The sequence below is a fragment of the Pseudomonas sp. DY-1 genome (assembly GCF_003626975.1).
In the GTDB taxonomy this organism is placed as follows: domain Bacteria; phylum Pseudomonadota; class Gammaproteobacteria; order Pseudomonadales; family Pseudomonadaceae; genus Metapseudomonas.
Map to the genome: position 1 here is coordinate 1121635 of NZ_CP032616.1, position 115343 is coordinate 1236977.

The window sequence follows — 115343 nt, forward strand, 5'->3', positions numbered from 1 at the left end:
CGGCCCCTACGTGCATATCGGCCTGGCCCTGGATGCGGCCGGCAACCCGACCCGCGACCAGGAAATCTGGAACCAGATGGCCAAGGCAGATGCTCCCGGCCAGCACATCCTGCTGCTCGGCAGTGTCTACGACGGCAACGGCCACCTGGTGCGCGACTCCTTCCTGGAGTTCTGGCAGGCCAACCATGAAGGGGTGTATGACACCGCCTTCGACCTGGAAAAGCCGTTTAACAGCTTCGGCCGCACCGCGACCACCTTCGACGCCGGCGAGTGGACCCTGCACACCATCAAGCCAGGCGTGGTGAAGAACGCCGCTGGCGTAGCCATGGCGCCGCACATCAACCTGTCGCTGTTCGCCCGTGGCATCAACATCCACTTGCAGACGCGCATCTACTTCGACGACGAAGCCAGCGCCAATGCCGTCGACCCGGTGTTGAACCTGATCGAGCAGCCACAACGCCGCGAAACCCTGGTGGCGCGTCGCTGCGAAGTGGACGGCAAACTGGCCTATCGCTTCGACATTCGTATCCAGGGAGAAGGGGAAACGGTCTTCTTTGACTTCTAGGGAGCGGGAACTCGCATTCGATGTGCCGGCCGAAGCCGTCGGCCAGCGCATCGGAAGGCATTTCGATGCACTGCTGGAAGCCCGTGGTTATCGGGCCGACACGGCGCAACGCACAGCCATTGCCCATCTTGGGCAATGGCTGGAGTCGTTCATGGCCGGAAAAAGGGGCTGGCTGCGACGTCCCGTCGCCGGCCTGTACCTCTGGGGTGGAGTAGGGCGCGGCAAGAGCTTCGTGATGGACGCCTTCTTTGCCGCCGCGCCGCTTTCCGCCAAGCGTCGCGTGCACTTCCACGCCTTCCTCCAGGAGTTGCAGGAGCGCATGCGTGCCTTCGCCGGCCAGGCCGATCCGCTGGCGCTGGCGGCCAGGGCACTTGCCGTGGATACACGGCTGCTCTGCTTCGACGAATTCCACGTCCACGACATCGGCGATGCCGTGCTCCTTGGGCGCCTGCTCAAGGTGCTGGTAGAGGAGGGGGTGGGCATGGTCTGCACCTCCAACTACGACCCCGACGGGCTTTGCCCGAACCCGCTGTACCGTGAACGTTTCCAACCGGCCATTGCGTTGATCGAAAAACGCTTCGAGGTACTCAATCTGGACGGCGGCGAAGACTATCGGCTGCGGCGTGGGGAGCTCGAAGCCTGGGGCACATACTGCTGGCCGCTGTCAGCCACCGATGAGCCCTGGATCGAGCGCCAGCTGGGGTTGAGCTCCGCCGCCGAGCGGGATGCGGTCGTGGTGGTCAACCACCATCCGCTGAGGCTGCGCGCCATGGACGCCGAGCGTGCCTGGCTGGACTTCGACGAGCTGTGCCGGCGCCCCCATTCCAGCGCCGATTTGCTATGGCTGAGCAGGCGCTTCCAGCAGCTCGCCATCAGCGGCGTACCTCGCCTGGGTGAGGAAGCCATCGACGTGCAGCAACGCTTCGTCAATCTGATCGACATCGCCTACGACGCCGGTACCCGGCTCCTGCTGGCCAGCGAAGCCAGTCTGGACGACTTGTGTCGGGGCAAACCCCATATGGACTTTTCCCGTACCCGCAGCCGGTTGCAGCAACTGAAGCCGATCCAGCCCGCGGACGGGACCTGCTGACCGAAGAGCCCCGAATGTTCCAGATACTTGGTATTACCGCGCCCATCTTCATCCTCATCGGCATCGGCTACCTGTCAGCCCGCGGACGGCTGGTCAGCCCGGAGCAGGTGCTGGGCATGGGCAAGTTCGTCATTACCTTCGCCCTGCCGGCCCTGGTCATACGGGCGCTGCTGGAGAAACCCCTGGACGAGGTGTTCGACGCGACCTACCTGCTGGCCTACGGCATCGGGTCCCAGGTGGTGTTCTGGGGTGGCTTCCTGTTTTCCCGGCTAGTGCGCAAGGACAGCCTCAGCGGCAGTGCCCTGGCAGGCCTTGGCATGTCGGTGTCCAACAGTGGCTTCATCGGTTATCCCATCGTGGCCATGGTCCTCGGTTCGCCGGCAGCGGTAGCTCTAGCCCTGGGGATGCTGGTGGAGAACCTGCTGATGATCCCGTTGGCACTGGCCCTGGCTGAACTGGGGCGACAGAACGGCAGCGGCTTGCGCGCAGCGCTGCTGGATACCTTCCTGCGCCTGCTGCGCAATCCGGTGATCATCTCCATCAGCATCGGCCTGGGATTGGCCCTGCTCGGGGTACGCCTGCCAAGCGTGCCGGCGAAAGTGGTGGAGATGCTGGCGATGGCCTCGGCGCCGGTTGCGCTCTTCGTCATCGGCGCCAGCCTCAACGGCCTCCGGGCCGGTGGCCTGATCAAGGATGTTGCCCAGCTCAGCATCGGCAAGCTGCTCCTTCACCCGCTGGTGGTCTTGCTCAGCTTTCAGTTGCTGCCACCGGTAGACCCTGTACTACGGATCGCGGGCGTACTTTTCGCGTGTTCGCCGATGATGAGCATTTACCCGATCCTCGGTCAGCGTTACGGGCTTGAAGGTCGCTGCGCCGCGGCATTGGTGGTCTGCACCATCCTCGCCTTTGTCAGCATCAGCAGCTTCATCGGTCTGTTGACTTGAGGTAACGGCTAAAGCCTGGGGGCTGCTTCGCCCCCACAAGTGGAGCTCGGCACTGACTATCCTCACTAGGTCATCCGCACGCGCGTGCGGCCAATCCTGACCAGAGGAGACAGCGATGAGCGAAAAATTGAGCGAGGAAGGCCTGGACCTGCTGTTCCGCAACGCACGAACCCATAGTGCCTGGCTGGAAAAGCCCGTGAGTGACGACACCCTGCGCCAGCTCTACGACCTGATGAAGTGGGGCCCGACCAGCGCCAATTGCTGTCCGGTGCGTATCCTCTTCCTGCGTACTCCCGAGGCCAAACATCGCCTGATGCCGGCCCTGGCACCAGGCAACGTGGACAAGACCATGGCGGCGCCGGTCACCGCCATCATTGCTTATGACCTGAAGTTCTACGAACAGCTGCCCAAGCTCTTCCCCCACACCGATGCACGCGCCTGGTTCGCCAACACGCCAGAGCTCGCCGGCCTCACCGCGCGGCGCAACAGCTCTCTGCAAGGCGCCTATTTCATCATCGCGGCGCGGGCCCTGGGCCTGGACTGTGGCCCCATGTCGGGATTCGACAATGCGCTGGTAGACCACGAGTTCTTACCCGCGGATGGTGCGGGGGATGCCTTCCAGCTGGAACACTTCGCGGACAGCCAGGTGAAGTCCAGTTTCCTGTGCAACCTGGGCTACGGCGATCCGTCGAAGCTGCATGCGCGCGGACCGCGCCTGGAATTCGATGAGGTGTGCAAGCTGTTGTAGGGATGGGACCACGGGAATTGTGGGGGTCGATTTCAATCGCCAGGCAGACCACAGGTCTGCCCTTGGCGAATGAAATCGACCCCACATGGCACGCCGGGGTGTTGACGTTTGCCGCGGTGGGGGAGTCCGGCTGCGCCTCATGAGCGAAGCCGATGCCGGGCGCCGAGGTACCTGATCAAACCGGGGCGCTGGTTGGCGGCGGCAAAAGTAAGAGCCGAAGGCATCAGGGTCAATTGCGATTATCGAACTTTGGTTCGATAATCGGCCGACTTGCCGCGACCGCGATCCACCAAGGACAACAAGAATGACCGAAGAACTGCGTGCCCCTCTGGCGCCCCTGGCCCCGCCGATCATCGCCTCGCCGGCCAAGCGCATCGAAGCCTTCACCGGCGATCCCAACTTCATGACCTCGCTGGCCCGGGGCCTGGCGGTGATCCATGCGTTCCAGGAACGTAAGCGTCACCTGACCATTGCCCAGATCAGTCACCGCACCGAGATTCCCCGCGCCGCCGTGCGCCGCTGCCTGCACACCCTGATGAAGCTGGGCTACGTCACGACCGACGGGCGCACCTACTCGCTACTGCCCAAGGTCCTGACCCTGGGCCATGCCTATCTGTCGTCGACCCCGCTGGCGGTAACCGCCCAGCCGATCCTCGACCGACTCAGCGATCAGCTCCACGAAGCCTGTTCCATGGCCACCCTGGAAGGCGACGAGATCCTCTATATCGCCCGCTCGGCCACGCCCAACCGACTGATCTCGGTGGACCTGAGCGTTGGCAGCCGGCTGCCAGCCTATTGCACCTCCATGGGTCGTATTCTCCTGGCCGCGCTGGATGACGCCGCCCTGGACGACTACCTCGAGCACGCCGACCTGCAGATCAAGACCAGCCGCACCGTGCATACCGTCGACGGGCTACGCGCCAGCATCGCGGAAATCCGCCGCCAGGGCTGGGTGATCATCGATCAGGAACTGGAAATGGGCTTGCGGTCTGTGGCGGTGCCGGTGCGCGATTCCGCCGGCCAGGTGCTCGCCGCATTGAACGTCGGCACCCACGTCGGCCGCGTCAGCCGCCAGGAACTGGAAACCCGCTTCCTCCCGGCGTTGCTGGAAGCGAGCAAGGACCTGAGCACGCGGTTGTTCCATTGAGTGGTGCGGTGATTTCAACTGTAGGGGCGATTTCAATCGCCAAGGGCTGCGACGCAGCCCCATGTTTCGACGGCAGACCTTCGGCCTGTTTGGCGAATGAGTTCGCCCCTCACAAGGGATTCATCGCTCCAGCCAATCTTTGTTCGACTATCGAACGCTTTGCCGATTATCGAATTGAACCCTCAGTCGTCTATTCGTAAGGTCTGCACAGCCGCGCCACCAGCCAGCGCGGCCAATAACAACAATGAGAGTCTGTTTCGGTCGTAGCCTGTATTACCGGAAACGCCCTCATTCCTGTCCAGTCCGAGTCTTCCCCGTCAGAGGCCGCATAGAACGGCCCGCATGCGGAGGAAGGCCAATCGCAGGAATCCTTGCATGACCAGCCCAGCCCATCTGCCCGCCACGGGCACGCTCGACGTTCAATCCTTCATCAACGCCCAGCCGCTATCCGCCTATCAATGGCGTGTCGTGCTGCTGTGTTTTCTCATCGTTTTCCTCGACGGCCTGGATACCGCCGCCATGGGCTTCATCGCTCCGGCGCTGACCCAGGACTGGGGTATCGACCGCGCCAGCCTCGGCCCTGTGATGAGCGCAGCGCTCATCGGCATGGTCTTCGGTGCCCTCGGTTCCGGTCCTATGGCCGACCGCTTCGGCCGCAAGGTGGTATTGGTGACCGCGGTGTTCCTGTTCGGGCTGTTCAGCCTGATCTCCGCCTTCAGCGCCAACCTCGAGCAACTGCTGATTCTTCGCTTCCTTACCGGCCTCGGCCTTGGCGCCGCCATGCCCAACGCCACGACGCTGCTGTCCGAATACACCCCCGAGCGCCTGAAGTCGCTGCTGGTCACCAGCATGTTCTGCGGCTTCAACCTCGGCATGGCCTCCGGTGGCTTCGTATCCGCCTCGATGATCCCGGCCTTTGGCTGGCACAGCCTGCTGCTGCTCGGCGGCATCCTGCCGCTGGCGCTGGCCGTGGTGCTGCTGATCTGGCTGCCGGAATCGGCGCGCTTCCTGGTCGTGCGCAACAAGGGCACGGACAAGATACGCAAGACACTCGCCCCCATTGCGCCGGCTGAAGTGGCGACTGCCACCGGCTTCAGCGTGCCGGAACAGAAGACCGTGCAGAGCCGCAACGTCTTCAAGGTGATCTTCTCCGGCACCTACAGCGCGGGAACCCTGCTGCTCTGGCTGACCTATTTCATGGGCCTGGTGATCGTTTACCTGCTCACCAGCTGGCTGCCCACCCTGATGCGCGACAGCGGTGCCAGCATGGAGCAGGCCGCGTTCATCGGCGCGTTGTTCCAGTTCGGCGGCGTACTCAGCGCCGTCGGCGTAGGCTGGGCCATGGACCGTTTCAACCCACACAAGGTCATTGGCGTGTTCTACCTGATGGCCGGTGTCTTCGCTTATTTTGTCGGTCAGAGCCTGGGTGAAGTGACCCTGCTGGCCACTCTGGTGCTGCTGGCCGGCATGTGCGTCAACGGCGCGCAATCGGCCATGCCGTCCCTGGCGGCGCGCTTCTACCCGACCCAGGGTCGTGCCACAGGCGTGTCCTGGATGCTCGGCATCGGCCGCTTCGGTGCCATTCTCGGAGCCTGGATCGGCGCGACCCTGCTGGGCCTGGGCTGGAACTTCGAACAAGTGCTGACCGCGCTGGTGGTGCCTGCTGCCATCGCAACCACAGCCGTGGTGATAAAGGGGCTCGTGAGCCACGCCGACGCTACATGACGTCCGGCGATTGATTCGTAACCGTTTATCTCCATTGAGGGCGTGTAGGAAAAGGCTCACATAGAATCGCGTAATGATGATCGCGGGCGCTTGCCAACCGGCATGACGCCCGCGACTTACAACAACTAGAAAGAGTGCCTGTGATGGATAGTCGCCTGCTGAGTGAACGCAGTAAGGTGTTCGAGCGTGCGGACCCCTATGCCGTGTCCGGATATGTGAACCAGCATGTCGGCTCGCACTGCATTCGCCTGCCCGCCGCGGGCCATCCCGAGGCCAGCCTCAACCACCGCAAGTTCGCCAATCTCGATTTGTGCCGCATCAGCTACGGCGGTGCCGTGCGCGTCACCTCACCGGCGCTGGAAACCATCTACCACCTGCAGATACTGCTCAGCGGCCATTGCCTGTGGCGCGGTCACAAGCAGGAGCACTACCTGGCGCCGGGCGAGTTGCTATTGATCAATCCCGACGACCCGGTGGACCTGACCTACTCGGACGATTGCGAGAAGTTCATCCTGAAGATGCCCACCACACTGCTGGAAAGCATCTGCGATGAGCAGCGTTGGCACCGTCCCAGTCTTGGCGTGCGCTTCCTGCAGAACAACTACCGGCTCGAAGAGCTGGAAGGCTTCGTCAACCTGCTGGCGATGGTCTGCCAGGAGGCCGAAGCCAGCGACGCGCTGCCAAGGGTGCAGGAGCATTACGCGCAGATCGTCGCGAGCAAGATGCTCAGCCTGATGAAGACCAACGTCAGCCGCGAGAGCCTGGGCTGCCAGGAGGCTTCCTTCGATCGCATCCTGGCCTATATCGAGCACAACCTGAAACAGGACATCAGCAGCGAATTCCTCGCCCGCCAGGCCAGCATGAGCCTGCGCTCCCTCTACGCGCTGTTCGAGCGCCACCTGGGCACCACGCCCAAGCACTACATCCGCCAGAAGAAGCTGGAGCGCATCCGCGCCTGCCTGGCCGACCCCAGCTGCAACGTACGCAACGTCACCGAGCTGGCGCTGGACTACGGCTTCCTGCACCTGGGGCGCTTCTCCGAGAGCTACAAGAGCCTGTTCGGCGAACTGCCGTCGGATACGCTGAAGCGGCGCGGGCTCTGATCCCACCTGCTTTCCTCCTTGTGGGAGCGAATTCATTCGCGATCGGGCCCTCAGCGGCGACGACAACGGCAATGCTGCACGTTGCCTTCGCGAATGAATTCGCTCCTACAGGCGTTCACCACCGCTTTGCAAAAAACGGATAGCGATCTGCACAAAGCGGATATTGCCGTTTGCCCCGCATCCCTAACCTGACCTGGCCTGAACAATAACAACGGAGGCCCTGGCCATGTCCCTGGGATTCGATTTCCTGCACTCGCTGCTTGAGGATGACAAAGAGAAGGGCGTCTACCGCTGCAAGCGGGAGATGTTCACCGACCCGCGTCTGTTCGAACTGGAAATGAAACATATCTTCGAAGGTAACTGGATCTATCTCGCCCACGAGAGCCAGATTCCCGAGAAGAACGACTACCTCACCCTCAACATGGGGCGCCAGCCGATCTTCATCGCGCGCAACAAGGACGGGGTACTCAACGCTTTCCTCAACGCCTGCAGCCATCGCGGTGCACAGCTGTGCCGGCACAAGAGCGGCAACCGTTCCTCCTATACCTGCCCGTTCCATGGCTGGACGTTCAACAACTCCGGCAAGCTGCTGAAAGTGAAGGACCCGGCCGAAGCCGGCTATCCGTCCAGCTTCAACTGCGAGGGCTCCCACGACCTGACGAAAGTGGCTCGCTTCGAGTCTTATCGCGGCTTCCTCTTCGGCAGCCTGAATGCCGACGTGAAACCCCTGGTCGAGCATCTCGGCGAGTCCGCCAAGATCATCGACATGATCGTCGACCAGTCCCCCGAGGGCCTGGAAGTCCTGCGCGGATCAAGCAGCTACATCTACGAGGGCAACTGGAAGCTGACCGCCGAGAACGGCGCCGACGGCTACCACGTGAGCTCCGTGCACTGGAACTACGCCGCCACCCAGAACCAGCGCAAGCAGCGCGAAGCGGGCGAAGAAATCAAGACCATGAGTGCTGGCAGCTGGGCCAAGAACGGCGGCGGCTTCTACTCCTTCGACCACGGCCACCTGCTGCTCTGGACCCGCTGGGCCAACCCCGAAGATCGTCCGCTCTACGAGCGCCGCGATGAACTCGTCCAGGACTTCGGCAAGGCTCGTGCCGACTGGATGATCGAGAACTCCCGTAACCTCTGCCTGTACCCGAACGTGTACCTGATGGACCAGTTCAGCTCGCAGATCCGTATCGCCCGGCCGATTTCCGTCAACCAGACCGAGATCACCATCTACTGCATCGCGCCGAAAGGCGAGAGTCCGGACGCCCGCGCCAAGCGCATCCGCCAGTACGAAGACTTCTTCAACGTCAGCGGCATGGCCACCCCGGACGACCTCGAGGAATTCCGCTCCTGTCAGCTGGGCTATCAGGGCAGCCGTGGCTGGAACGACATGTCCCGTGGTGCCGAGCACTGGGTCGAAGGCGCCGATGCCGCCGCCCAGGAAATCGACCTGCACCCGTTGCTTTCCGGCGTACGCACCGAAGACGAAGGCCTGTTCGTGCTGCAGCACAAGTACTGGCAGGAGACCATGCTCAAGGCCGCCGCGGCCGAGCAGCAACTGATCCCCGTGGAGGCCGTGCAATGAGCATCTCTTACGACGCCGTGCGCGACTTCCTCTATCGCGAAGCGCGCTACCTGGACGACAAGGACTGGGACAACTGGCTGGAGCTGTACGCCAGCGACGCCAGTTTCTGGATGCCTTCCTGGGACGATCGCGACGAGCTGACCATCGATCCGCAGACTGAAATCTCGCTGATCTGGTACGGCAGCCGCGGCGGCCTGGAAGACCGCGTCTTCCGCATCAAGACCGACCGTTCCAGCGCGACCATGCCGGACACTCGCACCTCCCACAACATCAGCAACATCGAGATCCTCGAAGTGGCCGACGGGCAGTGCAAGGTGCGTTTCAACTGGCACACCCTGAGCTTCCGCTACAAGACCGTGGACAGCTACTTCGGCACCAGCTTCTACACCCTCGACGTGCGCGGCGAGAGCCCGCTGATCAAGGCGAAGAAGGTCGTTCTCAAGAATGACTACGTTCGCCAAGTGATCGACATCTACCACATCTGAGGGCACGGTCATGACTCACAAAATCGCACTGACTTTCGAAGACGGCGTCACCCGTTTCATCGACGCCACCCCGAGCGAAACCGTGGCCGATGCGGCCTATCGCCAGGGCATCAATATCCCGCTGGACTGCCGCGACGGCGCCTGCGGCACCTGCAAGTGCTTCGCTGAAGCCGGCCGCTACGACCTGGGCCAGGACTACATCGAGGACGCCCTTAGCGAGGACGAAGCCGCACAGGGCTACGTGCTCACCTGCCAGATGCGCGCCGAGAGCGACTGCGTGGTGCGCGTACCTGCGTCCTCCGACGTCTGCAAGACCCAGCAGGCCAGCTTCGAGGCCAGCATCATTGCGGTCCGCCAGCTGTCCGACAGCACCATCGCGTTGTCCATCAAGGGCGAGTCCCTGAGCAAGCTGGCCTTCCTGCCGGGCCAGTACGTCAACCTGCAAGTGCCGGGCAGCGAACAGACCCGCGCCTACTCCTTCAGCTCCTTGCAGAAGGACGGTGAAGTCAGTTTCCTGATCCGCAATGTCCCCGGCGGCCTGATGAGCAGCTTCCTCACCGGCCTGGCCAAGGCTGGCGACAGCATGTCCCTGGCCGGCCCGCTTGGCAGCTTCTACCTGCGTGACATCCGTCGTCCTCTGCTGCTGCTTGCTGGCGGTACCGGCCTTGCGCCCTTCACCGCGATGCTGGAGAAAATTGCGGAAGAGGGCAGCGAGCACCCGCTGCACCTGATCTATGGCGTGACCCACGACCACGACCTGGTCGAGATGGACAAGCTGGAAGCCTTCGCCGCGCGCATCCCCAACTTCACCTTCAGCGCTTGCGTGGCCAGTCCGGACAGCAGCTATCCGCAGAAGGGCTACGTGACCCAGCACATCGCGCCCAAGCACCTCAACGACGGCGACGTGGATGTCTACCTGTGTGGCCCGCCGCCCATGGTCGAGGCGGTCAGCCAGTACATCCGCGAGCAGGGCATTTCGCCGGCGAACTTCTACTACGAGAAGTTCGCCGCCAGCGCGGCTTGAAGCGCCCCTCTCCCGCTTGCGGGAGAGGGGCCGGGGGAGAGGGCCGTTCAGCTGACTCGGACGTCACCCTCTCCCCAACCCTCTCCCTGAAGGGAGAGGGGGCTGATCCGTATCCCGGATCGAATCCGCGATACCAGAACCCAATTGCAGGGGCTGCCATGTACAAGAGATTCCAAGACAAAGTCGCGGTAGTTACTGGCGCGGCGCAGGGCATCGGTCGTCGCGTTGTCGAGCGGCTGGTGGAAGAGGGCGCGCACGTCGTTGCCGTGGATCGCTCTGAACTGGTCTTCGAGCTGCAGGACGAACTGAGTGCCGCCGCCTCGATGCTGGCGCTCACCGCCGACCTGGAACAGTTCACCGAGTGCCACCGTGTAGCTGCCGCCGCGGTGGAGCGCTTCGGCCGCCTGGACATCCTGATCAACAACGTGGGCGGGACCATCTGGGCCAAGCCCTACGAGCATTACCAGCAGCACGAGATCGAGGCCGAAGTGCGTCGCTCGCTGTTCCCCACGCTCTGGTGCTGTCACGCCGCGCTGCCTTACATGCTGGAGCAGGGCGCGGGCGCCATCGTCAACGTGTCCTCCATCGCCACCCGTGGGGTGAATCGCGTCCCCTACGGCGCCGCCAAGGGCGGAGTGAACGCCCTGACTGCCTGCCTCGCCTTCGAGAACGCCGAGCGCGGTATCCGCGTCAACGCCACCGCGCCGGGTGGTACCGAAGCGCCGCCGCGTCGCATCCCGCGCAACACGGCCCAGCAGAGCGAACAGGAGAAGGTCTGGTACCAGCAGATCGTCGACCAGACGATCGACAGCAGTCTGATGAAGCGCTACGGCACCATCGACGAACAGGCCGGCGCCATCCTCTTCCTGGCCTCCGACGACGCCTCCTACATCACCGGCGTGACCCTGCCGGTGGGCGGAGGTGACCTGGGATAACAGCCAGTGGGAGCGAATTCATTCGCGAATGAACTCGCTCCCACAAGAGGTCTCCTGCAGAGCAATACCGGACAGGCACCGTCACGCGCCCGTCCCTGCGGTTTCTACACAACAAAAACAAAAGAGACAGATGCCATGCGAAAACTCGACGTACACGAGATCATCGATAACGCGCGCTTCACGCCCTTCCACTGGATGGTGATGTGCTGGTGCGCACTCCTGCTCATCTTCGACGGCTATGACCTGTTCATCTACGGCGTGGTACTGCCGGTACTGATGAAGGAGTGGGGCCTGACCCCGCTGGAAGCCGGCGCCCTGGGCAGCTACGCGCTGTTCGGGATGATGTTCGGCGCGCTGTTCTTCGGCCCTCTGGCTGACAGGATCGGCCGCAAGAAGGGCATCGCCATCTGCTTCGTGCTCTTCTCCGGTTTCACAGTCCTCAATGGCTTCACCAGCTCCCCGACCGAGTTCGGCATCTGCCGCTTCATGGCGGGCCTGGGTATCGGCGGGCTGATGCCCAACGTGGTGGCGCTGATGAACGAGTATGCGCCGAAGAAACTGCGCAGCACCCTGGTCGCCATCATGTTCAGCGGCTATTCCCTGGGCGGCATGCTGTCCGCCGGCGTGGGCATCTACATGCTCCCGCGTTTCGGCTGGGAAGCCATGTTCTTCGCCGCCGCCGTTCCGCTGCTGATGCTGCCGCTGATCCTCTGGTACCTGCCGGAATCGGTCGGCTTCCTGCTGCGCCAGGGCCGTGTCGAGCAGGCGCGCGCCATCCTCAAGCGCGTCAACCCGCAGCTCGAACTGCGTGATGACGACCTCCTGGAACTCACCGAAGCGAAGAAACAAGGCGCTCCGGTGCTGGAGCTCTTCCGCGAAGGCCGTGCGCTGCGCACCCTGATGATCTGGGTAGCGTTCTTCTGCTGCCTGTTGATGGTCTACGCCCTGAGTTCCTGGCTGCCGAAGTTGATGGCCAACGCCGGCTACAGCCTGGGCTCCAGCCTGTCGTTCCTGCTCGCCCTGAACTTCGGCGGCATGTTCGGCGCCATTGCCGGCGGCTTCCTCGGTGACCGCTTCAACCTGCCGAAGGTGGTTGCCGCCTTCTTCATCGTCGCGGCCGTCTCCATCAGCCTGCTGGGCTTCAAGAGTCCGACTCCGGTGCTCTACCTGCTGATCGGGATCGCCGGTGCCACCACCATCGGCACGCAGATCCTGTTGTACGCCACCGCCGCGCAGTTTTACGGCCTGGCGATCCGTTCGACCGGTCTCGGTTGGGCCTCGGGTATCGGTCGCAACGGTGCCATCGTCGGCCCGCTGCTGGGCGGTGCGCTGCTGGGTATCAACCTGCCGCTGCAACTGAACTTCATGGCCTTCGCCATTCCCGGTGCCATTGCCGCCCTGGCCATGTGCTTCGTCCACCTGCAGCAAACCCGCGTTGCACCGCTGGCGACCGCTGCACAGGGCTGAGTCCAACCACGCGTCGCACCACTGGCCAGGAGGCAGCATGCGCACCTTGTTCAAGGAATGTTCATTGTCCGCTGTGGTGGCGGGTTTCATCGCCACCATGATTTCCTACGCCGGCCCCCTGGTCATCGTGTTCCAGGCGGCCGAGAGCGGCGGCATGCCGGCAGAGCTACTGTCTTCCTGGGTGTGGGCCATCTCCATCGGTAGCGGGGGGCTGGGAATCGTCCTCAGCCTGCGCTACCGGGTGCCGGTGATCATCGCCTGGTCGGCGCCGGGCTCGGCACTGCTGGTGTCGATGCTGCCGGGTATCAGCGCCGGCGAGGCGGTGGGGGCCTATGTGATGGCCAACGCCATCATCCTGCTGGTGGGCCTGTCAGGCGCCTTTGACCGCATCGTCGGCAAGCTGCCGGCGGCCATCTCGGCGGCGATGCTGGCGGGCATCCTGTTCAGCTTCGGCACCCGGTTGTTCACGTCACTCAAGGACGAGCCACTGATGGTGATGGCGATGTTCATCACCTATCTGCTGGTGCGGCGCCTGTCGCCGCGTTACGCGGTAATGGCCGTGCTGCTGGTGGGCTGCACCATCGCCGCTGGCAGTGGCCAGCTCAACACCTCGGCCTTGGTGATCGGCTTCGCCACCCCGGAATGGGTGACGCCGGCTTTCAGCTGGCACGGGTTGTTCAACATCGCGCTGCCGCTGGTAATGGTGGCCCTGACCGGGCAGTTCGTGCCTGGCGTGGCCGTGCTGCGCAATGCCGGTTACCCGACCCCGGCGAGCCCGATCATTTCCGCCAGCGGTCTGGGCAGTCTGTTGCTGGCGCCTTTCGGTTGCCACGGCCTGACCCTGGCGGCCATCACCGCGGCCATCTGCACTGGCCGCGAGGCCCATGAGGACCCAGCCCGGCGTTACGTCTCCGGCGTTGTGGGTGGGGTGTTCTACCTGTTGCTGGGGGTCTTCGGCGCAACCCTGGTATCGATCTTCACCGCGCTGCCCAAGGAGCTGATCGCCGCACTCGCGGGCCTGGCACTGTTCGGCGCCATCGCCGGTGCGCTGGCCGGGTCCATGGCTGTGCCCGAAGACCGCGAGTCCGCCCTGATCACCTTCCTGGTCACAGCGTCGGGGATGTCCTTCCTCGGTCTGTCGGCTGCGTTCTGGGGGCTGATCTTCGGCATCTTCGCCCACCTGCTGCTGACTGCCCGCCGCATACCCAAGGCTTCACCGGAACGGGAGGAGGTGCTCGAACCCAATCCCTGACCTGACCCGGTGATGGAACGACTGCGGGAGCTGTCCGCAGCCATCGCCACACCTTCCCCGACTTGCGTGCATGGCCCCGAAAGAGGGTCGGCGGGGAAGTTTTGTCCCAATAAAAACAAGAGCGACGAAATGACCAACACCACGAGCAAGCTTTCCGTAATGCTTTGCGCCGGCGTCAGCGCCGGCTTCGCCCAGGCCACCGAGTCCGGATTCATCGAGGACTCCACCGCGACCCTGCAGGCGCGCAACTACTACTTCAGCCGTGACTATTCCGACATCGTCGGCGCCAACAAGCAGTCCAAGGCCGAAGAATGGGCCCAGGGCTTCATCCTCAACTTCAAGTCCGGCTACACGCCTGGCCCGGTGGGTTTCGGCCTCGATGCCATCGGTACTCTCGGCATCAAGCTCGACAGCAGCCCTGACCGGGTCAATACCGGCCTGCTGCCGGTGAAGGAAGACGGCAGGGCAGCCGACGATTACAGCCGCCTGGGCGTGGCCGGCAAGATGCGTTTTTCGAAGACCGAGCTGAAAGTCGGCGAGTTGCAACCCAACCTGCCGGTGCTGGTGTTCAGCGATATCCGTCTGCTGCCGCCGAGCTACCAGGGCGCGAGCATCACCTCCAACGAAGTCGCCGGACTGACCCTGCAGGGCGGCCACCTCACCAGCACCAGCCTGCGCAACGAGGCGGGCGACGACAAGATGCAGGCCATGCTCGGTCACGTGCCGCAGCGTCAGGCATCCAGCGACGCCTTCAACTACGCTGGCGCCGATTACGCCTTCAATTCCAATCGCACCACGCTCAGCGCCTGGTATGCGCAGCTGGAAGATATCTACGACCAGCGCTTCTTCGGCCTCAAGCACAGCGAGCCGGTGGGCAACTGGGTGCTGGGCGCCAACGTCGGCTACTTCGACTCCAGCGAAGACGGCAAGAAACTGATTGGCGACATCGACAACCAGGCCTTCTTCTCACTGCTGTCGGCCAAGCGTGGCGGCCATACCTTCTATGTCGGCTATCAGGCGATGTATGGCGACAGCTCATTCCCGCGCGTGTTCGCCAACGTCAGCCCGCTAGGTAACGAAGTGCCCACCTACGAGTTCGCCTTCGCCGACGAACGCTCCTGGCAGGCGCGCTATGACTATGACTTCGCTGCGCTCGGCATTCCCGGCCTGGTGGCCAGTACCCGCTACATCACCGGAGACAACGTGGATACCGGCCAGGGCTTCGAAGGCAAGGACCGGGAGCGCGACCTGGACATCAGCTACGCCTTCCAAAGCGGCGCCCTCAAGGGACTCGGCGTGCGTGTGCGCAACGTGATGGCGCGCTCCAACTACCGCACCGATATTGACGAGAACCGGCTGATCCTGTCCTACACCTGGACGCTGTTCTAAGACCGAGCGCCGTGGCCTGTCATGGGCACGGCCTGCTTTACCCGTAGGGGCGATTTCAATCGCCAAGTGGACCGGAGGCCCACCACGTTCAGGCCAAGAGGCGGGTAGCTGTGCTGCCCTTGGCGAATGAATTCGCCCCTACAGGATCTTGTATCCCGCGATATGGAAGGAGTTCCTTTCAATGCCCCGCAAACCCCTCGCCGCACTGCTGCTTGGCAGTGGCGGCGTGCTCTCCCTGTTGGCCTTCCTGACGGCTAGCGGATGGCTGATGGCCGGTACTCTCGCCGCCCTCGTTGCCGCTGGCCTGCTGTATCACTTCCAGCCGCCGCTAGTGGTTGAAGTGCGCGTGGAGGTGCCGGTCGAGCGAGTCGCCCGAGTAGTCGCCGCTACCGAGCCGGAGCCGGTCCGCATCCCCTCGAATGCTCACCTGCAAGGTCCACTGGACGAGTTGCTCGATGCCATTCTCCATTGCGAGTCAGACATGCAGTACGCCAACGCCCTGGCTCGCGCCGCAGGCGAGAAGGTCCAGCTGGGCGCGGAAAGCATGCAGGCCACCGCCGGGGCTATCGGCGAGCTGGATGCCTACATGGCCCACATCGGCCAGGTGTTCAACGAGCTGGGCAGCCAGTCCATGCGCATCGGCGCCATCGTCGGCAGCATCCAGGACATCGCAAAGCAGACCAACCTGCTGGCGTTGAATGCCGCCATCGAAGCAGCGCGGGCCGGCTCCCATGGTCGCGGCTTCGCCGTGGTGGCGGATGAAGTGCGCAACCTGTCGCTGAGCGCCAATGAGTCCAGTGGGCAGATTCGCCTGATTGCCGAGGGCCTGCAAAAGGCGGCCGAGGAGGCGAGGGCGGGCATGGAGCATGTCAGCGGATCAACCCGCGCGGGACTGGAAAAGTCCGCCGCGGCCCTCCATGCAATGGGTGAGATGAGGGCCGGTGCGGCGGCACGGGTCGAGATCGTCGAACGGATCGTCCAGCGCCTCGCCGGGCAGCGAGGGCTGGCACAACGGATGGCGGGGTTGTTGGAACAGGGCGCCTGAGGACGCCCTGCGGCGTCAGGCGTTGACGTTAACCACCACCCGGCCGCGCACCTTGCCGGCCAGCAGGTCGTCTGCCACGGCGATGGCATCGCCCAGGCCGATCTCGCGGGTGATGGCGTCCAGCTGGGCGATATCCAGGTCCCGTGCCAGTCGGTCCCAGGCTTCGATGCGCTCGGCGCGTGGGCGGGTGACGCTATTGATGCCCAGCAGGCTCACGCCACGCAGGATGAACGGTGCCACGCTGGCGGGGAAATCCATGCCCTGGGCCAAGCCACAGGCGGCAACAGCACCGTCGGCACGGAGTCCGGCGCAGACGTTGGCGAGGGTATGGCTGCCCACCGAATCAATGGCGGCGACCCAGCGTTCCTTGGCCAGCGGGCGACCTGGTTCGCACAGCTCCGCGCGGTCGATGATTTCGGCAGCACCCAGGCCCTTCAGATAATCCACTTCACTGGTACGGCCGGTGGCCGCGACAACGCGGTAACCGAGGCGAGCAAGCAGTGCGATGGAAAAACTGCCCACGCCGCCGTTGGCGCCGGTGACCAACACATCACCCTGGCCGGGTTTCAGGCCGTGGCGCTCCAGTGCCAGCAGGCAGAGCATGGCGGTGTAGCCGGCAGTGCCGATGGCCATGGCCTGGCGCGGGGTGAAGGCGCTGGGCAGTGGGATCAGCCAGTCACCTTTCAGGCGGGCCTTCTGCGCCAGTCCGCCCCAATGGGTTTCGCCCACGCCCCAGCCATTGAGCACGACCGCGTCGCCCACCTGGTAGTCCGGGTGGCTGCTGCTCTCTACCGTGCCGGCCAGGTCGATGCCCGGCACCATGGGGAACTGCCGTACCACCGGGCTCTTGCCGGTAATGGCCAACCCATCCTTGTAGTTCAGGGTGCTGTAGGCCACGCGAACCGTGACGTCGCCTTCCGGCAACTGCGCTTCATCCAGTTTGGTATTGCGGGCGCGGTAACCGGCCTCGTCTTTCTCGATCAGGATTGCGTCGAACATGCTTGCACCTCCAATTAGACCACTCGTCTATAAATAGCCCCGGAAAACCGCGCGCCCGTTGGGCTAGCGCGGCAGTCCGGCTAAAAAACCTTTGAAGAAAACATCCAGCGGAACGTTGTCCCGCGTCAGCCGGGCACGCAACACAGCACCTTCCCAGCCGATCCAGAAGAATGCCGCAAGCCCGTCGCAGTCCGCCTTCGCCGACAACTCACCAGCCGCACGGGCTTCGCGCAGGCATTGGGCCAGGCGGTCCTGCCAACTGCACAGGATGGCCTCCAGTTCCAGGCGGAAACCCTCCGGCAGGATGGCCACTTCCTGGCCAAGGTTGCCCACCAGGCAACCTCGGCAGAACTGGTGGCGGAGCATGCCGGCCTTGGCATCTTCGACGAAGTTGTCGAGGCGTTGCAGCGGGGGCACGTCCTCTTGCAGCAGGTAGCGATCGAGCTTGTGGGCGAAGTAGCCGGCATAGCTCTGCAGCACCGCCTGCCCGAAGGCTTCCTTGCTGTCGAAGTAGTGATAGAACGAGCCCTTCGGCACACCCACGCGTTTGAGCACCGCGTCGATACCAGTGGACATGAATCCCTGCTCGGTCAGGATCTCCATGCCGCAGCGAATCAGCGCGGCACGGGTATCGGCGAAGTCGCGGTCGACCTTGGGCGGCCGGCCGCGGCGGGGTTTGGGTGGAGTGTCGGTCATGGGGAGGAGATTTTAGACTGATCGTCTAGAAGGTCAATCACTACGGATGTCTCACAGGGGCACCACAGGGGCATTGCCCCCGGAGCCTCAGAGCGGTCCGATTTCCACCTTGCCGTCGTGACGGTCGTTCATCCAGCGCAGTACCTGTTCGCCGAATTCGGGCGGAGCCTTGCGTGCGACGCGACGCACCAGGTCGAGCACGGTTTGCTGGGCGAGGGCTTCTTCCATGCGTTTCTGCGCCTGCTGCATCACGGCGTGGATGGAGCAGGGGTCGGCAACGGCCCAGTTCGGCGCCGGGCAGTCACTCCCGAAGATGGCGCAACGCTCGCGCACGCCCCGGCATTCGAAGATCTGCTTTTCGCCATCGATGGCGCGGACGATATCCAGCACGCTGATCTGGTCGGCAGGCCGTGCCAGGCGGAAACCGCCGCGCACGCCTTCGGTTGCTGCCACCAGGCCCGCTCGCGCCAGGCGGGTGAATACCTTGGCCAGCAATTCCGGTGGTACGCCTTGCAATTCGGCCAGGGTGCGCACGCTGGCTTCGCGACCGTCGCCTTTTTCGTCCGCCAGGTAGAGGAGGCAATGGATGCCGTACTCCACGCCTGCACTGTACAAAGCCATGGGTAACTCCGACTAATTGTGTCGCCATTGTTGCGACTGTTCTCTATTGCTCTTCCCGTGTTTCGAGCTTCCTTCAGGAAGCCTTCTATCACTTCATACGCCTTAATGCTAAAGGATTGAAGCCTTAACGCCCAGATTTGTCGCGGCGTGAAGCGAATGATGGCGACGAGCGGCACTCCCCGGCAAGAAAAAACGCTTGCCGAAAGTAACTACGACTAATACAGTCGTAGTTAGCCGGTGTGGTTAGGGGCGATGACCTCACAGCCCGGCATGTAGATGTCGGGCGCATCCGCCCGGAATAACCTCGCTTTTCGCCTTGTGGAGAAAACTATGAAACAACGCATTCTGATTGTCGGCGCCGGTTTCGGTGGTATGTGGAGCGCCTTGAGCGCGACTCGCTTGCTGGACCAGCATGGCCGCCACGACGTCGAAGTGGTGGTACTTGCACCCCAGGCCGAGCTGCGCGTACGTCCGCGCTTCTACGAACCCGAGGTGCACAAGATGGTGGCACCGCTGGGTGAGCTGTTCGACGCAGTGGGCGTTACCTTTGTCAAAGGCTTCGCCGAACGTATCGATGTCGAGGGCAAGCGCGTCGGTTATCGTGGTGTCGACGGCCAGTTCGCTGAACTGAGCTACGACCGCTTGGTCCTGGCCACTGGAAGCCACGTAGTGCGCCCGGCAATGTCTGGCGTCGAACACGCTTTCGATGTCGACCAACTGGATGAGGCAATTCGACTGGATCGCCACATCCAGTCCCTGGCCGAGCGTCCCCAGTCCATCAGTCGCAACACCGTGGTTGTCGCCGGTGGCGGTTTCACCGGTATCGAGACCGCTGCCGAAATGCCGGCCCGCCTACGTGCAGTGCTTGGCGAGGGCGCTGATGTCCGAGTGATCGTCGTCGACCGTGGCAGCGAAATCGGTGCAGCACTGGGCGAGGGGCCGCGCAGGGCCATCGTCGAGGCGTCCACCGAACTGGGTATCGAGTGGCGCCTGAACAGCGGCGTGGCTTCGGTGGATGCCGCCGGGGTAACCCTCTTCAGTGGTGAGCGCATCGAAGCGGACACCGTGATCTGGACCGTTGGCGTGCGCGCCAGCTCGCTGACCGAGCAGGTTCCGGCGGAGCGTGACGGCCAGGGCCGTCTCCACGTAAACGCCAATCTGCAGGTGCATGGACATGACGACGTGTTCGCTACCGGCGACGTTGCCCGCGCGGCATGCGACGACCAGGGCAACCATGCACTGATGTCCTGCCAGCACGCGATCGCCCTGGGGCGTTCCGCCGGCAACAACGTCGCCGCCAGCCTGCTGGGCGTCGCGTCGATCCCCTACAGCCAGCCCAAGTACGTCACCTGCCTGGATCTCGGCGCCTGGGGGGCCGTGTTCACCGAAGGTTGGGACCGCCAGATCAAGTTCGAACGGCAGGAAGGCAAGTCCATCAAGCAGCAGATCAACTCCGTGTGGATCTATCCGCCGGCGGCTGATCGCGCCACCGCGCTGGCTGCCGCCGATCCGCTGATCCCGGTTGTTGCCTGATACCCGTAGTCGCTAACCAATCGTCTGGGTCGCCCGTCCTGTAACGGGCGATCCCAGGCCCCGATCTACATGCCCGGAGCCTGCCATGAGCCTGACGGTCATGATTCTCACCCGCCCCCTGGCTGCCGCAGCCATCGAACAGATCATCAGCCAGTGCCTGCCCGGCGTCGCCTGGACGCTCCAGTCGATATCGGCCGAAGGTTGCGCCTGGCGTCTGCACCTTTGCATCGATCCGTGCGCCGAGCCGGTGTGCGGCATGTTCTCCTCGATCGTGGCCAACGAATGGCTGACAGGCATTGAGTTCGTGTCACCAGCACCTACCGAGTGTTCGCTGTCGCAGGCAGCTACTTTCCAGTAACGGTCTCGAATGCACTGGCAATCGCATCGGCGACCACAGGCACCCGCGGGCATGGCACACATCCTTGGCGGACGGACCCGCGATTCCATGCTTTTGGATAGTGCCGACCGGTGCTTGTTGGAACCATAGTCCGGCTCTAGCCTCAAGCATGGCTTTGCCACGCGTGGTCCTGACAACAAGCACAAGGAACCGCCATGACCGCCCAATCGAATCCATCGTCCGATCTACTCGATGTGCTGATCGTCGGCGCCGGTCTATCCGGTATCGGCGCCGCCTGTTACCTGAAGCGGGACCAACCCTCCAAACGCTTCCAGGTACTCGAAGCGCGCAACGACCTGGGCGGTACCTGGGACCTGTTCCGCTATCCCGGCATCCGCTCGGATTCCGACCTCTATACCTTCGGCTTCGAGTTCAAGCCCTGGAAGGACGAGAAGGCGATCGCCGATGCCAGCGCGATCATGGGGTACCTGCGCGAAACCGTGGCGGAGCATTGCATCGAGCAGCACATTCGCTACGGCCAGAAGGTGGTGTCGGCGGACTGGCATAGCGAACGTGGCTGCTGGGAAGTGCTGGTGGAGGATGTCGCGACTGGCCAGCGCAGCATCGTACGCAGCCGCTGGCTGTTCTCGGCAGGTGGGTACTACCGCTATGACCAGGGTTTCGCCCCTGCTTTCGAGGGCGTCGAACGATTCCGAGGGCAGGTGATCCATCCGCAGCACTGGCCGGAGGACCTGGATTACAGCGGCAAGCGCGTCGTGGTGATCGGCAGCGGCGCCACCGCCGTGACTTTGGTGCCGGCGATGGCCGAAAAGGCAGCCCACGTGACCATGCTGCAACGCACGCCGAGCTACGTGATTCCGCTGCCGGCGAAGGATCCGATCGCACTGCTGCTGCGCAAGTTGCTTCCGGAGCAAACCGCCTACGCCCTGGTTCGCTACAAGAACGCCAAGGTGGCGCTGGCCATGTGGCGCTTCTGCCAGCGCTTTCCCAATGCCGCGCGGCGCATCATCCGCTTCGTCAACCAGCGTGCGTTGCCCAGGGACTACCCGGTCGATCAGCACTTCAACCCGCCCTACAACCCTTGGGACCAGCGTCTGTGCGTCGTACCGGACAGCGACTTGTTCCGGGCGCTGGGCAGCGGCAAGGCGTCCATCGTCACCGATCACATCGAGACCTTTACCGAGCAGGGCGTACGCCTGAAGTCCGGCGCGGAACTGGAGGCGGACATCGTCATCACTGCGACGGGCCTCAACGTGCAGGTGTTCGGCGGTGTCCAGCTTTCCCGCGACGGCCAGCCCATCGCCTGGAACGAAACGGTCGCCTACAAGGGCATGATGCTGTCCGGCATTCCCAACTTCGCTTTCGCGGTGGGCTACACCAACGCATCCTGGACGCTCAAGGTGAGCCTGCTCTGCGAGCACTTCTGCCGATTGCTGGGCTACATGGATGACCACGACCACGCCGTATGCCAGCCCCTTGCGCCAGCGGGCATGGAGACCCGGCCGCTGCTGGATTTCGGTGCCGGCTACGTGCAGCGTGTCCTGGCCAACCTGCCGCGCCAGGGGCCGGGCACGCCCTGGGTGATGTCCATGGATTACTTCAAGGATGTGAAGCTGCTGCGCAAAGGCCCGGTCGCCGATGCCTGCCTGCAATTCTCCGCCGTACCGGCTGTTCATTCGCCTGCATCGCCTGAAGCGGCGATGGCGCTGGACGGCGCGTCCTGACGCTTGCCGTGCCGCGAGAGGGGATGCCCACTCGCGGCACGGCATTGCGGCTCAGGTGGCTGCGGTGTTCTTCAGACCCAGTACTTCGATGGGCTCGATGCTCGGCGGGTAGGCGAGCATTTCCGCTGCGTTAGCCATCAGTGCGGCTGCGATGGGACCGTTCAGGTGAGCCTGGCGGCCGGCTTCGTCGATGAAGGCATCGAATACACCGAAGGTCGTTGGCGACAAACGCAGGGCGAACCAGAGCGGCGTGGTGGCTTCCTGGTTGGCCAGGGCCAGTCCGGTCTCCAAAAAGGCGGCCACATCGGCCTCCTTGCCGGGCTTGGCTTCCAGTCGGGCGAACAGTGCGAGCTTGATCATTGCGCTTTCTCCTAAAGGCGATCCCACATGGGAACGGCCCAAAGGTACGGCCACGACTGGATGTATCGATATTGGCGAGAATGACATCTTTGGTATCGATATTGCCGGAACCCTCAGCTCAGTAATTTCGGCAACGTCCCGCTGACGCTGTTATCGCATGGCGTCAGGGTCTTGCGGGCTCGCCCCTCAACTGTTCCCGCAAGAGTTCCAGGTAACGGGTGGCACCCAGCCCGCGCGGACGGGCCTTGATCCACACCACGTCTACCCAGAGCCGCAACTGGCTGGCCATGTTGTCGAAGACCACTTCGGTGAGCGTGCCCGATGCCAGCAAGGGCTGGATCAGCGGCTGCGGCAGGTATGCCCAGCCAAGGCCCGCCTGCACCAGGTCGAGGGTTGCCAGGTAGCTGTCGGTCAGCCAGACCCGGTGCGACAGCACGATCTGCGGATCGGACGCGGTGGGTTCGCCAGTGGCGACGATGATCTGGCGGGTGTCGGCCATCTGCGCTTCACCCAGGGGCAACTGCCCACCCGCAGCCGGGAAACCGGGCGCCGCCACGGCGACCAGCAACTGGCTGCCAGCCTCGAGAAAGGCCTCGCGCTCGTCGATTCCTGGTCGCTCGAATACCAGTGCCAGTTGCACGCTACCCTCATGCAGCATGCGCACAGCTTCGGATTGCGAAGCCGAGCGCACCTCGATCTCCAGTGTTGGAAACTCACGGGCCAGGATCGCCAGCGGGCGGCTCCAGGCGCCCGTTTGCAGCTCGGGCGCCATGGCCAGGACCAGGCGTCGCTCCAGGCCCTGATGCAATTGCAGCGCATGGGCGTCCAGCAGGTTGAGCTGGCTGGCGACCTGCCGCGCCTGGGGCTCCAATGCAAGGGCCGCCGCTGTTGGCAGCGCCTTGCGCGTGGCGCGATCGAACAGCGGCATGTCCAGTTCGGCCTCCAGCTGGGCGATGGCCATGCTGACGGCGGATGGCACGCGACCAAGGTTTCGCGCGGCCGCGGAGAAGGAACCGCCGTCCAGCACGGCAAGGAACACTTTCAGGGATTCGCTGGTAAAGGCCATGTTGTTTTCAGTTTTCCTGATGACAGTTGTCTTTTTCTATCAGGAGCGCGCACGTAATTTCTACTCCAGCGATGACAACGAGCATGAGGAGCTTGAAATGACCCAAACGAATTGTCAGGGCCAGGTGGCACTGGTCAGTGGTGCCGGCAGCGAACTGGGAATCGGCATGGCCATTGCCCGCAGGCTCGGGGCTGCCGGGGCGAAGCTGATCGTCACGGCGAGCAGCGCGCGTATTGCCGAACGGGTGGCCGAGCTGCGCGCGGAGGGCTTCGAGGCGGAAGGCCGGGCGGCGGACCTGACCGATGAAACCCAGGTTCGCGCGCTGGCTGACTGGGCCGAAGCACTCTGGGGCCGCATCGACATCCTGGTGAACAATGCCGGCATGGCCATGCAAGGCAGCCCCGAGCCTTTCGCTGAAGTCGCCAGCATGGACCTGGAAACCTGGAACCTGTCCATCTCGCGAAACCTGACCACCGCCTTCCTGCTGACCCGCGCCGTGCTGCCGGGCATGCAGGCGAGGGGATATGGGCGTGTCGTGCAGATCAGCTCAACCACCGGCACCCGTGGCAGCAATCCGGGCGAAGCCGCCTACAGTGCTGCCAAGGCCGGCATGGTGGGCCTGAACATGGGATTGGCGCTGGAAGTCGCGCGCCAGGGCATCACTGTCAACTGCGTTGCGCCGGGCTGGATCGGCACTGGCTCCAGCACGGATGAAGAGCGTCATGCGGCCAGCTACGTTCCCGTGGGCCGGGCAGGGCGGCCCGAAGAGGTTGCGGCAGCGGTGGCGTTCCTCGCTTCGCCCGAAGCCAGCTACATCACCGGCGAAACGCTGGTGGTGGATGGCGGCAACTGCCTGATCGAGAACAAAGCGCCTTGAGGGAGGTGGTCACCATGAGCAATCCCGTTGTACTGGTCACGGGCGCGGCAGGCGGTGTTGGCCGGGCGTTGGTCAAACGCTTCATTCAGGGCGGCTGGCAGGTCTTCACCACCGACCTCTCGACCGAGGGGCTGGCACGACTGCAATCGGAGCATCCTGCCTGCGGCATCTTCGCCGGCGATATCCGTCGGCCGTCGACCTGCACCGCAGTGGTCGCCGCGGCACTGGCGTCCTTCGGCCGGCTGGATGCGCTGGTCAACGCTGCCGGCGTGTGGCGCGAAGGTCCGGTGGAATCCTTCAGCGAAGAGGACTTCGATCTGGTGCTCGATGTGAACCTGAAGGCCACCTTCTTCATGTGCTCGGCCGCGATTCCACCGCTCAAGGCATCCGCTGGCGCCATCGTCAACATCTCCAGCGATGCCGGCCGCCAGGGCAACCGTAATGCGGCGGCCTACTGCGCCAGCAAGGGCGGGGTGACGTTGCTGACCAAGACCCTGGCTCTGGACCTGGCGCCATGCGGCGTGCGCTGCAACGCCGTGTCGCCCGGTGATATCGAGACGCCGATGCTGAAGTTCCAGGCCGAGCATTACGGCCAGGGCGACCCCGAAGGCTACTACCGCGAGCTGTTGGCCAAGTATCCGCAGGGCGACCGGGCCTGCTTCATCCAGCCCGAGGAGGTTGCCGAGCTGGCGTACTTCCTCTGCCAGCCAGGCGCGCGCTCGATCACCGGTGCGGACATGGCGATTGATAGGGGGGTGTCGGCGGGGAATTGAGCCATCATTGATCTGAAAAGCTCTCGTAGGCTGGACCACGCTTCACCGGTCCACCATTGGCGGTTGGCCTCGTCTGGTGGAAATAAAAAACGAGTTCCACCCTACGGGGTGCCACGGCGCACTTGTAGGAGCGAGCTTGCTCGCGAACCTTCAGGGCCGGCGTTTCGCGAGCAAGCACGCTCCTACACAAAGCCTTGGAATCCGATGTCGGCGGTTGGCCTCGTGTGGTGGAGATAGAAAACGATTTCCACCCTACGGGGTGCCACGGAGCACTTGTAGGAGCGAGCCTTGGAATCCGATGTCAGCGGTTGGCCTCGTGTGGTGGAGATAGAAAACGAGTTCCACCCTACGGGGTACCACGGAGCACTTGTAGGAGCGAGCTTGCTCGCGAACCTTCAGGGCAGGCCTTTCGCGAGCAAGCTTGCTCCTACACAAAGCCTTGGAATCCGATGTCGGCGGTTAGCCTCGTGTGGTGGAGATAGAAAACGATTTCCACCCTACGGGGTACCACGGCGCACTTGTAGGAGCGAGCTTGCTCGCGAACCTTCAGGGCCGGCGTTTCGCGAGCAAGCACGCTCCTACACAAAGCCTTGGAATCCGATGTCGGCGGTTGGCCTCGTGTGGTGGAGATAGAAAACGATTTCCACCCTACGGGGTGCCACGGAGCACTTGTAGGAGCGAGCTTGCTCGCGAACCTTCAGGGCCGGCGTTTCGCGAGCAAGCACGCTCCTACACAAAGCCTTGGAATCCGATGTCGGCGGTTGGCCTCGTGTGGTGGAGATAGAAAACGATTTCCACCCTACGGGGTGCCACGGAGCACTTGTAGGAGCGAGCTTGCTCGCGAACCTTCAGCACCGGCCTTTCGCGAGCAAGCTCGCTCCTACACAAAGCCTTGGAATCCGATTTCTGCGGTTGGCCTCGTGTAGTGGAGATAGAAAACGAGTTCCACCCTACGGGGTGCCACGGCGCACTTGTAGGAGCGAGCTTGCTCGCGAACCTTCAGGGCAGGCGTTTCGCGAGCAAGCTTGCTCCTACACAAAGCTCAGAACCCGCTTTCCCTCAGCAATACCGCCGCTACATGGGTCAGGCCTTCGGCCAACAGGCTGCGGCGGTTGCCGTCGATCTGCAGATGGCCGCGGGTTTCGCGCAGGGTGTGCGGGGCGGCTTCAAGCTGCACCAGCACATGGAACAGCGGCGGCGTCGGCACCAGTTCCTTGCCCTGGCTGGCCACGGTGAGCGGGCCGCCGTAGCGGGAGGCGAGCATCGGGTGTTCGAGTTTGCTGACGCGGGTGCTGCCAATGGCCACCACCTTGCCGGGGATGGGCGTCGGCTGGCCTTCGGGATAGAAACTCACCGCGCTGCCTTGCACCAGACGCTGCACGTCATCCTGGTCGACGTAGGCATCCACCTGCCAGCGGCTCGGGTCCACCAGCATGCCGATGGGCTCGCGGCTGTGCACCCATTGGCCGGGGCGCCAGTCGGGGTCGAGGTCCAGCCAGCGCCCGGAGAAGGGGGCCTGGAGCTTGAGCCGGGCGATCTCCGAGCGTGCGGCACGGGCCTCCTCGAACTGCACGCGCAGGCGCTGGCGAGTGGCCAGGGCCTGGTCGGCGCCACCCGGGTCGGCGATCAGGCCGCCAAGGCGCGCCTCGTAGCTCTTCACGCTGGCTTCGCTACTGGACAGGCGCGACGAGATGTCCGGTTCCTCAAGGGTGACCAGGGTCGCGCCAGCCTCAACCTCACCGGCCGGATGAATGGCCTGCAAGCGCGCGGGGTAGGGCGCGAAAACACGCAATTGCTGCTCCGCGCGAGCGACGCCAAGCGCATGGATCTCGCTGCGCCAGGGCACCGCCAGGAGTAGCAGGAGCGCGGCCAGCACGCCCCACCAGAAGTACCTGCGGCTATTGTGGATGGCGGCTCGATTGGCCCACCAGTGTTTCAATTCGCGCGCTATCGGCATGACGATGAACCAGGAGATTTCCACGGCGAACAGCAGTATCCCGAGCAGTTTGAAGAAGAGCAGGTAAACCGCCACGGCAATACCGAGGAACAGCACCAGGCGATAGACCCAGGTGACGATGGCGAACGCCACCAGGGCGCGGCGTTTACCGGGGCTGAAGGATTCCGGCCAGTCTTCGTCAATCCCTAGCAGCATGCGCCGCAGGGTGGTCCGGGCCAGGGCCGAAGAGCGCTCATGGAGGTTGGGGAAGTCCAGCAGGTCGGACAGGATGAAGTAGCCGTCAAAACGCATGAACGGACTGGCGTTCAGGGCCAGCGACAGGACCCAACTGGTCGTGGCGAGGTAGAGCAGGGCGTTGCGCAACGGGCCGGGGTCGGACAGGGCCCAACCGAGTGTGGCGAGGCCCGCCAGGGCCAGTTCGGTGAGGATGCCCGCCGAGGCGATGGCCAGGCGTTGCCGGGAGCTGCGCAGCTTCCAGCTCTCACCGGTATCGGTATAGAGCATTGGCCAGAGCACCACGAAGGCGATGCCCATGTGCCCGACGCGAAGGCCGAGGCGTGTCGCCACCAAAGCGTGGCCGAGTTCGTGAAGGGTCTTGGCCAGGGCCAGCGCCAAGGCGAAGCTGACCAGCCCGGACGCGGAGAAGGATTCCACCACCGCCGTGGTGAAGGCGTCCCATTGTTGCAATACCAGTAGCACGCCGATCACGCCCAAGGTCACCACCAGCACCCCGGTCAGTGGCCGGAACAACCAGTCCAGATAGCCCGCCAGGTGTTCCAGATGCCGTTGCGGGCGCAGCAACGGGATACGAAAGAACAGGTAGTGGTGCAGCCACCATTTCCAGTTGAGCCAGGCATTGCCTTCACTGCGGGACGCCAAGCGGGCGGCGGCATCCGGCGTCGGGCGCAACAGCTGGTGCTGTTCGAGGAACTGGCGGAGCTCCAGTACCTGCTCCACATCCGGGCGCAGTGGCGTCTGTTGCTGGATGTCCTGGCAGATCCGTTGCGGCGTGTCTTCCCAGCGCAGCAGGCATTCGAACTCCAGCCAGCCAATGCGATAGAAGCGATTGATCACTGTGTCCTGGATCACCCACGCCGGCTCGCCGTCGCTGCCGGGCGCGGTCTCCAGCAGCCGCAGGTCTTCGCGCAAAGGCGGGAGCGGCATCTGCGCCGCGTCGACGATCACAGCCCGGTCCAGGCACGCAGCGCGGCGTATGGCCGGCGCAGCAGGTAGTAGCCCAGCACCACCCGCTCGCCGTAGAGCTTGGCGGTACCGTGCAGGCCGAGGCGGGCGTGTTCCGGCTGGCCTTCGATGCTGGCGAGCAGCCGGTAGGCCACTACACCCTCTTCATTGGCGCGGGCCTGGTAGCTGGTTTCCAGCACCTGGCCTTTTAGCGGCGAGAGTGGGTAGGCGGTGAGAAACAGGGTGACCTCGGCGCCGGGTTCCAGGGCGATGGCGTCGGCCACCGGCAGCTGGATCAGCATGGCCGGTTGCGCTGGGTCGGCCACTTGGAGAATGCGTTCCCCGGTTGCCACCGGTTTGCCCAGCCAATCGTTGGGGTCGCTGAACACAGCCACGCCAGCGCGCGGCGAGCGCACGCGGGTACGTTGCAACTGCGCCTGGACCGCCGCCAGTTCGGCTCGGCGCTGCTGGGCGCGGCCGTTGAGCAAGGTCAGCTCGCTCTTGCTCTGCGGGTTGTCGAATGCGCGCTGGCTGGCCGCCATCAGCTCGGCATCGGCTACCGCCACTTCCTTGCCGAGCACTTCGGCGCGGCTTTTCAGGGTGGTTTCGTCGAGGGTGAAGAGCAGGGTGCCTGCTTCCACGGGTTGATTCGGCCGCACCTGCATGCGCTCGATCACCCCATCGATGGGGGAGCTGATGACCTCCGCCTGGCGCGAGACGATCTCAGTCGGCGCCAGCGCCGTTTGCCGCACCGGCACCAGCATCAGCGCAGCGGCCACCGCCAGTGCGGCCAGGAGCTGGCGCTTGCTGGGGCGCCAGCCGAACAGACGGCGCCGGCCAGCGAAGGCGGCCCAGCAGTGGGCCCAGGTCTGCCAGAGCCCATCGGTCAGCGGCGCCAGGGATTCGGCCGGCGGCGCATCCAGCAGGAACAGCACCAGCCCCAGGCGCGTGCCTTCGCGGTCATGCAGGGGAATGCACCAGAGTCCGGACGGCCACCACTCGGCCCAGCCTTCGGCGATGTCCTCGGGGGGCTCCACGGCCTCGCGGGCCAGCCAGCATGGCTGGGCGTCGGTCAATTGGGTGTTCAGCCAGCGGCTGGCGCGGCGCAACCAGACCAGGTAGGGCGAATCTTCGCTGGGCCGGGCAAGGCCGGATACGCAGAGCAGTTCCAGGTCCGCGCCGCGCTGCGCGAGCACCAGTGCCTGGTGGTAACGCAGCAACGCATAGGGGTCATTGGCAATGGAGAAAGCCAGGGCATTGAGCGAGTCGGCGGCCAGGGCGCGGTCGCGCAGTGCGGCCAGGGCAAGCAGCAATTGCGGGTGCGGCAGGCGGTCATTCATGGGCTTGCGGGAATCGTGCGGTGCCGCTCATGCCGGCGATCAGTTCCGGGTGCTCGGCATCGAGCCGTGCTTCCAGTTCCACGGTCTGGGCCACGGCGTCGACCCGCGAGTTGATGGCGCTGATATGGGCGCCATAGGACTTGCCGGTTTCCAGGATGCTGACCTCCAACGGCATGCCGGGCTTGAGCTGTGGCAACAGGCTCGACGGCACGTTGAGGCGCACCTTGAGGGCGCCGTCGCTGACCAGGTCGAACAGCGGCGTTCCGGCCGCCACCGTCTGGTAGGGCTTCACGTGGACCTTGGCGACCCGTCCGGAGAAGGGCGCTTGTATCCGGCAGTAGCCACTCTGGGCCTGGGCCAGGGAGCGTGCGCCTTCGGCCTTCTGGACTTCGGTGTTGGCCATGGCCACTTCCAGGTCGCCTACCGCATCCAGCTTGCGCAGATTGCGTTTGGCATCGAGGTTCTGCCGGGCCATGGTCAGCTCGGCGGCGGCAACCTTGGCGCGGGCGTGGGCTTCCTCGCAATTGAGCTGGGCCAGCAGGGCGTCCTTTGCTACCGGCTGGCCGAGGGAGGCCTTGAGCTCGCCGAGGGTGCCGTTCATCTGGCTGGAGAGCGTGGTCTCCAGGTCTGAACTGAGCAGTACGCGGATGGCGCCGGGGTCCTCGGCAGGGTTGGCCGGCGGCAGGTCATCGGCAAAGGCGACGGGTAATGGAAAAGACAGGACAAGGGACGCAAACAGGGCGAGCAGACTGCGCTCAGCGTTGTACGGCATGCGGTGTTCCTTATTTGCTGACGAGAAGTTTGCTGTGTTCCTGTTCACCCAGGGTGCGCTGGATTTCCCGGGCGAGCGTCTGGATGTCGTGCTTTTCGATCTGCTCCGGGAGGGTATCCAGGCCAATGGAGTTGTACAGCCGACCCCAGGCCGCCTGGGCGTCGGAGTAGGCGGCCTCGCGCTGGTAGCGCGAAAGCAGGTAGCGGCCTTCGGCACGGATCAGCTCCAGTTCCGAACCATAGGAGGTCGTACGTGCGGCCTGGGCGTAGTCCAGCAGGCTCTGGTCCACCCGCAGGCTCTGGTCGGCGAATTCCACTTCCTGGCGCGCCAGCTGATAGCGCAGGGTGCCCACCCTTACCTGAGTGAGGATGGCCATGGACAGTGCGACACGGCGCATGTCGTCGGTCTGCTCCTGGGATTCGGCAGCCGCGTTCAGCGACGGCAGTTGCAGCAGGCGCAGCAGATTCAGCGACACCTGCAGGCCGGTCTCGGTCCAGTGACTGTTGTAGAGGAATTTGTTGGAGTCGTACTTGTAGCCGAAGTCCAGGCTGACGTTAGGCCAGAGCTGGGCCTTGGCGATCTTCAGGTCATTCTCGTTGACCCGCTTGCGGTACCACTCCTCCATGATTTCCGGACGGTTCTCCAGGGAGATCTGTTCCAGCCGGTTGATGTCCTGATTCAGTTCCGGCAGTGGCGGCTCGGCCTGGTCGGCGAGGATCAGCTTCGAGCCTGGCGGCAGCGACATCAGCGCGGACAGTTCGGCTTGAGCGAACTCCAGGTCCTGGCGGCGTACGGTGAGCAGGTAGATCGAGTCGAGCAGGGCGCGCTGGTAGGACAGCACTTCCTGGCGCGGCAGCAGGCCCTTGGTCTCGGCCTCGCGGGCGGAAAGCAGTGCCTGGTGAGTACGTACCAGAAGGCGGTCGACCTGGGGCATCAGGCGCTGGGCACCGACGGCGCGCCAGTAGGCGTTGCGCACGTCCTGCAGGACGTTCTGCGCCACCTTGCGGCGGCGTTCCTCGGCCATGAGGATCTGGTCGCTCTTCTGCTGGGTACGGTAGTAGGCGACGCCGAAGTCCAGCAGGCTCCAGGACAGACCCAGGCCGTAGAGTTCGCGGTAGCGCTCTTCGGAGGTGGAAGCCCGCAAGCTTTCTTCACGGTCCTCGATGCCGATGGAGGTGCCGCCGGAGTCGTTGTTACGCCCGGCATATCCGGCCGAGGCGACCAGGCGCGGCAGCATCTCGTGACTGGAGACGTCGCGCAGGTCACTGGCCAGGGCGCTTTCCATGAGCTTGAGGCGATAGTCCAGGTTGTATTTCAGGGCCCGGGCCGCGGCCTCGTAGAAGGTGATCGGGGCGGTCACCGGCTCCTGATTGGAATACATCTGTGACTGATCGCGAATGATGCGCTGCCGGCTTTCCTCATCCGTGTACTCGTGGGGTTTCATGGCCGAGCAGGCACCTAGCAGCAGGCTGGAGGCGATGGCGGCGCTGAGGAGCGTTTGGGGCGTTCTTGGCATGGTCGATCCTTGTTCCTTGCTTATTCGGTTGACCGGTTGCCCAGCGCGCGCAGGCGCTCGGCGGCCTCGCGTAACTGGGCACGGAAGCCGGGGGCGGTACGGGAGTCGGAAGGCGGCGGCAGCTGGGCATCGCCCTGGGTCAGGTTGTCCGGGGTGGTGGCGAACACCGAGGGGTCGGGCAGCAGGCCGTCGGCGCTCAGGCTGGTTCGGCCGTGGCGACCGAGAATCCAGGCCAGGTCCAGGTCGCTGCTGGCACTGCTATCGCGCACGGCGTGGGAGACGAACTGGCCCTTGACCTGGCCGAAGTGCGCGCTCAGGGTTTCGCTCTCGATTTCCGGCTCCAGCCCCAGCCGCAGATCGCTGCCGTCAGCGTCCCAGCCGGACAACATCAGCTGGCGATCATTCCGTTCCACCACCGGGCCGACGAAGACCACCGGGTCCACGCCGGGCAGAGGCAGACGCCGGAATGGATCGAGATCGCCACGGTCCTCGTGTGGGCCAATGGGGTCATGGTTGGGAGCGGGGATGAAGGGCGCGGCGATATCCAGGTCTATCACCAGTTGCGCCAGGTCGGTTGCACCGGCGCGGTCGCCGAGCGTGTAGGTGAAGACGTCCTGCAGGACGCGGCCGAGGCCGGCGGCCCTGAGCACTTCGGGGTTGGTCAGGTCGATGCTGTAGGTGTAGCTGCCGTCGGCATTGATCACCAGGGTGCCGTAGCGACCGGCGATGGGTTGGCCGACGAGCCCGGTCGTGCCGCTGCCATTCTCCGCACCGCTGCGGATGCCCACCACTTGCAACTGTTCGCCACCGTCCACGTCCGAGTCGTTGGGCAGCACATTGCCCGTAGCCTGGGGCGCCGGGGTCTGGTCGCTGGCGACGTTGCTGTCGTCCCGGGCGACCGGATTGTCGTTGGCACCCTGGATCAGGATGTTCAGGCGGGCTTCCGATTGTGCACCTGTCGTGTCGCGCATGACGTAGGTGAAGGACTCGCGCAGGGATTCACCGGCAGTGCGCAGGGCTTGCACCAGCGGGTTGGTGTTATCCAGCACATAGACATAGCTGCCATCGGCATTGAGGGTCAGCGTGCCGTAGCGACCCACCAGGGCCTGTCCCGCAAGAGCGCCGCTGCCCAGCTCGCTGGTGGCCGAAAGGACCTGCCGGGTCTCGCCATTGGCGACGCTGTCCACGTCCTGGTCGTTGGTCAGGACATTGCCGGTAGGGTCGCTGCCAGGGATGTCGTTGCCCACGCCGCCTGCCTCGACCGCCGTGGTGTCGTCATCCTGGGCGACCGGCGTGTCGTTGCGACCATCGATGGTGATGCGCAGCTCGGCGGTATCGGTGGCCAGATGCGTGTCGGCAAGCGTGTAGGTGAAGGTGTCCACCAGGGTCTGGCCACTGATGCGCAGCGCCTGGACTACAGCCAGGCTGTTGTCGACCACGTAGGTCCAGCTGCCATCGGCATTCATCGTCAGATCGCCGTAGAGGCCGCGCAGCACCGTGCCGACGGTCCCGCTGGTGCCACTGCCGGCTTCGCTGCCGGTGCGAATGGCCAATACCGACAGCTGCTGCCCTTCGAGATCCGTGTCGTTGCTCAGCACATTGCCGCTGGGATTCACGCCCGGTACGTCGTTGTTCAAGCCGCCGGCCTCGATAGCGGTGGCCTCGTCGTCGAAGCCATCCGGCACGTCGTTGCGGCCGACGACGATGATCGACAGTTGCGCCAGGTCGGTGAGGCCGCCCAGGTCGGTGACCTCATAGGTGAAGTGATCCACCAGGGTGTCCAGCAGGTCGAGGGCGAGCACGTCCGGGTTGGAAATGTCGATGGTGTAGTGGTAGCTGCCGTCGGCATTGATCACCAGGGTGCCGTACTGGCCTACCAGCACGCTGCCGACCGAGCCGGCGGTGCCGCTGCCGTTCTCCGGCCCCGTACGGATACCGGTGACGGTGAGCTGGTCGCCCTGGTCGATATCGGTGTCATTGGGCAGGACGTTGCCGCTGGGGTTGAGCACCAGGCCGTCGCCATTGTCGGTGACGCCGACGTTCACGTCGTCCTGCGCCACCGGGCTGTCCCACGCGCCTTGGATTGTGATGCTGAACTGAGCGATATCCTCGGCACCTGCGGTATCGCGCATGCGGTAGGAGAAGATTTCCTGCAGGCTGTCTCCCGGTTTGAGGGCCTGGACCGCAGCAAGGTTGTTGTTCACCACATAACTGTATTGGCCGCTGGCCGAGACTGTCAGGATTCCATAGAGACCCGCAATGACCTGGTTGCCGGCAACGTTGGTGAAGGTGCCGCCTTCAGCTTCGCTACCGGTACGAATGCCGTTGATGGCCTTGGTATCGCCAGCATCGACGTCACGGTCATTGTTGAGAAGGTTTCCATTTGGGTTCACTCCCAGCGTGGCGTTGTCGGTTCCGCCGGCTTCCACTGCAATGGCTCCATCGTTGACGGACAGTGGGTTATCGTTGACGCCACGGATGGTGATTGTCAGGTCCGCGATGCTGTTTGAGCCCGCTTCGTCGCGTGTGGCGTAAGTGAAGATTTCGACGAGGGTGTCGCCGTTGACACGCAGGGCCTGAACCTGCGGATCGTTGTTATCGACCACGTAGGTGTAGCTGCCGTCGTCATTGAGCGTCAGGGTGCCGTAGCGACCTGCGAATGGGACACCGATCGTACCCAGGGTGCCTCCCTGGCGGATACCGATGACGGTGACGGTCTCGCCGAACTGATCCACATCAATATCGTTGTCCAGCACATTGCCGCTGGGGTCGAAACCGGGGGTCCCATTGTTCAGCCCGCCGGCTTCGATCGCTGTCGCGAAGTCGTTATTGTCCTCGCGAGCGTCATTGGCGCCTTGGATGGTGATGCTCAGCCAAGCGATGTCGGTGGTGCCAGAGGCATCAATCAGGGTGTAGTTGAATCCGTCCAACAGGGTGTCCGCTGCAGTGCGAAGCGCCTCGACTTCCGGCATGTCATTGTCCAGGCGATAGCTGTAGCTGCCGTCGGCGTTCAGGGTCAGCCATCCATAGGTGCCGCGCAATTCGGTACCGAGGATGCCAGTCGTGCCTGCTCCTTCGACAACACCAGTGCGCACCGACGCCACCGCCCGGGTCTCGCCATAGTCGATGGGGTCGAGGGCGCTGCCGTCGACGTCCGTATCGTTGTCCAGGACATTGCCGGTCGGGTCAACGCCGGGAATCTGGTTGTTCCGACCGCCGGCTTCCACTGCCGTAGCGGTGTCGTTGGTCGCCACCGGGTTGTCGTTGCGGCCAAGGATGAGGATCACCAGTTGCGCTGATTCAGGTGCTTCCTGGCCATCGGAAATGGCGTAGGTGAAGCGCTCTATGAGGAAGTCCGAGAGCAGGCGCAGGGCCTCCACTTCGGGATTGGTGTTATCCAGGACGTAGCTGTAGGTGCCATCGGCGTTCAGGGTCAGGGTGCCGTACTGGCCCGCGAAGGCCTGGCCGATCACGCCGGTGGTTCCCAGTTCGTCGTTGCTGACGGAGACCACCGTGATCGGGTCGCCGTCAGGGTCGACATCGAACAGCAGAGCGTCGCCCGTGGGGTCGATGCCTGCCTGGCCGTTGGCGACGCCGCCGCGTTCGACGGCGATGTTGAAGTGATTCTGAGCCACCGGCGGGTCGTTTACGCCGCGGACAGTAATGACCAGTTGCGCCAGGTCGGTGAAACCGTTGGTGTCGATGATCTGGTAAGTGAAGGTCTCGGTCAGCGTCTGGCCAGCGAGCAGGGCCTGGACCGTGGGGTTGGCGCTGTCTACGTCATAGGTGAAGGAACCGTCAGCACCCATGCGCAGGAGGCCGAAGTTGCCCAGTAGCAAGGTGGCGCCGGTGGTGCTGGTGGAACCGGTCGCTACTCCAATCAGCACCCCGCCGGCGGTTTCCAGGCCCGAACGCACGCCATTGACCCGGAGCAGGGTATTGGGCCGGTCGGCCGCGTCGACGTCGTTGTCCACGCCGTTGCCACCGGGCTGGGTGACCGGGCCGGGGCGGCTGGGGAAGCGGATGACGTTGCCGCTGGGGTTGCTTTCACCGATGGCAGCGGGGCCGGAGCCGGCCTGGGCCACGGCCTGGTCATCGCTGGCCAGGGGGTTGTCGTAGTTGCCACGAATGGTGATGCGCAATTCCGCGAGGTCGTTCAAGCCAGCCGTATCAGTGACCTGGTAGCTGAAGAACTCGGTCAGCGTGTCGTTGGGCCCCAGCCGTTGCACGGCGGTGGCGTTCTCGTTCAGCACATAGGTGTACGTGCCATCGGACGCAATGGTCAGGGTGCCGTAAGTGCCGATGATGTTTACGCTGCCACCAGTGGGGACGATGGTCAGTACGCCCTGCGCGAGCTCACGCAGGGCGCGCGCGCCGGTGACTGTCTTGGTTTCGCCATAGTCGATCGGGTCCGCCGGGTTTTCGCCGCCGTCCACATCGAAGTCGTTGTCCAGCACATTACCGGTGGCGTTGGCACCGGGAGCGGGGAAGCCGGCCGGCGGGGTATCGCCGGGGTTACCGATATCGGTGTTGTTGACGCCACCTTTCTCGATGGCTGTGCCTACGTCATTGACACCCACTGGGGTGTCGTTGGCGCCCTGGATGACCACCGAGAAGTTGGCTGAGGATTGCAACGGTGGACCGCCCAGGCCGATGTCCGAGATCACGTAGGTGAAACTCTCGTTCAACTGGTCGCCCGCCTGGCGCAGCGCCTGCACCTCGGGATTGGCGTTGTCGATGATGTACTGGTAGGCGCCATTGGACTGCAGCACCAGCTTGCCGTAGCGCCCGAACACCTCCACCGATCCCAGCGCTGGAAGCGGAACCACTACGCCGAGTGGGGAGGTGACCGATACGACGAATATCTGGTCGCCGTTGGTACCGATATCGATGTCGGTATCGTTGCTCAGCAGATTGCCGCGCGGATCGATGCCCGGGAGGCGGTTGGCGGTACCGCCAGCTTCCACCGCCGTGGCGTTGTCGTCCACGGCGTTCGGCGCGTCGTTCACCGGATCGAGGCGGATCACCAGGAAGTCGCTGTCGGTGCGGGCGTCCGCCAGTTCGCCGGGAATGCCATTGCCGTTGAAGTCGCCGTAGTTGCCCAGGTCGTTGGTCAGCACCTCGAGGAAATCGACGCCGTTGAAGTCGAGGTTGCCCAGATAGCTGACGCCGGCCAGGGCCGCGTTGATGTCGGCGATCCGGCCCAGCAGGACCAGGTTCGTCGTCCCGGCCCCGGTCACCGTTACGCCAGTGGTCGGACCGGTGAGTGTGAGCGTGCCGTGAAGAACGTTGAGGTTGACCTCGATGGCGCGGCTGGCGACGACCGGATCGCGCTCGGCATCGATGTCGCTGACGCTGATGCCGGAAATCGCCAGGGGCGTGTCTTCTCGTCCCTGCTGGAAGCCGGGCAGGGTATTGACCGGCGCATCGTTGAGCTCGACATAGCCGGAGTTGGCCTGCTGCGTGACACCTTCGCCAAGGGTCACCTGGACCTGGCCGAGGGTTCCGGCATCGGTGTCGATGCGAATCCGCAGTTCGCCGAACTGGGCAATGCTGTTCACAGTGTTCGGTGCATCGATGCGGAACAGGCCGCTGGGTAGCACGCCGAAGGAAAAACGGCCGTTGGCGTTGGTAGTGGTGGTGAAGGTCTTGTCGTCGCCACTACCGAACACGCCGTCGTTACCGGCCCAGATCAGGTTGATGGTCTGGTTGGCGATGGCCAGTTCGTACGCGGGGGTGCCCGGAAACGGGTCCGGATCCGGTGTGGCGTCGTTGGGGGCGGTGGCGGCCGTGCCCGTATCGTTCCACAGGGTGCCGCTGATGATCCCGAGGCCGGCGCCTTCGCGGAGCACGTAGTTGTTCAGGGTGGTGCTATCCGGACCGGGGCCATTGGAGCCGTTGCGCTCGCCGGTAGCGGTGCCATCGGGGCCGACCGAAGTGCCCCCCCAGCTGGTGAAGGTTTCCGGCAGGCTGCTCCAGGTCAGGTTGGCGTCGGTACTGGCGATGCTTGCGTTATTGGGCACCTGGACGCTGTAGACCACGCTGACGCTGGTGCCGGGGTCGATCCGCGCGATGTCCACTGTCACGCCGCCCGTGGTGCTGAAACTGACACCGGCCGGCAGGTTGCTCGGGCCGTAGGTGTTGGCACCGATGGTGATGCTGAGCAGGGTGTAGTTGCTGCCGGTGGGGAAGCCGTCGGTCAGGCGGACATCGTAGGCCGGCAAGCTGCCGTTGGCGGTGAAATCGACGGTGACGGTGGCGGTGCCCAGGCTGCCACCCGGGTTCGCGTTGAAGTCGGTGACGGTCTTGTCGAGGTTGGCGAAACCGGGTTCTACGATGCGCTCGAACAGGGTATCGCTGGTGGTACGGATGATGCCGTTGACGCGATCATGCACCGTGACGCCGAGCTGGACGGCGGACTGGTTGCCCAGGCTGTTATCCACGCGGGCATTGAACTCGAACACAATCCCTTCCAGGTCGTCATCGTTACCATCGTTGCCCCCGGCGAATCCCTCGTTGGTGATGTTGCCCAGGTTGAGGGTCACCACCTGGTTGCCATTGCCGTCGGTGCCGAGCGTGACGTAGATGGGATTCAGCACCCCGGTTGGGGCCGGTCCGGACAGATTCGGGGTGATGAGCTGGGCTTGCGGGCTGTCTTCGTTGCCGATGATCTGCAGGGTGCCGCTGGTGATCAGGTCGCCGAGGCTGGTGACCAGCCCGCCGTCGGAAATGAACCCAATACGCATGGTGCTGAGGTCATCCACCGTCAGCCCGTCGTCGAGGGTGACAACCAGCTGGTAGTTGGGGTTGATGCCCTCGGGAATCAGGACGGCGGTGCGGTAGCGGATGATCTCGCCAACGGCCACGACCTCGATCGGTGCATTGGTGGGGTTGGGGGCGGCCGTATCGTTCAACCCCCCCACGCGGGACAGGCGTATGCCCTGGGCGATGGGAAAAATAAGAATGCTGTCGCGCTGGTAGTCGTTGAGCACGCCGGTGTTGAGCAGGCCGTCCTGGCCGGTGCGTTCGCCGGCCGGATCAGCGGCACCGTTGGTGTTGTTGCCGTTGAGGCTGGTCCAGCGCACATCGGCGAGGTTGTCGAAGCGGGCCACCGAGGCACCGGTGGCATTGACTACGCCACTGATGCGGATGGTGATGGTGCCGCCCTTGGCGATGTCGACGTTGCCGGTGTTGATCAGCGTACGGCCATTCGGGTCGAGGACGAAGCTGCCCCTGATATCCGTGCTGACCCCGCCTACGGTATAGGTCACGCTGACCAATGTGAGCTGGTCCAGTTCGGTGGGCAGCTGGCTGGAGAAGGCGATGTCGAAGGCGTCGTAATCGCTACCGGCGTTGCCATTGGCGATGGTGATGCTGAAGTCGACCGGGTCGCCTTCATCGAAGCCCAGGCCCGGGTTGGTGATCAATTGCTGGCTGAGCTGCAGGGTGGGTTCCTGAATGGTGATCGCGGGCTTGGTGCCGGTCAGGTTCACATCGCGATTCAGCGGCGCGCTGCCGTTCGGGGTGTTCCCATCGGGGTCGCTGTAGCTCAGGCGGGCGTCGTTCTGGCGCACGCCACCGGCCTGGTTGCCGAGCACGTTGCTGGCCACCAGCCGCACGCGGATGACGAAGCTGTTGTTGCCGATGTTGTTGTCGCCCGTGGCGCCGGAGGCGCTGAAAATGAAGCGCGCATCGGCGCCGTCGGCACCCAGGGTGCCGGTGGGGGCGGTGAGACTACCGATGGTGACCGTGCCGGCGAAGTTGGCGGTCAACGCGCCGCCAGCGGTGGTAATCAATTGGTAGCCCTGGTTGGCATTGAAGCTGGTGTCCAGGCGCAGGCCGGGCGGGATCAGGTCGTCGATGCGCAAACTCTGGGTAGTGCCTTCAGGCAGCGTGACGATGATGTCGTAGAGCATGCTTTCGCCGACTACCAGGTTCGCACCGGTGGTGTGAGCGGCACTGGAATCGCCATTGTCCAGGCTGCCGCCGGCGAAGTTCTTGCTGATCACCGGCGCTGCGACCTGCTGGCTGGCGAGGTCGGAGAGCGGCACCGGCACGAAGTTCTGCCCACCCTCGGCGCTGGCGTAGTGGGTCAGCTCGGCAGTGCTTTGCAGGGTGGCGCTGGCGCCGATGGCCGCCGCCACCTGCACGTCATAGGTAATGACCACGACGTTGGCGCCGCTGTTATCCGCCGCGGTCCCGGGGCGGCCGGCCAGCAGGGCGCCAGCTCCGGGTGAGTCGATGAAGGTGATGGTGTTGGTGGCGTTGTCCACGGTGAAGTGGGTGCCGGCTATCAGTCGGGTGCCGTCGCCGCGATAGATCAGCAGGTTTGAACTGGCCAGGTTGCCACCCACGAAGGACAGGCCCGGCGGCAGGCTGATGCGGGTGCTGACGTCATAGGCGTTGCCGCCCCCATGGTTCTCGATGGCGGTGGCCAGGCGCAGGCGGTCGCTGGCATCGATGCCGGTGACATTGCCATTGACCGCGAGGATATCGGTGATGCTGCCGCTGAAGGGCACGCCGGTGGTGCCCGGCGCGTTCCAGGCGCCGGTGGTGCCGGTCACCGTGCCATGGCTGGTGGAAACCACGCCGTGGCTCATGGTGAGCACCGGTTCGGCCACCGAGGCGATCAGGGTCACGTCATCGGTGGTGAGCAGGACGCTCTTGTCCAGGGTACGGGTCTGGCTGGATTCGCCCAGCACGTTGAAGGCGCGCTGGTCGGCGAACGGCTGGTCGCTGACGGTGAGGGTGAAGTCGATGGCGACGCGGCTGCCGTTGATACCGGGGTTCACGTAGTCAGCGAAGGTGAATACCAGCGAATTGCCGGCGCCGATGGTGACCGAGATAGGGCTGTTGGGGTTGGTATTGCCCGTGGCCAGGCGCCAGATGGCATTGGGATCGACGCCACTCAGGTCGAACAGCGGCAGCGGCAGGTAGGCGGTGAGCTTGAAGTTCTCGTAATCGCCGGTGACCAGGTCGTAGGTCAGGCGGAAGGTGACGGTATCGCCTGGCCGCAATTCGGTGCCGGGCGCCGGCGCACCTCCACCGTTGAGGCCGGCCAGATCGATCTGCACCTGGCTGGTAGGAATGGTGCTGACGGTGTTGGAGGTGTCGCTTTCGTCGAAACCGCTGAGGTTGTTCGGGTCGAACAGTATGGTGGCGGTCACCGTGGCGTTATTGCCGACCGAGTCGCCTTCGTTGATTTCGCTGTGGGGCGCGCCGGCGGGCGGCGTGTAACTTTGGGCAACCCGAGCCTGATAACCGATTACCGCCAGGGTGGCACCTTGCAGCAGGTCATCGAAGGCCAGGTCACCGTTGAGCCAATCGCGGATACCGAATGCGTTGGCCAGCGACTGGGCAATGTCGAACTGCATCGAGGTGCTGCCGTCGGCATTGACCACGCTGCTGCTGACCAGGGCGATGGTCTGGGTCACTCCGTTCTGGGTGATCGTCAGGGTCGCGGTGCCGGCTATCAGGTTCTGCCCGTCGCCCAGCTGGTCCGATACCAGGAAGCTGCCGTTGCCGAGGAAGGTCTTGCCGAAGGCGAAGTAGTCCGACAGCGCGATGTTCAGCCTGTAGTCCAGGACATCCCCCGGACTGATGCCGGGGCTGCCGACATCGGTGCGTACGCTGACCTGCTTCTGCAGGGTGATGGACTTGGCGACGAAACTGACGTCGTTGCCGGTGCCGTCGAAGGCGATCTGGCCATTGGGAGCATCGCGCGGGTCGAGGGGTATCCAGTTCCCCGCGGCCTCGGGCCTGGCAAACGTGATGGTGACATCGTCGCCGGTGGCGGCGTTGAGCACCGGCACACCATCGGCGTCGTCGTCCGGAACGAAGAACTGCACGTTGGTGGTCGTCGGTGCGGTCAAGGTCGCATAGCTGACAGTGAACTCGCTGATGTACAGGTCGTTGCTGAGGTCACCGTCGCTGTTCTGCGCCAGGATGCGCTGAATGAACGTCGGGTCGGTGACTGTATTGCCGTTGTGAAGGGTGATCGAGGTGATGGTGCCGCCGCCACCGGGTGTGATGGCGGTCACAATGACGTTGTCCGGTACCGGCTGGGTCAGTACCACGTTGGTCAAGGTCTGGGAGTCGGCCGGATTGATGGTGACGTCCAGTTCGCGGCCATAGTTCGGTCCGGTCGCGGTTTCGCCTTCGGGCGTGGTGATCACCTGGTCGAAGGTGATTACCGTCGGATGCACCACGAAGCTGTCGGCGTTGGCCGATGGCTCCAGAATGCTGGGGTCGGTGGCCGGGTTGTTCAGCGAGTCATTGCCGTACTGGAAGCCGCTGCGCGCACGGATGGTCAGGTCCGGCGTCGTCCCGGAGAAGGAGAAGTCGGTGTCAGCCAGGTCGCTCAGAGAAGCCGTCACTTGCACGGTGATGGGCGGCTGGCCCAGGGTGACACTGGCGAACGGCAGTTCTACCACCACCATCTGGTCGCCGGCACGCATGCCGAAGTCTGCGGCGTTGATGATCAGCGGCTTGCCGTCGGTTCCTACTGCCAGCGGGTGGCTGGCCTGGCCGTTGGCGTCGAAGGTCAGCACGTGGGCGGTGAGGTTCTGCCCGAGGTAGGTGGCGGAGACGAAGGTGACACCGTCGTCTATTTCCGCGCCAGCACCATCCTTGCCCGTAGCCGGGAAGAACAGGTCGATGAAGGGCGCGTAGCCCGTATCGGTGGTGATATTGGTAAACGTAACGTTGAAGCTGAAGGTTTCTCCCAGCAGCACATCCGCGCCACCGGTGAGGGTGGTGGTCGGCCCGGCCGCCAGCAGCCGGTCGTAGCCAGCGGTGGCCGCGACAGCCAGCGCGATGGGCTTGTCGATGTCGCCGCGGGCGACTTCCAGCTCCCAGTCGCCGCCCGCGCGGGCACTGCCGGTGTCATCGCTGGAGGCTGCGACGTCGGCGCCGGTCCAGCGCGCCAGCTCGTTGACCAGGGTGCGCCCGGCGCTGCCTTCGCCGACCTTGCAACCATAAAGCTGGATATCGGCGCCTTCGCTGAGCGACTGGCTCCACTGGCTGAGGGGCTGGGCGAACTGGTCGATGTTGTCGGCGGTCAGGGTGGTCTTGCCGAGGGTGAACTCGCCTGAAGCACCGTGGGACAGGATCTGGATGGAATCCACCTGGCCAAGCTGGGCCAGTGCAGCAGAGATGGCGGCGAGGCCATCCTGGTTGGCTTCCACCACCAGTACTTCGACATTGCCTGGGAGCTGCGCCGTCAGCTTCTCGCGACCGTCTATACGGCTGTCGAGCACCAGCAGGTGGCGGCTTGCGGAAGGTTGCTGGCCGGGCTCGCTGCGGGCGTCGCTGGGCGTGGCGTGATCGGCGACGGGTTTGCCGGCGTCGCCAGTGTCCTGGTGCTGCTGGTCCGCTGCGGTGGCGGCTGCACCGTCGAAGAGAATGCGGGGCTCCAGGGCCAGGGCACGGCGCTGGGGTCTGAATGCGGGCGGCACAAAGGTACCGGGCTTGGTATCAATATCCATATGTTCACCAAGAAACCTGTCACGTATGGGCAGGCCTGCAACGTTTGAGATTCAGTACATCGAGAGCACCTCGCGCCCCGGAGGGTGCAAGATGCGGGTTCAACCTGTACTGGGTACTGCGGCGCAGAAACCCGGCGTCGTCCGGGGCATGTCGATGACCCGTCAAAAGCCAAGGTGGGAAGTTTCGCCTGTCTGCGGCCGAGTCCAGTCCTGAAGTCCGGTTTGCTGAGCAGAAGTCCGTTTTCTGTCAGAAAATTCTCACGATGAGCCTACACAAGTTTTTTTGAAACGCCAGCCCATCCGTCCGCCACAAGGCGTGGCAAATCCAGCTGCCGCGCTACTTTCGAGGCGAAACCGTGACGGGGTCGGCCATCGCATGTAGAGATCGAGAGTGCGGATGAATCCCCAACTGGCGAGCCGGGGTGAATCAGGCGCGCAGGGAGGCAACCCCGGTTCAACGAACTGAACTAGGCTGCAACTGGCCGGGCCAGGAGTTGGGGGCGCCCGGCGAACAAAAAGAATTGGCTGGAGCGCGCTACATGGACAAACGGATCAGTTGGTGGGGAGCCACGATCTTCTGGATTTTCTCGATGGTGCTTTCCGCTACCGCACATGGCGCCGATGAAGCGGCGACCGCCGCGGCGGAACCCTCCGAACTGAAAATCGCCAATCGCAGCATCTTCGTCTTTCGTGCCACGCTCCTGGGTGAATCACCCGCCGCTCGCGCTAGCCGCGCCCGCGCCGTGATCCGCGAGATGCTGGACGGCACTGAGGAGACCGACGTCAGGCTCGATAGCATCCAGGACAACTACATGGTGTTGCTGGGTGACCGGCGCGCCTTCATCGTCTCGCCGAACGATCTGGATGCCGGTGAAACCTCGGTGCGGCAGGATGCCGAAGACGCGGCCCAGCGGTTGCGCCTGGTGGTGGCGGAGTCTGCGCAAGCCCGTAGTCTGCGCTTCCTGCTGACCGCAGGCGGGTACTCGGTGGCGGCCACGCTGCTGTATATCGCATTGTTGAAATTGCTCGGCTGGGCGCATCGCAAGGCGTTGTCCTGGTTACCCAGGCACATGCGCAGGCACACCAGTGCACTGAAGATCGGGGAAACCCAGCTGGTGGATACCAGCAACCTGTTTCCGGTGGTTCGGCGCCTGTTGGCACTGGTGTTCTGGTCACTGGTGCTGCTGCTCACCTATGAATGGCTGAGCTTCGTACTACAGCGATTCCCCTATACCCGGCCCTGGGGCGAAAGCCTGAACCACTACCTGGTGGACCTGGTGCGTTATGTACTGGACGCCATGGTCAGCGCCATACCGGGACTGGTCATCGCGCTGCTGATCTTCTTCATCGCGCGCGGCATCAGCGCCTTCAGCAAACGTCTGCTGGAGCGCCTTTCCCGTCCTGGCACCATCACCTGGCTCAACGACGAAACACTGCAACCCACCACGCGTCTGACTTCACTGGCCATCTGGCTGTTCGCCCTGGCCATGGCCTATCCCTACCTGCCGGGCGCCGGGACCGAGGCGTTCAAAGGGTTGTCCGTGCTGATCGGTCTGATGATTTCCCTGGGCGCGTCCAGCGTGGTCGGGCAGGCAGCGGCAGGGCTGATTCTGACTTACACCCGCACCCTGAGGCCCGGCGAGTACGTCCGCATTGGCGACAACGAGGGTACAGTCACCGAGCTGGGTATGTTCACCACCAGTATCCGCACCGGCCTGGGTGAGGTGCTGACCATCCCCAACTCGATGATCACCGGCTCGGTGACGCGCAACTACTCCCGCGTCGTGCAGGGCCGGGGCTATGTGGTGGATACCACTGTGACCATCGGCTACGACACGCCCTGGCGCCAGGTCGAGGCCATGCTGCTGGAAGCGGCCCGACGCACTCCCGGCATCCTCCAGAATCCCGTGCCACAGGTGTTCCAGACGGCGCTGTCGGACTTCTACCCCGAGTACCGGCTGGTGGCACAGGCAGTGCCCAGCGAACCACGTCCACGGGCCGAGCTGCTGACGATGCTGCACGCCAATATCCAGGACGTGTTCAACGAGTACGGCGTGCAGATCATGTCGCCGCACTACCTGGGCGATCCCACGCAGGAGAAGTGGGTGCCAAAGGAGCGCTGGTACACGGCACCCGCCAGAGAAGTGGATCAGGAAGAAGGCGGGCGGTGATCGAATCCGTCCTGGACTCGCTGCAAACAGGAAATAAGCCCGACCAGGGGCAAGTCGAACTGATCATGGAGCAAGGGAATGAGGGGGCGAGATTCGGAGGGACGACTTTGCGCCGTTCTGCAGTCCGCAGTGTTGACGCTGGCGCTGATGACGGGGCAGGCAGCCTGGGCTGTCGGGGAAGCGCCAGGCAGGTTGCCGGGACCTGCCAGCGAGGTGGAAGGCTATGCCGCCAGCGACAGTTGCCTGGGATGTCACGCCACGGAGGCCGGGCAATGGAAAGACTCCGACCACGGTTGGGCCATGCGCAAGGCAGAGGCAGGCAATGTGCTGGGCGACTTCGATGCGGCCACTTTCGATGAGGTTGGTGTCAAGGCGCGTTTCTTCCGCAAGGGCGATGACTACTTCGTCAACACGGAAGGTGAAGACGGCAAGTCCGCTGACTTCCAGATCCTCTACACCTTCGGCTTCTCCCCGTTGCAGCAGTACCTGGTGGCCCTGCCGCGTGGACGCCTGCAGGCCCTGACGATCGCCTGGGACAGCCGTCCCAAGGGGGAGGGTGGCCAACGCTGGTTCTCCCTCTATCCGGGGCAGCGTTTTGCGCCGAGCGACCCGCTGCACTGGACCGGCCGCTACCAGAACTGGAATGCCATGTGCGCTGACTGCCACTCGACGCGCCTGATGAAGAACTACGACGACAGGCAGGACAGCTTCGCCTCCACCTGGCACGAACAAACTGTCGGCTGCCAGGGTTGCCACGGTCCGGGCCAGGCTCACGTCGACTGGGCGAAGCAGGACAAGTCGGCCAACAAGACCTACGCTGCGGCCGCCGACCTGGGACTGAAGGTCGACTTCAAGGCGTTGGGCAGCCAGGGTCTGGTGGAGCAGTGCGCCTACTGCCATAGCCGCCGACAGGGGCTGGGCACGGGGCAGGAACCGGGGCAGCCGCAACTGGATCAGAGCCTGCCGGCCACGCTGCGCGCGGGCCTCTACCACGCTGACGGCCAGATTGACGGCGAAGTCTATGAGTTCGGTTCGTTCACCCAGAGCAAGATGTACGCGGCCGGCGTTGCCTGTACCGACTGCCACAACCCGCATACCACCCAAGTGAAGATCGAAGGCAACGGCCTCTGCCTGCAATGCCACAACAGCAATCCGCCGCTGGCGCGCTTCGCCAGCCTCCCGTCCAAGGACTACGACAGCAAGGCTCACCACCGCCATGTGCCAGGCACGCCTGGTGCGCAGTGCGTCAACTGCCACATGCCGAGCAAGACTTACATGGTCGTGGACCCGCGCTGCGATCACAGCCTGCGCATTCCGCGCCCGGACCTGGCCGACAAGGACGGAAGCCCGGATGCTTGCACCAGCTGCCATCAGGACCAGAAACCCGCATGGGCAGCCAAGGCCATTGAAGGCTGGTTCGGCAAGCCGCAACGGCCACCGCACTATGGCGAGGACCTTCATGCGGTGCGCAGCGGCCAGGGTATCTCGCTGAGCCTGCTCGGCTCGGTGTTGGCGGACAAGGGCAAGCCGGCCATCGTCCGCGCCACCGCCGCCGAGCAGATGGCCGACCTCGGCCCGCCGGCCATCTCCAATTTGCAGTGGGCGCTCAAGGACGACAGCGAGCTGGTGCGTGCCTATGCCGTTTCGGGCTTTACCAGCGTGCCACCGGCCGAGCGGCTGAAGCCGTTGCTGGCGTTGCTGGATGACCCGACGCGTGCAGTGCGGGATGAAACCGTCCGTGCCCTGGCGGATGTCCCGCCTGATCTGTTGCCGGTCGAGCGGCGAGCGCCGTTTCAGGCATTGCTGGCCGACTATGAACGGCGCCTGCGCGGCAATGCCGATCTACCCGGTGGCCGCCTCAACCTGGCAGTACTGTTGTCGCGTCAGGGGCGTGATGGCGAGGCGATGGAGGAGTATCGCCAGGCGCTCAGGCTCGACCCGTACTTCTCGCCGGCACGAGTGAACCTGGTCACCCTGGCCAGTGCGACGCAGCCCGACGAGGCCGAGCGGCTGCTGCGCGAAGGCCTGGCGCTGGAAAAGATGCCGGAAACCGACCACGGCAACCTGGCCTACATGCTGGCCTTGCTGCTCGTGGAACGGGGTAGGGCGGAGGAGGCGTTGAACTGGATGGAAAAGGCCGCAGTCCAACTGCCCGGCAATTCACGTATCCGCTACAACCAGGGGTTGCTGCTGTCACGCATGCACCGTCGCAATGACGCGCTGAGTGCGCTGCGTAGCGGCCTTGAGCAATCCCCGTCGGACCCGGACCTGCTCTATTCGCTGATCTATCTGCACGCTGTGGAGGGCGAGCGAAGCGAGGCGTTCGAATACGTCAAACGCATGCGTGAAGTGGCACCGGATGACCCTCGCCTGCACGCGATCGAGCCCTATTGGCGGCAGTGAGACACGGCAGGCAGCGCAAACAGGCGAGCTTACTGGCGACATCGCATTTGAAAGTCGTGGTTCTCTCGCCTAAACCTTCAAAACGTTTACGTGTCGTTCAGTGTGGAAGTCGTACGTGCAGTCACGTGACTTGCTGTCTAACAACCAAGGAATGAAAAACATGACGAACAAACTGATTGGCAAGGCCATTATCTTCGGACTTCTCAGCACCGCCGGCGTTGCGGCGTACGCGGGGCAGGCCGGGGGCGGCGGCTGCGGCTGGGGGAACATGGTGTTCGAAGGTCAGCGCGGCCTGGTTCCGCACCTGCTGGCCACCACCACCAACGGCACCTCGGGCAACGCCACCTTTGGCTTGACCTCGGGTACCAACGGTTGCGACTCCAGCGTGAAGCTGGGCTACGGCGGCCGTTCCCTGTTCGCCATGAATGGCATGCTCGACAGCATCGCCGAGGACATGGCGCAGGGGCAGGGCGAAGCGCTGGATGCCTATGCCACCCTGCTGGGCATCGAACAGGCTGACCGCGCCCACTTCGCGAAGGTCACCCAGGCCAACTTCTCGAGCATCTTCGCAAGTCCTGACGCGACCGGCGAAGAGGTACTCGCCGCGACTCTCGACGTGATGAGCCGCGACCAGCAACTGGCTCGCTACGCCAAGCTGCCGAGCTGATACCACTCGCAAACGAAAATGCCCTCTTAGGAGGGCATTTTTGTGGGTGGTGGAATATCTGCAGGAGCGAATTCTGCCCGCGATCAGCTGCCCAGCTTCAGGCCGCTGGTGGATTCAGGATTGTTTGTGCCTCACCCTTTTGGGGAGCGGGTAGTTTCAGGCTGTGTTGTCCGGCATTTGGCGCCTCGAACGTTGGGCCTCGTTCCTCGGACCAACCTACGGCCGGTGAATTCGCCCGCTTCTCGTAGGTTGGCGCAGAGCGAAGCCCAACGGACGGGCTGTCTGCGGGGGCTGGGCCTTTCAAAACCGCCAGGTTGCGCCACCGCCGATAACGTGCAGCGCGGCATTGTCATAGCTGCCGGACAGGCTATTGCCCGAGCGCTGCTTGGTCTGCTCAACGTCCATGTCGCCCAGCCAGATCAGGGTATAGACCATGTGCAGGTCGAGCCCTTCGTCGACCTGATAGTTCACACCCGCAGCCAGGCGCCAGGATTCGGCCATGGGGTTGTCCACGGTGCGGTCTTCGTCGTCCACCGCCGAGCTGTCGTAGCCGACGCCCATGCTCCAGCGCAGTTGATGAGTGGCCTGGTACTGGGCGCCTACCGAGGCGTGCCAGGTGTCCTTGTACTGCCGGTCCACGGTCCGGCTGGTGCCGAAGTTGTCAGCGTCCACTTCGACACCGATGTTCCCGAACTCGCTCCAGTCCTGCCAGCCGAGGCTGGCCAGCAGCTTCCATTGCGGATCCAGGTCGTGGGCGATGCTCAGTACCGCGGTTTGCGGCACTTCCATGTCGATGTCCAGGTTGTCCACGTCCAAGCGCCGCAGCGCCAGGTTCAGCAGCGGGTTGCTGATATCGTCGACGCTGGGGCGGTCGGAGAACTCAAGGTCCACTTTGCTGGTGTAGGCGAGACCGACCTGGGTACGTTCATCGAGTCGGTACAGCAGGCCGATGTTGAAGCCCACGCCGAAGTCGGTGTCCTCGTATTCGAGCTGGCCATCCGGGCGGTCGGCCAGGCCGAGCAGGTTGTTGTTGACCGCCACTTCGGTCCGGTAGTAGGCGTACATCATGCGCGGCCCGAAGCCGATGGAGAGGTCGTCGTTGATCTTGTAGGCATAGGTCGGCTGCAGCGACACACCAATGATGGCGGACTCCTGGGTGAAGTATCGGCCGGCCCAGTCGTCGTCGTAGTCCAGCGCCAGGCCGAAATTCCCGTACATGCCGAAGCCGATGCTTGCCTGGTCGTTGATCTGGTGGCTGACGAACAGGCTGGTGCCCGGCAGGTACTGGAGCGCGTTGCCACCTTCGTTGCCGTCGAACTGGTTGCCGGCATCGCGGGAAAAGGTGATGTCGCCGAAGATCACCTGGCCGTTGGCGCTGATCTGGGTGCCGGGCAGTTCGGTGAGGCCTGCCGGGTTGTTCATCAACACGCTGGGGTCGGTGGCCAGTGCCGCCGCGCCGGCATTGGCCAGGCCGGCGCCTTCCTGTCCGGCCTCGTAGATCAGGATGCCGCCCGCCCAGCTTGCTCCCGGAAGCGTCCAGAGCGCAGTGGTCAGGGCGGAGAGTCTGATGACGCGTGGTGCTAGGGAGCGGGTACTGGACATGGTGCTTCCTCTGCCGGTCAGTCGAACCAGATGGCGCCGTACCCGCCTGACTGCGTGGGGCGTCGACGTTATCCAGCCTAGATGCTCGTCCTCTGCGTGCAACTCGACTTGGCGCCGCACTTCTCAGAGCGAATTCCCTGATCGTCCGGTCAGGTGCTAGCTGGCGCATGGAGCACTTGCGGCTAGAGTTACGAAAGCCGCAGTTCACGAATGCGTCTCGTGTGGTCGATCCAGGCCTGTGTAGTGGAAGCAGTTCGCCACGCTATGCAGGCGTCGATGGTCAACCTTCCGAACCACGTTCAGTCAGGGAATCGATAAGTGACTACACGCGAGCAGATTGCCGAGTTGGAGGCCAGTGTTTCGGAGTTGGTCCTGGGGCAGGCCGAAACCATTCGCCACGTCCTGCTGGGGCTGTTGGCCAATGGTCATGTACTCCTGGAAAGCCTGCCGGGCCTGGCCAAGACCCGTACCGTCAAGGCGCTCGCCACCCATCTCGAAGCGCAAATGCGCCGTATCCAGTTCACCCCTGACCTGTTGCCCTCGGACATCACCGGCGGCGAGATTCTCCAGCAAACCGCCGAGGGCAACCAGATCAAGTTCCAGCCGGGGCCGCTGTTCGGCAATGTGATCCTCGCCGACGAGATCAATCGTGCACCAGCCAAAGTCCAGGCCGCTCTGCTGGAAGCCATGGAGGAGCGGCAGATCACCGTCGCCGGCCATAGCTACCCGATGCCCGGCCTGTTCATGGTGCTGGCGACGCAGAACCCCATCGAGCAGGAAGGCACTTATCCGCTGCCGGAAGCGCAGATGGACCGTTTCCTGATGAAGCTGCAACTGGATTACCCGAAAGTGGAAGACGAGACGCGAGTCCTACGCCTGGTGCGTGGCGAGGAACAGGCCGCGCAGGGCGAGCAGCGGGAACCGGTACGCCTGCCCCAGGAGGTGCTCTTCGCGGCGCGGCGTGACATGGCCAGCGTGCATGTTTCGGAGGCCATCGATCGCTACTTGATCGACCTGATCAATGCGACACGGCACCCGGCCGACTACGACGCCGACCTTGCCCGCTGGATCAATATCGGTGCCAGCCCCCGGGGTGGCATCAGCCTGGATCGCGTTTCGCGGGCGCACGCCTGGCTGTCCGGCAACGAGTTCGTGTCACCGGACGACGTGCGTGCCGTGCTGCACCCGGTATTGCGCCACCGCCTGCAGCTTTCCTACGACGCCATTGCCGACGGCGTAAGTGCGGACCAGGTGCTGGACCGCCTGCTGGACAAGGTGGCGATTCCTGCCTGAGTGGACCCAAGGCCATGCAACTGACCCAATCGGCTCCCGACGGATTCGTTTACGCCACGCTCGCCCAACTGATGGCGCTGGAGCAGCGTGTCCGTGGCCTGAGTTTCCTTTCGCGGCAGCCGCTGTCGAGCATCCTCTCAGGTAGCCACGCTTCCCGCCTGCGAGGACGTGGGCTGAGCTTCGACGAACTGCGCCACTACATTCCCGGTGACGACCTGCGGCATCTCGACTGGCGTGCTTCGATGCGCTTCGGCAAGCCCTTCGTGCGCACCTATACCGAGGAGCGCGACCGGCCGACACTGGTGGTGGTGGATCAGCGCATGAACATGTATTTCGGCTCCCGGCGCAACTTCAAGTCGGTCACGGCGGCGGAGCTGGCAGCTTTGTCGGCCTGGGTGGCTTTCCACGCCGGCGACCGGGTGGGCGGTCTGGTGTTCAACGACCAGCGGCTGGAGCACATCCGCCCGCTGCGCAGCCGAAACCGGGTCCAGGCCCTGTGCGCGGCGGTGGTCCGGGCCAACCAAGGCCTGAACGCTACGATGCCGGACAGCGAGGACAACGACCAACTCGATAACGTGCTGCGCAGTTGTATCGGTGTGGCGGGGCATGACCACCTGATCTGCATCATCAGCGACTTCGCCGGCGTCACTTCGCAGACGGTGCAACTGCTGCGCCAGCTCAGCGCTCACAACGATGTGATCGCCATGCAGGTCTACGACCCGCTTGCGCTGAATGTTCCCGAGAAGGGGCGCGTCACTGTCACACAGGGAGAGCTGCAGGTCGAACTGGAGGTGGAGCGTCGCCAGGTTCATCGCCCCTTGGGTGAGTTCCTCTCCGGACGCCTGCGGGATGTAGCCGAGCTGCTGCGCCGCAGCCAGGTGCCGGTGATGATGATCAGTACCGGTGAGGACAGCCTCGATCAGGTGCGCCGCGAGCTGGGCCGGCTGTCGGGGATGCCGCGATGAGCGCCACGCCGGTGCCGGGTATCGACCAGCTCAAGGAACTGGCCCTGCCGGTGCCCCCCTACAATTATTTTCCGCAGACCTGGGGCTGGCTGGTGTTGCTGCTGGTGGTGGTGTCCATTGCCCTGGTGTGGGGCGCCCTGAAATGGCGACGCTGGCAGCGTGACCGCTACCGGCGGGAAGCCCTGGTACGTCTCGATACCCTGGTAGGGGCACTGGAAGACGCCGGGCAGCGTCTTGCGGCCCTGCGTGAACTGCCCGAGCTGCTCAAGCGGGTTGCCCTGTCCATGCCCGATGCGCCATCAGTGGCGCGCCTGGGGGGCCAGGCATGGCAGGCGTTCCTCGCCGAGCGCGCCCCTGCGCCCTTGCCAGAGGGTTTCGCCAAAGGCCTGTTCACTATCGCCTACGCACCGGATGCCCGAGTCCTGGCGATCCCGGATGCGGAGGTGCGCTCGCTCTTCATCACCAGCCGACACTGGATAGAGGCGCACCGTGTGGCAGTTTGACTACCCCTGGGTGCTCTTCCTGCTGCCGTTGCCGTGGCTGGCGTGGCGTTATCTGGACGAATACCGCGAAGCCCACAGCGCCTTGCGGGTGCCGTTCTTCTCGGCGATGAGCCGGGCCGTGGGTCAGGTACCGGGACACAACGGAAAGCGGGAAGGGCGCTGGCAGCTACTGCTCAATATGCTGGTCTGGGCCCTGCTGCTGGCTGCCTGCGCACGCCCGGTGTTCGTCGAGAAGGCCATCCAGCACGAACAACCGATCCGCGACCTGATGCTCGCCATCGATATTTCCCAGTCCATGGAAACCACCGACTACACCGACGCCAGCGGCAAACAGGTGGACCGCCTGACGGCAGTCAAAGGCGTGGTGCGTGACTTCATCGAGCGGCGCAAGGAGGACCGCATCGGCCTCATCGTGTTCGGCACCGGCGCGTACCCCCAGTCCCCGCTCACCCTCGACCACGCCAGCTTGCGAGTGCTGCTGGATGAGGTCGGCATCGGCATGGCCGGACCGAATACCGCCCTGGGCGATGCCATCGGGCTGACCATCAAGCTGCTGGAGACCGCCAAGGAGCAGGAAAAGGTGCTGATCCTGCTCACCGATGGCAACGATACCGGCAGTGCAATCACTCCGGCTCATGCCGCGAAGATGGCCCGGGAGCGCGGTATCATCGTGCACACCATCGGCATCGGCGACCCCGAGGCCACCGGCGATGCCAAGGTGGACCTGCAAACGCTCCGGGACATCGCCGCGACCACGGGTGGCCGCTTTTTCCGTGCCGATGATCGCGGCGCACTGCTGGACGTCTACGCCACCCTCGACCGGCTTACTCCGCACAAGGTGAAGACCTTCAGCCATCAGCCCAAGCGGGACCTGTTCTGGTGGCCGCTGGGCGCGGCACTCCTGCTCCTGGCGGGCTGTCATCTGCTTGCGGCATCGTTCGGCCGGCTTTCCAAAGGTCCGGCTGCTCGGACGGAAAGGGGACGCTGAGATGGAAATTGACTTCGGCGCCTTCCATTTCCTGCGACCCCTCTGGTTGTTGCTGATCCTTCCTGGCGTGCTGCTGCCGCTCCTCTGGATACGTCGCCATGACCTCAAGCACCAGCTCGAGGGTGTCATCGCGCCGCACCTGATGGAGCGACTGCTCATCACCCCCGAGGACCGCCAGCGCCTGCGCCCGGTGTATCTGCTCGGCGCTTTGCTGGTCCTTGGTGGGCTGGCCGCGGCCGGCCCTACCTGGGAACAGGACAAACCGGCCTTCCTCGATAACCGGGCGCCGCTGATCCTCGCCGTCGACCTTTCGCCGTCCATGGATGCCGACGACGTGCCGCCTACGCGGCTTGCCGCCACCAAGCACAAGCTGCATGACCTGATCCAGCGCCGCGCAGGGGCCCGCACTGCGCTGATCGCCTATGCCGGTGGGGCCCACCTGGTGCTTCCCGCCACCGAAGACCCGCTGCTGTTGGACACCTTCGTCCAGGCCATGGCCACAGATCTGATTGCGCAACCCGGCAAGGACGTGCTCGGTGTGATCGACGAAGCACGCAAGTTGCTGGATGCGGAGAAGGCACCCGGTACCCTGGTGCTGATTACCGATGGCGCCGACGCCAGCCAGTTCGAGTCGATCGGCAAGCGCCTGGCGGGTGGCGACCTGCAGATGCTCGTCCTTGCTGTGGGAAGTCGGGACGGCGGTCTGGTTCGCGATGCTCGTGGCCAGCCGCGCATCGCGGCGGATGGCCGGCCGGTAGCGGTGAGCTTCGACGAGGCTGGACTGAAGCGCCTCGCCGATGCCGCCGATGCCCCGCTGGGCAGCCTGACCCTCAACGACGATGACCTCGATTGGATCGAACTGCACGCCCAGCAGCACTTCCAGGCAGTGCAGGGCGATGGCCGGCAAGTGCACTGGAAAGACGCCGGCTACTGGCTGTGCTGGCCCCTGGCGCTTATTGCCTTGTGCTGCGTGCGGCGCGGTTGGCAGGTTCGCTGGCTGGGTGGGCTGATGCTTGCCGTGTCGCTACTTGGCACATCGGCGCCCACACGGGCCGGCGCCCTGGCGGATGCTTTCTTCACCCCTGACCAGCAGGGGCGCTGGGCCTTCGAACATCAGCATTACCCGGAGGCCGCCGCGCACTTTTCCGACCCTTACTGGAAAGGGCTGGCCGCTTACCAGGCCGCGGATTTCGACCTGGCGCTGGCCAGCTTTGCGCGGCTGGACAGCGCGGTTGCGTACTTCTACCTCGGCAACACCTACGTCCGGCTATTCAAATTCCCTGAAGCCATCGCCGCCTATAAGCAGGCCTTGCAGAAGCAGCCCGATTTTCCCGAGGCCACTGCCAACCTGGCCCTGGCCGAGGCGTTGCTGAAGGATTACGAGGACCAGCAGGAGGAGGGCACTCCCAACGAGAAGCCCGACAAGGTGGTGGAAGACCAGACGCCCTCGCAGGGCGGCAAGTCGGTGCAACAGGACAAGGCCCAGGCCGCTTCCGACCAGGTCTGGCTGAACAACCTGACTACCTCGCCGGCGATGTTCCTCAAGCGCAAGTTCTCGTTGCAGGAAGCCGCCCGCCAGAAAGCTCAGGAGGCAACCCGATGAAGCGCCTGGCATGCCTGCTGCTGCTCTGCCTGTCGTGGCTGGTACAGGCGACTGAGCCCGAGGTACGGGTACAGCAGCGTTTGGTGCCAGCGGAAGGCGCGGTGGTGGGAGGCATCGTCAATCTGGAGGTGGATCTCCTGGTGGATACCTGGTTCACCGAAGCGCCCATCCTGCCGGGGCTGGACCTGCCCGGTGCGGTGGTTGACCCGCCCAGCGGCGAAGCGCAGCACCTGACCGAACAACTGGATGGCAAAACGTTCTTCGGCCTGCGCTTCACGTACCAGATCACCCCGCAGGCGGCCCAGCGTTTCGATATCCCCGCACTGGCATTCCAGGTCCAGCCGGGACAGGCCAGCGGCCCGGTGAAAATCAGTGGCCAGCCGCTGTCCTTCGTCGCCAGGGCCCTGGCCGGAGCCGGTGACGAGAGCCGGCTGGTGGCGCGCAGCGTGAAACTCACCCAGGAGATCCAGCGCTCCCACGATCCGTTGCGCCAGGGAGACAGCATCACGCGCCGCCTGCGCGTAGAGGCCGAGGGCGCCCAGGCCATGCTCATTCCGCCACCGCTGTTCGCCGAGGTGAAAGGGCTCAAACGCTATGTGCAGACCCCCAAGGTGCAACCCCTCAGCGATGGGCGTGGCGGCACCAGCGGTGGCACCCGCGAGGACTCGGCCACGTACGTGATTGGCGATATCGGCACGTACAGCCTGCCGGCCGTCGAACTGAAGTGGTGGGATGCTGCTACCGGCGAGGCGCAAAGTGTCTCGGTACCGGCGGTGCCGCTCGAGGCTGCCAAAGGTGCTTACCAGGCTCCGTTCTCCATCAACGAAGACCTGCGTGCCCTCGGGCGGAAGGCGCAGGTGAGGATATCCGGCCACTGGTTGCTATTGGCCGTGCTGCTGTCTTTGCTGGCCGGGCTCGCATACTTCGGTCGGCCCTGGGGGCATGCCACGCTGACTTGGCTGCGGCATTGGCGAGCGGCCCGCCAGCAGGCCTGGCTGGACTCGGCAGAGTATGCCCGGCGACTGGCACAGCAGCAGTTGAAAGCCCGTCCTGTTCAGTTGGGCGGTCTGTATCTTTGGGTTCGCCGCAGTAATGGCAGTAGGACACTGTCGGAATTTTCCCGTGCGTTGCCCGACCGGACTACAAATCATTTGCTAGCCTTCCTCAAAGTTCACTACGGGGCGGCACATGCTGAGAGTCAAGCAGCAACCGACGCGTCGCAGGCATTGCCGGATGTAGGGCGAGCGGTAGCCGCAATGAAGAAGACACCCCGTGCACGGCGCGGACTGAAACCGCTAAATCCCTGAGCCGGTCGTCTCAGGCAAACCGCTACTCAGCAAGGACGTCAAATGCGCCAGTCGCTCGCTTCGCGCAATCTGCGCTGGTTGTTCACGCTCCTCCTGATCCTGCCTCTGCTGGTGCAGGCGCAGGAACCGTTGCCTTCCTGGAAGGACGGCCCCTCGCGCCAGGCCATCGAGGCTTTCGTCAGCGCTGTGACCAAAGAGGGCGGCAAGGATTACGTTCCCCCCGCAGAACGTATCGCGGTGTTCGACAACGATGGCACCCTCTGGAGCGAGCAGCCGATGTACTTCGAAGTGCTGTTCGCCCTGGACGAAGTGAAGCGCCTTGCCCCGCAGCACCCGGAATGGAAGGAGCAGCAACCCTTCAAGGCGGTGCTGGAAGGTGACCAGAAAGCATTGGCCGAGAGCGGTACCGAAGGCTTGATGAAAATCATTGGCGCTACCCACTCGGGCATGAGCACCGAGCAATTCATCGAGCAGAGCCAGGGTTGGCTGGCGAAGGCGGTCCACCCCCGCAGCAAGAAGCCCTACACCGAAATGGTCTACCAGCCGATGCTGGAACTGCTGGCCTACCTGCGGGCCAACGGTTTCAGGACCTATATCGTTTCTGGCGGCGAAGTGGCGTTCATGCGTGCCTTTGCTGAAGAGGTCTACGGAATTCCCCCGGAACAGGTGATCGGCACCACTTTCGAATCCCAGTTCCAGGACAAGGACGGCCAGCTGTCGATCCAGCGCTTGCCGAAGCTGGCGCACAACGACGACGGGCCGGGCAAACCGGTCAGCATCGACACAATCATCGGCCGGCGGCCGATCTTCGCTTTCGGCAACTCCGACGGCGACCTGCAGATGCTCCAGTGGACCATGGCCGGCAATGGCAAGCGCTTCGCCGGTCTGGTCCACCACACCGACGCCACGCGCGAATGGGCCTATGACCGCGAAAGCAAGATCGGCCGGTTGGACAAGGCGCTGGACGCGGCGAAAGCCGGCAACTGGACAGTGGTGGACATGGCAGGGGAGTGGAGCCGTGTCTATCCCTTCGAGAACAACTGACCACCCCTAACGAGGAACCGCAGGAACACAGGGACTCCAGCCAGGCAGTCGGCATCTCTCGTGTACGTAGTCGTGGAGACGACAGCAACGTGAGACGGAGAAAGGCCATATGAAGCGCAGTGGAAGATGGATAACGACATTTGCCCTGGCCGCTACAGCGGCGTTGGGTATCTGTACGGTGAATGCCGCCGACAAGCCGAACATCCTGGTGATCTTCGGCGATGACATCGGACAAACCAACATCAGTGCCTATGGCAAGGGTGTGGTGGGCTACCAAACGCCCAACATCGATCGCATCGCCAAGGAAGGCATGATGTTCACCGACTACTATGCGGAGAACAGTTGCACTGCGGGTCGTTCGACCTTCATTACCGGGCAAGCGTCGTTGCGCACGGGCCTTTCCAAGGTCGGCATGCCGGGGGTGCCAGTTGGCCTGCAGGCGAGAGACGTCACCATCGCCCAGGCACTCAAGGCCCATGGCTATGCCACCGGTCAGTTCGGCAAGAACCACCTTGGCGACCGTGACGAATACCTGCCGACCAACCACGGTTTCGATGAGTTCTTCGGCAATCTCTACCACCTCAACGCTGAAGAGGAACCGGAGCGTCCCTACTGGCCGAAGGACGACCCGGCCTTCGTCAAGGCCGCCTCGCCGCGCGGGGTCATCAAGTCGAGCGCCGACGGCAAGGTCGAAGACACCGGTGCGCTGACCAGAAAGCGGATGGAGACCATCGATGACGAAACCACCCAGGCGGCCATCAATTTCATCGACAAGCAGGTCAAGGCCAACAAGCCCTTCTTCGTCTGGATGAACACCACCCGCATGCACGCCTTCACCCACATTCGCGATTCGATGAAGGGGCAGAGCGGGATGGCGGGCAACGATTACGCCGATGGCATGCTCGAGCACGATGGCGACGTAGGCAAGCTGCTCAAGACCCTCGACGACTTGAAGATCACCGACAACACCATCGTCGTCTACACCACCGACAACGGACCGAACCAGTGGTCCTGGCCGGATGCGGCGACCACGCCATTCCGCAACGAGAAAAACTCGAACTGGGAAGGCGCGTTCCGGGTGCCGGCGATCATCCGTTGGCCGGGCAAGGTCAAACCCGACACCATCTCCACCCAGATGTTCTCCGGTCTCGACTGGTTCCCAACCCTGCTTGCCGCAGTGGGTGACGCGGACATCAAGGAGCGCCTGCTGAAAGGCACCGACCTTGGCGGCAAGACCTTCAAGGTGCATCTGGACGGTTACAACCAACTGGATTACCTGACCGGGAAAACCGACAAGAGCGCACGAAACGAGTTCTACTACTTCAACGATGACGGTGAACTCGTATCGATGCGCTTCGAGAACTGGAAGATCGTCTGGTGCGAACAGCGTGCACCGGGCGGTCTGCAGGTCTGGAGCGAGCCCTTTACCTGCCTGCGGGTGCCCAAGCTGTTCAACCTGCGGATGGATCCCTACGAGCGGGCCGACATCGTCTCCGACCAGTACTACGACTGGCTGACCAAGAACGATTACCTGATCTTCCAGGGGACGCAAAAGGCTGCGGCATTCCTGCAGACCTTCGTCGATTACCCGCCGAGCCAGCGGCCGGCGAGCTTCAGCATCGACCAGATCCGCGAGAACGTGGACAAGAAAATCGAAGAGAAAATGAAACAGCAGTAGCAGGGCCCGGTGCCCGCCCGCTGGCGGGCACCTTCCTTTCAACTACCTTTTGCGGGTTGCCCAATCCGATAAGGCCAGTCGATGTCCTCAGCCGCGAGTTCGTCCCGTGCGCGTTCCCGAGCCACGGCGCGTGAAGATGCCCGCAAACGGCTCCCCTTGCAGATACTGATTCCCGCAGCGCTGCTGTTCATCTCTGGTGGAGCTGCCCTGGTCTACCAGGTGCTTTGGGTCAAGCAGCTTTCCCTGGTGGTGGGGGTGGAGGTCTACGCCGTCACCACCGGTATCAGTGCGTTCTTCGCCGGACTCGCCCTCGGAGGGCTGGTATTCGGTCGCTGGGCCGATCGCCTGCGCCGTCCCGTGCGGCTCTACGCGTTGCTGGAACTCGCCGTGGCCGTGCTTGGGGTCGGCGCCGCGCTGGCCCTGGCCAACTCGGCCGGGCTGTTCGCGCGATTGGAAGACCGGATCGGCCTGCTGGCCTGGTTGTTACCCTTCCTGCTGGTCGGGCTGCCAGCCTTTCTCATGGGCGGCACGCTTCCAGTGCTGGTCCGCTCCCTGACGCCTGCGGACGGTCAAATGGGCGAAGCCGGTGGGCGGCTTTACGCGGCCAACACAGCTGGCGCGATTGCCGGAACCTTGCTGGCAGCCTTCGTCCTGTTGCCGCAACTGGGAGTTACCGGCAGCGCGTTCGCGGCAGCTTGCCTCAACCTGGCGGCGGCTGCCGGTGCCTGGCTTTTCCGGCGCAGTGACGATCTCCCGGCGCAGCCGCCCGTATCCGCGCGGATGCCGCGCTCACCAGCGGCGCGCCTCGCTATCGCTCTGTATTGTGTGGCTGGTGGCGTGGCGCTCGGCTACGAAGTGGTCTGGAGCCAGTCCATCGTTCAGTTCATGAGCACACGCACCTTCGCCTTCGCAATGGTGCTTGCTACCTACCTAACCGGTCTCGTGTTGGGTAGCGCCCTGTATGCCCGACGCGCCGACCGGATTCGCGATCCGTGGGGGCTGTTTGGCCTGCTGATCGCCGCTGCCGGCTTGATCGCCTTGCTGCAGGTCGCCGGTTTAGGTCGCTGGTTGGTAATCGCCCAGACCCAGATGGAAATGCTCGTGCTTCAGGTCACCGGCAATGAACTGGCCGGCATGTGCGCGCGCTTTGCCACGGCGGCGTTGAGCATGGTCTTCCTGCCCACCACCTTGCTGGGTGCCGCTTTCCCCTTGGCCCTGCGGCTGGCAGTGGACAGCGGGCACGTCGGTCGCGACGTGGGTGTGGTAGTCGCTCTCAATACACTGGGCGGCATCATCGGCGTCATGCTCACTGGCTTCCTGCTGGTACCCGGCGTGGGCCTGGTGCGTACCTTGGCAGTGCTCGCCGTGCTGGCCGCGCTGGTGGGTTGCATTGCCGCCTGGCGCGGGGCAGAAGTCGGTCCAAGCATGCGTGGGACGATCCTGGCCTTGGCCGTCACGACACTGGCCATCGCCGTGTTGACGCCGCCTCAGCGGCTGGCGGAGCTACTGCCCGGTGCACGCAACGGGCAGATCACGTTCTACGAGGAGGGCAGGGGTGGCACCGTCGCCGTCGTCACCCAGGGACGCCAGGGGCGCGAGTTCAGCCGCCTGTACATCCAGGGCGTGTCCAATACCGGCGACGCCATGCCGTCCTTGCGCTACATGCGTCTGCAAGCGCTGCTTCCGCTGCTGATCCATCGTCAGGAACCGCAGTCGGCGTTGGTCATCGGTTTCGGCACTGGCATCACCGCAGGCGCCATGCTGCGTTACCCCGGCCTGCAACGACCGGTAGTAGCGGAGCTACTGCCCGAGGTGCTGGCGGCCGCGCCACTGTTCAAAGGCAATTTCGACGCCGTGAACGACCCACGTCTGGATATCCGCCTGCGCGATGGCCGCCGCGAACTGCTGCGCAGTGCCGAGCGCTACGACCTGGTCACCCTGGAACCGCCGCCACCCTCGGCAGCCGGGGTGGTTAACCTCTATTCGCGCGACTTCTACCAACTGGCGGCTTCGCGACTCCAGGTCGGCGGCCTTGTCGCACAATGGCTGCCGCTGCCGACCCAGAACGACGAGGACAGCCGCTCCCTGGTACGCAGCTTCCTCGATGTCTTCCCCCATGCGTCGCTGTGGACCACCGAGTTCCACGAGATGCTGCTGATCGGCTCGCTGGAGCCTCAGGAGCTGGATGTTGCGCGAATCCGCCAACGCTTCGAGCAACCCGAAGTCGCCGCGGCACTGGGAGCGGTTGGCGTGGATTCGGCAGCGGCCCTGTTGGCCACCTGGGTAACTGACCGTGACGGTCTGGAACGTTATGCCGGTGATGCGCTTGCGGTCACCGATGATCGTCCACGAATCGAATACGCATCCTGGGTACGCAGCAAGGAGATCACGCGTGTACTGCCGGAGCTGCTGGCCCTGCGCACAACGCCGCCACTGGTGAATGCCGACGCCGGTTTCCGGGGCGCGGTGGACGACCAGTGGCGCTCCCTGGCCCGCTTCTACGCCCTGACGCTGCACGCCTACAACGGCAACCGCCAGGCATGGGCCCGTGAAACCCGCGAGCTGGCCCGCAGCGATGGCAACAACCCCTATTACCGCTGGTTCATCGGTAACGGGCTGTAGGTTCGCGACGGTTTCAAGGGATACCGCCTTTCCCATCCACTAACCTGCGTTGCCCAGGCGCTGCAATGTTGGGTCTCGTTCCTCGGACCAACCTACGGCAGGACCGTGTCCTGCTTGGCGAATGAATTCGCCCCTGCAGGAAAAGCGCTGAGGTCGAACGTTGGCTGCGACTGCACCCTCTCCCTCCGGGAGAGGGTTGGGGTGAGGGGAGCCCGACAGCCGTATCCACCTCGCTTTCCTCTCCGCTGACTTGTAAGGGGTCTGCCAGCCTCCAGTGGGCATTCAGCACCGGGCCGAAGTACACAGGGCAAGCTTCACCCGCAGCCTTGTCGCAGACGGTGATGACGATATCGGGCGGGTTGTCCTCGAAGGCGTCGTTGCCCTTGCTGCGCAAACCATCGATGGCGATTCCGGCCTGTTGCAGCGTGGTGAGACTGCGGGGCAAGACCGCGCCTCTGGGAAAGCTTCCGGCGCTCACGGCTTCGAATCCTTCTGGAGCCAGGTGGTTGAGCATGGCTTCGGAAAGAATGCTGCGGCCGCTGTTGGCTGTGCACATGAACAGGACGCGCATCTTTACCTCTGCCGCCTCCGGACGGACGTCAAAGGCTAAGGCGCAGTGCCAGCGCCGAAAGCGTGATCAAGAGCACCGGCAGGGTCAGCAGAATGCCGACCCTGAAGTAGTAACCCCAGGTGATGCGGATGCCCTTGCGTTCCAGCACATGCAGCCAGAGCAGCGTGGCGAGGCTGCCGATCGGGGTGATCTTGGGACCGAGGTCGCAGCCGATGACATTGGCGTAAACCATGGCATCCCGAACAACGTCCGAGGCGTCGGTCGCCTGAATCGACAAGGCGCCGACCAGCACGGTAGGCATGTTGTTCATCACCGACGACAGTAGTGCCGTCAGCAAGCCGGTACCCAGAGCCGCGCCCCAAACGCCATACCCGGCGAGGGCGTCGAGCGCGGCTGTCAGGTAGTTCGTCAGGCCTGCGTTCTTCAGGCCATAGACCACCAGGTACATGCCCAGGGAGAAGATCACGACCTGCCACGGGGCTTCACGCAGTACGCGTCGGGTGGCGATCACATGGCCGCGCGCGGCCACGGCGAACAACACGGTCGCGCACGCGGCCGCCACGATACTGATCGGAATGCCCAGGGGCTCCAGCGCGAACAGACCGAGCAGCAAGGCCGCCAGAACGCACCAGCCTACCCGGAACGTCGCACGATCACGGATGGCCAGTTGCGGGTCTTTAAGTTGCGCCAGGTCATAGGTAGACGGAATGTCGCGACGGAAGAACAGCAACAGCGCACACAGTGTGGCGGCGACGCTGACCAGGTTGACCGGAACCATCACCGCGGCGTACTCGCTGAATCCCAGATCGAAGTAGTCGGCAGACACAATGTTCACCAGGTTCGACACCACCAGCGGCAGGCTGGCGGTGTCGGCAATGAAGCCCGCTGCCATGACGAATGCCAGGGTAGAGGCCGCTGAAAAGCGCAGCGCCATCAGCATTGAAATCACGATTGGCGTGAGGATGAGCGCCGCACCGTCGTTGGCGAACAGCGCCGAGACGGCTGCCCCCAGCAGCACGGTGAAGGCGAACAGACGCCGACCACTGCCTTTTGCCCAGCGCGCAACATGCAGGGCCGACCATTGGAAGAAACCGGCCTCATCCAGCAGCAGGCTGATGATGATGACGGCAATGAAGGTTGCAGTGGCATTCCAGACGATGTCCCACACGGTCGGTATATCGCCGACGGATACCACTCCGGTGACCAGGGCGAGAAGCGCGCCGAATGATGCGCTCCAACCGACGCCCAGCCCCTTGGGCTGCCAGATCACCAGTGTGATGGTGATGGCAAAGATGACAAACGCAGAAATCACGGAAACTCCTCGGAAACCCTATGTCAGCAGCAGGCTGCGCTGCGAACTGGGCGGTCGCCCATTTGCTGAAGGCGGAAACTGTCCTGCCGAAGCCATACAGCGTTGGCTTCCAGCGTGGTTTGCAGCACGCCATGTGCCCATTCCGGGAGGTCTGGATTGAGCTTGTAGTACACCCATTGCCCTTGGCGGCGATCCAGCAGCAGGCCACATCCGCGCAGTTGGGCGAGGTGACGGGAAATCTTCGGTTGGCCATCGCCCAATGCGCAGACCAACTCGCACACGCACAGCTCCCCCTCCTGAGCAATCAGGAGCGCCGCGCGGGCACGGGTTTCATCGGATAGGCATTTGAAGAGATCGGATGGGGTCAGGGCGCTGAACATCGTTGGGGTCTGAATATACGAAAATTCGAATATACGGAGCGCCATATATAAAGATCAAGCCCTTGCCCGGGTTGGAGGCGCCGTCTCACAGCGATGCGTTCACGCTGAGAACCGGCCCCTCGTATGTCCGGACCGTTACGCCGCCCCGGTGATGCTCAGGATGGAGGCATTCACGCCTTCACCTTGAACGCGAAGGTGACGTTCTCGCCCGCTTCAACACGTTTGAGTTGCTCCTGGCTGGCAGCGAATGCCATCGTCATCGGCGGCCATTTCAGGGTTGGCACGGCCCCATGGGAAATCGTGATTGTGCCCTTGGCTACATCGACTGCCTTGACCGTGCCATTGGCCTCGGCAATTTGTGCCCGCGCCCGGGAGGGCTCGGTTGGCATGCTGTCCATGTTCATACCGGGCATATCGTCTGCGAGAGCGGGTAGGGCCGAAGCAAGGACGAGCGCCGCTGCAGCGCCGAGTGCAGTTCTCATGAAGCTTCTCCAAGGGTGGTTTGCGAAGTGGGGTGGGGTTGTGGGCGACGGCGCATCAGCCAATACGCTGCCGGGATGACGAACAGGGATAGCAGCGGGGCGGTGATCATGCCGCCGACCATGGGCACAGCGATGCGGCTCATCACTTCGCTGCCGGTTCCGCCGCTCCAGAGGATTGGCAGCAGGCCGGCGATGATGACGGCGACGGTCATCGCCTTGGGGCGCACGCGTTGTACTGCGCCTTCCCGAATGGCTCCGCGCAGCGCTTCATTCGTGGAATGTCCGGCCGCCTGTTTGTCAATCCAGGCGTTCTTCAGGTAGAGCACCATGATTACGCCGAACTCGGCAGCCACGCCGGCCAGGGCGATGAAGCCCACTCCTGTGGCAACCGACAGGTTGAAGCCCATCAGGTAGAGGAACCAGACGCCTCCGGTCAACGCGAACGGGAGCGTGGCCATGATCAGCAGGGCCTCATCGACGCGACCGAAGGTGAGGTAGAGCAGAACGAATATGATCGCCAACGTGGCCGGTACCACGAGCTTCAGACGGGCATTGGCCCGTTCCAGGAATTCGAACTGTCCGGAGTAGCTGAGGCTCATGCCGGGCATCAGTCTCACCGAGCCTTCGACCGCCTGGCGCAGGTCGGCCACGACCGAGGCCAGGTCTCGCCCGCGAACGTCGATGTACACCCAGCCCGAGGGACGAGCGTTTTCGCTCTTGAGCATGGGCGGCCCATCGGTGATCCGGATCCGCGCTACTGTCCCGAGCGTGATCTGACCACCCTGTGAGGTGTAGATGGGCAGTTGCTCCAGTGCACCGACCGTGTCCCGCCACTCACGCGGGTAGCGCAGGTTGATGGGATAGCGCGCCAGTCCTTCCACAGTCTCGCCGATGTTCTCGCCACCAATGGCGCCGGCGACGATCGCTTGCACGTCGGCGATGTTCATCCCGTAGCGAGCGGCAGCCTGTCGATCGATATCCACGTCTATGTAGCGACCGCCTGTAAGGCGTTCGGCGAGGGCCGAAGTTACGCCCGGCACCGTTCGGGCTGCACGCTCGACGGCTTGGGTCACCTGGTCGATCTCGGCGAGATTGGTCCCGGCGACCTTAACCCCGATAGGGCTCTTGATACCCGTCGCCAGCATGTCGATTCGATTGCGAATCGGTGGAATCCAGATATTGGTCAGGCCCGGTACCTTGACCACGCGATCAAGCTCTTCCACCAGTTTTTCGCTGGTCATTCCCGCACGCCACTGATCCTTGGGCTTGAAGCGCACCGTGGTCTCGAACATCTCCAACGGCGCAGGGTCGGTGGCCGACTCGGCGCGTCCAGCCTTGCCAGACACACCCTCTACCTCCGGGACGGTCTTGATCAGTCGATCAGTCTGCTGCAACAGCTCCGAGGCTTTCTGCACGGAAAGGCCGGGCAACGCCGAAGGCATGTAGAGCAGGTCACCCTCGTCCAGGGGCGGCAGGAACTCCCCGCCAAGTCGGGAAACTGGCCAAAGCGTCGTCAGGAATGTCAGCAAAGCGATCGCAAGGGTCGTTCTGGGATGCCGCAACACGGCATCCAGGACCGGCTGGTACAGCCGAATCAGCCCACGATTGAGCGGATTGCGCTGCTCGGCTGGTAGCTGCCCACGTATCCAGTAGCCCATCAGCACCGGGATCAGCGTCACCGACAAACCGGCAGCGGCCGCCATCGCGTAGGTCTTGGTAAAGGCCAGTGGGCCGAAGAGGCGACCCTCCTGCGCCTCCAGGCTGAACACTGGAATGAACGACAGGGTGATGATCATCAGGCTGAAGAACAACGCCGGGCCAACCTCGACCGCTGCATCGGTCATAACTCGCCAGTGCTGGTCTGCGCGCAAGGTTTCGTGGGGATGGCTGGCGTTCCAGGCTTCTATGCGCTTGTGGGCGTTCTCGATCATCACGACGGCGGCGTCGACCATGGCGCCTATCGCAATGGCGATTCCGCCCAGCGACATGATGTTGGCGTTGATGCCCTGGTAACGCATGACCGCGAACGCGATCAGCACGCCTACCGGTAGCGCGACGATGGCAACCATGGACGAGCGCAGGTGCCAGAGGAACGCGGCGCAGACCAATGCGACCACGATGAACTCTTCGATCAGTTTCTGGCTGAGATTGCGTACCGCCCGTTCGATCAGCTGGCTGCGGTCGTAGGTGATGACCACTTCGACTCCGTCGGGAAGGCTCTTTTCCAACTCGTCGAGCTTGGCCTTCACGGCGGCGATGGTGTCACGCGCGTTCTTCCCGCTGCGCAGGATCACTACGCCGCCGACAGTTTCCCCCTCGCCATCGAGCTCGGCGATGCCCCGGCGCATCTCCGGCCCGAGCTGGATCGTCGCCACATCGCCGAGGGTGACGGGGGTACCCTCGGGCGTCAGCTTCAGGGGTACGGCACGGAAGTCGGCGAGGGTCTTCAGGTAGCCCGAAGCCCTGACCATGAACTCGGCTTCGCCCAGTTCCAGCACGGCGCCACCGGTTTCCTGGTTGGCCTTGCCGATGGCTTCCGTCACCTCGCGCTGGGTGATACCCAGGCCGGCAAGGCGGATCGGGTCTACCTGGACCTGATACTGCCTCACCATGCCGCCCACCGAGGCGACTTCGGCCACATTGGGCAGGGTTTTCAGCTCGAACTTGAGAAACCAGTCCTGTAGCGCTCGAAGTTTTGCCAGATCGTGGTTTCCGCTGCGGTCGACCAGCGCGTACTGGAAAATCCAGCCAACCCCCGTGGCGTCCGGGCCCAGTGCCGGTTTAGCGGCCGCCGGCAAGCGCCCTTGCACCTGGTTCAGGTATTCGAGCACTCGCGAGCGCGCCCAGTACAGGTCGGTACCGTCCTCGAACAGCACGTATACGAAGCTGTCACCGAAGAAGGAGAAGCCCCTGACCGTTTTGGCTCCTGGTACCGATAGCATCGTTGTGGTCAGCGGGTAGGTGACCTGGTTCTCGACGATCTGCGGCGCCTGCCCTGGATAGGGCGTGCGGATGATGACCTGTACGTCAGAGAGGTCGGGCAAGGCGTCGATGGGGGTGCTGCGCAGCGACCAGACTCCCCAGACAACGGCAAACAGGGTGGCCAGCAGCACCAGGAATCGATTGGCGACCGACCAGCGAATCAGTTTCTCGATCATGGCGAGCCCTCCAGTTTCTCCAGTTGCTCGATCAGCAAGCCGGAATCGCTTTCGCGCACATGCAGCCTGATGCGATCACCCGTTTTCAGACCCTGTGCCAGTTCGGGTTTGGCCAGGGGAAAGGTCATGGTCATTCCTGGCATTGCCAAGGTCTTGAAGGGACCGTGGGAAACGGTCAGTTCCTGGACGCCGACTTCGACGACGCTACCCTCGGCCTCATGCAGGGCGGGGCGGTCCATGGGCATCGTTGGCTCGCCCAGCGCCCTGGCCTCGATACCTCGCAGGCTGGCTTCTGAATCGATCAGGAACTGCCCGGACGCGACGACTCGCTGACCAGCTGCCAATCCATCTAGCACCGCCACTTGATCCGCGCTCTCCTGACCCAGCCGGATTTCAACCGGCCGGAAGCGGCCGCTTTCTTCCGCGAGCATCACCAGCGCGCGTTTGCCCGTGCGGATGACCGCTTCGCTGGGTAGCAGCAACAGGTCGGCCTGGCTTGGCTGGTTCAGCCGAACCTGCGCAGTCATGCCTGGCCGCAAGCGGCCATCGGGATTGGCCAGTTCGATGCGCACGCGCAACGTGCGGCTTTGCGCATCGCTTTCGGGCAACACGGTGGAGAGTGCCCCGTGGATCACCTCCTCGGGGAGGGCCGGCAGTCGCGCTTCGACCGCCTGCCCGATCTGCAATACGCCAGCCTGGGACTCCGGGATGGCGGCCTCCAGCCAGACGTGTTTCAGGCCGTTGATCCGGGCAAGGGTCTGTCCGGCTGCCAGGGTCATGCCAGGGCGCACATCGAGCTCGCGAATCACACCGCTGATGGGGCTGGTCAGCGTCATGACCGGCCTGGCTTTACCACCGCGCTCGACCTGCGCGATCAGTTCCGCGGGCATCCCGATCAGTCGCAGACGCTGGCGGGCCGCAGCTGAAAGGGCCTGGTCGCCGCTGTGGCGCAATGCCAGAAACTCTTCCTGGGCGGCCGCCCATTCCGGTATCAGCAGGTCGGCGAGGGGCGCGCCGGCTTCGATGAGGTCACCTGGCGCGTGGGCGTAGGTGCGTTCGACAAATCCGCCGGCCCGCGCCTGTACCAGTGCCACCTCTCGCGCATTGAAGGCGAGGACGCCGGATACTTGCAGGGTTCGCTCAAGTTTGCCCTTGGTGACCGTGGTCAACCGCACGCCGAGGTTCTGCTGGATGCCCGGTTCGATGCGTACGGACGAACTATCGCCTGCTTCGTCTGCATACTTGGGAACCAGCTGCATCTCCATGAAGGGCGACTTGCCGGGGCTGTCGAACTTCTGCTGCGGGAACATGGGGTCGTACCAGTAGAGCGGTTGGCGGTCGGCTTCGGGAGTGCCGCGATTGCCTTCGGTGACCGTGGATGCCTCCTGCATACGCCCTTGGACCGCATACCAGTAGCCACCTGCCGCGCCTGCGAGCAGGGCCAGGCTCATCATCGCCGGCAACTTCCAGGATGCACGACTCATGGCCGACCCTCCCCGTAGGTGAAGTGCAGGCGGGCAGCGGCCAATGCTTTCAAACCTTGCAGATCAAGCTCCTTGAGCCTGGCCTGGACAAGCTCACGGCGTGCCGCGATGACACTGGCCAACTCGGTGTTCCCGGCGCGGTAACCGGCCAGGGCGAGCGTTACCTTGTCGATGGCCAGGGGCACCAGCGTCGACTGACTGCGATTCACTGCACGTTCCAGGCGCTGGTAATCCGCCAGATCCGCCTCCAGTTGTTGGGCGTGCTCACGCACCAGGGCTTCGCGCTCTGCCTCCAGCTGATCCATCCGGGCGCGTTGCGCGGCAATCTTTGGGTCTTGGCGAGTGCCGGGAAACAGTGGCAGGTCGAAGGTGAATTGCACCGTCATCATGTCGCCGAACTCGCGCCCACGGCGCTGGTAGTCCACCTCCCAGCTCCAGTCCGATTTTTTCTCCGCTTCGGCCTCCCGCACCTGGGCTTCGGCTTCTCGTGCCATCGGCTCGTAGGCCGCCAGTTCGGGGTGTCGATGGAGGGCGCGCAGATAGCTGGGGGCGTCGATGGGCCAGTGTGGAAAGTCGCCGGCAAGGGGTAGGGCGGCCTCGTGGCCAACCCAGCGCTTGAGTGCCGCACGCGCCTGGGCCGCCTGGAGTGTCAGGTCGTCCTGCTGCTCTGCCAACTGGGCTGCTTCCTGTCGGGGCTCAACTGCATCAAGCGGCTGGCCTCGACCTCCGGCCAGGCGGGCCCGAACGGTTTCCGCCAGCAGGCGATTCTCCCGGAAGAAGTCCTCGAATCGGGCGAGCTTTCGCTGCTCGGTGTAGGTCGCGATCCAGGCCAGGGCAGTTTCCCTGCGGACTTTCACGCGTTCGGCTTCCGCCTCGGCAGCAGCCCGATCCACCGAAGCTTGGGCCGTTTCGACTCGCGCCTTGCGCTTGTCGCGATTGGGCATTTCCTGCATCACGCCGACCATCTGCATGGTCATGAAATCGCGATCCAGGCTCCAACGGTCTTCACCCTCGACGGGGACGTTCTGCACGCCCAGAGCGAGCTTCGGATCAGGTAGCTCACCGGCAGGTATCGCGGCATTCTTCGCCGCATCCAGCTTGGCCGCCTGAGCGGACAAGGACGGTGCATTGCGCTCGGCCAACTGCAACGCGTCGTCCAGCGACAGCGAAGCCCCCCGGCTCGGCAGGGTGAAGAGCATCATTGCCAGGGCGGCCACAACAGGCAGCCCGAAGCAAGGATTCAAGGCAGTCATTTGACGACTCCTCTGAATATTCAGCGCGTAAGCGCATGCCCTCCCGCAGTCGCAAGCGACGCAGGTGGGAGTTCAGTCAGGGAGGGGAATCAGGCGCAGGGAGGTCGCCAGAGGTCGGCAGGGGTGCGGTCGGGAGCAGCTTCAGGGTAGGGGGCAGGGAGTGCGGGGCCGGCCAGGGAGACCGGTGGCTTGAGGATTGAAACCTGGAGCATGCTGCCGGTCTTGCATTCCTGCCCCGTCTTGCAGGCTTTCTTGCCATGCTCGGCCATCTTGCCGTGGTCTTGGCAGCAATCCATATACATATCCATGTTCGTCATCTGGCTCATACCGGCCGCCTGCATGGGGCAGGGGTCGGTCGGCGCCTCGATGCCCGCCATCCCGTTCAACGGAAGCGCAAGGCTGATCAGAAAGATGAGAAGGAACCGGAGGTGGCGTTTCATCCAGCGGAGTTTAGTCGCCGGCCGAGCGGCCTGGCAATTTCGGGACTCCGGATTTCGCAGTTGCCAGTTAATCGCTCCATTTGAATCCACCCAACCCTCGCGAACAGGTCCGTTGCAATGGCCCTGCTCGGTTCCATCATGCGATTGCACTGTCGGGGCAATTCGGCCCGGGGGCGATTGCTGGCTACAGTGCCGTCGCACGACTTGAGTACTTGCTAGTTCCGTTGGCATTTGGCTTTGACGCACCGTTGCGGGTTTTGGTGAAGACCACACCTGTTCAGTGAGCCGCCGATTGGCCGACAATCGGTTCTTTCCTTCGCTACCGAAGCACCCAGATGGATCAGATACTTTCTCTTCTTTCCGAAACCGTTCCCAAAGCCCGAACCCTGGAACAGCTCACACGGCCCTTGCTGACCCTGCTCAGCCAGGTAACCGGAATGGAGTCGACCTACCTGACCACTATCGATACCGATGTGGGTGTCCAGCGTGTCGAGTTCGCACGCAACGTCGGTGACATGGTGATTCCTGAAGGGCTGGTCGTGCCCTGGACAGATACTCTCTGCAAGCGTGCGCTGGACGAGAACCGCTTGTACTCGGACAACGTCGCCGAATGCTGGGGGGATTCGGAGGCCGCCGCGGCCCTGGGCATCAGGACCTACGTGAGCGCTCCAATCAGGTCCCAGGACGGGCGAGTGCTGGGTACATTCTGTGCAGCCAGCTCGGATAAGGTGGCGCGCTCTCCGGACGTTGAGCCTTTGCTGATGTTGCTATCAGGGTTGCTGAGCTATTCCCTTGAACGTGAACAGTTGGTGGAGCGACTCCAGATCGCCAACGCCGAGTTGGCAAGGCTGGCCCTTACCGATTCCCTGACCGGCCTGTCCAACCGGCGTGCCATCCTGAGTGATGCTGCGCGCCTGTTCGCCCTGGCCCAGCGTGAGAGCAAATACGTGCTGGTTGGGGTCATCGATCTGGATGGGTTCAAGCTCATCAACGATACCTATGGCCACCTGGCAGGAGATCAGTTTCTGCGCGGCATAGCCGTCCAGTTGCAGAATGGCCTTCGCGCCAGCGACATCATCGGACGTACTGGAGGGGATGAATTCATTGTGATCGCCCTGGGTACGCCGTCCGAACATGTGGACTTGGCAATGGACATGCAACATGCTGCCGCGCTGCTGCAGGACCGCCTGACCAAAGCGACAGTCGGGCAATATGCGTTGGGCCATGGCCTCGACGACATCCGCTATGCGGGTGCGAGTGTTGGGGTTGTGGCAGTGATGCCGGACAGCATGACTGCAGAGGAAGCTATCAAGCTGTCAGACCGCGAAATGTACAAGGTGAAGCAACAGCGAAAGGATAAGCAGCCATAGGGCAAGACGCTTGCCACTTAGTGTGCTCGCCGCGGACTCAACTGGACAACGTCATGGGTTGATCGGTGCGATCCGATGGACGCCCTGATGTCTTGGATGGGCCAGTTCCAGTCCAACCTTGAACCATTCGAATGCCGCTGCGGGCAACCCTTTCGTACATCGATGCATTCTCCGCTCGTGCTCGTTGTGGAGGCCGTCTCGCAGACTGCCACTTCGGTCCTTGCGCGTGCCAGCCGATTCCCAATCCCGACCTAGGCTCATCCCGAGCACCTGCTGATTGTTCGAGCCCCCAGTTCCTCGCTTGGTTCGGCGCATTTCACAGCCTGTGCGCCGATGGGAGCTTCATCGCCGCATTGACTGGCGCGCGCCGAAGCGGGGGAGAACGAAGGGCAGGCAACCGAGGTCGATGCGTGTGAAACGACAGATCGGGAACTTTTCAGCACAGTTCGATCAGCGGCCCTGCCAAGTTGCAAGGATCAGGTCAAACATTCCCTGTCCAGGCAGTATCGACCTACGCGGCACACCGGCCCTCGCATCAGGACTTCGAAGTTCTCATCCAGGACGATCTGGATCAGTCCCCCCGGCATTTGAACGTCCACCTGTGACTCTACCAGCCCCAATCGCCGACAGACCGCCGCCGCCGCGCAGCTGCTGGTGCCCGAGGAGAGGGTATAGCCAACGCCCCGTTCCCAGATGCGGACTTCAAGGTTGTGGCGGTCGATCACTTTCACGAACTGCACGTTGGTGCGATTGGGGAAGGGGGCGAGATGTTCGATGATCGGCCCCAGCGACCGTGCAGTTTGTTCATCGGGTTGATCAACGAAGATCACGCAATGCGGATTACCCATGGAGACCGGATGCAGCCGAAGCTCGCGTCCATCGATCCTCACGTCCATATCACCCGTGTCTGGAAACTGCGCTCGCCCCATGCGAATGGCGACGCTCCGGCCTCCGCTCAGGACCTCGCAGGACACCACGCCACCGGCAGTGTGCACCTGGAACTCGCCTGCTGATACGTAGCCATGATCCCAGAGATAGCGGCAGAAGATCCGCAGCCCGTTGCCGCTTTTCTCAGCCTCTGAGCCGTCGGTGTTGTAGATGATCACCTTGGGTATTTCGCCCTGTGCGAGGACAGGAACAAGAATTCCGTCGGCCCCAAGCCCTCTGTGTCGATCGCAAATCCTTGAGATTTCCTCCGGCGAAAGACCGAAAGGCGACTCGCCTGAATAAACCAGGTAATCGTTGCTGGCGGCGTGGTACTTGATGAAATCCATGATGACTGAGACTTCCATTCGCTAAGTGCAGCGAGGTTAGGCAAGGCAGCGGGTGCGAACAAGTTGCTCGGTCAGGAAGACCGCTTGGAATTGGCGAGGACTGACGCGCCAGAAACCTTCTTCGCAACACCGACATCAAGACTTCTCCGCTCAGTGTCCCGCCAGCAGTCCCCAAGCGCGATGACTTGCCTCGCGCAGCTTTGCCACTCCTTTGCATGAGGTTTCCTCCGCGTCTAGCCGACAGGCTCAAGCCAGCAGGGCAGTCGATGTCGAAGGATTTCTGGGGGTACGTCCTGAAGCTTCCGGTCAATACCGAACTTGCGAGGGTAAGGGGCGTGGTCGGGTACAACCTGCCGAAGTGGTTGACCGGTATCAATCGCCGGGAAGATGGCAAGTCCGTGACCTTCGAGATCCTTGATAGCGAAACCGGAAAGGTCGACGTTGTCTTTGAAGGAGAAAAGCTGAGCGCGCCTTCGGATGAAGTCGAACTGGTGACCAGTAGCTTCACGAACACCGATAGAACTGGCGAGCTGACATACGGCTATGCTGTCTCGCGCCAACTGAGCCACGCCTCCAGCACGAATGAAGAGTCGGTCAACCTCACGCTGAATGAAGGCAGCCTTTCTACGTTCATGAAATCCCTGAAGCTGGGGAAAATGATGAAGTATGAGTACGTGCCCAATTTCCAAAGCGCGCTCTATGCCCCCCAACCCCTGAAATCGATCCTGGACAAGGAGTAGGCGTTTTCGGGAAAGCTAAATGCACCCGTACGCAGCGTCTGGATTCTCCGGGTAGGTCGATGAGGCTACCCGGAGCAAGCCAGTTCGCTACTTCTCGTGCTGCACCTCGGCAGAAAGCACGACCTTAAAGTTCCCTTTAATCCTAGAGTGCAATAGCGGCAAACCGACTCAATTGCAAAGCCAGCCGCGTCCAGGTATCGCCCATCGAGAAAGGTGTAGTAGCCACGTCATGAACGTTATCGATTGGCGAACATCTCCAATTGCAGACCTCCATATCACACAGGAGAAGCGAACATGGGATACGTCACAACGAAAGATGGAGTTGAAATCTTCTACAAAGACTGGGGGCCGCGGGACGCCCAGGTGATCTACTTCCATCACGGCTGGCCGCTCAGTTCGGACGACTGGGATGCGCAGATGCTTTTCTTCCTGGCTCAGGGTTTTCGCGTAGTCGCCCATGATCGCCGCGGCCATGGACGATCCAGCCAGGTCTGGGATGGTCACGACATGGATCATTACGCCGATGACACGGCTGCGGTGGTAAACCACCTCGGAGTCCAGGGAGCCGTCCATGCCGGCCACTCCACGGGCGGCGGCGAGGTCGTCCGCTACATCGCGCGGCATCGTGAAGACCCTGTTTCCAAGGCGGTCCTCATCAGCGCGGTACCGCCGTTGATGGTGAAGACCGCGAGCAATCCTGGCGGTCTCGCCAAGGATGTCTTCGACGATCTGCAAGCCCAGTTGGCCGCCAACCGTGCGCAGTTTTTCCAGGATATTCCGGCGGGACCTTTCTACGGTTATAACCGCCCTGGTGCGAAGCCTTCGGAGGGCATCATTCGGAACTGGTGGCGGCAGGGGATGATGGGCAGTGCCAAGGCTCACTACGACGGCATCGTCGCCTTCTCCCAGACCGATTTCAGCGAAGACCTCAAAAGCATCACGATTCCGGTCCTGGTGATGCATGGCGACGACGACCAGATCGTTCCCTATGAGAACGCTGGCGTGCTGTCGGCGAAGCTGCTCAAGAACAGCACGCTGAAGATCTACCCGGGGTTCTCGCACGGTATGCCTACCATCAACGCCGATACGATCAACGCCGACCTGCTTGCCTTCGTTCGAAGCTGAGTTTTGCGGGAGCCTGGGAGTTCGCTTCCTGGCTCCTCCCTCTACCTGTCGCTCAAGTGGCCAGCCTGCCCCTGACAAACAGAACCACCGAGGCGCGCAACTTGTTACCGCCTAACAGGCTCGTCCGCTGGAACTCCCCGTGGCTTAGTGGCAGATGCTGGCAATCGAGAGCCTGGCGCGGAGGTCTTTCGCTTTTTCAATTGAACGTTCACCCGCTGGTTGGCGGCAGAGCCTTGCCCTGCCAGGCCGACAAGACCTGCATCATTGCTGCTTGCGTTTGCGGAACTCGGCCACCTTATGCCGGTTACCGCACAGCGCCATGCTGCACCAACGGCGGCGATGGGACTTGGTGCGGTCGTAGAACCAGAGCACGCAGTCCGGGTGCTCGCATTCGCGCACCAGATTGAAGTCGCCTTCCACCAGCAGCTTCGCCGCTGCTTCGGCCAGAGGCGCCAAATACTGTTCGGCGGTAGCGGTTGCCCACACGTTCTCCAGTCGCGGTTCTCCACTGGCCGGCCAGTCCAGCTGCTGGTAGCTGGGTGTCGCCAGGAAGCGATTGAGTACGTCCGGCGAACCCTGGCCGCCCGCCTTGCGCCGCTCCACAAGCCCACGCACCGCTTCGCGCAAGGTCAACGCCGCCTGCAGCAACTCGCCCTTGGCAAAGCGCACCTTGGGGACGGCCCAGCCGGTGCGGTCCAGCCAGGCCTGGACATCCTCATCGCTGCGCCAGAACTCCACGGGAGCACCGTCCATCGCGGCCAGGGTGTTGAGCATGTCCAGCACAGGGTGGTCGGCCAATACGAAGGGTTCGAGGGAAGGCGAGGAGGCGGCGCTGGTCATGATGGCGTTCCAGAAGACGAATGGCGAAATGGTAACCCTGTAAAGCATCAGTGAATAGTTACGAAAGGCGATGCTTGTAACCACTATTAATCCTATTGACAGGTTACGTGATGGGTTCATACTCAGCGCCACAAGTAACCATTAACAGTGTTTATACAAGTTACGGAGTGACCACCATGATTTCGCCCATCGTGCATATCCCGGTTCGCCACCAGTTCGTCGAAGCCGACGGTGTCCGTGTTTTCTACCGGGAAGCCGGTAATCCGGCCGCGCCCACTTTGCTACTGGTGCACGGCTTTCCCAGCTCGTCCCACCAGTTCCGCGACCTGATCCCGCTACTGGCCGACAGGTTCCATATCGTTGCGCCGGACCTGCCGGGGTTCGGTTTCACCGAGGTACCCCCCGAGCGCGAATACCGCTACAGCTTCGATGCCCTGGCTGTAACCCTCGGCGCCTTCGCCGAGAAGCTGGGCCTGCAACGCTACGCCCTCTATGTGTTCGACTACGGCGCACCCACCGGCCTGCGCCTGGCCCTGGCCCATCCGGATCGCGTCACCGGGCTGATTTCGCAAAATGGCAATGCCTACCTGGAAGGCCTGGGTGATGCCTGGGAACCGATCCGCGCCTACTGGGCCGAACCGCACAATCACGAACGCCGCAAGGTGGTGCACGATGCCGTGCTGCACCTGGAAGGCACCCGCTGGCAGTACCTGCATGGCGTGAAGGACCTGGAGCTGGTGGCCCCCGAGTCGTACTACCTGGATGCGCTACTCCTGGAACGTCCGGGCAACAAGGACATCCAGCTCGACCTGTTCCTCGACTACGCCAACAACCTGAAGCTCTACCCGGCGTTCCAGGCCTTCTTCCGCGATACCCGGCTGCCGACCCTGGTGATCTGGGGCAAGCACGATCCCTTCTTCATCCCGCCGGGCGCCGAAGCCTTCAAGCGCGACAATCCCGCTGCGGTGGTGGAATTGCTGGATACCGGGCACTTCGCCCTGGAAACCCATGTCGACCATATCGCCCAGCGCATTCGAGAAGTATTGGGGGATCTTCGGGCCTGACGTCCTCCTCTGACCTCCGTGCGTGCCTGGCTTCGTGCCCTTGGAACGCACCGCAGCCCGCTGCCGGGTAATCCGGCAGCCTTCCCGCGAGGTATTCACGATGGACCATCTACCCGAGCGCCGTCTCTCCCCTTGGCACGCCGGTGAAAAGGTGATGCACGAACGCGTCGGCGTCTCCGAACACATGGAAGCCTACGGTCAGCGGGTGATCCGCGATTACATGCCCGACCAGCACCGCGACTTCTTTCACCAACTGCCATTCATCATCGTCGGCGCGGTGGATACCCAGGGCCGACCCTGGGCGACGCTGCTCGAAGGGCCGGAAGGCTTTGTCAGTTCTCCCGATCCCCAGCGCCTTGTGCTGGTCACTGAACCCGACCCGCAAGACCCGGCTGCCAGCGGATTTGACGCCGGCAGCGCCATCGGCCTGCTGGGCATCGAGCTGCACACGCGGCGGCGCAATCGCATGAACGGCATCCTCCAACGAGTCGAAGCGGGGCGCCTGGAAGTCGCCGTCGAGCAGTCCTTCGGCAACTGCCCGCAGTACATCCAGCAGCGTACCTACACACGCGAGGAGACACGTGGCGGGTGGCAGGGCGAGCGCCAGGACTTCACGGCGCTGAACGAGACCCTGACAGCGATGATCCGCAACGCCGACACCTTCTTCGTCGCCAGTTACGTCGAGCACGAGGATGGCCAACGCTCGGTGGATGTCTCCCATCGCGGCGGACGACCGGGCTTCATCATGGTCACGGGCAATCACTTGACCATTCCGGACTATGCCGGTAACCAGCACTTCAACACCCTGGGCAACTTCCAGCTCAACCCGGTTGCCGGACTGCTTTTCGTCGACTTCTTCAGCGGCAACGTGTTGCAACTGTCCGGAGCGATCGAGCTGGTGTTCGACAGTCCGATGATCGCCGCCTTCGAGGGTGCCCAACGCCTCTGGACCCTCGACGTACAGCAAGCCGTCCTTCGGCCGCGCGCGTTGTCGATCCGATGGGATTTCCAGGATCCTGTACCTGGTCGGTCAGGCCAGTGAGCCGCACTTCGGTATCGCCGAATACCCTGGTGCGGTTAGAAACCTTCATGAGCGACTCGGCGGTCATGTAAACGGTCGGTTCGCCTCGTCGCGCTACCCGGTGAGGCCTGTGGAGCTGGACTACCATCACCATTCCAGTCCCCACTCTCACCGACACCCCTGGAGGCCCCGCGCATGACTGATCGTTACTCCTGGACCCGTGAGATTGCAGACGACCGGGCCGTTGCCGGCGCCGCGTTGATCCCGGTCGAGCTGCGGGAAATGATCGACGGCCTGGATACTGGCGCGATCAAACCCTTCTACGCCGCCGTGGCCAATCTTGCCTTCTCGGCTGCCGACCAGTGCGAAGAGTACGACGGCTATTGCATTGGGCTGATCGATGCCGGCTACCAGCGCGGCGAGTTGGGCATCGTGGAGCGGGATGCACTGCGCAATTTCGTCATTTCCCTGTGCGCGGATCGCAAGGACAAACCGTCGGCGTAGAGAAACTTCTGTAGGAGCGAGCTTGCTCGCGAACAGTCCGAGCCTTCTTTATTCGCGAGCAAGCCCGCTCCTACACATTCGGCCACTCTGCCCCTCGACATATTTCACCCGCGATTGAAATCGCTCCCACAGGTAACCGATGAGTCAGCGATGGGGCGTGATCCCGAGCGTCTCGTGCTCCTCGCGACCATAGACGTCGTCCAGGCGGGTGATGTCATCCTCGCCGAGGTAGCTGCCGGTCTGCACCTCGATCAGCACCAGGGGAATCTTGCCCGGGTTGGAGAGGCGGTGGACCGACGTGATGGGGATGTCGGTGGACTGGTTCTCGGTGAGCAGGAACACCTTGTCGTCACAGGTCACTTCGGCAGTGCCAGATACCACTATCCAATGCTCAGCACGGTGGTGGTGCATCTGCAGCGATAGCCGACCGCCGGGTTTCACCGTGATGTGCTTCACCTGAAAGCGTCCGCCGGTGTCCACGGAGTCGTAGTATCCCCAAGGGCGATAGACCTGGCAGTGGTTCTCGACCTCGCTGCGGCCCTCGGCCTTGAGCTTCTCCACCAGCTGCTTGACCTTCTGCACGTGCTTCTTGCTGGCGACCATGATGGCGTCCTTGGTTTCCACCACCACCACGTCCTCCATGCCGATGATCGAGACCAGCTTGCCGTTGCCGTGCACCAGGCAGTTGTGGCTGTCCTGCACGACCACGTCACCCTTGATGACGTTGCCGTCGGCGTCCTTGTCATGCACGTCCCAGATCGATGCCCAGCAGCCGACATCGCTCCACCCTGCGTCCAGCGGTACCACGCAGGCGCGTCCGGTTTTCTCCATCACCGCGTAGTCGATGGAGTTGTCCGGGCAGCAGGCGAAGGTGGCCTCGTCGACATCGATATGGTCTTCGTGGCACTTGCTGCGTTCCAGAGCCAGCCGGCACGTGTCGTGGATATCGGATTCGTGCTTCTTGAGCTCTTCCAGGTAGCGACTGGCGCGGAACAGGAACATGCCGCTGTTCCAGAAGTAGTTACCGGACTCGACGAACTCCCGCGCGCGATCCGCATCGGGTTTCTCCACGAACTGGGCGACCCGGCTGATCCCCTCGGGCAACACCGGGTCCTGTTCGGAACGGATGTAGCCGTAGCCGGTTTCCGGCCGGGTCGCCGGTACGCCGAACAGCACCAGCTCGCCTAGCTCGGCAGCGCTGGTGGCGAGCACCAGGGCGTCGCGGAAGGCTTCGAGGTCTTCCAGCACATGGTCCGAGGGCAGTACCAGCAGTAGCTCGTCGCGCCCTTCGCTGATCAGTTGCATGGCGGCGATGGCCACTGCCGGTGCGGTATTGCGCCCGAAGGGTTCGAGCAGGACCGCATGGGGCGTGAGCTTCAGCGCGTCGAGTTGCTCCTGCACGATGAACCGGTGGTCCTTGTTGCAGACCAGGATGGGCGCCTGCATGCCGTCGAAAGTGAGGCGCTGGAGGGTCTGCTGAAACAGTGTGTACTCGCCGGTAAGGGCGAGGAACTGCTTGGGAAACTGTCGACGGGATAGCGGCCAGAGTCTCGAGCCGCTGCCACCGGAAAGCACAATGGGAATCATGGTTATCTCCTGCTGGTGAATTGCAAGTGCCTTACTGGGCTATGAGTTTTCAGTTGCTGGACAAGGGCCGCTTGACCCACACCGGAGCAAGCTTTCCGCTGCTACCGGTAACGTATAGGCACACCACTTCGCCGCGATTGAGCGCGACTGGTTTCAGGTCGCTGATCTTCTGGTCGCCGGCGAACAGGGCAAGGTTGACCTTGACCGGGTTGATCTCGCGGTCGCCGGAGCTTTGCGGTGCGACGTTCTCCACCACTGGGGTCTTGCCGTCGGCGGTTTTCACGCTGAGCGGCGTGTCGGAAAGGTTCTGCAGCCTGAGCAGGGCTTTCTGCTTGTTGCGGAACGGTTTTTCCTCCACCAGCCGGGGCTGCCCGTTGGGCAGATTGACCAGGGTGTAGTAGCGGTTCGCGCCAAGCTGGACCGACATGTTCTGGCTGCCGACCCGGGCGCTATAGGTGCCACCGGGAAGGAAGCTGAAGTCGGTGCTCGCCAGTGGACCGACATCTTCGAGGTTGGCCGTGCCGACCAGGGCGCTGACTTCCTGGTTGCTGGCGTTGTACAGGCGCACGAACGTCGAGCCTTTAGGGGCGGCGGGGCCGTAGAGGGCAGCGTCGTCAGCCTGGGCCTGCCAGCAGCACAGACTGGTCATTAGCACGGTGGCGATCAGGCGGGGATGGTGGAGCGGTTTCATGGTTGGTTTCTCCCAGGGAATACGGAGTCGGCGGTTGCGGTCTGGTGGTACCCGGTCGAACCGGCGGATACCAGCTGGGAGATCCATTCCCTTTCGAACTGGCTCAGGTCGGGGGGCATCGGCAGGTAGCGTTCCGGAAACTCCCAGATCACCCACTGCGGTGGAGCGTTCTTGAGCGCGTCGTTCTGCAGGTACTCGAGCATTGGCGGCAACGGCCCCTGACCGCTCTCGGCGAAGTCGAGGATGTCGCTGCCAAGGGCCTGACGCAGGGCGCCGAGGAAGTTCCAGTCGGGGTTGGCGCTGTAGCTGGTCCCGACCAGGGCCACGGGAACCCGGACATCGGCGAACAGCGCCGCAGAGGCGTCATTCGGGTGCGCGTCGACTGCATGGGTGGAGCGCGACTGGAGCTGGTCGGGAGCCGGCAGCAGGGCGCTGAACAGCGGGTCCAGTGGCAGGAACCGCGCCAGGTCACCCAGGTAGGGCTTGCTCGCCGCCTGTTGGGTGGTGAAGAGCTGGCGATCTCCATCGAGCGGTGCACTGCGTTGCACGGCTCGCGCGACTTCCTGGGCGACCAGTTCGGCCCCGTGGGGCGTCCAGTGGGTATCGGTACGCAGGAACAACAGCCCCGTGTCCTTCGCCGGCAGCAGGCTGGCCAGCAGGTCGGGGGCCAGGATATCGGCGTGCTGGGCGGCCTCGTGGAGGCGGTGATACAGCCCGAGCTGCTGCTGGGCGGGCTGTTCTTCGTCCAGGTATTCCGGGTAGAGGCGGGCCTTGGCCGGCACGATCACCAGCAGCAGTTTCACTCCGCGCTCGCTGAGGCGCTGGTCGATGCCCCGGATCAGCTCCAGGTTGGCCTCAATCTGCTGCTCGCCACGGGGTACGGGATTGAACTCTTCATCGCTGAACAGCCAGTCGTGACGACCCAGTACCACCCCCGGACGACCTTCGCCGAACAGGCTGTAATCGAGCGCTGCCCACAGGTTGGTACCCAGGCGTTTCAGTGGGAATTGCGCCTCGTAGTGGTTCTCCACCGCCTTGGCCATCTTGCCGTCATGCAGGGAGGCGTCGGGGGGCAGACGCAGATCCAGCAGTCCACGCACCGACCAGACGCCCAGGACCAGCAACGGGGCAAGGAAGAGGGCGATGTAGGCATTGCGGGAGAAGCGAATCATGGCGCCGCCTCAGAACTGGAAGTAAAGGAAGGGGGAGTAGCTCTGCGCCGAGAGCTTGAGTACCGAGGCGCAGAACAGCAGGAGCAGGAGCGGGCGCTGTACCGCGCCAACCCAGGCGAGCGCGCGCTCACCCAGGGCGCGTGGCGGTACGAGAGGCACCTGGTCGGCGGCGGTTTGGGCCGCTACCTTCGGCGCGCCATGAGCCAGGGGGCGGGTGTAGAAGTCATGCAGGCCGAACAGCGCCAGGCTGGCGTAGGCGATAAGCAGGGTGACCAGCTGCAGATCGGTGAAACCGACCCGTCCGAGCTCCGACAACTGCCATCCGCTGAAGCCGAACATTGCCTGGTACATGCGTCCGGCGACGTGCAGGTTCTCTGCACGGAACAGAACCCAGCCGAGGATCACCAGGAGGAAAGTGAAGGACCATTTCAGCGGGTTGAAGCGCCGTGGCGCGGCGTCGACGCCCAGGGCTCGTTCGATGGCCAGCCAGGTGCCGTGCCACGCGCCCCAGAGCACGAAGGTGAAATTCGCGCCGTGCCAGAGACCACCCAGCAGCATGGTCAGGACCAGATTGCGATAAGTCTGGAAGGTGGTGCCGCGATTGCCGCCGAGACTGACGTACAGGTAGTCCCGCAGCCAGGTCGACAAACTGATGTGCCAGCGCCGCCAGAATTCGGTGATCGACTGGCTGATATACGGCTGCTTGAAGTTTTCCAGGAAGCGGAAGCCCATCATCAGGCCAAGGCCGATGGCCATGTCGCTGTAGCCGGAGAAGTCGAAGTACAGTTGCGCGGTATAGGCCAGTGCGCCGAGCCAGGCATCGGCTGCGCTGGGGTTCTCCAGTGCAAAGCAGTGGCTGACCAGCGGCGCCAAGGTATCGGCGATGAACACCTTCTTGATGAAACCCTGCATGAAGCGTGTGCAGCCCTCGGCGAACTTGTCGACGCTGTGGGTGCGGTGATGGAACTGACCGGCCAGGTCGCGGAAGCGCAGCACCGGGCCGGCAATCAGGTGCGGGAAAATCGCCACGAAGGCCGCGAAGTCGATCAGCTTGTGGGTCGCCGGCGTGTCTCCCCGGTAGACGTCGATGATGTAGCTGATGGACTCGAAGATGTAGAAGGAGATACCGATCGGCAAGAGGATGTGGGTGAGCACGAAGGGTGCCATGCCGAGGCTGGTGATGATCACGTTGAGGCTGTCGACGCCGAAGTTGGCGTACTTGAAGTAGCCGAGGACGCACAGGTCCACCATCACGCCCAGGGTCAGCCAGTGCCGGGCGGGTCTGGTGCGCACCCCGGCGGAACCGATACGCAGTCCGATCCAGTAGTTGAATACCGTGACCACCGCGAACAGCGCCAGGAAGTCGACCCGCCACCAGGCGTAGAAGAGGTAGCTGGCGATCAGCAGCAGCAGGTTGTGAAAACGCGGCCCGCTCAGGTAGTACAAGCCGAGAAAGGTCGGCAGGAACAGGAACAGGAATACGTTGGATGAAAACACCATCCGCGTTTCCTCCATTGAAGAACTGTCAGGGCCAAGCGGCCCACCCGTTTCTCCCCTGGTTCAAGGTGTTGCGCCCGTCGCTCCTGTGTTGCGATCGGGTTACTGCTGCCTGTGCCACGTCCTTCGCCGCGCCCGCCGTGCGCAGCCCCGTGACGGTCAACCGTTTTTCGCTTTCTCCGCCGCCTGCGGATCGAACAGCCGCGTCAGGTCTCCGCCAAGGCGGAAGTTCATGAGCGGCTGCATGGAATGCTTCCACTTGAGGGTTTCGTCACTGCAGCGGTAGAGCGTGCAGTAGGGTTCCAACCAGGTGAATTTGCCGTTCTCCTTCAGCTCGCCTACCGATTGGCCTTTGCCGGTCTTGTCTGCGAAGACCTCGGGGTTTTCCACACCCTGCATGACCCGCTCGGCGAGCCGGCGCAACGCGCCGTTGTGGTCCTCGCGCAGATCGACGCCATTGGCCTTGGCGAACGCCGCGACCATTGTCAGCGGTGGCAGGCTGTAGTTGTGGTAGGCGAGGGCGCGCTTCTGCCGCCTGAGTTCGTTGGGCAGGAAGCCGTCGGGGTCGACCTGGCCCGCGGCGACCCGGAACTGCGCCACCGACCAGTCGAACAGGTCACGGCGGTCAGTCGCCACGGCGCTCGCCATGACCGACCAGGCGGCCCAGTAGGAGTGGTTGTTGATCTCCTTGAGTGGCAGGTCGCTCCAGTCCTTGACGGTCTGCTCGGCCAGCCTGGCGAACCAGGCTTCGATTTGCTGGCTCTGCAGGGCATAGGGCGCCAGCGGCCGCGAGCTGGAGAACTTCAGGCGCAGCCAGGCCGAGGCCATGCTGCCCAGGGCCCATTTGCGCATGGATTTGCCCGTGTGATTGAACTCGGTGGAAAGAAGGGCGCCGGCCTTGGACCAGTCGCCGAGCCACTGCAGGGTGCATTGCAGGCTTTCAGGCTTGCCGTCGCGCATGAATCGCATCACCTGCTTGTTGACCCCGCGTTCCAGATCGTTGATGGCACGGGTCTTCTCGCGAAAATCCTTCTCGGCTTCGGGGTTCAGCGTCGCCCGGGCCTTGTTCGAGCCTTCGTACTTGCTACGGAACACCAGGGCTCCGGTATAGGGAGAGGGCGTTTCCTGGTCGCACTTTCCGGGTTCGCCCTTGCGCTCCTTCTCGATGGCCGCGTAGTAGCCGGGAGGCGGCACCAGTCCTGCTCCCAGAGTCGCACCCGAGGCCAGCAGGAGAGGGAGGAGAAGGAACAGGCCCGTTGCGCGCATCATGACGTCCTCAACGTTCCGCCTGGGCGGTGTGCTGGACCGGGCCGGCGTTGCGGTTTCGCTGACAGACCTTCACTTCCACTTCCTGCGGTGGGCTGCCGGCAGGGGGGCCTTGCAGCTCCAGGGAGAGCAGGATCATGTCGGCCCAGTCCGAGTCGGTGCGCAGCTCGAAGGCGAAGCGTCCATCGGTGTCGACCGTCTTGGGCTTGTCGAGCTTGAGGGTTTCGCGCCGGCCGTTGAGGTGCCAGAGGGTAGCCTGGAGGGTTTTCACCGTGGGATCGGCGTAACGCACGTCGATCTGGTACTGCCCATTGCGCACGTCCTTCAGACCGCCATCGCCATTGACCAGTACCTCGTTGGTGCCCGGCCGCAGTTTGGTCTTCGCTGACATGACCGCCGGTTTGCCAACGCAGCCGTTGTCGAGCATGGCGAACAGCTGCCGGTAGGTGCTTTCCTGGTCTAGGCGATAGAGCGGCGAGAATTCCCAGATGACGATCTTCGGTGGATTCTCGAGGAAGTCCTTGCTGCCCAGCATCTGCAGCATGGCTCCTTCCAGGCCACCGCCAGGAACTGCGGCGTTGTAGATATCGGCCTGCAGGTATTCGGAGAGGAAGCCGCTGAAGTTGTAGTTCTGTGCGCTCTGGCTGGTGCCGATCAGGAATATCTGGGGATGCCCGGCATCGCTGAACATTGCGTCGCCGTCGCTCGAGTCCTTCGGCTCGGTGGCGAACTGGTCCATGTATTCGATGGCATAGCTGCCGCCACAGAGCTGGCTGGCGACGTTGTGGAGGGTGCCTTTCTTGCCCATCCGGCCAACCACCTTGCTCTCGAACTCGCGCTTGGGTATGCCCTTGTAGGCAGGCATCTGCTTGATCGTCTCGGCCACCAGTCTGGCGGTACGTTGCGCACCATAGGGTGTCCAGTGCTGGTCGCCGCGGAAGAAGAAGGCGGGGGTCTGCTGCTCATCGGCCAGCACCGAGAGGTCGGGCACGTGGTAGCCCATGTCGCGGAAGCGACCGAGCATGGCCCGGTAGTTTGTCAGCGCGCGCTGGTACTGGAAGCTGGCCAGCTCCGCCGGATTGAGCTTGTTGCGATTGACCAGACCACGGGTCGGTTGATAGACCACCACCAGTTCGATGCCCTTGCGCGCAAAGGCGTCGTGCAGCTGCTTCAGGCGCCGGTAGCCAGCGGATGTGGTCTGGAACTCCGTGCGCAAGTCCTCGCGCGTGCGGAACAGCCAGTCGCCCTGGGCTTCTACCAGGGTGACGAAGTTCTTCTGATAGTTGGTGGTGTAGCGACTGGCATCGTGCGCCGCCGGACAGAGACTGCAGCAGGGCGCGGCATGGTAGACGGGGCCCTGGGCTTGTACCGTGCCGGTCGCGGCAAGGAGCAGGAGAGCCAGCGGCAGGTGCATCGATTGGCTTGCGTTCATGGTGCTCAACCTCAGGGTTGAAGTTTGGTCCCACTGTCCACCAGGTCTATCCGGACGGCTTTGCGCTGGCGTACCAGCAGATCGAGGATTTCTTCCTGGCGTTCGCCGAGGATGCCGCTGAAGGTAATGCCCGAGGCCTTGTCCGGCATCGACATGTCCACCCGATACAGTTCGAGGGACAGCGGTGTATCGACCGCCAGCGGGCCACTGCCGTTGCCGGCAAGCTGGCCGCCGACCACGACCAGCGACACCTTGGTTTCGTAGGGGTCGAGCTTGAGGTCGCGGTGCTGGCCGGTGAGGTCCTTGATATGCCCGTACACGCCGCTCAGGCCATTGCCGAGGACGAGGTTCTCGTACAGGCGGATGTTCGCGCTGTTGCGGAGGCGAACGCCGTGGCGATCGTTGCCGACCACCTTGTTGCCCCACAGGAGATTGTTCGAACTTTCGTAGAGGGTGATGCCGTCGGCGTGGTTCTGGAACACCTCGTTGTAGGCCAGCACGTTGTTGGTGCTGTTGCGGTCGAGGACGATGCCGGAAATCTTGTTGTCGAAGATCTGGTTGTTGAAGATCCAGCTGTCGTTCACCTCGCGGGAGACGATCAGACCGTGCTTCTTGCGGGTGCCGGAGATGGTGTTGTGGGCGATGATCAGGCGATGTGAACGGTCGTGGGGGTCGATGCCGTAGACCAGGTTGTCGCGGTAGGTGTTGCCCTTGATCACGACGTCGTCGGCCTCGAAGCAATAGAAGCCGAACCACATGTCGCTGAACTCCGAGTCCAGCAGCCAGGCGCTCGGCGCGGTGCGGCCCATGCGCTTGCGCATGGAAGGCGTGTACTGGGAAATGCTCAGCCCATAGGACTTCTCGCCGCTATAGCCAAGGCTGCTGAAGCGGCTCTTGACGATGTAGGTCTCTGTTCCGCCCCAGGACAGAAGGAAGGGGCGGAATTCCTTGTCCTTGCGAAATGCCGATGGGCCGTTGGCTTTTTCATTCCAGCCGATGAGGGTGCTATCAGTCACGAAGAGCTTGCCGTCGTTGACCAGGAACGCGCCGCGGTCCTGGGACAGGCGCAACGTCTTCCCATCGATGTGCAGGGTGGCGCCGCGGGCCACGACTATGGGCAGGCGAGCCAGGTAGGTGTCGTCTCCGATGGCGCGGAAATATTGCTTGGGGAGCTTCTTGGCCAGGGTCGCCAGATCGGCGTAGCCGCCTTCGATGAAGATCGCCTGGGGCATGCCGCCCTGGCGCCTGACCCATTCGGCCAGGCGGTTTTTGCCACCGACGAACTGCTTGAGGACGGGTTGCCGCAGCATACGGCGTACGCCGATGCGGCCGGGCTTGTCTCGCTGGATCTTGTCCTGGACGGCGTTGGCGGTATAGCCGGATAGGTCGGGCAGCGCAGGTGCGCTCAGGTTCAGCCGCTCCACGGGGGAACTGGTGACGGTGTACGTCTTGGCCGCCGGGGCGGCCTTGCCGGAATTTTTACTGGACGGGGAGCTCGGTGACGCGGCCAACACGAGGCTGGTCAGCAGCGAGCCGACCAGCAGGGGTAAGGCCAGGGAGCAGTAAACGCGCCACCGGCTGTTCATTCATTGCCCTCCCGTCAGAAGCGCCAGATCACATCCACGAAGGCCCGGTGCATGCTCGAGTCGACTCCGCTGCCATCGTAGGCATCGCCAGCGAAGAACAAGCCGCCACGGAAACGCACCAGTGCCGAAGGTTCGTCGATTGCCTGGCTCATGGATTCAGGCAACAGGCCTTCCTTGAAGTACTTGGTGAGCACCAGGTCGACCTCCTGGCCGATGTCCTTGTCGTCGGAGGTCAGCGCGGCATTGATGCCACTGTCACCCACCGGCTGGTCGCCATCGGCGCGCCAGAAGCGGTGGTACACCAGGCTCGCGTCGTACTCGTCGCGCAGCTGCCAGGAACCGAACAGGGTCGCGACCTGCAGGTTGCTCAGCTCGCCACGGAACGCCTCGCCGAAGCGGTGCACCCGCGAACGCGTGCCGGTGAAGCTGTTGCGGTTGCTTTCCAGACCGGTCTGCTGGAAGTTCTCGTCGCCATCATCACCGCCGCCACTGCCGCGTGCATAGGCAACGCCGGCCTGCCAGTTGGGATCGAGGCGGAAGCGCACGCCAAGGTCGGTGCCCCAGGCGCTGACGTCGGCACTTTGCTTGCCAGTGGCGATGGGCTGGCCGCCGGGGCCACTGGTGGTCAGCAATTGGTCGCGGTCGCCATCCAGCCAGATCACGCTGGCCCAATAGTTGAACGTCTGCTCGTTGCGCCAGTTGAAGGCATCGCTGTTGGCTTGCAGGCCAATCCAGGTCAGGTCACCCGTGGTGTCCTTGTCCAGCTCGTCGACCTCTTCGCCGGGGCTGCGCAGGTCGCCGTCGTCATGGCTGTAGTGGGCGTTAAGGCCTACCCAATGACCGGGTGTCCATTGCGAGGCGATGTCGCCGTAAACGTGCAGCCGGTCCTCATCCTCCGGCGCCAGCTCGTCGATATCGGTGCGGTATTCGGAGAAGCGCTCGGCCAGGCCGAGGTGAGCGCGCAGCAGCGTGGTGTCGAAGGTCCAGTTCAGCGCTTCGATGTTGGTGTCGCGCCACAGGCTGTCGTCATTACGCAGGCGCTGACGGCCAAAGCGCATTTCCTCGCCAGGGTAGGCGGTAAGGCCGGAGTAACCGATCCAGAACTCGCGCATGGCCAGGTAGCTGTCGTCGGCCTGGCGGTCATTGTTGCCGCCGCCGCTGTCCTCTTCGAGATCAGCAGTTTGAAGGGTGTCCGTTTCGATCGTGTCGGTGGCCGCGACGGCTTGCGCCATGGCGTAGGCGCTCCAGTCGCCGCGCTGGAAGAAGAGCCAGGGCCGCACGTCGATACCTATGCCACTCACATCACCGCCATTGCGGGTGCCAAGGTCCCGGTCGTCTTCCGACTGGGCAGTGACCTTCACATCGACTCCAAACGGTTTGTCGGGAGCTTCCGCCCACGCAGAAGCGCCGTGTATCAGCGGAAGTGCCAGGCCAACGCGAATCCATTGTTCTAGTTTCATGGTCTATTCCAATTGGGGACGAAGGTCGGTGGAGAGTCCGACGGCCGTCAGGCTGTCAGTAAATCTCCCCATCTGCAGCAGCACGTAGCATAGTGCCACCCCCTCGAAACTGCTGTTCTTCTTCGAGTTTGTTCTGTGCATCAGTTCTCTGGATTGGCGAAAGCTGCTGCTCCAGTTGCACGACCAGTTCTGGCGCCTCGGCCCTTCCGGCCTGCACCGCGAGCTTGCTGAAAACATAGGCGTTGACCAGGTCGGGCTGGACACCACGGCCCTGGCTGAACATCTGCGCCAGTGCGTAATCGGCGCCGGCATGGCCGCTGCGGGCGGCCCTCAGCAGGTGCTCTAGCGCTTTGTCCGGTTCGACCTGGCCCAGGAAGCCGCGTCGGTAGATCTGGCCCAGGTAGTAATCAGCGCTGGGCTCAGTGGCTGCGGCCTTGAGCAGGTGCTGCTCAGCCTTGGCCGGGTCTTGTGGCACCAGCTTGCCCTCGTAATAGAGCTTGCCGAGCAACAGTTCGGCGCGCGGCGATCCGGCCGCGCGGCCGCGCTCCAGGTAGTCCAGCATCTGCTCGACGTCTCCCGCTTCCGGGGACTCGTACATCAGTCGGGCAAGGCTCACCCAGGCCTCCGGGTAACCGGGGGCGATGGGTTCGAGCAGAGCCTTTGCAGATTCCATGTCAGGTGGCCCGAGCGTGGGGTCGGTCATTACGCGCGCAACCGCGTCGAGCCGCTGCGGTGGCACACGGCCACCGCGGTAGGCCTCCTGCAGTTTGGTGATCAGCGCATGCTGTTTTTCCGGCTGCCCGCGTTTCTGGTACACCGTGGCCAGCTCGACGTAGCAGGCATCCTCGACCGCAAGCTGGGCCTCGCAGATGCGTTCGATTTCATCGAGATGCTGGTCGTAGGTTCCCTGGGCGCGGTACAGCAGTAGTTGCGCCAGCTCCGCCTGTGGCTGGCCGTCGGCGCGCCACTGACTGACCTGCTGCTGCACATTCACCTCGGGGAAGGTCTGAGGATGCTGGACGTAGAGCACCGTCAACGGCAGCACGGTATTGCGCTCGCCTGCGGCCATGGCGTCCTTGAGCAGGGTTTCGGCTTCGCGCTGTTCGGCCAGGGTGGCGCCGGGTTTGCTCGCCAGCAGGCGTCCCAGACGGGCGGCGGCACGAGGCGAGTTGGCGGCCGCCTGACGGTAGGTAGCCTCGGCGGCGCGTAGCTGTTCCGGGTCGCCGGATTGAAGCTGGATATCGGCGAGTCCCACTTGGGCGTCGGTGTAGCCGAGGTCGGCGAGCTGGCGATAGTTCTGCAGGGCGGTTCCAGTATCACCCCGCGCCAGGGCCTCCTGAGCCAGGCGCTGGTCTGGAAGCCCGCTGCAGCCTCCCAGGGCAAGCGCCCCGAGTAGCAGCAAGGTTGTCTGCGCGCTATTCACGACTGATATCTCCGACAAGCCTGGACGAGCGAACTTCGTCCATCAGCCAGGCAAATGATGGGCCACGGCTGGCGCTGACCTCCACCGGCCTGCCGACGAGGCTGTTGTCCAGCGGCTCGTCGGGCTCGATTCGTACGCGGATATCGGCCGTCAGGTCATTGCTGCGGGTGGGGTTCAGGTTGCTGCTGGTCACGCGGCCGGTGCGTGGCTGACTTTCACCGGCCACCGTGAAGTTGATGCGGCTACCCGGTGCCACCGCATTCAGCTTGGAATAGGGGAAGAGCGCTTCGACGCTGGCGAGGCTGCCGCGTTGGGCCAACTCGAAGACCACATCACCCTTGCTCGCGTACTGTCCGTCGGCCACCAGTTGGCGCACGAGAGTGCAGTTGCAAGGGCTGGTCAGTGTTCCCTTCATTTGCTGGCGCAACAGCTCTTCGATGCGCGCCGGCTGGATGTTGTTGTTCAACTGGCCCTTGAGGAGCTCGAGCATCGAGGTGTTGAAGGTGGCGATGGGGGCACCCTTGGTCACCATCTGGCTCTCGCCGATCAGGCTCTGCACCACGCCTTCGCGCGGCATGGTCACCTGGACGCTGGGGACGCTGACCTTCGCGGACAGCGCATGGGTGATGAAGTAGAGCTCGTAGAGGGACTTGCCGATGAAACCGAACGCCGCGATGCCGATGGCCAGTACTGCCAGACTGAGGATCAGCGCCTTCATCCGACCGAGTACGCCCAGGCCCTTGCGTCCCTTGTCCCTGCGGGCCGGGCTGAAGTTATTGCGCTGCAGAGTGGTCAGCAGCTCGCCGACGCTGACCAGCTCCCCGGACAGGTGTGCCGTAATCAGGTGGCGCAAGGTGGCGATGTCGCGCGGATCGAGGTTGTGGAACTGGCAGCCGACCCGGCCGCTTTCGTCGGCAATCGAGCGAACCTGGAACTCAACTGGCATGGTCAACCCCAGGTTGTCGATGTTGAACACCAGCATGCCCTTCAAGTGATCACCGATCGCCAGGGTCGGTTTGGTCGCCAGGAAGCTGAATCCGCCGGCTGAAAGCTCCAGCAGGACGTGCTCGACTGCTGGGTGGTTCCTGGCAGCGAAGCGAATCCTGGCGGGTATCCGCACACGGGCATGCTGTCGCTGGATTTCCGATTCATGTACGACGTTGAGGGCGGTGTTCATTGAGGTCTTCCTATTCCATTGGATGGCTCATACCACCAGCAGCAGGGTGGCGACGAACAGGCTTGCGGCCGAAAAGGTCATGGAACGCGATGACCAGGTGTTGAACCAGTTCTGGAAGCGGCCCAGCTCGCGATTCAGCGTGGTTTGCTGGCGCGTCCAGGATTGGCGGTCGAGGTGGAAGAACACGTAGATCTTCACGACCGCACCGACCACCTGGTTGTAATAAAGAAGCAGGGGATAGGCGGGGCCGATGTGGTGTCCGGTGACCGAAAGCAGCAGGGTCAGGATGAGCCGTGTCATGCCGATCCACAGCAGGTAGATCAACAGGTAGACGATGCTGTACTTGAGGCTGGCGATGATTGCCACCGTCAGGCCGAGCAGGCAGGTCCACATGGAAATGCGCTGGTCGAGCAGCACGACACTTGCGAACCAGCCGAGTTTTCTCGGACCGAGCATCATCGCCCGTGAGTTCTGCCGCAGATTGTTGCCGTACCAGCGGAACATCAGTTTGCGGGTCGAGTTGAAGAAGCTTTTTTCCGGCGGGTGCTCGACCGTGTTGATCGCCGCATCCGGCACGTAGAAGGTCTCATAGCCCAGGCGCATGAGGCTGAACCAGCTGGACTTGTCGTCGCCGGTGAGGAAGCGGAAACGCCCAAGGCGCCAATGCTCGAGGTGATCGTTCTCCACATCGGCGATGAACTCCGGGTTGGTCACCACCGTGGCGCGAAATGCGGACATCCGCCCGGTCATGGTCAGCACGCGCCGTGAGAGTGCCATCGAGCACATATTGAGGTGGCGCTGGGCGAAGCGCAGCTTGTGCCATTCGCTCATGAGATAGCCGCCGCGGACTTCACAGAACTCGTTCGTGGTGAGCCCGCCGACTTTGGGGAACAACCGGAAGTACGGCACGGTCCTGGCGAATACACCGGGTTCGAGGACGCTGTCGCCGTCTACAACCATCACTACCGCCTCGTCATCCGGCAGGTGTCGCGAGATGGCACGAAAGCCATTGGCCAAGCCATCGCGCTTGCCGGTGCCGGCGATGCGCACGAAGTGCAGGGTGATGCAGCTCGGCGCGGCGTAGCGGGCCCACAGGCTCCTTATGAGCAGTTCATCCGACAACTCGACGATGGAACAGACCAGGGTCACCGGGTGGCCGTAGGCGATGGCTTCTTCGATTACCGAGCGGTAGACCTGGGCGGTGGTCAGGGCGTCGATGCGGAAACTGGTGACCAGGACGCACACGTGGGGCGGGGTGGACTTGGCCATGAGCCGGAGCGCCCGGCGCCGATAGCGGGGAAAGAAGACATAGAGGAAGAGAGTGCCTCGCACGAAATGCACGAAGCCCATGGAGTAACGCCAGATACCGACAGCCCCGAGCAGCAGGACGAAGTCCCTGGACAGGGGGTCGAACAGGGTCTGGGGAACGGCCAGGGCCAGACCCATGAGCAGGCTGAGATAGAACAGCCAGCCTGCGGTATTGATCAAACCCTGCGTGAGCCTCTCCATTGTCCATATCCATGAGCTGGTTCAGACAAGGCGAACTGTCGTGTCGCCTGTTGGTACCTGGCCGTGCCGCAATGTTCAGCTGGAGGAAAAAAACCTGCAGGCCTGGCGCCGGGCGTTGCGGTCCACCTCGGGCAACCTGCAGATCCCAATGCTTCGACGGCGGCGGTGCACACGCATGGCCAGCTGCGCGCATCGCCAGCGTCGTGACTTCACCAACAGATGCCTTCGCTACAGTCGTTACTGGTGTGCTCCATGAAGCCAACCAGATCGATCACGCGCTTGCCCTCGGGCACCTGCCGGGCAAGCGAGCGGAAACGTTCGTCTCCGTTGCCGAGCACGATGACCTGCGCGTGGGCGATGACCCTGTCCAGATCGCTGTCGAGCAGGGAGGACACATGGGGAATCTTCGATTCGATGTAATCCTTGTTCGCCCCGTGGACCCTGGCGTACTCGACATTGGAGTCATAGATGCGCAGGTCGAAGCCCTTGCCGATGAGCATTTCGGCCAGCTCCACCAGTGGGCTTTCGCGCAGGTCATCGGTACCGGCCTTGAAACTCAGGCCCAGCAGGGCGACTTTGCGCTTGTCGTGGGCAGCGATCAGGTCGAAGGCATGCCGCACCTGAACGTCATTGCTATGCATCAGCGCGCTGATCAACGGCGATTCGACGTCGAGTTGCGCGGCACGGTAGGCAAGGGCGCGTACGTCCTTGGGCAAGCAGGACCCACCGAAGGCGAAGCCCGGACGCATGTAGTACCTGGACAGGTTGAGCCGTTGGTCCAGACAGATCACGTCCATGACTTCGCGGCCATCGACACCCACCGCCTTGGCGATGTTGCCGATCTCGTTGGCGAAGGCGACTTTTGTCGCGTGCCAGACGTTGCAGGTGTATTTGATCAGTTCCGCGACATCGATGCTCTTGCGCACGATGGGGGCGTCGAGCTCTTTATAGAGAGACTCCAGTATGTCGCCGGAGTGACGGTCCAGTTCGCCGATGACCGTCATCGGCGGCAGGTTGTAATCCTGGATCGCCGTGCTTTCACGGAGGAATTCGGGGTTGACCGCGACACCGAAATCGACGCCGGCCTGTTTGCCAGAGCAGTCCTCGATGATTGGAATCACCACGTTCCTGACTGTGCCAGGCAGCACGGTGCTGCGCACGACTATGGTGTGGTAATCGGCTTTGTCGCGCAGGGCGAAACCGATTTCACGGCAGACGGCTTCGATGTAGTTGAGGGAGAGGTCGCCATTCTTTTTGCTGGGCGTGCCAACACAGATGAGGGATACGTCGCTTGACGAAATTGCTTCGAGTACGTCAACGGTGCCGCGCAGGTTGCCGCTATGGGTGCCCTGTTGCAGGAGCGCCTGCAGCCCCGGCTCGACGATCGGTGATTTGCCCTGGTTGATCAGTTCCACCTTGGTGGAAGAAACATCTACACCTATAACTTGATGACCCCGCGCCGCCAGGCAGCCTGCACAAACCGCCCCGACATAACCGAGTCCAAAAATGCTCAGTCGCATTTCCTATTCTCCTTGTTTTACTTATCGTGCCATTCAAGTGTCTCGCGCCGAACAAGGTTCAAACAAAAACGGAAAGCCTGCGCAGTTGTCGACAAGTCCGTGCGCACAATATGTTCCTGTTGCTTGGGGGAAGTAATAGGGGGCCGAAATGCGCTGCTGCGACATGACTGCGTGATATTGCACAGTCGACGCGACGCAATGCTTCATTTCATTTACTGAGCCATATTACTTGTTGGTCTTTGCTTCGATCTCTTGGTAAGGCGTAAGGCTATTCCCTCTAGTGGTTCTGTGGGTGGGGTCCAGTTATAGATATGTGAGTGAAGCAGGCGCCGCAAAGTTCAGGCCGTGTGTCGTTGTTCTTAAAACAAATCGCTATGGGGGATAGTACTGGAGGGCAGGGAAGATGGCCGACGTTTCTAGTGCTCGCATACATTCGAGAGTGATTTTAAAGGCTCTCTAAAGTACGTCATTTATTATTTGGCGCCATAATTAGGGCGCCATTTAGTTGCGCCGGTAAAATTCGCTATCGCATATGGCTAGAGCGAACTTGAGTGAAGGCTATAGTGCGGTATGTATCTTTTCTGAAACAACTTGCGGGTGCGAGTTCAATCACAGCAAGTGCCAACAACTAGCCGGTTGTGCGCCTTTGTGCGAGTAGTTCGCGCCGACGAGCACTGGGCGTCATGATGAACCAGCGACGGCAGGCGCGATTGAAGACGCTTTGTTCGCTGTAACCGAGCATGCCGGCAACCTGTGACAGGGGAATATCGCGCTCGGTCAGGTAGAAGTCCGCGCGTTCCCGGCGAATATCCTCCACCAGTTCCTCGAAGCGGCAATCCAGTTCGGCAAGCTGCCGTTGCAGGGTGCGTTCGTGCAGGCCAAGTTGCTCGGCCACCAGGGGCAAGCGGCACTGCTGCGTTGGCAGGAGGCGAAGTATCAGCCGGCGGACCTGTTCCAGCAGATCCGAGGAGCCCAGCAGATGAACCTGGCTGAGGTACTGCACGAGGGCGCGGTGCAGGGCAGGATCGTGCTTTTCGATGCGCTGGGTGAGTTGACGCTCGCTGATCAACAGCGCATTGCAGGGCTGGCCGACGTATGCCTCGCACCCGAAGTAGCGGCGGTAGCGCGACAGCGACAGCGAGCTGCTGCCCGAGAGCTGTACCGCGCGGGCGCTGAAGGTCGGTCCGCAAAGCAGCTTCATGGTGCTGTATGCCACGCCCATGGCCAGTTCCACCATCTGCCGCTGGGGTCCACGCATGCGCAGTTCGATGACCAGTTTCGGCGCGTCCGGTTCACTGCGGTCCAGATCGAGATGGACGCCAGAGCTGTGGTAACCGATGAAGCGAACGATCTCGGCCAGTGCATGGCCAACCGTGACTGCGTTGCGAGCAATCAATGCAATCGGGCCGAGCACTGCCAGGTTCTGGTACTCGGCCATGCGCAGACCGAAATCGGGGCAGTCCAGTTCCTCGGCTGCATATTCCAGCAGGTCGATGAGGGAGCGGAAGGGGACTCGCGCATCCTCGTCATCGAGCAGTTCCGGGCGGATGCGGAAGCGCGAAAGGAGGAGGGCTGGGTCCTGTCCAAGCTGACTGGCCAGCTCGCGGAATCCGCCGAAAGAGGTGGTTCTGATGAAAGGTTCCATGTCGCCAAAGATCAATTATCTGTCATGAAAGATCAATCTTTGCTTTGTCGAACCGTCAAAAAATCCCATGGCTACTCCCCACTTCGGAGCGACCCATGGAATTCGACTACATCATCGTCGGTGCCGGCTCGGCCGGCTGTGTGCTGGCCAATCGTCTGAGTACAGACCCCAGTGTTTCCGTGTGTCTGCTCGAAGCGGGGCCACGCGACTGGTCCCCCTTGATTCATGCGCCAGCCGGCGTCGCCGCCATCCTGCCCACCCGTCACGTCAATTGGGCGTTCGAAACCGTGCCGCAACCGGGCCTGGGCAATCGTCGCGGCTACCAGCCACGGGGCAAGGCGCTCGGTGGCAGCAGCTCGATCAACGGCATGATCTACATCCGTGGCCACCAGAGTGACTACGACGAATGGGCCGCACTGGGAAATTCCGGCTGGTCGTTCGACGAAGTGCTGCCGTACTTCCGCAAGAGCCAGATGCATCATCGTGGAGCCAGTCAGTTCCATGGCGGAGAGGGCGAGCTCTATGTGGGACAGGTCGAAGCCCACGCCGCCACTCACGCCTTCATCGAAGCCGGGCAGAAGGCCGGCCACCGTTACAACGCCGATTTCAATGGTGCCGAGCAGGAAGGCATCGGCCAGTACGACGTGACCATTCGTGAAGGCCGTCGCTGGAGCACGGCGACTGCCTTCCTCACGCCCATCCGGGAATCCCGTGGCAACCTCACCGTCCTGACCGGCGCCCATGCCGAACGCATCCTGCTGGAAGGCAAGCGCGCCACCGGCGTGCAGGTGCGGATCAAGGGGCGCTCGCCGATCATCAAGGCGCGCCGGGAGGTGCTGCTCACCGCCGGTGCGTTCGGCAGCCCGCAATTGCTCATGCTCTCCGGTATCGGCCCCGAAGCCGAACTCAAGCCGCAGGGCATCCCGATTCAGCATGAAATGCCCGGCGTCGGCCAGAACCTGCAGGACCACCCCGACGTCGTCCTCGGCTACCAAAGCACCGATAACACGCTGATGGGCTATTCCCTGGGTGGAAGCCTGAAGATGGGCGCTGCCCTGGCTCAGTACCTCGCGCGCAGACGCGGTCCGTTGGCAAGCAACTTCGCCGAGGGCGGTGGCTTCCTCAAGACGCGCGAGGATCTGATCCGCCCGGACATCCAGCTGCATTCGGTGGTGAGCCTGCTCGATGACCACAACCGCAAGTTGCACTGGGGCCACGGCTTCAGCTGCCACGTCTGCGTCCTGCGCCCGAAGAGTGTCGGTCGCGTCGGACTGCAGTCGGCCGACCCGAGCGTACCGCCGCGCATCGATCCCAACTTCCTCGGCCACGACGATGACGTGCAGACCCTGCTCAAGGGCTACCGCATGGCGCGCGAGATCGTCGCGCAGGCGCCCATGTCGCGGTTCGGCCTCAAGGACAAGTTCAGCGAAGGCCTGCACAGCGACGAGCAGCTGATCGAGTTGCTGCGACGCCGTACCGATTCGATCTATCACCCCGTGGGCACCTGCCGCATGGGCAACGACGAGTCCGCGGTGGTGGACAGCCAGCTGCGCGTGCGCGGCGTCCAGGGCCTGCGGGTCGTGGACGCTTCGGTCATGCCGACCCTGGTCGGCGGCAACACCAACGCCCCCACCATCATGATCGCCGAGCGCGCGGCGGAATGGATCGCGCGTCCCTAATAACAACAAAGAGGAAGCATCACATGCACCGTCCCTTGAAACGTCTCACGGCCGCTGGCCTCTGCTTCACGCTGCTGGCCAGCGCAATCGCCCAGGCCGCTCCGGCGCCCGCCAAGCCGGCTACGGAAACGACCCGGACCGCGAATCAGGCCGTGCTGGAGAAACTGCCTTTCGCCAACCGCCAGGACTTCTCTGATGCCGAGCGTGGTTTCATCGCCAAGCCTGATACCCTGACCATCAAGGACGCCAGCGGCAAGGTGGTCTGGGACCTGGAGAGCTACAAGCAATTCATCGCGCTGGACAATCCGGCCCCCGACACCGTCAACCCCAGCCTCTGGCGCAACGCCCAGCTCAATCTGCAATACGGGCTGTTCAAAGTGACCGACCGCATTTACCAGGTGCGTGGTTACAACGTTTCCAACATCACTTTCATCCAGGGTGACACTGGCTGGATCGTCTTCGATCCACTGCTGAGCAAGGAAACCGCGAAGGCCGCCTACGACCTGGTCACTCAGCACCTGGGTAAGAAACCGGTGATCGGCGTGGTTTACAGCCATTCGCACATCGACCATTTCGGCGGCGTACGCGGCGTCGTCGACGAGGCCGACGTGAAGGCCGGCAAGGTACGAATCGTCGCGCCTGAAGAGTTTCCCGAGTACGCAGTCAGCGAGAACGTCATTGCCGGCAACGCCATGGCCCGCCGTGCGGTGTATATGTTCGGCGCGCTGCTGCCACGTAATGCTCAGGGCGGCGTCAGCGCCGGACTCGCACCAACCGTATCCGCTGGCACCACGACGCTGATCCAGCCCACCGAGTTCGTTTCGAAAACCGGCCAGGAGGTGACCATCGACGGGGTCAAGATGGTGTTCCAGATGACGCCGGGCACTGAGGCTCCGGTGGAAATGCACACCTGGTTCCCGCAGTTCAAGGCGCTGTGGATGGCCGAGAACACGACCAACACCATGCACAACATCGTGACCCTGCGCGGCGCCCAGGTCCGCGATGCGCTGCAGTGGTCCAAGTACATCGGCGAAGCCATCGATCTCTATGGCGACAAGGCCCAAGTGAAGTTCCAGAGCCACCACTGGCCGGTCTGGGGCAACGCGCAGATCGATGAGTACCTGAAGAAGCAACGCGCCATCTACAAGTACATCCATGACCAGACCGTGCGCATGATGAACCAGGGGCTGACCAGCGAGGAGATTGCCGAGGCGATCAAGCTGCCGCCGGAACTGGAATCCTTCTGGCCGGGTCGTGGCTACTACGGCACCCTCAAGCACAACTCCAAGGCGGTCTATCAGCGCTACATGGGCTGGTACGACGGCAACCCCGTTAATCTCGACAAACTTCCGCCTCAGCCGGCGGCGAAGAAGTACGTGGAGTACATGGGCGGCTCGGCCGAGGTGCTGAAGAAGGCCAAAGCCGACTTCGCCAAGGGTGAGTATCGCTGGGTGGCCGAAGCGGCCAAGCAGGTCGTGTTCGCCGAACCGGACAACACCGAAGCGAAGAACCTGATGGCCGATGCGTTCGAGCAGATGGGCTATCAGGCCGAATCCGGCCCGTGGCGTTCGGTCTATCTACAGGGGGCCTTTGAACTGCGTAATGGCGTGCCGACCCTGGGCAACACCGTCACCGCCAGCCCGGACGTGATCCAGGCCATGACCCCGGAGATGCTCTTCGACTACCTCGCCGTACGCCTCAACGGCGAGCGCGCCGCAGGCAAGAAGCTGGTGCTCAACTTCAACTTCACCGACCTCGGCAAGAGCTACGCCCTGACCGTGGAGAACGGAGTGCTCACCTACGAGCCGAAGGCCAGCGACAAGTCTGACGTCGGCCTGACCATGCGCAAGGGCACCCTGGAAGACATCCAGCTGGGCAAAGCGACTCTGGAGCAGAAGGTGGCGTCCGGCGAGTTGAAGTTCGATGGTCGCCAGCAGGCCTTTGGCGAGTTCATGGGACTGCTCGACAAGTTCGACTTCTGGTTCAACATCGTCACGCCATGAGACTCACGACACTCGGTCTGGCGACGCTGCTTTGCAGCGTCGCTCCGGCCAGCCTGGCCTGCGGCTACGACGGCATGGCAATGGACCTGAGCCTGGCGCACCCGGCTTCACTGGATGTGGCCCTTGCCGTCAACCAGGCCTACCAGGACAAGCTGATTGCCAAACCGCTGCCGCTGCCCGGTGGCTTCGGCATGCGTCGCGCCCTCAAGGCACTGGAGCGCGTTGCCAGCACGCTTCCTCCCCGTGGCGAAGACTTCAGCCTGTTGCTGGTGGAGCCGGGACTATGGACACGCTTCGAACTGCGCGATGGCCGCTGGCAGTTCACCCCGCACACGTCCGCACCAGCTGCTGGAGAGAATGCAGTGATAGTAGGGGAGGGCGCACTGCTGGCGATAATGGCTGGCAAGTTGGCAGCCCCGCAGGCATTGGAGCGCGGCCTGGTGCATGTGGAGGGTGAACGGCTGAAGGCGATGGATTGGCAGTCGGCTTTCGCAGACACGGGCGCGGACTGACGGCATCGCCCCGGGCGGTCGGTCCGCTGCGGGGCGACGTCAGCGGAAGGAAGAAGAGTAGCCCGGCACGTGTGGTCGGCTCGCCGCTGATTCCAGCCAGGAGGCAAAACACTGGTCACCGTTCGTCCATTACTGGAAAAAACATGAAACCACCAGTGGCGCTTCTCACTCAGTGAGAGTGTCAGTCTTGCGGACATCTTTCCCGATTTGCCAGGACGGGTAGTCAGTTTGGTCGGGCCATGTAAGCGGGCGAGCGCACGACGCGATTTTCGCTTCGCTCGCTACTTGTGGAGGTGCATATGTCCAGGAAGCCCCCGACCAACTTGGCCTCATTCCTCAAGGGAATGCACTTTCCCGCGGGCAGGACACAGATGATCGAGTACGCACGGCAACAGGGGGTTCCCCCGAAAGTGATGGAGGCGCTGGAAAGCCTGCCAGATCAGGAGTACCAGAGCATGGTGGACGTGATGCAGGGTTACTGCGCCGCGGAATAACCGACGTCGCGCCATCGCGCGGTGAGGCTGGGAAAGTCGCGGGAGCGCTCCGCCAAGGAGAGCGACGTGAGAACACATGTTGTGCATTTCACGGCACCGATCAACTCGCACACCTGTGGCCAGTTGATCGACAAATGTACCCAGGCCATCCAGCAGGGCGCCGACGAACTGGTGATCAAGATCGCAACCATGGGCGGCGAGTGCAGCTATGGGTTTTCCATATATAACTTCCTGATCGCACTGCCGGTGCCGGTCAAGACCCATAACCTGGGCACTGTGGAATCCATGGGGAACATCATCTTCCTCGCCGGTGAGCACCGGACTGCCTGTCATTACAGCAAGTTTCTCTTTCATCCCTTCCACTGGACCCTGAACGGTGCGGTAGACCACGCGCGAATGTCCGAGTATGCGATGAGCCTCGACTACGACCTGCAGCTGTACGTCAGCATCGTCGATGAGCGTACGCGTGGCGCCGCTTCGCCACTGAACGTCCTGGAATGCCTGACGGCGTCGCCGAAGATTCTCGATGCCCAGGACGCGCTGGATGCGGGACTGATCCACGCCGTGGACGGTCTTGGAATGCCTGCGGAATCCGTGAGCTGGTGCGTGCATTCCTGAGTCACGCCAGTCCCAGACGCTTGCGCATGCTGCGGGTAATGGTCTGCCGTTGATTCTCGAAACCTGCCCACGGCGACTCGCCCGCTTCATCGAGACGCTTGCGCAGGTTGCGGATGGTCCAGTCATGGGCACCCTTGAGCGCCGCGATCTCTTCAAACAACACCGGTACGGAAACCGGTAGCCCCTCCCGTGCCCGAACGGAATAGGCGGTCACGGTCGTGGCGCCCAGGCCATTGCGCAGATAGTCGATGAAGATTTTCCCCACGCGGTTCTTCGGACCGGATTTGGCCGAGAAACGCTGCGGCAGGTGTTGGGCCATGTGGGTGGCGATGGCGTGACTGAAGTCCTTCACCTGGTCCCAGTCGTCTTTCGGCTTCAGTGGCACCACCAGGTGCATCCCCTTGCCGCCACTGGTCTTGAGAAATGCAGTCAGCCCCAGTTCGTCCAGCACGGTAAGCACCAGCTGGGTCGCCTCGACCATGGTTTTCCACGGCAGCGCGGGGTCCGGGTCGAGGTCAAGGATGAAACGGTCCGGGTGGTCTAGGTCTGCGCCTGTCGCGTTCCAGGTATGCAGTTCGAGGGTGCCCATCTGAACTGCGCCGATCAGCGCCTCGATACTATTGATGACCATCGCCGGCTGACCGGCGCGGGATTTCTCCAGTAATTCCATGGCGTCTATGCCCAGCTGCTCTCCGCTCTTCTGGAAGAAGAGTTCGCCGGCGATCCCATCGGGAGCCCGCAACAGTGCAAGCGGTCGGTCCCGCAGTTGAGGAAGCAGCCAGGGGGCGATATCCGCGTAGTACTCGACCAGATCGCGTTTGGTGGAACCAAGGCTGGCATCGATGATTCGGTCGGGATGAGTAATGCGAACCTTCCGCGCCGTTGCGCCTGCATACTCGTGCGCAGGCCTGGCATCAGCCCCTTGCTTCGCGCCAGCGGCATGCCTGGGTGTCTCGAAGGTTATGGCGCTGGCTGGCTTGTCGCTGCGCAGCCCATTGAACACGGCATGGCGCACAAGGCCCTCGCGGGTCATCTCGGCGAAGGCCACTTCAGCCAGCAATTCCGGCTTGAGCCAGTGCACGCCCGTGGCCTCGGTTCCGGTGGGTGGATTCGCCAGGGTCGGCTTTGCCACATCCAGCGGTTTCATTCGGGCCTGCACCCGGGTAAGGGTCGCCTGGTCGAAGCCGGTTCCTACCTTGCCGGCGTAGCGCAGTTCACCGCTGTCTTCGTCGTGCAGCGCCAGAAGCAGGGCACCGAAGTGGCTGCGGCTGCCCTTGGGTTCGGTGTAACCAACGATCACGAACTCCTGGCGCTGTTTGCATTTGAGCTTGATCCAGTCCGTACTGCGTCGGGATTGGTAGAGGCTACCCGCGCGCTTGCCGATCAGCCCCTCCAGCTTCATCCGGCAAGCGCTTCCCAACAGGGAATCAGGGTCTCCAATCAGATCGGCTGAGTAGCGCAACAGCGAATCGTCTGTGTCCTTCAGCAACTTTTCCAGCGTTGCGCGCCTTTGTTCGAGCGGTACGCCGCGCAAGTCGTTGCCGTCGAGATAGAGCAGGTCGAAGAGGTAGTAGAGGATGTCCTCGCTACGTCCCGTCTCGAACGCGTTCTGCAGGGCCTGGAAGTCCGGCGTGCCATCGTCGCCGGCGACTATCACTTCGCCATCCAGCCAGGCGCTTTCCAGCCCCAGTCCCGCCAGTGCATTGCGCTGGCCAGGCAACCTGGTGCTCCAGTCCTTGCCGTTGCGAGTGAAAAGCCACACCTCGCCATGCTCGATGCGGGCGAGGATGCGGTAGCCGTCGAACTTCACTTCGTAGCGCCAATCCCCGTCGGGTGTGTCGTCCACCAGCGTTGCCAACTGCGGCTTGATGAACGCTGGCAATGGCGCGGGAAGGCTCCCCTCCAGGCGTTTCCCCCTGGAGCGGCGGCTTACCGGGGTTCGCTGCTGCTCGGGAGTTTGCTTGCCCTTCGCCTTGGGCAGCAGGGTCCGCTCGCTGAGGACGCTGCCTGGAAGGGCTTCGGTGATGTCCAGTTCGCCTTCGGTGCGTGCCGCGTCGTCGCGATGCTTGATTAGGAACCATTGCTCCTGTTTGCCCGGCATGTTGGTTCGCACCAGGTTCCAGATACCGCTGAGCTTTTCGCCGCGAAGCTCGAACTTCAGCTTCCCCATCGCATAGCCGGCAACGGGGTCGAGCTGGGGAATCCAGATACCCCGGTCCCAGACGATGACGTCGCCGGCACCGTAGTGCCCCTCGGGAATGTGGCCCTCGAAGTCGGCGTAATCCAGCGGATGGTCTTCGACCTGGATGGCCAGGCGCTTGACCTGTGGGTCCAGGCTGGGCCCCTTGGGCACAGCCCAGCTCTTGAGCGTGCCATCCAGTTCCAGGCGGAAGTCGTAGTGCAGTCGCGTGGCATCGTGTTCCTGGATGCAGAACTGCAACGCCCGCGCGGACGCCTTGCGCCCACCATGGACACGAGCGGGCCGGCCCGCCGGCTCCGGGCTGGTATCGAAATCACGCTTGCGCTTGTAGTCGTCGAGAGAGTCACTCACGGCAGGGCCTCCTGCTTCAGGAGAGGCGACTGCCGCGATAAGGTTCAGGTTGATTCGCGAACGGCAATGGTCACTCATGGAATACTTGAGCAGCGGCTGCACGGTGACCCCATGAATGAGGATGCTCATGGCCACCACGCTGAGCACCAGGTCGCTCAGCAGGTGCCGATCCAGTTCGACGGCACCTTGATTGAGGACAAAGCAGAGGTAGAAGAGGCTGCCGATCCCGCGTATGCCAAACCAGCCGATGAGCAGGCGTTGGGGCGTCGGAATCTGTGGCGCGTGGATGAGCAGCAGGACGGCGGCGGGGCGCACCACCAGGAACAGACCGAAGGCGACTATCACCGCCTCCCAGCGCCAGTGAGCGTAGAGCAGCGCGCCGAGCAGGGTGACCAGCAGGACCTCCAGGACCCGTTCCAGGAGGTTACCGAAGGCCAGGATGTCCACCATCAGCGCGCTGGCGGCGATTTGCGGGTGGAGCTCCTTGTCGTTTCCGAACTCGATGATCGCCTGGCCGTGGCTAGGCTCACGGTCTTCGGCTCCAGGCGTACTGACCTCGGCGGGCACCTCACCACTGGCGCCTACCTCCGCATGACGCATCCCCAGCCCTGCGGCGAAGGTGCCGAGGAATCCCCAGGCGCCGATGCTTTCCGTTGCCGCGTAGGAGAGGGCGATGACCGCCAGGGCAAGGAAGGTATTGGGCGATACCGCCATGTCCGTGTGCCGTGCGCGCAGGTGGATTCCGAGCTGGCCGACGATGCGGCCAAACCAGAAGCCGAACAGAAGGCCCGCCGGAATGGCCCAGACTACGTAGCGCAGCAACCAGGTCGCTGCGTCCTCCAGCGGAACGCTGGACAAGTCGCCGAACCCCAGGAGCAGCAACCCCGCCATCACGAAGGGAAAGGCGATTCCATCGTTCAGCCCTGCCTCCCCGGTCAGGGCGAAGCGCATCGGATCCGTATCAGCGGCATCGTTCACCTGGATCAGATTGGCCAGCACTGGGTCGGTGGGCGAGAGAATCGCGGCCAGCAGCAGCGCCAGGCCGGGGCTGAGGCCTAGTGCGAAGTACAGGAACACTGCCAGGCCAATGATGGTGGCGATCAGCACCGGGCCCGCCAGCAACCAGGCCGGACGCCACTCTGGAGCCCGGAAGGGCAGGCGTAACCTCAGCCCGGAGAGGAACAGCGAGATGAGCACCGTCGCTTCCACCAGGTGTTCAAGCCACGGACCGACCGTCAGCACGTCCTGTTCCCACAGGCCGAAGCCAACGGGCCCTATGAGCAGGCCGAACAGCAGGTAGATGGCGGAGGTGGACAGGGGCAGGAGCCGGACATAGGCAGAGGCGAGCCCGAGTATGAGCAGGATGCTGCCCAGCACAAGCATCCACAGGAAGAAGGTCACGCTGGATGGGCCGCGCCGACCAGATCGCGGCTAGCGTAGCGGGTGGGCAGCGGCCAGGGCGTGGGCCTGCTCCAGACGGTGCACGAATACCGGCAGCGTGGTGCGTGCGAAGTCCTGCAACTCCAGGTCGTCGATGTCGGCGGCCGAGCGTTCAAGCAACGCCACAACCGCTTCGTTGGCGGCGACCTGTCCGGTAGCGAAGGCGGCATCGAAGTGTTCGGGCTCGATGCTTTGCAACTCATCCAGCTCCGCGCCCGCCCCAGAATCGCTTAGGAGCTGCGGGCATTTGCGTCCAGCCAAGGACTGCAACGCCCCATTGACCCGGCAGTGCTCTACCATGGTGATCATGGCAAAGGCGCGAACATCGGCGGAGGGGCTTTTCTGCAGGGCAATTTCGGCGGCCTGCATGCCGACTTCGCCAGTGGCGAGAGCCAGGGCACAAAAGGCTCCGGATTCGCGCTCGACTTCGGAAAAGCTTCGGGGGGAGGGTTCGCCAGTGTCCAGATCAGGTAGGGAAATCATGGTATTTCACCCTTGAAAATTGAGGTCATCCGTACAATTGGGATGTCTCCGCGCGTTCTCGGGTTCAGGTTATTTTTCGCTCTGTCGGCCACCCTTCGGTGAACTCTGCCAGCAAACCATCGACCACTGTGATCAATGCTCGAGGCTTCGATGAGCCTTGCGCAAGGGCGTGCTGGTACGCGTCGAGCTGGCGGTCGGCGCTGCTGCCTGATTGCAGGATTTGGTGTGCCTGCGCGAACGCGCCTTCTTCACCCAGGGCCCTTGCCGTCGCGCCAAAACGCTCTTCGGCCAGGGTGAGCCAGGTCGAGGTGTCCATTGCGTGACAGCCGGTTTCGTCCAGGTAACGGCCGTGGATGCCTTGCAGACGCGCCCGCCAGTAATTCTCCGTGACCACCTGCCGCTGGATGGCTGTAACGCTGGGGAGCTCGAGGTGCGCGAGGGCGTGAGTGACCATGCTGCGGAACAGGCCGGCGATGCACAGCGAATCCGCCAGTCGTGGACAGGCATCGGCGATACGCAGCTCCAGGGTGGGGAAGCGGGCGGAAGGGCGGATGAACCACCAGATGTCGTTGTCGTTGCGAATGGAAGCGCTGCTGAGTAACCACCTGACATGCTCCCGGTACTCTGCCTCGCTCGCGAAATCGTCAGGCAATTCCATCCTCGGCCACTGCCCGCAGATTACCCGGCGATAACTCATGCAACCGGTGGCATGGCCCAACCAGAACGGCGAAGATGCACTGAGGGCGAGCAGCAACGGCAGCCAATGCAACAGCTGGCGCATCAGGCGGACGCGGTCATGGCCGGCAGGGATACCCACATGCACGTGAAGACCGCAAAGCAGGCTGCTGCGGGCGATCATCCGGTAATCATCGAATAGGCATTCATAACGCGGCGAAGGATTGCTGCGTGTCGTCAGACCGTCGGCGAAGGGATGGCTACCGGCTGAAACCAGCCCCATGCCGAATCCGGCCACCGCTTGAGCGAGGCGCGCGCGCTGGTCCAGCAGGCAAGCCCTTGCCTCGGTGAAGTCGTGGAGTATCGGTGTGACCAGTTCCAGTTGGCACTCGAACATCTCCTCCGCCAGGCAAGTACCCAGTGCGCTGCTGCAAGCTGCGAGGAGACCGGGAGGGGCCTGCGTTGGCACATTTCGCGTGCGCAGGTCCACCAACAGACATTCCTCTTCTATGCCAAAGCCTGGCGGCGGTAGCGGTTTCAACATTGACGTGAATCCATGGACCAATTCCTCAAACTGACCCGGCCGTAACGCGGCGGTTCAGGCCATGACAGCCGCCTGTCCATCACGCTGAATCTTTCCACTGCCCACGGTTCGGAAAGTGAGGTCATAAAGGATCCGGCAATGGACAAGTCTCTTCTCTGCGACGGTAGTGCTGCCGTCCTTTCGCAGCCCCTGGAAGTCGATTCTGCGAAGACCCTCTACTGGAAGATGCTGGCCGACCCGCCGTCGGCGTTGATCGTCCAGCGTGCACGATGCTTCCTGGGCGTTCAGCTGGCGCGGGCCACCTGCCTTCCGTGCGACATGCCGTTGGAGCCTGCGAGAATCCTCCCGTGGATGGAAAGTCGCGTTCGCCAGACGGCGAACGCCTACGCCGAGTACCAGGCGCAACGGGCCAAGGGCCAGCCTCGTCGCTACTTTCTCTGTCGCGCCCACGCCCTGTATTTCCTGCGCGGCGTAGCACCCACCAAGCTGGTTGACGGCGCCTGGCTCTACGGCCTGCTCGCGCATTGGAGAGAACACCGTTTTCAGGGCCTGGTGCGTACCTACCTGGAAGAACTGGGGGAGGGTGTGCCGGAACAGAACCATGTGCTGATCTACCGGAACCTGCTGGCCCGCCAAGGCTGCGACGATATCGAATCACTGGACGACGAGTGCTATATCCAGGGAGCCACGCAACTGGCGCTCGGGTACCTGGCGCGGGAGCGCCTGCCGGAGGTCATCGGCTACAACCTGGGCTACGAGCAGTTGCCGCTGCACCTGCTGATCTGTGCGCGGGAGCTGGCGGAGCTGGGTATCGACCCGCACTATTTCCGCCTGCACGTCACCATCGACAACGTCAGTTGCGGCCATGCCATGCAGGCGGTCAAGGCACTTCAGGAGAACCTGCCCCTGGCTGACCGGCGCGACGAGTTCCTCGCCCGAGTGGCCGGGGGATACCGGCTCAATGACACGGGGCTCGGCACGCTCGACGTGATCGAGCGCTTCGACCTGGAACACGAGCTCCTTTGCATGCTCGAGCGCAAGCGACTCAAGGCGCAGAACATGCATTCGGATAGTTCGGCGTTGCAGGGTTGCCCACTGAACCTCTGGCTCAGTAGGCCAGGACAGATGAAGCGCCTGCTTACCGCACTCGAGCAGCGCGGCTGGATTCGCCGTAATGAGGCTCCCGCCGCCAGCCGATTCTGGCAGGTGGTCAACGGCCAGTCGGCAGCCATGTTCGGCGTGTTCAGCCCCTATGAAAAACAGTTGATCCACGACTGGATCGCTGGTCGCTGGCTGGCGACACCAGAAGCCGCCTGCCGACCCTGGCGCCGCAAACGGCACAGAGCGTCGCCGGCGTTCGGTGGGACCGACGAATTCGATCGCGACGAGCGTGCCCTGAAGGCGCAACTGGACGCGATAGACCCAGATGGCGGCATGCAGCGACTCATCAGCCTGATGTCACCGGCCTACCATTACCGGCCCGCGGGGCTGCTCGCGACCCGCCTGTTCACGGCACAGACGAGATGAATTTGAAGAGGCCAGGACCATGCAATTCGACGAAACCTGCACTGAGCTGTCCAGACGCAACCAGGCCCTGCTGCAACTGGGCGAGTCGCTGAAGCAAAGCGGCTATCGCTTCACCACCGTCACACCTGCCACCCACCAGCGCATCAACCGCCGTCCTGGAAACGCCATGGCGACGGACCTGGCCGGAGTATTTGGCTGGAGCCGTCCCTTCGTCCGTAATGTGGTTGGTGAATCCCTGTTCCGCCAGATGGAGGCAGCTGATGTGCTGTCCGCTGGGGTCGACGGTTTCCGCTCCGTGGTTCGCTGGTCCGACCTGGGCGATGAGCTCTACGTGCACTCCGCGTTCCCCACCGATGCTGCCGATGCGGTGTTTTTCGGCCCGGATACCTACCGGTTTGTACAAGCCATCGACGCTTTGCTCGACACCCGCGGCCATGAGGTGCGCAAGGCCGTGGACGTGGGCTGCGGTACTGGCGCGGCGGCCATCCGCATCGCCCAACGCTATCCGCGAGCGGATGTCCAGGCGCTGGATATCAATCTGCGGGCACTGGAATTCACCCGGGTCAACGCTCGCCTGGCGGCAACGCCGGGAGTACGCGCGGTTGCCAGCGACCTGTTGCGCGAGGCTGAAGGCACCTTCGACCTGATTGTTGCCAATCCGCCCTACATGCTGGACCCGGCTCAACGCAGCTACCGCCACGGGGGAGGGGAGATGGGCAGCGGGCTGTCCCTTGCCATCCTCGACAGCGGTGTGGCGCGCCTGGCACCTGGCGGCGCCTTGCTGCTCTATACCGGCGTGGCCATGGTGAACGGGCGGGACGGATTCTATGAACGCATTGCGGAATGCCTCGACGCTTGCGATTGCCAATGGCACTACCGGGAGCTGGACCCGGACGTGTTCGGCGAGGAGTTGGACGAGTCCGCCTACCAGCATGCCGAGCGCATCGCGGCCGTGCTGCTGACGGTCCAGCGCACCTAGTTAGTCGTCTTCCGGCTTTGCGACCAGCTCGCGGCGGCGCTCTCGTTCTGCTTGCTGGAGTTCGACGTCGCTGCGGATCTGGGCATGGCTGATCAGCGCGAAGATGAAACTGCCACCGACGATGTTGCCGGCCAGGGTTGGAGCGGCGAACACCAGCCAGAACTCCATCCACGCCAGTTCGCCGGCGAACACCAGGTAAGCGGCCTCCACCGAGCCGACCACGATATGGGTAAAGTCGCCCAGGCCCATCAGTGTGGTGACCATCACGATGATCCAGAACTTGGCGCTTTCCTGGGCCGGGATCATCCAGACCATGGTGGCGATCATCCAGCCGGAGATAACGCCACGGGCGAACATCTGGGTGCTGTCGTTTTCCATCAGCTTGCGACCGATTTCGAGGAAAGCCTCGTCGGTTTGCGTGTCGAAGATCGGTAACTGGAGCATCCCGTAGGCCACCAGAAACGTCCCCGCGAGATTGCCAGCCAGTACCACGCTCCAGAGCTTGCCCAGGCGGCTGAGGTTGCCCAGCGTAGGCTTGTTCATGAACGGCAGCACGGCCGTGAGGGTGTTCTCAGTGAAGAGTTGCTGGCGGGCGAGGATCACCGCGAGAAAGCCTGCCGAATAACCGATGCTGGAAATTGCCACGGCACTCTCGATGCCCTCCAGGCGCGCCCGCAGCAATCCCATGCCCATCATCGAAAGGCCCATGGACAGCCCTGCTGCAAGTGCCGACCACCACAGCGCGGCGACCGTGCGTTGCAGCTCCTGGTCACCCTGCAAACGGATGATCTCGTGCACCACGGCGGCGCGCGGTGGCTTGCTCTTGTGTACTTCGCGCTCTTCGCTGGCGGTGAGGGCCGGGGTCTTGTCGCTGTTGCTCTTGTCCATGGCAATGACCTTCGCAGGATGGCTACTCACATGTGACCGTGCGCCGATCATGTGGACTCCATGTCATCCATCGCGGCGCCAATGACCGCCGGGGAAAAATACCTGAACGATCACTGCGGGTAATACGTCGGAACCTGCGTAGGCCCGGCTCGGGTCACCCACCCACACATTGGCCGTCGAAGGCCAGGAGCTGACACATGGAACTCACAGAAGATCGCAAAGAGATCGTTCACACCCTCAACAACCTCATCGAAACCAGCAAGGACGGCGAAGCAGGCTTCAAGGTCTGTGCCGAGGACGTCAAACGGCCTGACCTTAAGCAAGTATTCATGGAGCACTCACGGCAATGCGGTACGGCGGCAGCCGAACTGCAGCGAGCGGTGCTGGAACTCGGAGGCAAGCCCGAAGAAAGCACCAGCGTCAGTGGCGACCTGCATCGGCGCTGGGTCGACCTGAAATCCCTGGTGACCGGTAAGGATGAGGAAGTCATCCTCAACGAAGCCGAACGCGGCGAGGACGTGGCCAAGAAGCACTATGCCGAAGCGCTGCGAACGAACCTGCCAACGGACATTCGCGCCATCGTGCAGCGGCAGTATGAAGGGGTGATGCGCAACCATGATCAGATCAAGGCGCTGCGCAACGCAGAGCGTGCCAGGGGCTGATCAGTGGGGCGAGGCATCCGGGTGCTGGATGCGCCAGAAGGCCCGGACATGCTTCGGGCCTTTTCATGCCCGCCAGCTGCTCATCCGTCTGGCAAAAAGTCTGAATCATTGCTGCGGCCGGCCAGTCGACTGAAACAGGTAACCCAATCGGAGAGCCATCATGATTCGCGACAAACCCACCCCCTGGGAAGATACCGAGTACCGCATGAACTCACCTCGCGAGCTGGACTTCAATCAGGAGCGAGATACCCGTGAGGGCAGCATCGAAGACTTGCGCCCGACCGGCGAGGCCGAGCAGGAATATGCGTCGGAGTCTGTGGTGGAACACGGCGACCAGTCACCCTACGCCCCGTATGACCAGACTGGCGCCCGCTCGCCGGAAGAACCTGGCGGTGGCCCAGCAGATACCGAACTGCGCACGGTGGGTGAATCCGAGATCGGCGGCGGCATCGGTCTCGATGAAGGGGAGCTTGCGCGTTCCGCCCCCCTCGACGGCAAGCCCTGGACCGACCGGGTGTCTCCGGTGGATGACGACGGAAACGAGTGATTGCTCGCGCCGCAGGCGCGGGGAGGTACTGCCATGAACGATTCCAGGATCAGTTGGGTCCCCGCCAATCGCTTCGGCGTAAAGGTCGTGGTGTCGCTGAGCAAAAAACGCCGGTCGCGTAAACAGCGAGGCAAGGCTACCAGCCAAGCGGCAGGAAGGGTCTGAATCATGCAGCTACCGCATAAGCACCGCTACCCGGAAAACCGCCAGCGGCCACTGATCAGCCATGTGCCCCAGCCCAACACAGCCCTGGGCTTCTACCTCTGGAGGGTAAGACCATGAATGGTACGCGCTGCGCCTGCCCTGAATGCACTTGTGAGGTGGGCTCCGACGCCGTGATACGTGAAGGGCGCGCCTTTTGCTGCCCGGCGTGCGCCGAAGGCCATCCTACGGACGACGAGCAATGCCGCGATCCGGATTGCCGTTGTGGCGAGGCCAACGCGCGAGATCAGCCACGCGAAACCCAGGTCGATCACGCCCTGGAAGAGACCTTCCCGGCAAGCGATCCGATTTCACCGTGATGACCGATACCTTGCCCAGCCCTCTCCAGCCCCGGATCTTGTAGCTCGTGGGGAGCTCTGCGGCATAGGCTGGGTGGCGCTACCCATGCGGTCCGGGCTGATGGCTATCGCAAGCTCGCTGGACGCCCTGGGAACTGGACGTAGCCGCAGGGTGGATAGCGCTCTTTTTATCCCCCCTCGGAGCCCCATGGAACATCGCCTGGTGCACCGAAAAAGCGCTGGCTGCTGCGTATGCCCCAAGGCGGATGAATTGGCCACCGGGAAAATCCCCGCCGCGTCCACAAACCAGAAGAACCGTCGCCATACTGCTGCGACGGCCAGGGGAAGAAGGGCTCAGGCGGGTTCGCGCAGCGCCTCGATCAGTTCATCCTTGCGCATCCTGGATCGGCCAGGAATGTTGCGCTTGCGTGCGTGCTCCATTAGTTCGCTCTTGCTCATGGCGTTCATTTTCTGGTCGGGGCGAGGTAGGCCTCTGCGGGTCGCCACTGCGCGACGGGCGGAGGATTTACGGGCTGCCTGCTTTTCCCCGGCGCTGGTGCGCTGACCGGACCCGCCGGCGCGTTCGCCGCCGCCGGACTGCTTGTTGACCGTCGCCCAGGCGCGCGCTTCGGCTTCTTCCTTTGGCACGCCCTTGGCCTCGTAGCTCTCTTCAATGTGCTCGGCCTTGCGCTTCTGTTTCTCGGTGTACTTGGCTTTGCTTCCGCGTGGCATTGAGTGGTTCCTCCTGAGGTCGCCTGCAACTGTTGCGCCGCATGGCCTTACATCGAAAGAGGCGTCCGCGGGCCAGCGGTTCGCCCTGGCTGATGAACGGTTTCGCCGTTACTCCGATAGCGCGAACTGATTCCAGTGGTTGTTTTCAGAATGTCATGCAGCCCATTCGGAGCGCGCGATGGAACTGGGTGAACGCATCCTCGACACCCTGCTTGCGGATTTTGCCGATCTCGGCGACGTCGAGGGGTTGGTTCGAGCGCTGCTGCGTTTTCTGATGGCGATTCTCCTTGGGGGATTGCTTGGCTACGAACGGGAGGTCAAGGGTAAATCGGCCGGCATGCGCACCCACATGCTGGTCTGTCTCGGCGCGACACTGTTCGTCATGGCCCTGGAACAGGACGGGGCAGGCCACGACGCTATTAGCCGGGTAATCCAGGGCATTACGGCGGGCATCGGCTTCCTCTGCGCCGGCACCATCCTCAAGGGGCGCAGTCCTGCCGACGTTAAGGGGCTGACCACCGCGGCCGGTATCTGGTCTGCCGCCGCCATTGGTGTTGCCGTCGGCTTGGGTCGGGAGGCCACGGCGGTGCTCGCAACCCTGTTGGCACTGATGGTGCTGCATGTACTCCCGTTGCTGGTCGACCCTGCGGGGAACGGCAAGAACGATCAGGAGAAGGAGTAGGAAATCCACCTGAACTTTTCCTGACGTCGCACTCTCGGAATCCAGGAGCCCAGCGTGTCGATGCAGGATCGTGCTGGCCGGGCCGACTCAACCGATTGCATCGTCTGCGAGGCGTTCAAGGAGCCAGGAGCATGCTTCCGACGCAAGAAGGAGAATCCACGGCGATTCGCGCGGCACGGGAACCCCGCTTGGCCATCGAGGGAGTGGAACCGGTGGTCGACGGCGGGCGCTTTC

The 115343-nt window shown here is 63.2% G+C and carries 86 protein-coding genes and 4 pseudogenes (2 of these 90 only partly in view); 50 read left to right on the forward strand and 40 right to left on the reverse strand.

What is annotated here, in order from left to right; genetic code table 11:
• The 15 genes from pcaG to D6Z43_RS28680 all read left to right on the forward strand — a co-directional run.
• On the forward strand, nt 1-565 hold the 3' portion of the coding sequence (gene pcaG, locus D6Z43_RS05560; RefSeq protein WP_120650998.1) for a protocatechuate 3,4-dioxygenase subunit alpha. 41 nt of this gene lie to the left of the window's left edge; 565 of the gene's 606 nt are visible here — the last part of the coding sequence; its start codon lies beyond the left edge, outside the window; its stop codon occupies nt 563-565.
• 22 nt (nt 566-587) lie between these two features.
• On the forward strand, nt 588-1655 hold the full coding sequence (zapE, locus tag D6Z43_RS05565) for a cell division protein ZapE (protein WP_162945811.1): 1068 nt from the start codon (nt 588-590) through the stop codon (nt 1653-1655).
• A gap of 14 nt (nt 1656-1669) precedes the next feature.
• Nucleotides 1670-2599 carry an AEC family transporter gene (locus D6Z43_RS05570; protein ID WP_120651000.1) on the forward strand — a complete coding sequence of 310 codons (930 nt, stop codon included), beginning with the start codon at nt 1670-1672 and terminating at the stop codon, nt 2597-2599.
• Nucleotides 2600-2714: 115 nt separating this feature from the next.
• Nucleotides 2715-3347 (forward strand): malonic semialdehyde reductase, encoded by a 633-nt coding sequence (locus tag D6Z43_RS05575; RefSeq protein ID WP_120651001.1) that lies wholly within the window; start codon nt 2715-2717, stop codon nt 3345-3347.
• A 304-nt stretch (nt 3348-3651) separates the two neighbouring features.
• Nucleotides 3652-4494, forward strand: coding sequence for an IclR family transcriptional regulator C-terminal domain-containing protein (locus D6Z43_RS05580; protein ID WP_120651002.1), 843 nt, complete (start codon nt 3652-3654; stop codon nt 4492-4494).
• A gap of 375 nt (nt 4495-4869) precedes the next feature.
• Nucleotides 4870-6219, forward strand: coding sequence for an MFS transporter (locus tag D6Z43_RS05585; RefSeq protein WP_120651003.1), 1350 nt, complete (start codon nt 4870-4872; stop codon nt 6217-6219).
• Between the two features lie 140 nt (nt 6220-6359).
• Nucleotides 6360-7322 carry an AraC family transcriptional regulator gene (locus D6Z43_RS05590; RefSeq protein WP_120651004.1) on the forward strand — a complete coding sequence of 321 codons (963 nt, stop codon included), beginning with the start codon at nt 6360-6362 and terminating at the stop codon, nt 7320-7322.
• Between the two features lie 226 nt (nt 7323-7548).
• On the forward strand, nt 7549-8907 hold the full coding sequence (gene benA, locus D6Z43_RS05595; protein ID WP_120651005.1) for a benzoate 1,2-dioxygenase large subunit: 1359 nt from the start codon (nt 7549-7551) through the stop codon (nt 8905-8907).
• Nucleotides 8904-9392, forward strand: a complete 489-nt coding sequence (gene benB / locus D6Z43_RS05600) for a benzoate 1,2-dioxygenase small subunit (RefSeq protein WP_120651006.1) — start codon at nt 8904-8906, stop codon at nt 9390-9392. The genes benA and benB overlap by 4 nt, the downstream gene beginning before the upstream one ends.
• A gap of 10 nt (nt 9393-9402) precedes the next feature.
• Nucleotides 9403-10416, forward strand: a complete 1014-nt coding sequence (benC, locus tag D6Z43_RS05605; RefSeq protein ID WP_120651007.1) for a benzoate 1,2-dioxygenase electron transfer component BenC — start codon at nt 9403-9405, stop codon at nt 10414-10416.
• Between the two features lie 158 nt (nt 10417-10574).
• Nucleotides 10575-11351, forward strand: a complete 777-nt coding sequence (locus D6Z43_RS05610) for a 1,6-dihydroxycyclohexa-2,4-diene-1-carboxylate dehydrogenase (protein ID WP_120651008.1) — start codon at nt 10575-10577, stop codon at nt 11349-11351.
• Nucleotides 11352-11486: 135 nt separating this feature from the next.
• The gene (locus D6Z43_RS05615; protein ID WP_120651009.1) at nt 11487-12818 is read left to right on the forward strand and encodes an MFS transporter; all 1332 of its coding nucleotides are present in this window, start codon (nt 11487-11489) and stop codon (nt 12816-12818) included.
• Nucleotides 12819-12855: 37 nt separating this feature from the next.
• A complete protein-coding gene (locus tag D6Z43_RS05620) occupies nt 12856-14070 on the forward strand; it encodes a benzoate/H(+) symporter BenE family transporter (RefSeq protein ID WP_120651010.1) in 1215 nt (404 codons plus the stop codon).
• 129 nt (nt 14071-14199) lie between these two features.
• Nucleotides 14200-15459, forward strand: coding sequence for an OprD family porin (locus D6Z43_RS05625; RefSeq protein ID WP_120651011.1), 1260 nt, complete (start codon nt 14200-14202; stop codon nt 15457-15459).
• Between the two features lie 586 nt (nt 15460-16045).
• Nucleotides 16046-16504, forward strand: coding sequence for a methyl-accepting chemotaxis protein (locus tag D6Z43_RS28680; RefSeq protein ID WP_371924405.1), 459 nt, complete (start codon nt 16046-16048; stop codon nt 16502-16504).
• Between the two features lie 15 nt (nt 16505-16519).
• On the opposite strand, the gene D6Z43_RS05635 is transcribed toward D6Z43_RS28680, so the two are convergent.
• From D6Z43_RS05635 to D6Z43_RS05645, 3 genes are all read right to left on the reverse strand, one after another.
• Complete coding sequence (locus tag D6Z43_RS05635) at nt 16520-17503, reverse strand: MDR family oxidoreductase (RefSeq protein WP_120651013.1); 984 nt, start codon at nt 17501-17503, stop codon at nt 16520-16522.
• Between the two features lie 63 nt (nt 17504-17566).
• Nucleotides 17567-18199: a TetR/AcrR family transcriptional regulator gene (locus D6Z43_RS05640; protein ID WP_120651014.1), complete on the reverse strand. Its 633-nt coding sequence runs from the start codon at nt 18197-18199 to the stop codon at nt 17567-17569.
• An 87-nt stretch (nt 18200-18286) separates the two neighbouring features.
• Nucleotides 18287-18820 (reverse strand): Rrf2 family transcriptional regulator, encoded by a 534-nt coding sequence (locus tag D6Z43_RS05645; protein WP_120651015.1) that lies wholly within the window; start codon nt 18818-18820, stop codon nt 18287-18289.
• A gap of 330 nt (nt 18821-19150) precedes the next feature.
• On the opposite strand from D6Z43_RS05645, the gene D6Z43_RS05650 reads away from it, so the two are divergent.
• The 3 genes from D6Z43_RS05650 to D6Z43_RS05660 all read left to right on the forward strand — a co-directional run bounded on the left by D6Z43_RS05650 (nt 19151) and on the right by D6Z43_RS05660 (nt 22435).
• The gene (locus D6Z43_RS05650; RefSeq protein WP_120651016.1) at nt 19151-20353 is read left to right on the forward strand and encodes an NAD(P)/FAD-dependent oxidoreductase; all 1203 of its coding nucleotides are present in this window, start codon (nt 19151-19153) and stop codon (nt 20351-20353) included.
• A gap of 85 nt (nt 20354-20438) precedes the next feature.
• The gene (locus D6Z43_RS05655) at nt 20439-20711 is read left to right on the forward strand and encodes a hypothetical protein (protein WP_120651017.1); all 273 of its coding nucleotides are present in this window, start codon (nt 20439-20441) and stop codon (nt 20709-20711) included.
• A 194-nt stretch (nt 20712-20905) separates the two neighbouring features.
• A complete protein-coding gene (locus tag D6Z43_RS05660; protein WP_120651018.1) occupies nt 20906-22435 on the forward strand; it encodes an NAD(P)/FAD-dependent oxidoreductase in 1530 nt (509 codons plus the stop codon).
• A 51-nt stretch (nt 22436-22486) separates the two neighbouring features.
• On the opposite strand, the gene D6Z43_RS05665 is transcribed toward D6Z43_RS05660, so the two are convergent.
• Nucleotides 22487-22795, reverse strand: a complete 309-nt coding sequence (locus D6Z43_RS05665) for a putative quinol monooxygenase (protein WP_120651019.1) — start codon at nt 22793-22795, stop codon at nt 22487-22489.
• 163 nt (nt 22796-22958) lie between these two features.
• Complete coding sequence (locus tag D6Z43_RS05670; RefSeq protein WP_120651020.1) at nt 22959-23861, reverse strand: LysR family transcriptional regulator; 903 nt, start codon at nt 23859-23861, stop codon at nt 22959-22961.
• Between the two features lie 97 nt (nt 23862-23958).
• Here D6Z43_RS05670 and D6Z43_RS05675 point away from each other — a divergent pair, with 97 nt between their 5' ends.
• Together D6Z43_RS05675 and D6Z43_RS05680 are read left to right on the forward strand one after the other, a co-directional pair.
• A complete protein-coding gene (locus tag D6Z43_RS05675; RefSeq protein WP_120655193.1) occupies nt 23959-24738 on the forward strand; it encodes an SDR family NAD(P)-dependent oxidoreductase in 780 nt (259 codons plus the stop codon).
• 14 nt (nt 24739-24752) lie between these two features.
• Nucleotides 24753-25511 (forward strand): SDR family NAD(P)-dependent oxidoreductase, encoded by a 759-nt coding sequence (locus tag D6Z43_RS05680; RefSeq protein ID WP_120651021.1) that lies wholly within the window; start codon nt 24753-24755, stop codon nt 25509-25511.
• Nucleotides 25512-26553: 1042 nt separating this feature from the next.
• On the opposite strand, the gene D6Z43_RS05685 is transcribed toward D6Z43_RS05680, so the two are convergent.
• From D6Z43_RS05685 to D6Z43_RS05705, 5 genes are read right to left on the reverse strand one after another with little or no spacing between them, the layout of a single operon-like run.
• Nucleotides 26554-28650, reverse strand: a complete 2097-nt coding sequence (locus D6Z43_RS05685; protein WP_120655194.1) for an HlyD family efflux transporter periplasmic adaptor subunit — start codon at nt 28648-28650, stop codon at nt 26554-26556.
• On the reverse strand, nt 28650-29990 hold the full coding sequence (locus tag D6Z43_RS05690; RefSeq protein WP_120651022.1) for an efflux RND transporter periplasmic adaptor subunit: 1341 nt from the start codon (nt 29988-29990) through the stop codon (nt 28650-28652). Before D6Z43_RS05690 ends, D6Z43_RS05685 begins: the two co-directional genes overlap by 1 nt.
• Complete coding sequence (locus D6Z43_RS05695) at nt 29983-30762, reverse strand: efflux RND transporter periplasmic adaptor subunit (protein ID WP_120651023.1); 780 nt, start codon at nt 30760-30762, stop codon at nt 29983-29985. Before D6Z43_RS05695 ends, D6Z43_RS05690 begins: the two co-directional genes overlap by 8 nt.
• Before the next feature lie 10 nt (nt 30763-30772).
• The gene (locus D6Z43_RS05700) at nt 30773-32278 is read right to left on the reverse strand and encodes a TolC family protein (RefSeq protein WP_120651024.1); all 1506 of its coding nucleotides are present in this window, start codon (nt 32276-32278) and stop codon (nt 30773-30775) included.
• 20 nt (nt 32279-32298) lie between these two features.
• Nucleotides 32299-43764, reverse strand: coding sequence for a VCBS domain-containing protein (locus D6Z43_RS05705; protein WP_120651025.1), 11466 nt, complete (start codon nt 43762-43764; stop codon nt 32299-32301).
• A 539-nt stretch (nt 43765-44303) separates the two neighbouring features.
• On the opposite strand from D6Z43_RS05705, the gene D6Z43_RS05710 reads away from it, so the two are divergent.
• From D6Z43_RS05710 to D6Z43_RS05720, 3 genes are all read left to right on the forward strand, one after another.
• Entirely contained in the window at nt 44304-45935 is a 1632-nt protein-coding gene (locus D6Z43_RS05710) for a mechanosensitive ion channel family protein (RefSeq protein WP_371924345.1), read from the forward strand.
• Between the two features lie 78 nt (nt 45936-46013).
• Nucleotides 46014-48338: a tetratricopeptide repeat protein gene (locus D6Z43_RS05715; protein ID WP_120651026.1), complete on the forward strand. Its 2325-nt coding sequence runs from the start codon at nt 46014-46016 to the stop codon at nt 48336-48338.
• 160 nt (nt 48339-48498) lie between these two features.
• The gene (locus tag D6Z43_RS05720) at nt 48499-49005 is read left to right on the forward strand and encodes a DUF3015 domain-containing protein (protein ID WP_120651027.1); all 507 of its coding nucleotides are present in this window, start codon (nt 48499-48501) and stop codon (nt 49003-49005) included.
• Between the two features lie 300 nt (nt 49006-49305).
• Here D6Z43_RS05720 and D6Z43_RS05725 read toward each other — a convergent pair whose 3' ends face one another.
• Nucleotides 49306-50607, reverse strand: coding sequence for an OmpP1/FadL family transporter (locus D6Z43_RS05725; protein ID WP_120651028.1), 1302 nt, complete (start codon nt 50605-50607; stop codon nt 49306-49308).
• A gap of 318 nt (nt 50608-50925) precedes the next feature.
• Here D6Z43_RS05725 and D6Z43_RS05730 point away from each other — a divergent pair, with 318 nt between their 5' ends.
• The 9 genes from D6Z43_RS05730 to D6Z43_RS05770 all read left to right on the forward strand — a co-directional run bounded on the left by D6Z43_RS05730 (nt 50926) and on the right by D6Z43_RS05770 (nt 62610).
• Entirely contained in the window at nt 50926-51900 is a 975-nt protein-coding gene (locus tag D6Z43_RS05730; RefSeq protein WP_120651029.1) for a MoxR family ATPase, read from the forward strand.
• 14 nt (nt 51901-51914) lie between these two features.
• On the forward strand, nt 51915-52865 hold the full coding sequence (locus D6Z43_RS05735) for a DUF58 domain-containing protein (protein WP_120651030.1): 951 nt from the start codon (nt 51915-51917) through the stop codon (nt 52863-52865).
• Nucleotides 52862-53368, forward strand: coding sequence for a DUF4381 domain-containing protein (locus D6Z43_RS05740; protein WP_120651031.1), 507 nt, complete (start codon nt 52862-52864; stop codon nt 53366-53368). Before D6Z43_RS05735 ends, D6Z43_RS05740 begins: the two co-directional genes overlap by 4 nt.
• The gene (locus D6Z43_RS05745; protein ID WP_120651032.1) at nt 53355-54356 is read left to right on the forward strand and encodes a VWA domain-containing protein; all 1002 of its coding nucleotides are present in this window, start codon (nt 53355-53357) and stop codon (nt 54354-54356) included. Before D6Z43_RS05740 ends, D6Z43_RS05745 begins: the two co-directional genes overlap by 14 nt.
• A 1-nt stretch (nt 54357) precedes the next feature.
• The gene (locus tag D6Z43_RS05750) at nt 54358-55959 is read left to right on the forward strand and encodes a VWA domain-containing protein (RefSeq protein ID WP_120651033.1); all 1602 of its coding nucleotides are present in this window, start codon (nt 54358-54360) and stop codon (nt 55957-55959) included.
• Nucleotides 55956-57266, forward strand: a complete 1311-nt coding sequence (locus D6Z43_RS05755; RefSeq protein WP_120651034.1) for a BatD family protein — start codon at nt 55956-55958, stop codon at nt 57264-57266. Before D6Z43_RS05750 ends, D6Z43_RS05755 begins: the two co-directional genes overlap by 4 nt.
• A 42-nt stretch (nt 57267-57308) precedes the next feature.
• Complete coding sequence (locus D6Z43_RS05760; RefSeq protein WP_120651035.1) at nt 57309-58310, forward strand: HAD family phosphatase; 1002 nt, start codon at nt 57309-57311, stop codon at nt 58308-58310.
• A gap of 109 nt (nt 58311-58419) precedes the next feature.
• Nucleotides 58420-59988, forward strand: coding sequence for an arylsulfatase (locus tag D6Z43_RS05765; RefSeq protein WP_120651036.1), 1569 nt, complete (start codon nt 58420-58422; stop codon nt 59986-59988).
• Between the two features lie 81 nt (nt 59989-60069).
• On the forward strand, nt 60070-62610 hold the full coding sequence (locus D6Z43_RS05770; RefSeq protein WP_120651037.1) for a fused MFS/spermidine synthase: 2541 nt from the start codon (nt 60070-60072) through the stop codon (nt 62608-62610).
• A gap of 217 nt (nt 62611-62827) precedes the next feature.
• On the opposite strand, the pseudogene D6Z43_RS05775 reads toward D6Z43_RS05770, so the two are convergent.
• From D6Z43_RS05775 to D6Z43_RS05810, 8 genes and pseudogenes are all read right to left on the reverse strand, one after another.
• Nucleotides 62828-63181, reverse strand: a pseudogene (locus tag D6Z43_RS05775) (arsenate reductase ArsC); the annotation flags it as partial.
• 28 nt (nt 63182-63209) lie between these two features.
• Nucleotides 63210-64493 carry an arsenic transporter gene (locus D6Z43_RS05780; RefSeq protein WP_120651038.1) on the reverse strand — a complete coding sequence of 428 codons (1284 nt, stop codon included), beginning with the start codon at nt 64491-64493 and terminating at the stop codon, nt 63210-63212.
• A gap of 23 nt (nt 64494-64516) precedes the next feature.
• On the reverse strand, nt 64517-64873 hold the full coding sequence (locus D6Z43_RS05785) for a metalloregulator ArsR/SmtB family transcription factor (protein ID WP_120651039.1): 357 nt from the start codon (nt 64871-64873) through the stop codon (nt 64517-64519).
• A gap of 170 nt (nt 64874-65043) precedes the next feature.
• The gene (locus D6Z43_RS05790) at nt 65044-65355 is read right to left on the reverse strand and encodes a copper-binding protein (RefSeq protein ID WP_256660953.1); all 312 of its coding nucleotides are present in this window, start codon (nt 65353-65355) and stop codon (nt 65044-65046) included.
• Nucleotides 65352-68513: an efflux RND transporter permease subunit gene (locus D6Z43_RS05795; RefSeq protein ID WP_120651040.1), complete on the reverse strand. Its 3162-nt coding sequence runs from the start codon at nt 68511-68513 to the stop codon at nt 65352-65354. The genes D6Z43_RS05790 and D6Z43_RS05795 overlap by 4 nt, the downstream gene beginning before the upstream one ends.
• Nucleotides 68510-69997 carry an efflux RND transporter periplasmic adaptor subunit gene (locus D6Z43_RS05800; protein ID WP_120651041.1) on the reverse strand — a complete coding sequence of 496 codons (1488 nt, stop codon included), beginning with the start codon at nt 69995-69997 and terminating at the stop codon, nt 68510-68512. Before D6Z43_RS05800 ends, D6Z43_RS05795 begins: the two co-directional genes overlap by 4 nt.
• Nucleotides 69994-71250, reverse strand: coding sequence for a TolC family protein (locus D6Z43_RS05805; protein ID WP_120651042.1), 1257 nt, complete (start codon nt 71248-71250; stop codon nt 69994-69996). The genes D6Z43_RS05800 and D6Z43_RS05805 overlap by 4 nt, the downstream gene beginning before the upstream one ends.
• An 89-nt stretch (nt 71251-71339) precedes the next feature.
• Nucleotides 71340-71690: a hypothetical protein gene (locus D6Z43_RS05810; protein WP_120651043.1), complete on the reverse strand. Its 351-nt coding sequence runs from the start codon at nt 71688-71690 to the stop codon at nt 71340-71342.
• A 335-nt stretch (nt 71691-72025) separates the two neighbouring features.
• Here D6Z43_RS05810 and D6Z43_RS05815 point away from each other — a divergent pair, with 335 nt between their 5' ends.
• Entirely contained in the window at nt 72026-73060 is a 1035-nt protein-coding gene (locus D6Z43_RS05815; protein ID WP_120651044.1) for a sensor domain-containing diguanylate cyclase, read from the forward strand.
• A gap of 476 nt (nt 73061-73536) precedes the next feature.
• Here the strand turns inward: D6Z43_RS05815 and dapF are convergent, their stop codons facing one another.
• A complete protein-coding gene (gene dapF / locus D6Z43_RS05820; RefSeq protein WP_120651045.1) occupies nt 73537-74334 on the reverse strand; it encodes a diaminopimelate epimerase in 798 nt (265 codons plus the stop codon).
• Between the two features lie 257 nt (nt 74335-74591).
• On the opposite strand from dapF, the pseudogene D6Z43_RS05825 reads away from it, so the two are divergent.
• Nucleotides 74592-75074 (forward strand): annotated as a pseudogene (locus D6Z43_RS05825) (acetoacetate decarboxylase (ADC)); the annotation flags it as partial.
• A 294-nt stretch (nt 75075-75368) separates the two neighbouring features.
• Nucleotides 75369-76199 carry an alpha/beta fold hydrolase gene (locus tag D6Z43_RS05830; RefSeq protein WP_120651046.1) on the forward strand — a complete coding sequence of 277 codons (831 nt, stop codon included), beginning with the start codon at nt 75369-75371 and terminating at the stop codon, nt 76197-76199.
• A 261-nt stretch (nt 76200-76460) separates the two neighbouring features.
• Here D6Z43_RS05830 and D6Z43_RS05835 read toward each other — a convergent pair whose 3' ends face one another.
• Nucleotides 76461-77039 (reverse strand): ABATE domain-containing protein, encoded by a 579-nt coding sequence (locus tag D6Z43_RS05835; protein ID WP_120651047.1) that lies wholly within the window; start codon nt 77037-77039, stop codon nt 76461-76463.
• A gap of 176 nt (nt 77040-77215) precedes the next feature.
• On the opposite strand from D6Z43_RS05835, the gene D6Z43_RS05840 reads away from it, so the two are divergent.
• The 3 genes and pseudogenes from D6Z43_RS05840 (at nt 77216) to D6Z43_RS05850 (ending at nt 79628) form a co-directional block, all read left to right on the forward strand.
• On the forward strand, nt 77216-78103 hold the full coding sequence (locus tag D6Z43_RS05840) for an alpha/beta fold hydrolase (protein ID WP_120651048.1): 888 nt from the start codon (nt 77216-77218) through the stop codon (nt 78101-78103).
• A gap of 100 nt (nt 78104-78203) precedes the next feature.
• A pseudogene (locus tag D6Z43_RS05845) lies at nt 78204-79127 on the forward strand (pyridoxamine 5'-phosphate oxidase family protein); the annotation flags it as partial.
• A 192-nt stretch (nt 79128-79319) separates the two neighbouring features.
• On the forward strand, nt 79320-79628 hold the full coding sequence (locus D6Z43_RS05850) for a hypothetical protein (RefSeq protein WP_120651050.1): 309 nt from the start codon (nt 79320-79322) through the stop codon (nt 79626-79628).
• Nucleotides 79629-79772: 144 nt separating this feature from the next.
• On the opposite strand, the gene D6Z43_RS05855 is transcribed toward D6Z43_RS05850, so the two are convergent.
• The 13 genes from D6Z43_RS05855 to D6Z43_RS05915 form a co-directional block, all read right to left on the reverse strand.
• Nucleotides 79773-81215 carry a mannose-1-phosphate guanylyltransferase/mannose-6-phosphate isomerase gene (locus D6Z43_RS05855; protein WP_120651051.1) on the reverse strand — a complete coding sequence of 481 codons (1443 nt, stop codon included), beginning with the start codon at nt 81213-81215 and terminating at the stop codon, nt 79773-79775.
• Between the two features lie 49 nt (nt 81216-81264).
• The gene (locus tag D6Z43_RS05860; protein ID WP_256661021.1) at nt 81265-81864 is read right to left on the reverse strand and encodes an alginate O-acetyltransferase AlgF; all 600 of its coding nucleotides are present in this window, start codon (nt 81862-81864) and stop codon (nt 81265-81267) included.
• A 38-nt stretch (nt 81865-81902) separates the two neighbouring features.
• A complete protein-coding gene (locus tag D6Z43_RS05865) occupies nt 81903-83078 on the reverse strand; it encodes an alginate O-acetyltransferase (protein WP_120651053.1) in 1176 nt (391 codons plus the stop codon).
• Between the two features lie 9 nt (nt 83079-83087).
• Nucleotides 83088-84578, reverse strand: a complete 1491-nt coding sequence (locus D6Z43_RS05870; RefSeq protein ID WP_120651054.1) for an MBOAT family protein — start codon at nt 84576-84578, stop codon at nt 83088-83090.
• 156 nt (nt 84579-84734) lie between these two features.
• On the reverse strand, nt 84735-85841 hold the full coding sequence (locus D6Z43_RS05875) for a mannuronate-specific alginate lyase (RefSeq protein ID WP_120655196.1): 1107 nt from the start codon (nt 85839-85841) through the stop codon (nt 84735-84737).
• 10 nt (nt 85842-85851) lie between these two features.
• Nucleotides 85852-87273 (reverse strand): alginate O-acetyltransferase, encoded by a 1422-nt coding sequence (locus D6Z43_RS05880; protein ID WP_120651055.1) that lies wholly within the window; start codon nt 87271-87273, stop codon nt 85852-85854.
• A gap of 11 nt (nt 87274-87284) precedes the next feature.
• Nucleotides 87285-88859 carry a mannuronan 5-epimerase AlgG gene (algG, locus tag D6Z43_RS05885; RefSeq protein WP_120651056.1) on the reverse strand — a complete coding sequence of 525 codons (1575 nt, stop codon included), beginning with the start codon at nt 88857-88859 and terminating at the stop codon, nt 87285-87287.
• 14 nt (nt 88860-88873) lie between these two features.
• Nucleotides 88874-90319, reverse strand: coding sequence for an alginate export family protein (locus tag D6Z43_RS05890; RefSeq protein ID WP_120651057.1), 1446 nt, complete (start codon nt 90317-90319; stop codon nt 88874-88876).
• A gap of 55 nt (nt 90320-90374) precedes the next feature.
• Complete coding sequence (algK, locus tag D6Z43_RS05895; RefSeq protein WP_120651058.1) at nt 90375-91742, reverse strand: alginate biosynthesis TPR repeat lipoprotein AlgK; 1368 nt, start codon at nt 91740-91742, stop codon at nt 90375-90377.
• Complete coding sequence (locus D6Z43_RS05900) at nt 91735-92919, reverse strand: PilZ domain-containing protein (protein WP_120651059.1); 1185 nt, start codon at nt 92917-92919, stop codon at nt 91735-91737. The genes algK and D6Z43_RS05900 overlap by 8 nt, the downstream gene beginning before the upstream one ends.
• Before the next feature lie 27 nt (nt 92920-92946).
• Nucleotides 92947-94428 carry a glycosyltransferase family 2 protein gene (locus D6Z43_RS05905; protein WP_120651060.1) on the reverse strand — a complete coding sequence of 494 codons (1482 nt, stop codon included), beginning with the start codon at nt 94426-94428 and terminating at the stop codon, nt 92947-92949.
• A gap of 209 nt (nt 94429-94637) precedes the next feature.
• Nucleotides 94638-95948 (reverse strand): nucleotide sugar dehydrogenase, encoded by a 1311-nt coding sequence (locus tag D6Z43_RS05910; protein ID WP_120651061.1) that lies wholly within the window; start codon nt 95946-95948, stop codon nt 94638-94640.
• A 628-nt stretch (nt 95949-96576) separates the two neighbouring features.
• The gene (locus D6Z43_RS05915; RefSeq protein ID WP_120651062.1) at nt 96577-97593 is read right to left on the reverse strand and encodes an AraC family transcriptional regulator; all 1017 of its coding nucleotides are present in this window, start codon (nt 97591-97593) and stop codon (nt 96577-96579) included.
• Nucleotides 97594-97688: 95 nt separating this feature from the next.
• Between D6Z43_RS05915 and D6Z43_RS05920 the strand changes: the two genes are divergently transcribed.
• The 5 genes from D6Z43_RS05920 to D6Z43_RS05940 all read left to right on the forward strand — a co-directional run bounded on the left by D6Z43_RS05920 (nt 97689) and on the right by D6Z43_RS05940 (nt 102899).
• On the forward strand, nt 97689-99272 hold the full coding sequence (locus D6Z43_RS05920) for a GMC family oxidoreductase (RefSeq protein ID WP_120651063.1): 1584 nt from the start codon (nt 97689-97691) through the stop codon (nt 99270-99272).
• A gap of 23 nt (nt 99273-99295) precedes the next feature.
• Nucleotides 99296-101275, forward strand: a complete 1980-nt coding sequence (locus tag D6Z43_RS05925; protein WP_120651064.1) for an alkyl/aryl-sulfatase — start codon at nt 99296-99298, stop codon at nt 101273-101275.
• On the forward strand, nt 101272-101787 hold the full coding sequence (locus D6Z43_RS05930) for a hypothetical protein (protein ID WP_120651065.1): 516 nt from the start codon (nt 101272-101274) through the stop codon (nt 101785-101787). The genes D6Z43_RS05925 and D6Z43_RS05930 overlap by 4 nt, the downstream gene beginning before the upstream one ends.
• Before the next feature lie 344 nt (nt 101788-102131).
• Complete coding sequence (locus tag D6Z43_RS27795) at nt 102132-102281, forward strand: DUF2795 domain-containing protein (RefSeq protein WP_256661022.1); 150 nt, start codon at nt 102132-102134, stop codon at nt 102279-102281.
• Between the two features lie 66 nt (nt 102282-102347).
• A complete protein-coding gene (locus D6Z43_RS05940; protein WP_120651067.1) occupies nt 102348-102899 on the forward strand; it encodes an ATP-dependent Clp protease proteolytic subunit in 552 nt (183 codons plus the stop codon).
• A gap of 1 nt (nt 102900) precedes the next feature.
• Here the strand turns inward: D6Z43_RS05940 and ligD are convergent, their stop codons facing one another.
• The 4 genes and pseudogenes from ligD to D6Z43_RS05955 all read right to left on the reverse strand — a co-directional run bounded on the left by ligD (nt 102901) and on the right by D6Z43_RS05955 (nt 108592).
• Complete coding sequence (ligD, locus tag D6Z43_RS28270; RefSeq protein ID WP_174235600.1) at nt 102901-105450, reverse strand: DNA ligase D; 2550 nt, start codon at nt 105448-105450, stop codon at nt 102901-102903.
• Nucleotides 105451-105546: 96 nt separating this feature from the next.
• Nucleotides 105547-106833 (reverse strand): annotated as a pseudogene (locus D6Z43_RS28275) (cation:proton antiporter); the annotation flags it as partial.
• A gap of 48 nt (nt 106834-106881) precedes the next feature.
• Nucleotides 106882-107373 (reverse strand): DUF4142 domain-containing protein, encoded by a 492-nt coding sequence (locus tag D6Z43_RS05950; RefSeq protein ID WP_120651069.1) that lies wholly within the window; start codon nt 107371-107373, stop codon nt 106882-106884.
• A gap of 64 nt (nt 107374-107437) precedes the next feature.
• Nucleotides 107438-108592, reverse strand: a complete 1155-nt coding sequence (locus tag D6Z43_RS05955) for a carboxylate-amine ligase (RefSeq protein WP_120651070.1) — start codon at nt 108590-108592, stop codon at nt 107438-107440.
• 138 nt (nt 108593-108730) lie between these two features.
• On the opposite strand from D6Z43_RS05955, the gene D6Z43_RS05960 reads away from it, so the two are divergent.
• Both D6Z43_RS05960 and D6Z43_RS05965 read left to right on the forward strand, forming a co-directional pair.
• A complete protein-coding gene (locus D6Z43_RS05960; protein ID WP_120651071.1) occupies nt 108731-110119 on the forward strand; it encodes an iron-containing redox enzyme family protein in 1389 nt (462 codons plus the stop codon).
• A gap of 19 nt (nt 110120-110138) precedes the next feature.
• Complete coding sequence (locus D6Z43_RS05965; protein WP_120651072.1) at nt 110139-111098, forward strand: class I SAM-dependent methyltransferase; 960 nt, start codon at nt 110139-110141, stop codon at nt 111096-111098.
• Here D6Z43_RS05965 and D6Z43_RS05970 read toward each other — a convergent pair whose 3' ends face one another.
• Nucleotides 111099-111986 carry a formate/nitrite transporter family protein gene (locus D6Z43_RS05970; protein WP_120655197.1) on the reverse strand — a complete coding sequence of 296 codons (888 nt, stop codon included), beginning with the start codon at nt 111984-111986 and terminating at the stop codon, nt 111099-111101.
• Nucleotides 111987-112183: 197 nt separating this feature from the next.
• On the opposite strand from D6Z43_RS05970, the gene D6Z43_RS05975 reads away from it, so the two are divergent.
• From D6Z43_RS05975 to D6Z43_RS05985, 3 genes are all read left to right on the forward strand, one after another.
• Nucleotides 112184-112648, forward strand: coding sequence for a PA2169 family four-helix-bundle protein (locus D6Z43_RS05975; RefSeq protein WP_120651073.1), 465 nt, complete (start codon nt 112184-112186; stop codon nt 112646-112648).
• Nucleotides 112649-112808: 160 nt separating this feature from the next.
• A complete protein-coding gene (locus D6Z43_RS05980) occupies nt 112809-113195 on the forward strand; it encodes a phosphotransferase system, HPr-related protein (RefSeq protein ID WP_120651074.1) in 387 nt (128 codons plus the stop codon).
• Between the two features lie 278 nt (nt 113196-113473).
• The gene (locus D6Z43_RS05985) at nt 113474-113716 is read left to right on the forward strand and encodes a metallothionein (protein WP_120651075.1); all 243 of its coding nucleotides are present in this window, start codon (nt 113474-113476) and stop codon (nt 113714-113716) included.
• Nucleotides 113717-114049: 333 nt separating this feature from the next.
• On the opposite strand, the gene D6Z43_RS05990 is transcribed toward D6Z43_RS05985, so the two are convergent.
• Nucleotides 114050-114427, reverse strand: coding sequence for a Rho termination factor N-terminal domain-containing protein (locus tag D6Z43_RS05990; RefSeq protein ID WP_120651076.1), 378 nt, complete (start codon nt 114425-114427; stop codon nt 114050-114052).
• A gap of 178 nt (nt 114428-114605) precedes the next feature.
• Here D6Z43_RS05990 and D6Z43_RS05995 point away from each other — a divergent pair, with 178 nt between their 5' ends.
• A complete protein-coding gene (locus D6Z43_RS05995; RefSeq protein WP_120651077.1) occupies nt 114606-115109 on the forward strand; it encodes an MgtC/SapB family protein in 504 nt (167 codons plus the stop codon).
• Nucleotides 115110-115240: 131 nt separating this feature from the next.
• Nucleotides 115241-115343, forward strand: partial view of an alpha-1,4-glucan--maltose-1-phosphate maltosyltransferase gene (locus tag D6Z43_RS06000; RefSeq protein WP_120651078.1) — the 5' portion only. Its footprint extends 1883 nt past the window's final position; 103 of the gene's 1986 nt are visible here — the first part of the coding sequence; it begins with the start codon at nt 115241-115243; its stop codon lies beyond the right edge, outside the window.

What these genes read in the sequence shown, in the direction of transcription:
- D6Z43_RS05570 (WP_120651000.1), top strand. Translation starts at nt 1,670, where the DNA reads ATGTTCCAGATACTTGGTATTACCGCGCCCATCTTCATCCTCATCGGC.
- D6Z43_RS05575 (WP_120651001.1), top strand. Translation starts at nt 2,715, where the DNA reads ATGAGCGAAAAATTGAGCGAGGAAGGCCTGGACCTGCTGTTCCGCAAC.
- D6Z43_RS05580 (WP_120651002.1), top strand. Translation starts at nt 3,652, where the DNA reads ATGACCGAAGAACTGCGTGCCCCTCTGGCGCCCCTGGCCCCGCCGATC.
- D6Z43_RS05585 (WP_120651003.1), top strand. Translation starts at nt 4,870, where the DNA reads ATGACCAGCCCAGCCCATCTGCCCGCCACGGGCACGCTCGACGTTCAA.
- benA (WP_120651005.1), top strand. Translation starts at nt 7,549, where the DNA reads ATGTCCCTGGGATTCGATTTCCTGCACTCGCTGCTTGAGGATGACAAA.
- benB (WP_120651006.1), top strand. Translation starts at nt 8,904, where the DNA reads ATGAGCATCTCTTACGACGCCGTGCGCGACTTCCTCTATCGCGAAGCG.
- benC (WP_120651007.1), top strand. Translation starts at nt 9,403, where the DNA reads ATGACTCACAAAATCGCACTGACTTTCGAAGACGGCGTCACCCGTTTC.
- D6Z43_RS05610 (WP_120651008.1), top strand. Translation starts at nt 10,575, where the DNA reads ATGTACAAGAGATTCCAAGACAAAGTCGCGGTAGTTACTGGCGCGGCG.
- D6Z43_RS05615 (WP_120651009.1), top strand. Translation starts at nt 11,487, where the DNA reads ATGCGAAAACTCGACGTACACGAGATCATCGATAACGCGCGCTTCACG.
- D6Z43_RS05620 (WP_120651010.1), top strand. Translation starts at nt 12,856, where the DNA reads ATGCGCACCTTGTTCAAGGAATGTTCATTGTCCGCTGTGGTGGCGGGT.
- D6Z43_RS05625 (WP_120651011.1), top strand. Translation starts at nt 14,200, where the DNA reads ATGACCAACACCACGAGCAAGCTTTCCGTAATGCTTTGCGCCGGCGTC.
- D6Z43_RS28680 (WP_371924405.1), top strand. Translation starts at nt 16,046, where the DNA reads ATGGCCCACATCGGCCAGGTGTTCAACGAGCTGGGCAGCCAGTCCATG.
- D6Z43_RS05635 (WP_120651013.1), bottom strand. Translation starts at nt 17,503, where the DNA reads ATGTTCGACGCAATCCTGATCGAGAAAGACGAGGCCGGTTACCGCGCC.
- D6Z43_RS05640 (WP_120651014.1), bottom strand. Translation starts at nt 18,199, where the DNA reads ATGACCGACACTCCACCCAAACCCCGCCGCGGCCGGCCGCCCAAGGTC.
- D6Z43_RS05645 (WP_120651015.1), bottom strand. Translation starts at nt 18,820, where the DNA reads ATGGCTTTGTACAGTGCAGGCGTGGAGTACGGCATCCATTGCCTCCTC.
- D6Z43_RS05650 (WP_120651016.1), top strand. Translation starts at nt 19,151, where the DNA reads ATGAAACAACGCATTCTGATTGTCGGCGCCGGTTTCGGTGGTATGTGG.
- D6Z43_RS05655 (WP_120651017.1), top strand. Translation starts at nt 20,439, where the DNA reads ATGAGCCTGACGGTCATGATTCTCACCCGCCCCCTGGCTGCCGCAGCC.
- D6Z43_RS05660 (WP_120651018.1), top strand. Translation starts at nt 20,906, where the DNA reads ATGACCGCCCAATCGAATCCATCGTCCGATCTACTCGATGTGCTGATC.
- D6Z43_RS05665 (WP_120651019.1), bottom strand. Translation starts at nt 22,795, where the DNA reads ATGATCAAGCTCGCACTGTTCGCCCGACTGGAAGCCAAGCCCGGCAAG.
- D6Z43_RS05670 (WP_120651020.1), bottom strand. Translation starts at nt 23,861, where the DNA reads ATGGCCTTTACCAGCGAATCCCTGAAAGTGTTCCTTGCCGTGCTGGAC.
- D6Z43_RS05675 (WP_120655193.1), top strand. Translation starts at nt 23,959, where the DNA reads ATGACCCAAACGAATTGTCAGGGCCAGGTGGCACTGGTCAGTGGTGCC.
- D6Z43_RS05680 (WP_120651021.1), top strand. Translation starts at nt 24,753, where the DNA reads ATGAGCAATCCCGTTGTACTGGTCACGGGCGCGGCAGGCGGTGTTGGC.
- D6Z43_RS05690 (WP_120651022.1), bottom strand. Translation starts at nt 29,990, where the DNA reads ATGAATGACCGCCTGCCGCACCCGCAATTGCTGCTTGCCCTGGCCGCA.
- D6Z43_RS05695 (WP_120651023.1), bottom strand. Translation starts at nt 30,762, where the DNA reads ATGCCGTACAACGCTGAGCGCAGTCTGCTCGCCCTGTTTGCGTCCCTT.
- D6Z43_RS05700 (WP_120651024.1), bottom strand. Translation starts at nt 32,278, where the DNA reads ATGCCAAGAACGCCCCAAACGCTCCTCAGCGCCGCCATCGCCTCCAGC.
- D6Z43_RS05705 (WP_120651025.1), bottom strand. Translation starts at nt 43,764, where the DNA reads ATGGATATTGATACCAAGCCCGGTACCTTTGTGCCGCCCGCATTCAGA.
- D6Z43_RS05710 (WP_371924345.1), top strand. Translation starts at nt 44,304, where the DNA reads ATGGACAAACGGATCAGTTGGTGGGGAGCCACGATCTTCTGGATTTTC.
- D6Z43_RS05715 (WP_120651026.1), top strand. Translation starts at nt 46,014, where the DNA reads ATGAGGGGGCGAGATTCGGAGGGACGACTTTGCGCCGTTCTGCAGTCC.
- D6Z43_RS05720 (WP_120651027.1), top strand. Translation starts at nt 48,499, where the DNA reads ATGACGAACAAACTGATTGGCAAGGCCATTATCTTCGGACTTCTCAGC.
- D6Z43_RS05725 (WP_120651028.1), bottom strand. Translation starts at nt 50,607, where the DNA reads ATGTCCAGTACCCGCTCCCTAGCACCACGCGTCATCAGACTCTCCGCC.
- D6Z43_RS05735 (WP_120651030.1), top strand. Translation starts at nt 51,915, where the DNA reads ATGCAACTGACCCAATCGGCTCCCGACGGATTCGTTTACGCCACGCTC.
- D6Z43_RS05740 (WP_120651031.1), top strand. Translation starts at nt 52,862, where the DNA reads ATGAGCGCCACGCCGGTGCCGGGTATCGACCAGCTCAAGGAACTGGCC.
- D6Z43_RS05750 (WP_120651033.1), top strand. Translation starts at nt 54,358, where the DNA reads ATGGAAATTGACTTCGGCGCCTTCCATTTCCTGCGACCCCTCTGGTTG.
- D6Z43_RS05755 (WP_120651034.1), top strand. Translation starts at nt 55,956, where the DNA reads ATGAAGCGCCTGGCATGCCTGCTGCTGCTCTGCCTGTCGTGGCTGGTA.
- D6Z43_RS05760 (WP_120651035.1), top strand. Translation starts at nt 57,309, where the DNA reads ATGCGCCAGTCGCTCGCTTCGCGCAATCTGCGCTGGTTGTTCACGCTC.
- D6Z43_RS05765 (WP_120651036.1), top strand. Translation starts at nt 58,420, where the DNA reads ATGAAGCGCAGTGGAAGATGGATAACGACATTTGCCCTGGCCGCTACA.
- D6Z43_RS05770 (WP_120651037.1), top strand. Translation starts at nt 60,070, where the DNA reads ATGTCCTCAGCCGCGAGTTCGTCCCGTGCGCGTTCCCGAGCCACGGCG.
- D6Z43_RS05785 (WP_120651039.1), bottom strand. Translation starts at nt 64,873, where the DNA reads ATGTTCAGCGCCCTGACCCCATCCGATCTCTTCAAATGCCTATCCGAT.
- D6Z43_RS05790 (WP_256660953.1), bottom strand. Translation starts at nt 65,355, where the DNA reads ATGAGAACTGCACTCGGCGCTGCAGCGGCGCTCGTCCTTGCTTCGGCC.
- D6Z43_RS05795 (WP_120651040.1), bottom strand. Translation starts at nt 68,513, where the DNA reads ATGATCGAGAAACTGATTCGCTGGTCGGTCGCCAATCGATTCCTGGTG.
- D6Z43_RS05800 (WP_120651041.1), bottom strand. Translation starts at nt 69,997, where the DNA reads ATGAGTCGTGCATCCTGGAAGTTGCCGGCGATGATGAGCCTGGCCCTG.
- D6Z43_RS05805 (WP_120651042.1), bottom strand. Translation starts at nt 71,250, where the DNA reads ATGACTGCCTTGAATCCTTGCTTCGGGCTGCCTGTTGTGGCCGCCCTG.
- D6Z43_RS05810 (WP_120651043.1), bottom strand. Translation starts at nt 71,690, where the DNA reads ATGAAACGCCACCTCCGGTTCCTTCTCATCTTTCTGATCAGCCTTGCG.
- D6Z43_RS05815 (WP_120651044.1), top strand. Translation starts at nt 72,026, where the DNA reads ATGGATCAGATACTTTCTCTTCTTTCCGAAACCGTTCCCAAAGCCCGA.
- dapF (WP_120651045.1), bottom strand. Translation starts at nt 74,334, where the DNA reads ATGGATTTCATCAAGTACCACGCCGCCAGCAACGATTACCTGGTTTAT.
- D6Z43_RS05830 (WP_120651046.1), top strand. Translation starts at nt 75,369, where the DNA reads ATGGGATACGTCACAACGAAAGATGGAGTTGAAATCTTCTACAAAGAC.
- D6Z43_RS05835 (WP_120651047.1), bottom strand. Translation starts at nt 77,039, where the DNA reads ATGACCAGCGCCGCCTCCTCGCCTTCCCTCGAACCCTTCGTATTGGCC.
- D6Z43_RS05840 (WP_120651048.1), top strand. Translation starts at nt 77,216, where the DNA reads ATGATTTCGCCCATCGTGCATATCCCGGTTCGCCACCAGTTCGTCGAA.
- D6Z43_RS05850 (WP_120651050.1), top strand. Translation starts at nt 79,320, where the DNA reads ATGACTGATCGTTACTCCTGGACCCGTGAGATTGCAGACGACCGGGCC.
- D6Z43_RS05855 (WP_120651051.1), bottom strand. Translation starts at nt 81,215, where the DNA reads ATGATTCCCATTGTGCTTTCCGGTGGCAGCGGCTCGAGACTCTGGCCG.
- D6Z43_RS05860 (WP_256661021.1), bottom strand. Translation starts at nt 81,864, where the DNA reads ATGACCAGTCTGTGCTGCTGGCAGGCCCAGGCTGACGACGCTGCCCTC.
- D6Z43_RS05865 (WP_120651053.1), bottom strand. Translation starts at nt 83,078, where the DNA reads ATGATTCGCTTCTCCCGCAATGCCTACATCGCCCTCTTCCTTGCCCCG.
- D6Z43_RS05870 (WP_120651054.1), bottom strand. Translation starts at nt 84,578, where the DNA reads ATGGTGTTTTCATCCAACGTATTCCTGTTCCTGTTCCTGCCGACCTTT.
- D6Z43_RS05875 (WP_120655196.1), bottom strand. Translation starts at nt 85,841, where the DNA reads ATGCGCGCAACGGGCCTGTTCCTTCTCCTCCCTCTCCTGCTGGCCTCG.
- D6Z43_RS05880 (WP_120651055.1), bottom strand. Translation starts at nt 87,273, where the DNA reads ATGAACGCAAGCCAATCGATGCACCTGCCGCTGGCTCTCCTGCTCCTT.
- algG (WP_120651056.1), bottom strand. Translation starts at nt 88,859, where the DNA reads ATGAACAGCCGGTGGCGCGTTTACTGCTCCCTGGCCTTACCCCTGCTG.
- D6Z43_RS05890 (WP_120651057.1), bottom strand. Translation starts at nt 90,319, where the DNA reads ATGAAACTAGAACAATGGATTCGCGTTGGCCTGGCACTTCCGCTGATA.
- D6Z43_RS05900 (WP_120651059.1), bottom strand. Translation starts at nt 92,919, where the DNA reads ATGAACACCGCCCTCAACGTCGTACATGAATCGGAAATCCAGCGACAG.
- D6Z43_RS05905 (WP_120651060.1), bottom strand. Translation starts at nt 94,428, where the DNA reads ATGGAGAGGCTCACGCAGGGTTTGATCAATACCGCAGGCTGGCTGTTC.
- D6Z43_RS05910 (WP_120651061.1), bottom strand. Translation starts at nt 95,948, where the DNA reads ATGCGACTGAGCATTTTTGGACTCGGTTATGTCGGGGCGGTTTGTGCA.
- D6Z43_RS05915 (WP_120651062.1), bottom strand. Translation starts at nt 97,593, where the DNA reads ATGGAACCTTTCATCAGAACCACCTCTTTCGGCGGATTCCGCGAGCTG.
- D6Z43_RS05920 (WP_120651063.1), top strand. Translation starts at nt 97,689, where the DNA reads ATGGAATTCGACTACATCATCGTCGGTGCCGGCTCGGCCGGCTGTGTG.
- D6Z43_RS05925 (WP_120651064.1), top strand. Translation starts at nt 99,296, where the DNA reads ATGCACCGTCCCTTGAAACGTCTCACGGCCGCTGGCCTCTGCTTCACG.
- D6Z43_RS05930 (WP_120651065.1), top strand. Translation starts at nt 101,272, where the DNA reads ATGAGACTCACGACACTCGGTCTGGCGACGCTGCTTTGCAGCGTCGCT.
- D6Z43_RS27795 (WP_256661022.1), top strand. Translation starts at nt 102,132, where the DNA reads ATGCACTTTCCCGCGGGCAGGACACAGATGATCGAGTACGCACGGCAA.
- D6Z43_RS05950 (WP_120651069.1), bottom strand. Translation starts at nt 107,373, where the DNA reads ATGATTTCCCTACCTGATCTGGACACTGGCGAACCCTCCCCCCGAAGC.
- D6Z43_RS05955 (WP_120651070.1), bottom strand. Translation starts at nt 108,592, where the DNA reads ATGTTGAAACCGCTACCGCCGCCAGGCTTTGGCATAGAAGAGGAATGT.
- D6Z43_RS05960 (WP_120651071.1), top strand. Translation starts at nt 108,731, where the DNA reads ATGGACAAGTCTCTTCTCTGCGACGGTAGTGCTGCCGTCCTTTCGCAG.
- D6Z43_RS05965 (WP_120651072.1), top strand. Translation starts at nt 110,139, where the DNA reads ATGCAATTCGACGAAACCTGCACTGAGCTGTCCAGACGCAACCAGGCC.
- D6Z43_RS05970 (WP_120655197.1), bottom strand. Translation starts at nt 111,986, where the DNA reads ATGGACAAGAGCAACAGCGACAAGACCCCGGCCCTCACCGCCAGCGAA.
- D6Z43_RS05975 (WP_120651073.1), top strand. Translation starts at nt 112,184, where the DNA reads ATGGAACTCACAGAAGATCGCAAAGAGATCGTTCACACCCTCAACAAC.
- D6Z43_RS05980 (WP_120651074.1), top strand. Translation starts at nt 112,809, where the DNA reads ATGATTCGCGACAAACCCACCCCCTGGGAAGATACCGAGTACCGCATG.
- D6Z43_RS05985 (WP_120651075.1), top strand. Translation starts at nt 113,474, where the DNA reads ATGAATGGTACGCGCTGCGCCTGCCCTGAATGCACTTGTGAGGTGGGC.
- D6Z43_RS05990 (WP_120651076.1), bottom strand. Translation starts at nt 114,427, where the DNA reads ATGCCACGCGGAAGCAAAGCCAAGTACACCGAGAAACAGAAGCGCAAG.
- D6Z43_RS05995 (WP_120651077.1), top strand. Translation starts at nt 114,606, where the DNA reads ATGGAACTGGGTGAACGCATCCTCGACACCCTGCTTGCGGATTTTGCC.